Below are 99,293 nucleotides of genomic sequence, written 5' to 3' on the forward strand. Positions count from 1 at the left end.
GGTCTACTATTCTCAATAATTGATTCAAATCCAATAAAAATTAAAAAAGGGGTTCGGAATGAGACCATTCCGAACCCCTTTTGTCTACAATCTGACCGATTGCAGTTGTATGCAATCGGCTTTTTTGATTTGATACTTATTTTTTTAATAAAGAAGCCCATTCAGTTTCAAGCCACTTGTCAAAGTCTGAGCCTTTTTCGCCTTCATACGCATCGTAAACATCCAGTCTCATTTTCTTGAACTTCTCTTTAAACTCTTCAAAAGTATGATCTGCTGGCAAACTCTTTTTAATACGCAATAAGATTTTAGAAGTCCCTTTAATAATATCGAATTTCGTTTGCTTTGGAGGCGTAACATCTTCACCAAAAGCCTTAAGTTGTCTGTAAGCTGCTTCTTGGATTTTAAACACAGGGTCTTTTGTCATTCTTGTAGTAAGAACATCAATCACTTTGCTGTGTTTGTGTTGCCCCAATTCTTCAACTGCATCAAAACGTACTCTCCAACTCGATGTACGATTTGCAGCCTTTTTTAGTTCCTCGTAATTTTCTGGTAATTCATTTTGTACATTGTTAGTCATTGTTCAATCTCCTTTTATATAAAAATCCATTTGTGGACAAGAAAACATTCATGCATGGAACAGAATATCCTTTAACAAGTATTGTACCATTTTCTGACCAATCACATACTCTGTTTCATAAAATGAATTATTTATACAAAATCCTTGTTAAAAGCCAAATAAGTCGATTCAAATATACGATTCAAGATTAATTTATTGTGCCAGGTCATCCAATAACCATTCATGAAAATCGCGATGGTTCTCTGCTGATACTGTATGGCCTTCTGTATACGTTTTGAAAGTTACATCTGTACCTAACTGTTTAAAAAATTCAACATTTGCAGAACCCCAAGCTAATGGGAAAATAGGATCTAATTCACCATGTGAAATAAACACGGATAATTTTTCACTTGGCTTAATGCTATATTGTTCTTTTACAAAATGCGGTAGGTACCCACTAAGCGCTACAACGCCTTTTATTTTATGATTAAATGTCAAACCTATCGTCATACCAAGGATTGCCCCTTGGCTAAATCCGAGTAAATATATACTGCTTTCATCCAATGGATATTCTATGATAGCAGTATCAATAAACGCGGTCAGTTTTTCAACTGTATTATCAAAAACTTCTCGATGCGGTTTACCAAAACCTTGTATGGTAAAGTACGCATATCCTGGAGGTTGTGGCAAATGCCCACGTACACTAAAAATGAAAAATGTTTCTTCAAGACCGTCAACTAATTGCAGCATGTTTTGCTCATTACTTCCCATTCCATGCATCACAAACAACGCTGGGTACTTCTTCCTTTCTTCAATATTCTTTGGTTGTCTAAGTTCATAAGTAAATGTTGTTTCCATATTCCCATCATTCCTTTGCCCTGTGATCATTTAGTACCCTAATAGAAAAAGAAGCAGAAGACTTCATGCAGCTCTGCCCCTTTCGTATTAACTTTAGATTAAATTTTGCTTAATGATTTCTTTTAACTCTGACCAATTAGTAATCCTTGGAATCGTTAATTTTTGATTATACGATTGATTCATGACATATACTTTCAGCGAATCATCCGAGAGTGTGTTCAAAACATCCGGCTTGTCATCAAAATAATAATCAAGCTTTAACTCTTGAATTATTTTAACTTTGTCCTGATCTTTCATTCCGCAGAAGAATCTTTCTTCTTTCACCGGGAAACCTTGTTCAAGCATCCATTTTTTCGTACGTTCCCCGTGCTCACTTGGTCTAGCTGTTATATAGTAAATCTCATGTCCTTGCTTATCAAGTTCAACTAATGTTTCTACTGCATCTGGATAAGGAGGACATGAAGTATAATATATCTCTTCTAGCGAGCTGTTCCACATGTTATATCCTTGCTCTGCCGTTAGACCAAATGCTTCATGAATTTCAACTTTCTCTATTTCATGAAAAACATCAATAGGGACAGACTTTTTCAAGTTTTTATTGTAAATGTTAAAGGCATGTTCTCTTAGACTGATGAGTGTATCATCGATATCAAATCCGAATTTCATAGTAGAATCCCTCAATTGCTTAATCAATTTTTGTAACTTGGATAACCGACAAACTTAAAATCTTTCCCGATTTTAATGATATCTGCATCCTGTAATTCAACTGCATCACCCATTTTATCGATACCTGAGCCTTCTAGGAATGTGGGTGCTAGTTGTCCGCCGATTAATTTCGGTGCAATATAAATAACAGCTTTGTCTATTAGTTTATGTTCTAAAAAGGCTGCATTAATTGTGCCTCCACCTTCAATCAATAAGGAGGAAATTCCTTTTTCACCTAGAATTTGCACGACTTCTGTTGGATTTACCTGTCTCGAACCAGTGGTAGGAAATACAGAGATTCCCATACTTTCTAACAACGATTTCTTTTCTTTGTCAAAAATCTCGCTTGTGAAAATCCATGTTTCAGCCAATTTATCAGTTATGACCTTGCGATCTAGTTGGATTTTTAGTGTAGAATCTAAAATAATACGAATTGGGTTACGGCCGTTAGGAAGTCTAGTTGTTAACTCTGGATTGTCAGCAATCACAGTATTCACACCTACCAGTATCGCCATATGTTCATTTCGAAGCTGATGGACATCATGTCTAGCTTCTTCAGATGTAATCCACTTACTATCAGAAGAATGTGTTGCAATCTTACCGTCTAAGGTAATTCCAGCTTTTAATGTAACGAAAGGTGTATTTTTCACAATGAACTTGTTAAACACTTCATTCATTTTTCGAGATGCCGCTTCATGGATACCCACTACAACTTCAATCCCTGCTTCTTCAAGAATTTTAACCCCTCTCCCAGAAACAATAGGGTTTGGATCAAGTGTCGCAATGATTACTTTTTTTATTCCCGCTTCCACAATCGCTACTGCACATGGACCTGTTCTCCCATGATGAGAACAAGGTTCGAGTGTGACATAAATTGTGCCACCCCTTGCTTTGTCCCCTGCCATGCGAATCGCATGAATTTCTGCATGCGGTTCTCCAGCTTTCAAATGAGCGCCAACTCCAACAATTCGGTTGTCGTTTACAATTACAGAGCCCACAAGAGGGTTCGGATCTGTTTGACCTTTCATGGCTTGTGCATTTTTCAAAGCCAAATCCATATAAAATTCGTGGTTAGTCATTTGGACAAGTCCCTTCATCCTCTACCTTAAGATGTCCAGAGCGTTTAATTTTAGTTTGCAAGTATGCCTCGTTAAATTCCGAAACATCTCCCCACAAAGGTGTACGTCCTGAAATCGGAAGTCCCGCGTCAATAAGTGCAGCTAATTTTTTAGGATTGTTCGTCAACAATGTTACTGGTTTCGAACGTAATGCTTTCAATACTTGAATGGCATCATCATAATTGCGTGAATCATCAACAAAACCTAGGCTTTCATTAGCTTCAACTGTATCGTAGCCATTTTCTTGAAGAATATAGGCCATTGCTTTACTAAATAAACCAATTCCTCTGCCTTCATGGTTCGCTAAATAAAATAGAGCACCTGCTCCATGATCCACAATCATTTGCATTGACTGTTTGAGTTGATAGCCACAATCACATCTCTTGCTTCCGAAGATATCTCCGGTGTGACAGATGGAATGCATTCTCATTAAGGCATCTTCTTCATGTTCGAAGTCACCATAAACGAGTACACTTGATTGTTGAAATTCAGCTAAGTTTGAAGAAGATAGTTTGTCGATGATGTGATGAATATCTTCTTTTGCTTCTTTCGTTTGTAACCAACAATACCATTGAAATACGACTGTCTCTCCATATAAATTAACAGGAAGTCGAATGGGTCCGACTAAATAGATGGCCCCGTCACTTGAATTGATTAATTTGATCTTATCTTTTAATACAGAAAGCGCTTCTTTAGAAACCATAGTTGTTTCACTCATATTAATATCCCCTTTTTTATATCACATTAAAAAACTAATAGTGAATAATTTTCTATTTCCTTTAAGTTCCCTTAAGTTACTTTATGTAAGTAATTATATTTTTGTAACCTTATTTTGTCAAGTAAGCAAATTGTCTAAATGTATTTTACTTTTAGCTTTTACTAATATTTAGTTTATCAAACTGATGAAAACCCTTAAAATTGAATGGGTTCTTTAATACATTCGTAGCATAATTACGATTTGTTAGGTCAAGGCCAATTAGTTTCCTGAATTAGATAGGTTTTCAGTGCGTTTCGGACGCTTTTCCTGCTGCACTATGAGCTAGAGAATAAAGAGAGGGTTGTGACTGCGTCACTCGCCCCCCTCTTTTCTCAGATCATCCTGCGGCTGATGTGCGTCCTTCGCTCCCTTGCAACCTAGATGACCCAAGGAATTATGGTTAGGCAAACTACTGAATAGTTGCTTTCTTTAAGTAGATATTCGGCCGAAGATGATATTTCGGCCTTTTCCTACTTTTTTTATTTTGGTAAAGTTTAACAATTAAAAATAAACGAAAGAGTGCATTTGCGCCTAGCATGCCGCAAGAGCGTGAAGAATGAGACCCACAAGTATGCGGTTTTCATACTTGTTGGCTCATGCGGAACGTGCGGTAGCGCAAATGTACGATAAACAACTGTATCGTTTAACAGACCCATTATTTTCAAAACATCTTATTAATATTAACAACTACAAACCGAATGCTTGATTCCAGTTACTGAGGATGACAGGTTTCCAGCTCGCTTCGGACGTGTTAACTGCTGCACCATGAGCTAGTGAACATAGAGTAGGACTTGTGACTGCGTCATTCGCCCCCTCTTTTCTCAGATCATTCTTTGAGTAGAATCGAAAAAAAATCATATAAAAAGAGCTGGCTCCTATAGGAACCAACTCTCTTTGATATGCCATAAACTCATTTTAACGAGGCATCTTCCAACGTTCTAATTTATTTATATTGCGAGTGAAAAATCCAGTAAATACTTTCGGTATTCCAAATTCCATCAATTTCCCTTTTACTTTTTCTTTCATTTCATTCATAGTCATATCAGGTGAGGTGAAAGTCCCATTTTGATAGCAATGACTACAATAGACAACGCTTTTATTCCCGTTCTTTTCTGTACCTCCGCCTTCAACATCCTTAGAAAATGGCATTCCACAACTTTGGCAATTTTTATAGGGCTTCATCAATCATTACCTCCTTATATACGTAACAATTAATCCTAGAGCCAGTCTTCTTCAGTAATGTCGAAATTCTTTTCTGCCCATGCAATTGCTTCTTCAACAGTTTCTACCTTATGGTCATCTTGAACTGTCCATTCACTATCGCACATAAATATATAGTACCCATTTTCTGCTTCATCTTCATATCGGGCAATAGCTAAAGCGGTAATGGCTACTTCAATTGTTACACCTTTTTTTTCTTCAAAAAACATGACACTCAATTTTTGGGTAGTATCATTTTTTGTTTGTTTTATTACTTTCGCACCATCAAGTTCATTTACTAACGTCATTAGTTATTTCCTCTTTTCTTTTATAGTTGATCTTGTACTTATCTTAACATTTTCTTCTAGGAGCATGGCATTATGAATTTGCAATAATACAGATCTTATTCATTCACAAGAAACCGAAATAGTAAAAATCGCTCATTCTCATTATGTTCATATAGTCCTGAGACTTTTACTTCTTTCACTAATTTAAAGGTAGTTCTCGTATTAAGGAACTGGATATATTCGATAGTCGGATAATAAAGAATCAAGTCAACCGAGCGCTCTTGCTGATCGATCGATTGTAAAATATTTTCAACCACCTTCATAAAAATTTGAACTGAAAACGGGTTAAAGAAATAAAACACATTGTCTTGTGATTTAATTTCATATTCTTGTGCTAGGCACTTCTCAAAAGTAATTAAATTTTTCTTCTTCTTAGTTTTTTGCATATATGATTCTAGGTTTTCAATTGATTCCCGGTAGAGCTTGTTACTCATTTCAATTCCTCTAACGGATATGAGAAAACGATGATGGATATAAAAAGGCAAGCGACCTTTGCCGCTTCCGAAATCTACTACGTTCTGCATATTATTTAACTCATATTCGTTAAAAAATTCTTCTATTGCCTTATATGGAGTTGCTTCATAACGATTATAATGCGCTGACTGATTAATAACTTCTAGCATTCCCATTGTTTTTATATGAAGCAATCGATCAAAATCTGTATCGTTCATAAAAATACCTCTGTTCGATTATTGGATAATTCGTGTCCTCACTTATATTTGTTTGTGTTACAGACAATGCATTTCAGCTTCTGCTTGATCCCAAGGAACTGCATAACCTTTTCCTTTTGAACAAAAAATCGAAGTTGAGCTATAATCGGGATCTGCATTCTTATTATAATTAATTCTTTCAATTACTGCTGTTTCGTTATGGCATCTTTCATAGCCTCCAAAGACTAAATTAAGTACGCCTTTTCCTTGTGTAAATGAGGCAATCTCCGACGCATAATTCATGAAAGTTGCCACCGGTACTTTTCCTGTCAATATTGCTTTGTTGTCTTCTGTTTTCGGTGAATCAAAGCTGCCATTAGCAATCTGTATATCTGATAATACTTTTCCCATTTGGTCCAAATCTACTTTTATTTTAAAATGGTAATACGGCTCCAACACATGATTTTGTGCTTTTTCTAATCCTTGTCTCAGAGCTCGATATGTAGCCTCGCGAAAGTCTCCGCCAGACGTATGCTTATTGTCTGCTCGTCCTGTCAGTAAAGTGATTTTAACATCTGTTAAAGGAGAGCCAGTCAACAACCCATTATGTGTTTTCTCAAAAAGATGGTGTCGGACTAAATTTTGATTTCCAATAGACAAGTCATTCGCATGACACACATTCTCAAACGAAATCCCACTATCTCTTGCTGCTGGTTCAATTTTCAGATGCACTTCAGCATAATGCTTCAAGGGTTCAAAATGTCCATAGCCTGTTACAGTTGATTCAATTGACTCTTTATATAAAATTTTTGGTTCATCAAAACTGACCTCTAATTGGAACCGGTCTTTTACCAACTGTTGCAAAATTTCTAATTGAATCGTTCCCATCACATGTATATGAATTTCCTGCACCCGCTCTTCCCACGTGACATTTAAAGATGGATCTTCTATATCTAATAGCTGAAAGTATCGTAAAGCCTCTTTTATATGAACCGATGAGGCAAAGACTACTTTAGACTTTAAAGTTGGCACCATTTCATAAACAGCTTTTTCATGTATGGTCCCTAATCCATCACCCGTAAATGCATTTGACAGTCCAATGACTGCGAATAATTCACCTGCTTTAACTTGCTCGACAGTTTTGTATTTATTTCCGTTGTACACTCTTATTTGTGTGATTTTTTCCGTATTTCTTTGTTCACCATTACCATATGAGACTTCATCTCTTATGCTCACAGATCCACTTAAAGATTTTATAAACGTAATTCGCGTTCCTTTTTCATCATGTCTAATTTTGTAAACACGTCCTGAAAATATGTCTTCATTTGCATAATTTGTTTCAGTTAATAAATGAAAAGTATTCAAGAAATCAAGGATTCCTATGTCTTGTAGTGCAGAACCATTTGAACATGGAAAAATCTTGCCTTCTTTAATTAATTCATTCATTGCCCTCAACCATAAATCATGTTGATAGCCCTTATCCATGTAATGATCTAAAAGAATTTCATTCCTTTCGGCTAAAAATTCAATTAGATTTTCTGTCATTTGTCCTTTTCGAAATGCTTCGGTGACGTCAATTATGTCCGTTGAAAAGTCATCATGAATTTCTTGAAGGACATTTTTAACATTTGCACCTTCTCGATCAATCTTATTGATAAAGAAAAATGTAGGTATATTATGTTTTCTAAGCATCTGCCAAATTGTTGTTGTATGTCCTTCAACACCTTCAACTGCACTAAGAATGACAATGGCATAATCCATTACTTGAACGGATCGTTCCATTTCTGGAGAGAAATCTACGTGACCTGGATTATCAATTAAATAATAAGTAGAATCCTGATATGAAAAAGTCGCTTGGTCAGCGAACACAGTTATGCCTCGTTGCCTTTCAATTTCATGACTGTCGAGATAAGCATCTTTATGATCTACTCTTCCTCTTTTCTTAATACTTTTCGTATGAAAAAGTATTTGTTCTGCAAAAGTTGTTTTTCCCGCATCTACATGCGCAAATACCCCAATTGTTTTATTCATAAAGCCACCCCCACTTACCTTTATACTAACTTAGATTTCATCAAACATAAAAGCGGATACCCTAATTTGGTACCCGCTTTTGTAATTAATATTTATTTTGAACGTTTTTAATATCTGTTTGACTATAGCTCCCAGGATCTGGGTTGCCTGTTCTTTTCGCAAGAATTTCTTTCACTTCATTATAAGTCAGACCCGAGTTTTCATTATTTCTTTTAACCTCTGCAATATTCGTTCCAGATGCAGTAAATCCTTGTGTGTTTTGATTATTCTCCATTAAGGTCGCCTCCATTTCGTTTTTCATTATCTTCTCTCATAACGGAGTTTTTACACATCAGTTAATATTTTTATGGAACGTATTTACCTTGTTTCGGTATAGCTAATTTGTCAAAGTCTCTCGAAAGCACGGATAAATTTTCAGTTAGCCATTCGCCAGAAACAGGATGTCCATGACCGGTAACAGCTAATGCAGGTTTAAGCTTTTCTAATAACTTAACTGATTCCCATGAAGACCAATTTCTTTCCCTTGACCACTTGATACTGAAGTCATAGGAATAAACTTATCAGTTGAAGAACTTCCATCCATATGCTCACGTTCCTTTTCATAAATAATGCCTCAACTCAAGTGAGTAGAGGCATTATTTATGAATCTTTTCGGTCGTCTCTTCTCTTTAATCCCATAAGACCAACAAGGCCTAATAACCCAATCCAGCCCCATTCCATATCATTATCATCGTCGTCAGTTGCTGCAACAGCTGCATTCTCATTGATGGTATCATCATTTCCGTTAGTGTCCGCAGCATATGTTGCAGTTCCGATTACTGTAAATGTGAATGCTAAAGTAAAAATTAGTGCAAATAATTTCTTCAACATGTTAATATTCCTCCTCAGTTAGTCTGACTTATTATGTTCGATGCCATGAATATTATGCATTTTATCTAAAAAATTACGTCATACATAGATTGGTCTAAAAAGGAAAACCCTTGGCTACTTACACTTAGCCAAGGGTTTTTCGTTAGTTTTCAATTTCTTCGACTTTAATATACGTAATTACAATGAATAATAAGATTAATCCCAATACACTTGCTGTAATAAAACTGATACTTAAATAATCGTTCATTACTAGGGACATAAGTGGAGGACCGGCTGCAACCCCAATAAATCTTGCTGAGCTATAAAAAGAAGAAATTGTACCTCTCTCTTCTTTATTAATGTTTTCTGTAATAATGGCGTCCAGCACAGGTAGTAATACGCCAATGGACATACCCACTAGACTAGTGACCACTAATAGAAGGATAAGTTTATCACTAGTAATTCCTACAAATCCCGTGCTGATTGATAGAATGATTAAACAGATAATCATTATTTTTTTCATCGTCGATAAATTCCCTTTAATATTGCGCCCTGAAATATAGGAAGCAATACATAGTAATAAAAGAGGAATAGCGAGAACAAACCCTTTTATTACACCTTTTATATCGTGCACTTTTTCTAGATTTTCGGATAAAAAAAATAACATACTAAATAGGACTAGCATGACAAAAATCCCGTTGAGGAATACGGTAAACAACCATTTGCCTTCCTCTTTGAATATATTTTTTGCATTTTTCAAGAATTCTTTCATCTTTAATGGTTCATCTTTTTCTTTTGGCACTTTAACAAAGAAAAAAATGAGTACAATTGAAATCAAACTAAATATTGAAATGGAGAAGAATGGGAGAAACCAAAGAAAAGCGGCAAAGACTGACCCTAGGATGGGACTTAATACTTTGCCAAACGTATTGGACGTTTCAATAATTCCTAAACAAGAACTTGTTTTTTCATCATTATCCTTATATAAATCGCCAACTAGTGGCAAAATGATTGGCATAGCACCAGCTGCACCTATTCCCTGCAGAATCCTACCAATAATAATCCATGTATATGGTTCATCCAGCAACCAAGAAGCAAAACCAGCAACCAAACCTCCCATTAAAGCGAGAATTAAACTTGGTAAAATCACCATTTTTCTTCCGAAACGATCCGATAAATAACCTGCAACCGGTATTAGAAATACAGCAGCGATCGAATAGCTAGTTATAATCATACTAGATTGAAAGGAAGTGATTCCAACCTTTCTTTCCAATATTGGTAACACCGGAATAAGCATAGAATTTCCGAGTGTCATGACTAGAGGAATTGAGGCCATACTTACAATACACCATTTACTTACTGTGTCTTTACTTTGTTCTGTATTCTCCATACTTTCACCTCGAGTAACGATAAGTAAATGTATGTTTTCCTTATGAATTCTTTTTATACATTAAAATTATGCTGTGAAATTTCGCTATGTATGAATTAAAACAAAGACCTATATGCCTGGATGCCAAAGAATATTCCAAAACCGATCATGGCAATCGAAGATATAATGGAGATACTTCTCAATAATTTAGTGTTTAACAATTTTCGAGCTACACTTGATATAAAGGCCATTATAAAATCAACTAAAGAAATACCCAATAAAATGGCGATGCTATAAATAATTATTTGGTACCACGTTAAGGTTCCAGCTGTTCCAGTAAGGATTGAACCATATATACCTAGCCAAAAGAGGATAGTTATTGGATTTAACATGGCCATAAAGAAACCAGATAATAATGACTGTCTGAATCGGATAGTTTTACCTATTTTGAAGTCCATTTTGATTTTATTTAGAGTAAGTAAATTCTCTACACCCGTATATATAAGAACAAAACAGCCAAACGACCAAAGAATAGTTTTCAGAATAGGTGAATCAATAAATTGAGCAACTCCAAAAAAAACCATGAGCATATACATGATGTCAGTAACTAAAGCACCAATGCCAAAAATCCAAGCATGAAAAAAACCATTTTTAATTCCTGTATTTAATAGAGTTGCTTTAACCGGGCCAATGGGTGCAGCTAGGGATACACCTAAAAAGAAGTATGTAAATAGTGAATTGATGAAATAGCCCTCCAATAATATGATGTCCTTCATCATATTCAGTACTTACGACTTGTACGACTCCATAAGGTGAAAATTCTCTTGCCAAATTGTTAAACATAAAGCAATTTTCATCATTCCAGGGCTTGGAAATGTTCAGTATTCTAGATAGGGTTATTTCTGCCGATTTGCATGTTTGAAGAATCAAAAAGAATCCAGCAACTGACAGCTGGATTCTTCGCTAAACATACTATTCGCAACTTTTTTATTTGATCCTATAAGTAACCATTTATTCGGGATTTATCTTCTTCTATGATTTCATTTCGCAAACCTTCAATACTTTCCTTACGACGTGCGTTTTTCTCTTTGATTAAATCGCGCTCTTTGCCGTCAGCTAAGTTTAATGCCTCTTCTGCTGCTTCCATATTATTTATGGTTTTCTTCAGTCTTTCTTCATTATCTTCTGAATTATTTGGTATTGGCGTAATTCTAGACATTATTATTCCTCCTTTTCTTAATTGTGTACATAAGATAGCATTCCCCATTTCATTAAAACAATTAATAGGTTTTTTATCTAACTGGTCACGTATCATATTCACTCATTTGTAATAAAGACAAATAAAGAATCCAGCATTAAATTAGCTGCTGGATTCTCTATAATTCATTTTTTATTTCTTATTAAGTTTAGAATTTTTTTGTGAGTAGGTAAAGTAGATAACTATACCAATTAGTAACCAAATAACGAAACGAATAAATGTTTCTTGTCCTAATTGGAAGATTAAAAATCCACAGAATAGAATAGCTAATCCTGGTACTAGTGGAACTGCTGGACAACGGAATGCTCTTGGTAAGTCAGGTTGTTTTACTCTTAAAACAATGACTGCAACTGAGATAAGAACAAAGGCAGATAACGTTCCGATATTAACCAATTTTGCTAGTTCGTCTAAAGGTATTAATGCACCAAATAGTGCAGCAACGAATCCGAAAAACCATGTTGCTTTATACGGTGTACGGTATTTTTCATGAATGTTAGAAAAGAATGCTGGCATTAAGCCATCTCTCGACATGGCAAACATTACTCTTGTTTGTCCATATAACATAACCAACATGACTGTTGTCATACCTAGAATTGCTCCTACATCTATAATTCCAGCAACCCAGTTTTGACCTGAGTATTGCAATACAAGAGAAATAGGATGATCAATATTTCCTGCAAACTGTTGAAACGGAACGACTCCTGTCATTATCGAAGTAACAATAACGTAAAGTATCGTACAAATAAGTAGCGATAAAAGGATTCCTCGAGGTAAATCTCTTTTCGGATTTTTTGTTTCCTCGGCAGCTGAAGCGATTGCATCAAATCCAATAAAAGCAAAGAATACAAGAGCAGCTGCAGAGAATACGCCTTCAAAACCAAAAGGCGTAAATGGTTGCCAATTTTCAGGCTTAACATACGTAACTGCGACAGCAATGAATATTAAGACAACAGTTACTTTGACAACAACCATTATATTATTTATTCGTTTAGATTGCTTAATCCCGATGGAAAGTAAAAACGTGATGAGCATAACAATTATAAAGGCTGGTAAATTGAAAAATGTTTTAGTACCTTCAAGAGCTCCAGGAGCCGCTGTAAGAATCGTAGGAATGTTTATTCCGAATCCACTTAGTAGTGATTGGAAATAGCCTGACCAACCTACAGAAACAGCACTAACGGCGAGCAGATATTCGAGAACTAAATCCCACCCAATAATAAACGCTATAAATTCACCTAGTGTTGTATATGTGAATGTATAAACAGAGCCTGATACAGGTACGGTAGACGCAAATTCAGCATACGATAAAGCAGCAAAAAAACAAGCAAGCCCAGCAATAATGAATGAAAGTGTAAGAGCTGGACCAGCTGTTAGCGCTCCGGCCCCAGTTAAAACAAAAATTCCTGTACCGATAATGGCTCCAATGCCAAGCATTGTTAAATCAAATGTACCTAATTCTTTTTTTAGTGTATTCCCCTTTGTTGATGTATCTATTAAATCCTGAATGCTCTTTTTCCTAAATAACTTGTTAGCCATTTTTTCATCTCCTCTATCTAAATATATTCCCCTTCGTCACAATTCGACAAATTTCGCAACATGCCCAAAAAAATTCCAGCAATTAAATCTTAAGCACCATTGCTCTTAATGTTCGCAATCATAACATAATTAAAAACTACTTGTACATAACAAAATTTGGATTTCTCAGTCAATTCAAAATTTTTATACATTAATTACTAAATATGTCGTGAGTTCATGATATTGTTGCTAAATTAAAGAATTCGGCTCAATAATTGAGCCGAATTCTTATACTTGCTTCAATTCTAATCTTCGCGCTACTCGAGACAACGTAAAATTAACGATAAAGTACATCAGTGCCACAATAGTAAAAATTGGTGTTACACCCGATCCGGTTTGAGCGTATAAAATTTGACCGTTGTGCAATAGATCTGGTAACGCAATAACAACAGCCAAAGATGTATCTTTTAATAGAGAGATAAATTGACTAACAATAGGTGGAACCATTCTTCTCAGTGCTTGAGGCATAACGATATAACTTAATGTCTGTATGTAATTTAATCCAGATGAACGTCCTGCTTCAATTTGCCCTTTATCAATGGAATTCAAGCCGCTTCGGATTATTTCCGAAAGCATTGCTGACTCGAAAATAGTCAAAGCCACAATAGCAGCTGTCATTATTTCCATATCAATCCCGATTTCAGGCAATGCAAAATAGGTGAAGAAAATAATTAGTAGTAAAGGAAGGTTACGAATTGTCTCGACAACCACTGCAAGTAATTGGGAAACAACAGGAATCTTAGCGTATCTAAGAGTCCCCACAAGGCCGCCGATAATAGAACTCAGCACAATTGAAATAGCAGCAACTTTAAGTGTGACCATAAATCCTTCAAGTAGAAACTTTATATTGTCCAGTGTCAATACTTCAATAAACGGTGCCAGTAAATTCATCTATGCACCTCCTTAATTACTTCTAGCCAGGCGTTTTTCCAAGTATCCTACGCCAAAACTTAAAGGTATGGTTAAAATCAAATAAAACAAGCCTACAAAAATATACGTATCAAAAGTGACGAATGTACTCGCAGAAATTAAATCACCTTGATACATTAAGTCTCCTCCTGCTACTACAGCTAACAAGGATGAATTCTTAACCAAATTGATAAATTGGTTGCCCAAAGGTGGAATAACAATTTTAACTGCTTGCGGTAGAATAACCATTCTCATTGCCTGTCCATAAGTTAATCCTGAAGAACGGGCAGCTTCCATTTGACCTCTTGGAACAGACATAATTCCAGCACGTATCGCTTCTGCAATAAAAGCCGCAGTGTAAACAGTCAATCCTATTATACCTGCAGCCATTCCACCAAAATTCCCAGCTAAGTACGTAAAAAACACGATAACTAACACTGGAATATTACGGATAAATTCTACATAAGTTGTGCCAATCCAGTTTATCGGTTTAAATGGTGCGATTCGCATGACTGCAATAAGAGTTCCCAAAATAAAACTGCAGATTAACGCAATAAAACTGGCAATAAGAGTTACTTTAAAACCTTCCAAAAATGCATCCATATTATCCGTTAAAATCGAGAAATCCAGCAAACGATCTCCTCCTAATTAATCAGGATGAGCAAATCCGTAAATGCACTTACGGACAACTGCCCATCCTGACGAGAAAACTTTATAAAATATTATTCTTTTATCCATTTATCTTTAATTTCATCGTACTTCCCTGAATCTTTCAGGCTTTTCAATGCTTTGTTTAATTCATCAACAAGTTCTTTATTACCTTTTTTAACGGCAATACCATAAGGCTCTTCAGTGAACGTTCCGCCGACAAGCTCAAATGATGGATCTTCTTCGGCCATACCATAAAGGATTGAATCATCTGTAGTAAGAGCATCACCTTTATTTGACTTCAATGCCGTAAATGCTTCAGCATAGTTTTCGAATTCAAGAACTTTAGCTTCTGGAGCTTTTTCACGAATATTTACAGCTGATGTTGAACCTTTTACAGCAAGGACAGTTGTATCTTTTGATAAGTCTTCAATACCTTGAACTTTACTTCCCTTTTCCACAAGCAGTGATTGACCAGCATCAAAATATACATCAGTGAAATCTACTTCTTTTTTACGCTCTTCATTAATTGTCATCGTAGCAACTACTGCATCAATTTTACCGTTATTCAATAGTCCTACTCGAGTTTTTGATGTAACCTCTTTGTACTCAGGCTTTACATCTGGACCAAACATTTCCTCTGCTAGTGCTTTAGAAAGATCAATATCAAATCCCTCTACATCACCAGTTGAAGGATTTTTCAATCCAAACAAACGAGTATCATATTTCACACCAAAAACAATCTTTTTATCTTCTTTGATTTGAGCTAGCACATCTTTATCTTCTTGTGCATCATCGCCCCCACCACAACCAACAAGAAAAGCAGCAGCTACTGTAGATACGAAAGCCATTTTTAATAATTTTTTTGTTTTAAACATTCCTTTTTCCCCCTATTAGTGATTTAATATACGGCTTAAAAATAGTCGAGCCCGTTCTTCACGGGGATTCTCGAAAAATTCAGCCGGAACTGCTTCTTCCAATATTCTACCTTCATCCATAAAGACGATTCGGTCTGCAACTTCTTTAGCAAAACCCATTTCATGTGTAACGACAACCATCGTCATTCCTTCTTTTGCAAGGGCTTTCATTACGTCTAAAACCTCGCCAATCATTTCTGGATCTAAAGCAGAAGTTGGTTCATCGAAAAGCATAATTTCTGGCTTCATTACCAGACCGCGAGCAATTGCCACACGTTGTTGTTGCCCCCCAGATAGCTGGGAAGGATAAGATTCGGCCTTATCTGAAATCCCTACTTTTTCGAGATAATACATAGCCGTCTCTTTTGCTTCTTTCACGCTTTGTCCCAATACTTTCATTGGGGCTAGAGTGATATTTTCAAGCACCTTTTTGTGTGGATATAAATAAAAATGCTGAAAAATCATACCAATATTACGTCTAAGCTTATTAATATCGGTTTTTTTATCTCCTACTGAAACTCCATTTACAGTGAGAGTTCCCTCAGAGATGGTTTCTAAATGATTCATGCAACGTAATAAAGTACTTTTTCCTGAACCAGAAGGACCTACTACAACCACTACTTCGCCCTTATTAATTTTCAAATTAATATCTTTTAAAACTTGAAAATCACCATAAAACTTATTTACTTGCTTAAACTCAATCATTTTTTACCTCCTATTTCAAACAATTACTCTATGTATTTTGCTTATTAAAAATTTTCGGAATCTATTTAATTATATTCATACTTTTCGACATAGTCAAACAAGGCTATATAATCAGTCTTCTTAATAGTGCGAAATTTTGAAGCATTTACAGATAAAACAATTACAACTTTTGAAGATTTCGAAGGACACTTAGCAACATGTCGTTCTTAAGGTTATACAGAAGGTAATAATAAAATAGAAGTAGGGCTACGTTCAATTGCTGCACCAATTTTCAATAGAAAAGGTGAGACAATTGCAGCCATGAATGCAAAATTAATATTGCTGAAAACACTATAATCGTACTTTTCTTCACAAATTTATCTCCCTATTGTTTATTTAGGTAGCTACCCTTACACTAAACATAACTCATTTTTTCAAAATAATGTATATATTATTCAAAAAATGGAAGGAGTGATTTTTTATGTTTAGACGTACCCCTGAAAAACAGAGTAATTATGTTTGGAGCATTCTCCTGGTTGCCATTCTTTTAATTGTAATAACGCAATGGTTTCCTATAGCATATTTTGCAGCTTTCGCTTTATTTTTAGTAGGATTTCTAGGCTATAAACCTACCAAAAAAGATGTTTTTCTGGATATTTTAGGATTGATATTATTAGTGGGTTTGCTTTTTTTAATACATTTCTTATTTTTTATATAAGAAAGAGAATCCAGCAAATTACTGCTGGATTCTCTTGTTAATATCTACACTTGTTACTTTTGGAATTTCACATTTAAAAATTATCTTTACTTATAAATTCCCGTTCTTTCGATCTGTAGCTTCATCAACTACTTCTTCTCGCAATCCTTTAATGCTTTCTTTACGGCGAGCATTTTTTTCCCTGATTGCTTCAATTTCTTTTCCATCACTAAAAGCCATTGTTTCTTCAGCAGCTTCCATATTAGCAATTGTGTTTTTTATTGTATCTTGGATCTTTTCAACATTATCAGAACGGTCATCAGGCTTCGGGGTATTTCTTGTCATTAATTTCCCTCCTTCATTTTATAAAATCATACAAGAAATAGTTTCCCCAATTTCATCAAATGTATTTATGAATACTTTTGAATAACAAATAATCCAGCACTGACTTAGCTGCTGGATGACACATTTTATCTCCAAATTATGTTTGTAGAACTTGAAATCAATCAGATCAAATAAAACTCTTTCCTTTCTTATAAAACCCTTCCATGTCGCCTTTTGGCACTAGAGCACCACCCGTTGCCCAGACGATGTGTGTTGCTTGTGAAGTATCCAAAGTATGTTGTTGTACATAATTTGACGCTAAGATTCTCCCTGGACCATCTAGACCTGCTGCAGCAGAAGGTTCCAAAAAGATTCCATCACTATCTGCAAGGATCGCTAAGTATTTAAATAACTCGTCATCTTCGATTGTATAAATACCGCTTACCAATTTTTCACTAATGGATGAGGCAAAACATGAAGGTCTTCCTACAGCTAGGCCGTCCCCTTCAGTTAGATTGTCTATTCCAAAATCCTGAACACACACTTTTTCCTTTTCACCAGTTAACAACCCTATTAACACAGCTGGTGAATGAGTAGGCTCTACAAAGAAACAATGAACATGGTCACCAAAGACTTGTTTCAACCCGAATGCAATCCCACCTGGAGAACCTCCGACGCCACAAGGCAAGTAAACAAATAAAGGATGCTCTGCGTCAACAAGTACCTTTTCTTCTTCAAGTTGTTTTTGAAGTCGAATAGCTGCCACACTATAACCTAAAAATAAGTGTTTTGAATTTTCATCATCCACAAAATATCCATTTACACTCCCAATGGTTTGCTGTCTGCCAGTGAAGATAGCTTCCCCAAAATCACCTTTAAACTCATGAACTGTTGCTCCTTTTGACCTCAATAAGTCCTTCTTCCACTGCTTTGCATCAGCTGACATGTAAACGGATACGTGAAAACCAAGCTTTGAACCAATAATGCCGATACTTAAACCTAAATTACCTGTTGAGCCAACACCTATTGTAAATTGCTTGAAAAACTCTTTAAATTTATTACTTGAAAATACGATATAATCATCATCTTGGTTAACTAATCCCGCTTCAATGGCTAATTTTTCAGCATAATAAAGGACCTCATAGACACCGCCTCGTGCTTTTATCGAGCCCGCAATTGGCAGTTCGTTATCACATTTTAAATAAAGATTACCTTGTATGTTGGTATGGTGTATAAGGTTAAGCTTATCTTTACTATTTGTTATTTTTCTTAGAGGCGATTCAATGATTCCCTTCGCCTTTTCCGTTTCGGGAAATTCATTGGCCAAGAATGGAGCAAAACGCTGCCATAAGCGAGCTGCATCTTCCATATCTTCTTTGTTTACTGCCATAGGCGATAATTGATTCATCTTTTTCAGAGAAGGATTCAACCACACAACTGGTTCCAAATTAATAATATGTTTTAAAAGTGGATATGTTTGTATCCATTTATCTATTTCCTTTTGTTCAAAGACCATGTTCTACATCCTTTCTCGGCGTCAACAAAGAATTACTAGTTAATTTAGTAATTTTAACAATTGATCTTTATGAGTATTCGACATCTCAAGTAAACTAAAGTTCCCTTGTTTAATTAATTCCATTACATCATTTGTTTCTGCCCATGCCATATTGTATAAATAGTCATCAATTATTCCTTTGGACAGAGCTTCTTCTAGTTCATCAATATCTTTTTGAATGACTCTACCCGATGGTAGAACGATAATATCCAAATATAAATCATCCAACCATGGGACATTATTTTTGATGCCATTTCTATAGCAAATATCAATGTACCACTGAACAATTTCACCTTTATCATTAAACATGGTTGTAACAGAATGATGTTTATTCGTGGGAAAGTGTTGAAGCCAAATATACCCATCATCCACGATACAAAATTTTTCTTCTCCATATTTAGTAGATAAAGGTGCCGCAACTTTATTAACTTTTATTAAAGTTACATATCCTTTGAATTCTTTAGTATCAAAAAATGATTGCGTATAATCTCTATCAATAACTCGTTTCCATTCTGAGCGATCACCGTATTTCCTTTTCAATACATACACCCTCCAAATAAAACTACCTATCCTAATTATACCAATTAATATGTTCAGTTATAACAATGTTTAGGACTCTCGACAAATAATCGAGAAATGAACAAGATTTTCTTCTTTTGAATATTGTATTCTTCTCTCTGCCATTATTGACCAAATTGTGTTACGTTAATCGTGAACATATATCTCAACAATTCTAATCAAATTGGAGGAAAAATAATGCAACGTGTAGAACTTTATGAAGATTTATCTTTTTCAAGAATCATTCATGGTTTATGGAGGTTATCAGAGTGGGATATGTCAAATGAAGAAGTGCTTTTACTCATTGAAGATTGCTTAAAAGCCGGTATTACAACATTTGATCATGCAGATATTTATGGTAATTATACATGTGAGAAAAAATTTGGAGATGCCCTTGCATTGAAACCAGAGCTTCGAAAAGAAATGGAAATTATAACGAAATGCGGCATTAAACTTGTTTCTAATAATCGACCACAACACAGTGTTAAATCATATGATACGAGTAAAGAGCATATTATTGCGTCAGTAAATCAGTCACTTCAAAACTTACAAACTGATTATATAGATGTTCTCCTTATCCATCGACCAGATCCTTTTATGGACCCTGCAAAAGTAGCAGAAGCATTCACTCAGCTGAAAATCGAAGGTAAAGTTCGTCAGTTTGGTGTCTCGAATTTTAAACGTTCACAATATAAAATGCTTCAGTCTTATTTAGATTTCCCATTAATCACAAATCAAATTGAGCTTTCTGCTTATCAACTAGAGAACTTCGAGGATGGCACGCTAGATCTATGCCAAGAAGAAAGAATTACTCCGATGGCTTGGTCACCTCTAGCAGGAGGAAGTATTTTCTCTTCTAATGATTCAAGAGCGAAGAATTTGCGTGATACGTTGGAGCGAATTGCTGGTGAAATCGGCGCACACGGAATTGACGAAGTTCTATATGCATGGTTATTAAGTCATCCTGCAAATATTATGCCGATTGTTGGTTCCGGTAAAATGGATCGGATTGAGTCCGCAATACGATCATTAGATTTAACATTATCAAGAGATCAGTGGTTTGAGATCTTGCAAGTTTCGATGGATCACGAAATAGCTTAATTCCAAACTTTTAATAATCAAAAACACAGTGAAGGGAAATAATCATTTGAAGCCTATTATAGGTATTTCTTCAAGTTTAAATGAGCATGTGCTGTCAGTCCCAATAGATTATATAAATGCTATTACCAAGTTTGGTGGTGTACCTATAATCCTCCCAAACCTTCAGGTGGATGCTATCGAATCGATTGTCGAATTACTTGATGGCTTGCTTTTAACCGGCGGTGGAGACATCGACCCCACTTTATTTAATGAAGAGCCTCATCAAAATCTTGGAACTATTACACCTGAAAGAGATGAGTTTGAAATAGCCATCATCCAAAAAATGATGAAGCTTAATAAACCTATTTTCGGGATTTGCAGAGGTTTGCAAATTTTGAATATTGCAATTGGTGGGGATATGTATCAAGATATTTACATGCAATCGCAAAATAAACTATTACAACATACTCAACTTGCTCCAAGGAGCCATACATCACACTTTGTTCATGTTATTGAAGGCTCGAGGCTAAGTGATATCGTCCAAGTAGAAAAGTTTAAAGTGAATAGTTTTCATCATCAAGCTGTACGTAAAATTCCTGCTGACTTTAAAGCGAGTGCAATTGCCAGTGATGGGATAATTGAAGCTTTTGAAAGTATGAACCACAAGTTTGTCATGGGCTTACAATGGCATCCGGAGTGTTTGTTATCGAAAAACGACCACGCATCAACAGCCATTTTTGAAGCATTTATATTGTCATGTGAAAAATAAAATATTTAAAAATAATAAATTTCGAAAGGTCATTCTTGAATAATGGCCTTTTTTTGTTTCTTTAGACTAATATCAATATCCTCTTTACATCATTTTCTATTCATGAAAACATGCGGAATGGGAAAACTATAAAATGTATTGAAAAAAGGAGGTATTTTGGTTTGAGTCGATGTCTGCAATTAACTTGTATTATGAGCGCATTTTTCTTTCTTGGTTCCTCCGTTGTTTCAGCAACAGATCAACAAACGAGAGAACAAATTTTAGATGAACGAATGGAAACTTATACAAAATATTCCAACTTAACATTACCTTGGTATTATTTAGCAGCTGTGGATCAGTTTGAACGTAACATCCAACAAGTGCGTAATGATCTCACAAAGCGAGAAGGAACAGTTGCCATACAATTTTCTAATGATTACTGGGTTGGTGTCAACAATCCGATTAAAAATGATACTCTCTCTGCATCCATCGCCTTTTTTGATGGGAACGGGATGGATGGAAATAATGACGGATTTGCAGATCAAAAAAATGATGACGACGTGATGCTAACCATGGCTCATTTCTTAAGCAATCACTCACATAGTGAAAAAGAATTTAAACGGGCATTAAAGGCATACTATAAGAATGAACAATCAGTTACCCAAATTATGACGATTGCGAAGATTTACGAACATTTTGAGACATTAAAATTAGATCAAAACGCCTTTCCTCTTCCAGTTAATCAAGATTATAGCTATCGAAGCACCTGGGGAGACAGAAGAGGATGGGGTGGTCGCAGAATTCATGAAGGAACTGATTTGTTTGCCTCTTATGGTGTCCCTGTGCGAGCAACCACATACGGATTAATTGAAACTAAGGGTTGGAATGAATATGGAGGTTGGCGAGTAGGTATTCGTGATGTACAAAATACGTATCATTACTTTGCTCATTTATCCAGCTTTAGCAAAGACATTAAAAAAGGCGATATCATAAAACCTGGGACAATAATTGGTTATGTCGGTAGTACAGGATATGGGAAGAAATGGACTAGTGGTCGTTTTCCTCCCCATCTTCATTATGGGATGTATAAATATAATGGACGAACAGAATGGGCTTATGATCCTTATCCTTCACTCAAAAGATGGGAACAACAAGAACGAAAAGCTTCACGTTAAATATAAGAAAATAAGGTCCAGTCGCTTGTTAGCTGCTGGATCTTTTCTCTGTATGAACTCAATATATATTTCATGATTTTTTATTAAGAAAAGTATAACTATATAGAATATATCCTGGATTCTACTTTCCAGTATATAATAAAGTTAATATACATATATTTTAATGTACTATTGTAGTGCGATTGAGCATATGGTGTACCATTCGATTATTAAAATATTAAATTTAAAAATAGACTACGAAAGTACCATACGAATTAAAATGTAGTGCGGTTAAGGAGACGAATTATGTTGAGTCCCATATTTGAAGGAACCATTAAAAAAAACAATCAAGTTGAACAATCATTTATTGTTCAGGCTTTAACACTGGATCATTTGTCAGATATATTATTTGTACAAGAACAAATAATCCATTCATTAACTAACAAAGAAATATTACAACCCCTCTCAATGGAGGAGTTCCAATTTATATTAAATGGCAACGGTTTAATGATTGGTGCATTTGTCGACGAAACACTGATTGCCTTTCGGGCTTTGCTAGTTCCACAAATAGATGAGGAACATCTAGGACTTGATATTGGTTTGAAAGTAGAAGAATTACAAAAGGTTATATATCAAGAAATATCAAACGTGTTGCCTGAATACCGTGGTAATCAATTACAAAAAACGCTAGCGATTCTTATTATGCAAGAGTTATCTCAACAACATCATGATTATCGTTACGTTTGTTGTACAGTGGCAACTTCAAATATACCGAGCTTGAAGGACAAGTTCGTACAAGGTATGGAAATCTTGGCACTAAAAGAAAAGTATAACGGTCTTATGCGTTTTATTTTTGTGAAAGATTTGCAAGAAGTCAATTCTCCGATATGGAACCAAGTTATGTTTATTCGTGTAGATGATTTTGAAGCGCAACAAGCAAAACTCGCTGAAGGCTGGCGTGGATTTCAACTGGAAGAACGTGACGGAGTTCAATGGATTAATTATGGACGTAGATAATGAAAATGAAGACTTTTTTATAAAAAGGTAGAAGAAAAACACCTTCAATATCAACACCTTATCTCAAGTGTTGAATATATTGAAGGTGTTTTTTTGTCCTAAGTTATGTTAAAGAATCTGTTGATATTGAAGAACAAACTAAGAAATATCACTACAACTACAAACCGAGACCTTGAAGCTAGCGCAAATGTACGATATACGACAGGTTAGTTTAACTTAGCCTTGTTTTAAAGAATCAAGTTTGGCTCACTGAATATCACAATAACTTAGCCGCTTCTACTGTTTCAAGTATATATTGCTTTGGTGTACGGTTATCTTGTAGCCAACATGCCACTGTATGTTGATTTTCTATCACTGTATCTTGCGGCGTGAAATGATGACACACTTTCATCGTGTGTGGGCATCTTGCCGCAAACGCACATCCTTCTCCAAGTGTTGATAATTCAGGAGGTGAACCTGGGATAGGCAATAAGGGAATGGAACGATCTTCATTTAACTTAGGCATCGACCGTAAGAGTCCTAATGTGTATGGATGTTGTGGATTATAGAAAATTTCATCAAGTGTTCCTTGCTCCACAATTTTCCCAGCGTACATAACTGCAACTCGATCTGCCATATTCGCTACAACACCTAAATCATGAGTGATTAAAATAATGGATGTATCCATTTTCATTTGTAAGTTCTTCATTAAATCTAAAATTTGTGCTTGAATGGTCACATCGAGAGCAGTTGTTGGTTCATCTGCGATTAATACCTTTGGATTACAAGCAAGTGCCATCGCAATGACAACACGTTGTCGCATTCCACCTGAAAACTGGTGTGGGTAATTCTCTAACCTAGCTTCAGCACTTGGGATACCAACCAGCTTCAACATTTCTAGAGAACGCGCCCGTGCTTGCTCTTTTGATAAGTTTTGATGTTTTTGCAAACCTTCCATGATTTGCTTTCCAATTTTCATTGTTGGGTTCAACGATGTCATCGGATCTTGGAAAACCATCGAAATTTCAGAGCCCCGTATTTCGGTCATTTCTTTAAGTGAAATGTTTATTAAACTTCTATCTTCATACAGAATGTCGCCTTTTGTGATTTCAGTATTATTTTTTGGCAATAACCGCATAATCGATTTTGCAGTAACGGATTTTCCAGACCCTGATTCACCTACAATCGCAAGTGTTTCACCTTTGTTCAACTCAAAGTTAACACCACGCACTGCTGTAATTTTTCCGGTTTGGGTCTTGAATGACACATGTAAGTTATCAACCGTCAGTATATTTCTCTTCATCTTGGACCCTCCCCTATTTTCTCATTTTTGGATCCAGAGCATCTCGTAGACCATCACCAAGTAAGTTAAAGCAAATCATAATGGTACTAATAATTATCGCAGGATAAATCAACTTGTAGGAAAAATAACGCATTGACTTATACCCATCTTCAATTAACACTCCAAGTGAAGCTAGAGGTGCCTGTAAACCAAGTCCAATAAAGCTTAAAAAGGCTTCAAAGAATATGGCGGTTGGAATTGTAAACATTACTGTTACAATGATTGGCCCCATTACATTGGGTAAAATATGCTTCCATATAAGACGTGGGTTTGATGCCCCGAGTGTTCTTGAAGCTAGCACAAACTCTTGACCTTTCAATTGCAGCACTTGTCCTCGAACAACTCGAGCCATTCCAACCCACCCCGTAATAATCATCGCTAAAATTATCGATTTGATACCAGGCTCTAATATAAGAATAAAGAGGATAATGACAATTAAGTTCGGTATCCCCACAAGGACTTCAATTATACGTTGCATAATATTATCGACTCGGCCCCCATAAAATGAGGAAATTCCCCCGTAAATGACGCCAATAATTAAATCAAGCGCTGCAGCTACTACCGCGATGAAAAGAGAAATTTGTGTACCTTTCCATACACGTGTCCATAAATCACGACCAAATTCATCTGTTCCAAACCAATAGTTAGTTTTCACATTCTTCTCTGCATATTGGTCGATTCCTTTAGCATCTTTACCGTCAAAACCTAACCATTCTAACCCCTGCACTTTAGGTGGCATATTGGAGTGTTCAATATTTTGACCGCGATATGTAAACTCATTCATGCTTGGACCTATAATAGCCAAAATAATTAATAATACTAATAAAACTAATGAAATCATTGATCCTCTATTTTTAGCAAGCCGTTGAAATGCTTCTTTCCAGAAAGATACGGAAGGAGTTCCAATTTCCTCACTCTTTCTCGGATCAAGTGGTGCCTTTACAAACATATCTGCTGTAATTTCCTCTGGTATATAGGCATTCTGATTTTGGATATCTTTGCGTCCAATTTCTTTTTCTTGTGAGTTTTTCATGCTGATTCCCCCTCTTTATACGTAATTCGGGGATCCAAAAATCCGTAAATAATATCGACTAAAAAGACTACAAATATAAATAATGCACTGTAGAAAATCGTTATTCCCATAATAACGCTATAATCGAGAACTAATATCGAAAGTGTAAACTGTTCACCAAGCCCGGGAACAGAGAAGATTTTTTCAATAACTAAAGTCCCAGTCATAATGGATACTGCAAGTGGTCCTAACATGGTCACAACAGGAATTAGTGCATTTCGAATTACGTGTTTGATGATAACTTGATTTTCGGTCATTCCTTTAGCTCTCGCTGTAATTACATAATCTTGTCCTAGTACCTCTAGCATTTCACTGCGAATAAACCTGGCCACAGTTGCTGTCACTGTTACAGATAATGCAAACGACGGTAAAATCGTGCTAGAGTATCCTTCCCATAGAGCTACGGGTAACCATTCTAGCTTTACACCTACATAATATTGAAGCAATGCTGCAAAAACGAAAGAAGGAATGGACATACCGATAACGGCGATCGCAACAGAACCATAGTCAAAAATTGAATTGTGTTTTAAGGCTGATATAATCCCAAGAACTAATCCAATGATTGCTCCAAAAACAAGAGCTTGTAGCCCGATAAAAGCAGAAGGACCAATACGATCACTAATCATGCTCGAAACAGTTCTTCCTTCATGTTGGAAGGAATATCCTAAATCCCCTTGTACTAGATTTCCAAGGTAACGTATGTATTGAATCCCAACTGGTTGATCGAGTCCGTATTTTGCATTGAGAATCGTCATTTGTTGGTCTGTTAATTTTTCTGGATTTGTAAATGGAGTTCCGGGTAGAAGTTGCATAAGGAAAAAAGTGATCGTAACGATGACAAAAAGAGTAACTAACATATATCCAATTCGCTTTACTAGGTATCGCTTCATTCGAACTCCCCTATTCTATAAGATGAGTAAAATTCAAAACGAGGGTGTGCCGGAACTCGGCTACACCCTCGTACTTTTAGCTGTATAACCCACTACTTTATTCTTTAATAGAAGCCCATTTATACGTAAACTCAGCACCAGTTGGGTGGACTAGAACTCCATTAATTTTCTCTCTTATTAGGATAGATTCACCTTCTTGATAAAGTGGTGCAATAGCTGCATCCTCTTCTAATAAGATTTTTTCAAGATCTAACAACATTTGGTAACGTTTTGTAAGATCCGATTCTGTTCTTGCTTTTGCTACTAATTCATCTAATTTAGGATTGTAATAATCCATACGGTTAGCAGATCCGCCTTTTAACCACATATCTAGGTAAGTCATCGGGTCACTATAATCTGGTCCCCATGAAGATAGTGATAAATCATACTCAATTGCTTTTTCAATTTCAAGACGTTGTGCAAATGGAACCGCTTTGATTTCCAATTTGAATCCTGGAAGATTGTCTTCAAGTTGTGCTTGAATGTATTCAGCCACTTTCTTTTGATCATCTGAATCGGCAATGTTAATAGAAACCGTTACATCTTTTTGACCCGTTTCTTTTAACCCTTTTGCCCAAGCTTCTTGTGCTTCTTTAACTGTACCTGTATTGAAGTCTCCGTTAAGTTCACGGTAATCTTTATTATCCGGAGAGTTATAGAAACCTGCAGGAACAACTCCATTTAATGGTGAAGAACCGTCTTTTAAAATAACATCCGTAAGGCCTTTTTTATCGATTGCCATATTAATTGCTTTACGAACATCTTTGTTCCCTAATACTGGATGTTTATGATTGAAACGTAGGAACACCAGACCTGATTCTTTCAAAGTTTGGAAGTTCTCATCATCTTTGTATTGATCGACTAAAGCAGAACTTAATTCAACGCGATCGACTTTCTCTGTCTCATATAAGTTCGTTCCAGTTGATGGATCTTTTACAACATAGACGTTGATGTTGTCCAACTTAACTGCTTTTGCATCCCAGTAATCTTCGTTCTTTTCATATTTCCACCCTTGCTCATGTGTCCATTCAACAAGTTTGAATGGTCCGTTGAATAAAATGCCGTCAGCTTCAAGTGCATATTGATCGCCTTTTTCTTCAACGAATTTTTGATTTTGTGGCAAGAAAGTAGGGAAAGTTAACAATGTTTGGAACAATGGATTTGCTGCTTCTAGTGTTACTTCCAGTGTCTTTTCATCAATTGCTTTGATTCCAAGTTCATCTGCATCTTTTTCTGCATTTAAAATGGCTTCAGCATTTTTAATACCTGCAGTTACGAACATGAACGCGTATGGACTGTTGTCTTTCATTACACGTTTCCATGCAAATTCAAAATCTTTTGCTGTTACTGGCTCACCGTTACTCCATTTAGAATCACGAAGTGTAAATGTATGTACGACTTTATCTTCGCTTTCTTTATGTTCAGTAGCTAAAGCTTTTATAGGTAAATTATTCTCATCTTGGCGATACAAACCTTCATTTACGTTATTTAACACTGTAAATGCAATACCATCATGGGCTTTAGTAGAATCCAGTGTAGGTACATCAGCTGGCTCAGTGACATTTAATGTTTGATTTACTTTATTATCCTTATCATCATCTACTTTTTCTGTGGAATTACTAAAGTTACATCCTGATAATAGTAATGCTGTTGCCATACCCAGCGTTAAAGCTGAATTTCTAATCTTTTTCCTCATTTTCATGCCCCCATTTTTCTCTAATTTTTAACAATCATAATTGTTATTTTCATATAAAGCAATTAAATTTTCAAATTTTCTGAAAATATTTTCCCTATGGTAATGTTTAAGAAGATGAAGAAAGGAAAGTATACTCATGAAATTTAAAAATATTCTAACAATCACTTCTTTGGGGGTTTCTTTGTCCCTACCTTTTTTGCAACATCAATCTTGGAGTCTATTTAAATGGCTGGATTCGCTTTTTTTAGTGGGTCTTTTACTTTTGGTCATATACGCTATTATGATTTTGATAGAAGCTGAATTCTTCATCGCCTTTATCAAGAGTTTTAAACATTTTTATGGTCGTATCAATAAAAAGGAACAACTAATACGAGAAAGTGAAATACGGTCTAATGTCACTGTTAGTTACCGAAAAATTTTTCCATCTAGGAAAAGCTTCTTCCAGATTGGTCTCCTTTTGTGCACAGTAAGCTTACTAGCTTCAACTGCCATTTATTACTTTGGAAGATGACGCATAAAGTTTTCATATGCGAAACCTTTTACGATCTCTTCCGAGTAGTTATGCTTTAAAAGTTCATTTAGTAGATTCTGCTGCATCGACGCATCTTCTAAATTCATTATTTTCTTTGTGATTCCATCAAAATCTGAACCGAGGCCAATATTTTTTTCACCGCCTAGCGAGCAGAAATGTTCAATATGTTCAATTAAATCATCTATTGTAACTTCCTCCTTGTCCTTCACAAACTGAGGACAGTACACCATGTGCACCATAGCATCCTTTTCAAACATAGCTTTTGCTTGCTCGTCTGATAAGTTTCTGACGTGGTCCATGATAGCCTTCGAATTTGAATGACTAGCAATTGGATATTTCGCTACGTTTATCACATCCCAAAATGCTTTCTCACTTAAATGAGAAACGTCTGTTAATATCTTGTGTTCATTGTTATACACAACGATTTCTTCACCAAAAGAGGTTAATCCTGCTCCACGTTTTTCCTGTGCTCCATCTGCCGCTAAATTAGCATTATTCCATGTAAGCCCAACAGATCGTACGCCTAATTGATATAAGATGGAGAGCTTTTGTAAATCATTGCCGATTGCATCCACTCCTTCGAGTGTTAGTAAAGCGCCAATCTCATCATCTTGTAAGTTTTCAAAATCTGACCAATCTTTTATTAATTTCATCTCTGGATTATTTCCGAGGACATCTGTGTAGAAATAATGTATTTGATCAAGGGCTACTTGAAATTTTTGTTCTGCTTTCACTTCTGGGAAAACAAAAAGTGCAAAAGCTTGAACTTTAACCTTTCCTTTTTTCAATCGTTCCTTATTCGTTTCCAGTTCTTTTGCATCTTTAAATTTGATCTCCCCTTGAGTTTGATAGAGTCTCAATAACGCATCACAGTGCAAATCAATAATATTCAAATTTATCCATTCCTTTCTTTACTTATGTATTTTTTCAGTTCTTTGAATAACCTTTCTATCACCAATTAATTTTTTCCTTCTATATAAAGTGTCTTGACACTTTAATTCGATTATTTGAAAAAAAGTGGCTGGCTTTAAACCTTTGCAATTACTCGTTATTTTAATGCAAGAGCTTCTTTTATTTACATACATATATTTCGATGCTTTTTGGTTTTCCCCTTTTTATTAATTGATTTATTCAAACTCCTACTATAATTTTTTCTATTATACCTCTAAAAATCAACACTTAAAACTGCTATATTAGATATCTTTCCTTAGTTTCTTGTATTTCCCAATTACTTTTTTAAAATAATTAAAATTCGAATTATTCTGTAAAATTACTTTACTTTGTTGAAGTAATATCTTTTAATAGAGTTTAGTTACAAAATTCTAATAATATTTGGGGGTCAAAGAATGAGAAAGATTGCTAAAAAATCGTATCTATTAATCTCAGTTTTAATGCTAATTTTGTTAGCAGCATGTAGTGGCAATGGTACTGTCCCTGCAAGTGGAGACAGTTCAAAAAATGCTGGTGGACCAGTATCAGCAAAAATCGGGGTTATTTCGTACTTATCTGGACCTGGTGCAGCATATGGTGAAGCAATCACAAATGGTTTCAACTTAGCTCTAGATGAAATTAATAAAAAAGGCGATGTGAAAATTGAACTTGTAATTGAAGACTCAGCTGGCAAGCAAGAACAAGCTCTAACAGTTGCTCAAAAATTAATGAGTGATGATGATATTGTCGGTTTATTAGGACCTACTTTAAGTACTGAAATGAATGTTGTTGGACCTGAGGCTGACTTAAACGGTATTCCGATTATGGGTACTTCTACTACAGCAGCCGGAATTCCTCAAATTGGAGATTATGTATTCAGAAATTCTTTACCTGAATCTTTAGCGATTCCAGCAGCTTTGGAAAAAGCGGTAGCTGCAAATGATGCGAAGACGGTTGCTATCCTTTACGGAAATGACGATTTATTCACAAAATCAGGCTATGACACGATGAAAAAAGAAGCAGAAAACATGGGGCTTGATATTTTAACGATTGAAACTTTCCAAAAAGGCCAATCGGATTATAATGCACAACTAACAAAAATTAAGGATCTTAAACCAGACTTGATTTTAGCTTCAGCTCTATATAATGAAGGCGCGGTAATCATGGATCAAGCACGAAAAATGGGAATTGATGTACCATTTGTAGGCGGAAATGGCTTTAACTCTCCTCAAGTTATTGAAATTGCTGGAGACGCTTCAGAAGGACTAATTGTTGCAACACCTTGGTTTGGAGAAAAAGACGAACCTAAAGTACAAGAATTTGTTAAAAAATATGAAGAGAAATACGGCGCTAAACCAGATCAATTTGCAGCACAAGCTTATGATGCACTTTATATCATGGAGGAAGGCTTAAAAAATGCTGGTGAAGCTGATCGTGATGCTCTGCGAGATGCTCTTGCAGAAATAAAAGATTTAGACGGAGTACTTGGTAAATTCTCCTTTGACAAAGTCGGAGATGTAGTTATGGAACCAACTGTACTTATCATTAAAGAAGGCAAGTTCCAATTATTCGAGTAATAAATAGTGGGGTTAGGCGTCTTACAGTTAGTGAATTGAAGCCAAATTATAGTAAATGGCAAAAGCACATTGCTTTTGCCATTTACTCAATAAACGTAAGGTTCCTACTCCCCATTAAATATTAAAAATTAATAGATAAAGGGTGAAATATCTTGTTATTAGAGCAACTAATTAATGGATTAACACTAGGAAGCATTTATGCAATCGTTGCCCTTGGGTTCACTCTTGTATTTGGTGTACTTGGTATTATTAACATGGCACACGGTGAGATTTTCATGATCGGTGCGTTCATCGGAGTATTGGTTACCAGTGTTTTAGGATTACCATTGTGGATTGCGTTTATCGCAGCAATCGCAGTAACAGCGTTGTTAGGATATATGCTCGAACGAATTGCGTTACGGCCTCTTCGAGGTAAGCAAGGTGTTTCGCATCTTGCACCATTAATAAGCACAATTGGAGTATCTATTTTACTAGAAAATCTTTCCCACCATATATTTGGTGCAGGGAATCATCCTTTCCGAAATTCCTTTGCAGAAATCCAAATTCAGATTGGTTCTATAACTATTTACATTGTGCAGATTTTGATATTTGTCATATCGATTGCGTTAATGTTGATCCTTTCATACTGGCTTTCAAAAACAAAAGCAGGAAAGGCCCTCCGTGCTACTGCGGAAAATTTAGAAACTGCCAGTCTCCTTGGTGTGAATACCAAAAGAACCATAACAACCACTGTTATTATTGCTTCTGCACTTGGTGGTATTGCTGGGATTTTAGTTGGGATGGCGTTTAACTCTGTTAACCCGCAAATGGGTCTATCCATGGGACTTAAGGGATTAGCCATTATCATTTTAGGTGGTATGGGGAATGTCAAAGGTGCAATGGCAGGAGGATTACTTCTTGGTGTAGCTGAAACCATGATTGTTGCTTATGGGGATTCAGGATATCGTGACGCTGTAGCCTTTATTACAATCATTTTCGTTCTTCTATTAAGACCACAGGGGCTCTTCGGTAAAAATACCTCTGAGGCAGGAAGGTGATGTTATGTTAGGAGAATTACTAAATCCATATCATTTACAAATTGCTTCCTTTATCATGATTAACATCATTTTAGGAATAAGCATCTACATAACTCTTTCTTCAGGTCAATTATCTTTAGGAAATGCAGGTTTTATGGGAATTGGAGCATACACTTCTGCCTTGTTAACGATTCACTTTGAATTACCCATTTTCATTGGTGTTATTCTTGGTGCATTAGTTGCTGGCATATTTGGAATTCTAATTGGTATTCCAGCCCTCAGATTGTCTGGCGTATATTTAGCAATTGCGACTCTTGGCTTCGGTGAAGTCATCCGGGTAATCTTTGTTAACTGGGAATCAGTTACGCAAGGTGCCGTCGGTTTATCAGGTGTTCCACATCTAGGTAGAGAACTCTTTAAAACTGTAACAGCTATGGGGTTTGAGCCAGAGATGCTTGGCTTAAGGAATAATCAAGTTGTCTATTTAATGGTCCTTACCCTCCTAGTCGTGATAAATATTTTACTCATCTGGTTCTTCATTAGACAAAATAAATCCCGTGTTGGCCGAGCTTTCGCAGCGATTAAAATGGATGAAAAAGCAGCAGAATCTATGGGGATAAACATTACCTACTATAAAGTGTTGTCATTTACTCAAGGAGCTCTTTTAGCTGGCTTTGCAGGTGCATTATATGCACATGTTATGGCATATATCAGCCCAGCTGATTTTGCCTATCATCGTGCTATAGAAATATTGATTTTCTCAGTGTTCGGTGGTAGTGAAGTAATTTGGGGTGCCATTTTTGGAGCTACATTTATGACGATATTACCAGAGGCATTACGCGTGATTAGTGAATACCGTTATATGATTTACGGTGTAATTCTTATCTTAATGATGGCATTCCGTCCACAAGGTATTATCGATGTGTCACTTCTGAAATGGATTAAAAACATGATTAAGTCTAGAAGGAGGACCGACCATGGTACTGGAACTAAAAAACATAACTAAAAACTTTGGCGGAATCTCCGCTCTAACCGATGTATCTTTTAAAATTAATAAAGGTGAAATATTTGGTCTAATTGGACCTAATGGAGCCGGGAAAACTACCATGTTTAATGTTATTACGAACATGTTTCTTCCGACTTCTGGGGAAATCAGTTTTCATGGAGAAAAGATATCCGGTATTAAACCACACAAAATTACTGATAAAGGGATTTGTCGTACCTTCCAAAATATCCGTCTCTTTTCACAAATGTCAGTTTTAGAAAATGTATTAGTAGGTGGACATTGCCGAAGTAACTCTGGAGTTTTGAGAAGTGTTTTTCGCACAAAATCCCAACGCAAGGAAGAAGCAAACACACATAAAGTAGCAACAGAGCTATTGGAATTAGTCGGCTTGTCTAACTATGAAGATGTAATTGCAGAAAATTTAGCTTACGGTCAACAAAGAAGACTTGAAATCGCAAGAGCTTTAGCCAGTAACCCAAGCCTGCTATTGCTAGATGAGCCTGCAGCTGGAATGAATGAAACCGAAACTGAAAACTTGTTCGAATTAATAAAAAAAGTTCAGCAACGAGGAGTAACCGTGTTATTAATTGAGCATGATATGCCCTTTGTAATGAAACTTTGTGACAGAATTGCCGTGTTGAATTTCGGTAAAAAACTTGCAGAAGGAACGCCTGAAGAAATTCAGAACAACCAAGAAGTTATTGAAGCATACCTCGGTTCAGAGGAGGACGATCAAATTGCTTAAAGTAAAGGGAATTGAAACTTTTTACGGGAAAATCCAAGCACTCAAAGGTGTTAGTCTTGAAGTAGAACAAGGTCAGGTTGTAACCCTTCTTGGTGCAAATGGCGCTGGAAAATCGACTACAATGAAAACCATTTCTGGTTTGCTAAAACCCAAACATGGAACCGTTGAATTTTTAGGGGAAAATATCACAGGACTTAGACCCGATCAACTTCTTAGAAAAGGGATTGCACTGGTCCCTGAAGGCCGAGCAATATTATCAACCATGACCGTTATGGAAAACCTAGAAATGGGTGCCTATCATCGAAGTGATAAAAATATTAAAAAAGACATTGAAGAAGTAATGGAACAGTTTCCTATTTTAAAAGAACGTAGTGAACAGCTTGGTGGAACCCTTTCAGGAGGGCAACAACAAATGTTAGCCATCGCTCGAGCATTACTTTCAAAACCTAAACTATTATTACTGGATGAGCCTTCTATGGGCTTGGCTCCTTTAATCGTCGCTGATATCTTTAAGATGATAAGAGAAATTAAAGCGGCTGGAACGACAGTCCTTTTGGTAGAGCAAAACGCAAAACAAGCACTAAAAGTGGCCGACTACGGTTACGTAATGGAAACAGGAAAAGTAATTATTAATGGCGAGGCAAAGGATCTTTTAGAAGATGCAAGAATTGTTGAAGCTTATCTTGGTAAAAAATCTAGTTAAAATTAAAAGAGAAAAATTCCGATTGCAGTCGGAGTTTTTCTCTTTTGTTTTATTTAGAATACATCGATACACTGCCTAACCCATCAAATTCAGCAATTACTGAATCCCCTCGGTTAAATGCAATAGCTTCTGACATAGCTCCACTTAAAATAATATCACCTTTTTTTAGTCCTTTACCAAGGGCACCCAGCTCGTTTACTGCCCATGCTATAGCTGTTGCAGGATTCCCTAGAACAGCTGCACTTGATCCAGTTTGTTCAACTTTACCATTTTTGGACATTACCATACCGATATTGCTCAAATCTATTGAATTCGGCGAAACCCAATTACTACCTACTAAGAATTTAGCAGAAGAACAATTATCAGCCACTACATCAACCAATGTGAATCGGAAATCCTTATAGCGACTATCTATAATTTCGAGCGCAGGTGCCACATATTTCGTTGCATTAATGACATCTTCAGCTGAGATATTTATTCCTTGTAAGTCTTCAGCCATTAAAAAAGCAATTTCTGGTTCGATTTTCGGATGAATGAGGTCAGAAAATGCAACAGCTTCCCATTCGAATGAAAGCATGTCACTATGCAAATACCCATATATTGCTTCATTGACTCCCATCATTTCTTGCTTCGCTTTACTTGTTAAGCCCAGCTTTACTCCAATTAACTTAGAACCACTCTCTGCTCTTTTACGTGCAAGTAATCCATCTTGTAGTTCATAAGCTTCCTTAATAGTCAGTGTTGGATATTCGTCTGTCACTTTAATAACTTCTTTTACATCGCGTTCTGCGTTATATAAATAATCAATAATACTTTTCTCTTTATCCTTTAGTAGAGTCATTTTTTATACCCTCACTTTATCTCTTTTTGCTATTTCAGCTGCAACGTCCAGAATCATATCTTCCTGTCCACCGACTGCCTTCATTTTCCCTAATTCAATTAATATATCGCGTGGATCGACCCCGAATCTCGCTCCAGCTCGTTCTGCGTGTAGTAAAAAACTAGAATACACACCCGCATAGCCAAGAACTAAACTACCTTTCCGAATTTCTTGAGATCCTGGAATTAGAGGCCCAACAATATCTTCAGCTAAATCCATCATTTTATATAAATCGATACCCAAATTTATATTCATACGATCCAGTGCCGCTATCAAGACCTCGGTTTGTGTATTACCTGCACCTGCGCCTAAACAACGAACACTGCCATCAATTCGTGTAGCTCCCTCTTCAATTGCAACAAGTGTATTGGCAACTGCAACAGATAAATTGTTGTGCGCATGGAATCCTACTTCAATATCCAATGAATTTCGAAGTGCTTTAATTCTTTCACGCACTTCGTGTGGTAGTAAAGAACCTGCTGAGTCCGTTACATAAACAGCCTCTGCTCCATAACTTTCCATCAATTTAGCCTGCTCCACTAATTTCTCAACTGGAACAGAGTGAGCCATCATTAGAAATCCTAATGATTCCATACCAAGTTCCCGTGCTTTATTAATATGTTGAGCTGATACATTAGCTTCAGTCGCGTGAGTTGCAATTCTGACTAAACGAGCACCTAAATCACTTGCTTGTTTCAACTCATTTATAGTGCCAATTCCCGGAATGAGTAAAACAGCTACTTTCGCGTTTTCACATTCATCTACAGCCGCTTCAATTAAAGTCATTTCATCAACTAATGATTTACCATACTGTAATGTAGAACCACCTAAACCATCGCCATGACTCACTTCAATATAGTGCATACCCGCGTCATCTAATGCACGTGTTACATTTCGTACTTGATCAACAGTAAATTGATGTGCAACGACGTGACTGCCATCACGTAAACAAACTTCTGTTACTAGAATTGGTTTTCCAGAATTAATAGCCATGAGGTAATCTCCTTTCTAATCGATTTATATGGTTGTTTCTATCATGTTTTTTGTTAACATCCTCCGAGCAAAATCTTCCCCGACTCGCATAGCTGCAGCTGTCATAATATCTAGATTCCCTGCGTATGGAGGGAAATAATCGCCTGCACCTTCAACTTCAATAAGAACGGTTACGCAATTCCCTTCAAACATTGGTTCTTGTCTTAAACGATAGCCACCAACATATTCATTCACTTTTATAACCATTTCTTTGATTGACTTTCTAATAGCAGCTTCATCCATATTCTTCACTTCACAATAGACCGTATCACGCATTAAAATAGGTGGATCTGCAGGATTTAATATGATTAGAGCTTTGCCCTTATCCGCACCCCCAACCTCTTCTATTCCGCGACGTGTTGTAATCGTAAATTCATCGATATTTGCTCTAGTACCTGGTCCAGCACTTAAACTAGAAATCGTAGCAATAATTTCCCCATATGTAACATCAGCCACTTGATTAATAGCATGAACAATCGGTATCGTTGCTTGTCCACCACAAGTAATCATATTAACGTTCATGATATCTAAAGAAGTTGGTAATGAACTAACCGCGGGGCAAAAGAAATGCCCTATTGCTGCAGGCGTTAAATCGATAGCTAATATACCTAACTCTTTTAAAATTTCGGCATTGTGGACATGGGCTTTTGCTGAAGTTGCATCAAACACAATGTCTACCATGCTAGGATTCTCAACTATGGCTTGTATTCCATTAGAAAAGACTTTATAGCCCTTTTGTTTGGCTCTTTGAAGACCATCTGAATCTGATTCAATTCCTATCATTGCGATTAATTCAATAACATCGCTATTTTCTAATTTGTACATTAAATCCGTTCCGATATTACCAGAGCCAATAATTGCAGCTTTTATTTTAGCCATGTTCAATCTCCTTTCTCATTTTCCTATTCGAAATGAACTGTTACAGAGCCAAGTGCTCCGAACTTAGCTTCTATGGTGTCTCCTGCTGAAACTGAAATCGCAGCAGATAATGCACCTGGTAAAATTAATTCATCTTTTTTTAATGTAATTCCAAATTCAGCTAATTTATTTGCAAGCCATGCAATTGCATATGCTGGGTGACCTAGTGCTGCAGCTCCAGCACCTGTTGCTTGAAGCTCTCCATTTTTAAAGAGCACCATACTAATAGTTCGCAAATTCACTAAATCTATCGTTGTCGTCTTAGAGCCAACAACCACTTTTGCAGATGATCCATTATCAGCGACCGTGTCGACTAATTTAATCTTCCAATCTTTCACCCGGCTATCAATAATCTCAAGTGTCGGTACTACATACTTGGTAGCCATTAAAACATCAATATACGTTATATTCGGACCCACTAAATCTTCTTTTAGAACAAAGCCAATTTCAGCTTCTACTTTTGGAGATATCATTGAATCAACTTTAACTATAGCTCCATTTTCTATTTGCATATCATCAAAAAGATGACCATAATCTGGTTCATCCACATTCAACATTTTTTGCATCGCAACACTTGTCAAACCTATTTTCTTGCCCACAATTACTTTACCCTGAGCAATTTTAAGTTTTACTGTCTCTAATTGAATTTGATAAGCATCTTCAACCGTTAAAGAATTATCCATTTCTGTTAAAGGAATAATTCCTTGGCGTGATTTCTCTGCTTCTAAGAGTTCTGTTGCATACTGGACATTCTTACCTTTCAACTAAAAAACCTCCTAATACAAAACAAAAGGTGTGCAAAAGCCACCTTTTGTTGTTATCTTATTTTTTTATCGTAATCGTTTTTGCTTCTGTATAAAAATCAAAACTATGTCTTCCACCTTCGCGGCCAATACCACTCGCTTTTGCTCCTCCGAATGGTGTTCGTAAATCACGAACATACCAGCAGTTGACCCATAACAACCCTGCATGGATTTGTGATGTTACACGCTGACCTCTTCGCAAATCATTCGTCCATACGACTCCGGCCAACCCGTAGATAGAATCATTTGCAATTGCTATTGCATCCTCTTCAGTTTTAAATGGAATAATCACAGGAACAGGACCAAAAATTTCTTCTTGTGCTACACGCATCTTGTTATCTACATCATATAAAACTGTAGGTTCGTAGAAATTTCCATCTGCGAGATTCGCTACAACCTTTCCTCCATATGCAAGCTTCGCCCCTTCTGCAAGGCCAATTTGAACATAGTTATCAACCGTTTCCAAATGCCCCCGAGACACAAGAGCACCCATATCTGTTGACTCATCAGTAGGATCTCCTACTTTAATTTTCTTTACAGCAGCCACAAATTTATCTAAGAACAAATCATAAATGCTTTCTTGGACAAGAATTCGTGAACCCGCTAAACAAATTTCACCTTGATTACGATAAATCGCTTCGATAGATCCTGCCACAGCTTCATCCAAATCAGCGTCTTCAAATATAATATTTGCTGATTTGCCTCCAAGCTCTAGTGAGACCGGTATCAAGTTCTCAGCAGCATTTCGCATGACGGTTTTTCCTGTATTGGACTCCCCTACAAATGATATTCTGCGAATTGAGGGATTCGTACACATCTCTGTCCCAACAGTACTTCCAGGTCCTGTTAAAATATTTAATACTCCAGGTGGTAATCCGGCTTCATTTGCAATCTCGCCTAACATAACTGCACTTAACGGAGTATAAGAAGCAGGTTTAACCACAACTGTATTTCCTGCAGCTAAAGCAGCTGAAGCTTTCCAGGTCAACTGCATAAATGGTAAATTCCAAGGAATAATTAAACTCGTGACACCCGCTGGCGCATATTGAACATATGACATATGTCTACTCATATCATAGTGCTCATGTACCATATACTTCGCCATTTCAGCGAAAAAACGGAAGTTGGAAGCAGCGCGAGGAATATCAAATCCACGACTTTCTTTTATTGGCTTGCCTACATCTAATGTTTCAACATATGCAAGTTTATCAACGTTCTTCATAATTAAATCCGCCATTTTACACAATATGCTTGATCTTTCTTCAACAGGCATATTGCTCCAAACACCACTTGCAAATGTTCGCTGAGCAACATCAATTGCCCATTTGGCATCAGCCTTTCCACCATTTGCGACAGTGGCCAACTTTCTATTTGTTGCCGGATTAATCGTGTCGAAGGATTCTCCGGAAAGAGACTCTACATACCTTCCATCAATAAAAAGTTTGGCATCTTGGATAATGATATTTTCAGCTACCACCTCATTAGTCACGAGATTTCCTCCTAATCTTCTATCTCTATAATTATCTCTATTTCAATTGCTGTGTTATTTGGTAATTGAGCCATTCCTACTGCTGAACGCCCGTGTTTTCCTTTGTCACCAAAAACCTTCCCAATTAAATCAGATGCACCATTCATGACTGCTGGATGTTCGGTAAAATCTTCAGTGCAATTGACCATGCCTAGTATTTTTACGAACTGTTTTACCTTACTTAACTCGCCAATCTCATCTTTGACGACTCTTAGTAAGTTGAGCATCGATTGTTGAGCTGCTAAATACCCTTCTTCCGTAGTTAAATCTCTACCTAGTTTTCCGTGGTATTCATCTACACCCTGTCCTGCTGTGAATAAAAGGTTTCCGGTTCTTACACAGCTGACATAACTTCCCCAAGTGGGTCGTATCGGAGGAAGTGTTAAACCTAGTTCCATTAATTTTTCTTCAGGAGTGCTCATCGTTTTGCCACTTCTTTTACTTTAATATTTAAAAAATCAAGCGCGTTTTTGCCTAAAATAGCTATTCTTTGTTCTTTAGTTAGTTCAAGTGTGTCATCAATTACTTTGCCGGGAGGAATCTCTCGTAATAAAAACGGGTAATCAGATCCCATAACAATTTTTTCATATCCGAAACTATCTATTAAATATTTCAGGGTCAACGGATCATAATTCAATGAATCAAAATAAAAGTTCTTCGCGTAATAACTCGGTGGTTTACTCGTTACTCTTAAATGCGGCCAGACTTTCCACCCTTGATCCAAACGCGGTAAAATGTAAGGAAAAGAACCCCCTCCATGAGCGAAACAAACCTTTAATCGAGGAAACTTCTCCATTACCCCACCACTAACCAAGCTCGCAGCAGCTAAGGCTGTTTCACTTGGCATACCAACGGTGTACATAAAATTATGTCGAGGCATTCGATCTGTGCCTAATGTTTCCCAAGGATGAACGAACAGTGGAACTTCCCACTTCTCCGCCATTTCAAAAAATGCTAAAAATGAAGGGTCATCTAAATTCTTACCATTAATATTCGTGCCAATTTCAATACCTTTTAATCCTAACTCATGCATACATCGGTCCATTTCTCGGATCGATACTTTTACATCTTGCAAAGGTACAGTCCCCAAACCAATAAAACGATCAGGATATTGTTTAACTGTATTACTGATAAAGTCATTTTGGATTTTCGACATTTCTTCTGCAGCTTCAGCTTCAGCCCAATAAGAAAACGTCACTGGAATAGGCGATAACACTTGAATATCAACACCCTCTTCGTCCATATCACGGATTCTTTTTTCCGGACTCCAGACTTGATCTGTCACTTCACGAAATACTTTTCCAGCGACCATGATATTAGCACCACAAGAACACGTTTTTTCTAATGTTGGCCAACGACTTCCACCATACTTTTTTGCGAATTCAGGTATTTCTTCTGGAATAATATGTGTATGAAAGTCTACTCTTATTTCCATAATCCGACTTCTTCAGACATGACGTGGCCGCATTTCTCACATTTGCGTAGTTCTTCACTACTATTGAATTCTTCAATTGCGCCTTTTACTTGTTTTTCAATATCTGTTAATTGAACACGATTTACATGCATTTTGTGATTACACTTATCACAGAACCAAACAAAATCTTCTAATTCACCTTGAGCCCGTTTTCGTTCAATTACTAAACCAAAGGTATCAGCAATACGGTGAGGAGAATGAGGAACCATTGCTGGTAACATAAATACCTCTCCTTCTTTAACTGTAATAACTTCACGTTCGCCTTCTTTGTTAATAATTTCAACGAAGCAATCTCCTTTTATCTGATAAAAGAATTCATCTGAAGGATCTACATGGAAATCACGACGTTTATTTGGACCACCCAAAATCATACAAATAAATTCAGAATCTTCCCAAAGGACTTTATTATTAACAGGTGGTTTAAGTTTGTCTTTGTTCTCTTCAATCCAACCCAGTAAGTTAAATGCTTGTAATTTAGCCATAGTTGATTTTGTCATCAATGTTACCTCCGTTTTATAGTTTTTTCTTTTAATTTACAAATTATCGAAAACGCTTTCATTTACAAAGAAGTTAATTAGTCACGGCTGTTCTTGACATTTCTAGTGAATCCTCAAGGGCTTTTTGCACCATTGGATATGTTGGATTATTTCGTTTGTGCATACCGTAAAACATTGCCATTTTACGAATAGGATCTCCTGAGTAGTATCTCTCATATTGAACAAGTCTTTGACCAAATGCTTCTCCGCAAAGATCCCAAGCCAACTTAAATAGACGTACTCGCTCGTCAGCGGCTACTCCTGAACGACCAACATAATGTTTATTCATATCATCTGTTAACTCTGGATTTGCAAAGTCAGCACCAGTTGGTGACATCAAAAGCCCACCTGCTCCTATGATTTGTAGGATTTCTACTGCTCTTGGATACAATTTTGGTAATAGTCCACGGACAGTTTCAAGTGGAATAATTGCTGGAATTGCTTCACCATATGGAGTCATGACATATTCATACTCAGAAACACGTACTAAAGCCCTAATCGTCTCAACTCCTTGTAAAAGCTCAGCTAATTGATTTTGAACATTTAGGAATCCATCAACACCAATAGAATCTGCAACTGAACATGCTACCTCTGTAGCAAATGAAAGTTTTACAAGACCCCTAACTCCTGATTGATGGGATGGCTGTAAATTGATACCTGTTTTAGGATAAAGTAAATTACCTGCTTCTACATTTTGATTAATGAAAACACGGTCCCATGGAACTAAAACATCATTAAACACTAACATTGCATCCATTTCCTCAAATCTAGATGCTAATGGATGATCCCATGTTGACCTTGTGCCATTCTGTGTTTCTTCGCGACATAAAATCCGTAACCCAGGGGTGTCGATAGGAAGAGCAAATGAAATTGCATACTTCTCGTCTCCAGGTTTAAAACTTGGATAAGAATAAATAATTACCTCATCTGTAAGTGGTGCAAGCGTTGCAAGCATTTTAGAGCCTCGAACAATTAAGCCTTCTTCTGTCTCTTTTACAACACCTAAGTGCGTGTAGGTATCTTCTTGCTCATTCGAAGCTTTACTCCTATCATTCTGTGGATTAATAATTGCATGTGTTAGAAATAAATCGTTATCTCTAATATATTTATAGTAATTTACAATATTATCTCCCCACTGTTCTCCATACTGTCTAAAGAACCAGTCATTTGAAGCCATTGCAGTTATTACAGTGCCTAAGAAATCGGGTGTTCTCCCCATTAAACCAAATGTCGCCTGCGCCCAAACTTCAAACAGTTCTCGGCGTGCTTTCAAATCCTCTCCATTACGTGGGATTAGAAAGGCGTTATTGACACGTTCACCAGTTTCTTGACAGATATGAGTAATTTTATCCTGATATTTCGCATCGTGTTGCATATCGAATAGTCTTGCGAGTTCCTTAATTGGTTGCTTAAATACTGGCTCATTAGTTAAATCCTTAATTTTTCTCCCACCTAACCAAACTTCTGGTTGGCGAGATTTTAACGCGTTAATATAATCTACTCCTGATCTAATCCCCATTTTTCATTCCTCCAATATTAACTTTATAAAGCCGGCTGCTGCATTTCTTTTTTTATAAATTTTCCTCTAAAGAATAATAGTCCTTCTTCATCGCTATATGAGAAATCCTCAACTTTCCCTACGTACAAAATATGATCGCCACCTTCATATTCTGCCCATGGAATACATTCAAACGTTGCAAGTGCATTTTTCAGATGTGGAAGACCATTGGATTCTTCCCATTCGACAACTAGATTTTCATCTGGTCGACCAGCAAATTGCCAAGCATATGATTCCTGAGATTCAGATAACACATTAATTACAAATGAACGATTTTTTAATCCTGAACAAGCTTTTGCATTTTTCGCAATTGAAACAAGTACGAGTGCTGGATCTAAAGAAACAGAAGTAAACGAGTTCACAGTTATACCATGTCTTTCCCCCTGGTCATCTTTCCAGGTAATTACCGTTACCCCCGTTGCAAATTGTCCAAAGCAATTTCTTAACTCTCTTAAATCCATATTTCTCCTACCTCTCTTTATCTATCAAAGTACAATAAATATATCGAATATTTTTTTTTCACTCAACGCAACTATTTCATAATATGGAATAGCGTGAATAATTTATTTATTTATTTTTCGCAGGTGCGAATTATTAATAAACAATAATTAATATGCAAAAACACCCCAATCTATGATATGAAGTTTAAAAACCTTCAATAAGATGGGATGTAAGTTATTAACTAAACCTCAATATATCCTAATTCTTGTGAAATCGATTGAGCAGTATTTATTACACTTTGGATTATCATGGAGCGATTACTTCCTTGCATATATGAAACAGGTCCAACTAAATTAACTGCAGCTATAGTTTTTCCTGAATACGATAAAATAGGTGCAGCAATACCGTACGTACCTGTCGAATTCTCATTATTACTAACTGAATAACCAACTTTACGCACCATTTCTAAATCTTTCTTCAATTTATTAATATCAGTAATTGTATTTGGGGCTTGCATCGACAACCCTCGGCTAATAGTTTCTTGCAGATAAGCTGAATTATACGATAGCAACACTTTTCCTGTACTCGTCGCATAAGCAGGTTTCCTTGAACCAATATACGTGTGTATAGGTGATGCCTCTTGTGACGATACCTTCAATACAAAAACAACTTCGCCTTTGTCAAACATCCCAATATGAGCTGTACCTACAAATCTATGAATTAATTCTTTTACTAAAGGTATGGCCTTATCATAAATATCCTGTTGAAACATTACGTTATTATTCCACTCTAATAATTTCCATCCTAATCGATACCTTCTATTATGATCTCTAATTAAGACTCCCTCATTACAAAGTGTGGTAACTAAGTGGTGAGTTGTACCAGCATTCATACCAAGCTTTTTAGCAATCTCTGTATTACCTAACACAGGCTCTTCACTTGAGAAACAACTTATAATATGACAAGCTTTTTTAACAGATTCTATCACGATGAAATCCCCTCTTCCGCAGAATATCCAATCACAAACTGTCTATCAAATTTCAACCTCACCTATTGTAAGCGCTTTCAATTGTTAGTAAACTGCAAAACTTTTTTCTGTTAAATTGATTTGATGTTTCCCCCTAAAATGTAAAGAGATTGAAAAATCAGTAAATTGAAAGGGAGATAGTTCCAGAATACTTTACTATATTGTAGTATTCAAGCTTACAATTTCATAATGTGAAATTATCTTAATAATGCTGTTGATATTGAAAAACAAACAAAAGAGTACATTTGCGCCTAGCATGTAAAGGAACGAAACGAAGGTTAAAAACGCCACGTCCTACTCCTGCGGTTACTCGTCGCAAAATGCAATGCGAGAAATTTTGTGGCAACACCTTCATGACCCACTTCGTGTGGGCCTAAGAATGAGACCAGCAAGTATGTGGTTTTTCATACTTGGTGGCTCATTCGGAACGTGCGGCTAGCTCAAATGTACGATAATCAACAACATAATTTAACAGAGCCATTAAAAGGCTGTGTTAAAAAATGCAGTTATATTTCACAACAAACGAAAGAGTGAATTTGCTCCTAGCATGCCGCAAGAGCGTGAAAAATGAGACCCACAAATATGTGGTTTTCACACTTGTTGGCTCATGCGGAACATGAGGCTAGCGTAAATGTACGATAAACAACAATATCGTTTAACAGAGTCTTTATTTATAAGAAAATTCCGTTAATGTCGTTGAAAGAACGTATTTAGTAACCTATACTAAGTAAAAGCTTTTCGAAAGGAGAAACCTTATGACAAATTCTATATTAAATATCGAATTACCACATTCCGTTCAACTATTAGAACACATGGCTTCTGAATCGATAGAAAAAGGTCCTTTTACATATGTAAACAGTGGTTCTGGTGCCGAGAGTACGTTACGTGCAAATGTTAATGCTTTTGATGACTGGCATATTGTTCCGCGAGTTTTGAATGATGTCAGCATTCGGGATACCTCAACGCAAGTTTTAGGTACTACCTTCCCTTCTACTTTTGCGATTGCCCCTGTAGGAGTACAGAGCATATTCCATCCAGATGGTGAGCTTGCTTCAGCAAGAGCGGCCGCTCATCACGGAGTCCCGTTTATCGCTAGTACGTTATCGTCATATTCTTTAGAAGAGATTGCTGCAAATCTTGGGACTACGCCACGCTGGTTTCAATTGTATTGGTCTAAGGATGTAGAACTGGCTTTAAGTATGGTTAAACGTGCGGAAGAATCAGGTTATTCGGCTATTGTCATTACGGTAGACACGGCTCTTTTAGGAAATCGAGAACGAGATTTAAACAATGGCTATTCACCTCTGAAACTTGGAAAAGGATCAGCTAATTATCTACATGACCCTGTTTTCCTAAGTCGGTTGGGTAGTAATCCTTCTAGTGATGATCCTGATGTAATTGGAAAAATAGTAGATGTGATATTTAATCCTTCCTTAACTTGGGATGATCTTCGGACGATAAAAAACCACACCAAACTTCCTGTTTTATTAAAAGGAATTCTTCATGAAGAGGATGCGCGTAAAGCGTTACATTATGGAGTAGATGGAGTAATTGTTTCTAATCATGGGGGCAGACAGCTCGATGGCTGTATCTCATCATTCGAAGCCTTACCTTCAATCGCAGAAGTAATTCAAGGAGTAGTTCCTATCTTACTAGATAGTGGGATTAGAAGAGGCTCTGATGTCATTAAAGCGAAAGCATTAGGGGCAAATGCGGTACTACTGGGACGCCCTTTTGTTTACGGATTAGCTGTAGCTGGAGAAAACGGGGTTCGACATGTGTTAAATGATTTCATTAATGATATTGACGTTTCATTAGCACTTACTGGATTCGCATCCCTGCAACAAGTCAATCGATCAATCATTCGTAAAAAGAAATAAACACTGCCCAAAGTACTCCCCCTTTCTCTTATATTTTCAAATAAAATGTTACCTGAATTTTCAGAATAAAATAGTGTAATCATCTGTCTATTCATATAATAAGGGAATATAATAGAAGTAAAATAAAGGGGGTGTCGTTGTGGATCTTGAACGTAAATTGGAGCGTTGGGAAAAAGAAGGATTTATCGACCAAGTAGCGGTTAAAAAGATTCTAACTTTTGAAAACCAACAACCAAAACCTACCAAACTTCCGCTGCTCTTAATTATTGGACTCATTTTCTTTTCACTTGCAGTGTTTAGTTTCATTGCAGCGAATTGGCAGGTAATGCCAGCTCTATTGAAAATAGGCTTGGTTCAATTACTGATGTGGATGTTTTACGGTTTCGGCTATTTAGCGGAACGTAAAAACTTCGGTCGTGCCATCATTTTTCGTCTCATAGGACTTGCAATGTTTGGAGCAAGCATTATTGTAACCGTTCAGGCTTTTCATTTTTCGGTATCAAATTCGATTTTACCATGGGCTATATTTATTGTGACTCTCGCCCACTATTTTTACTGGCGTCAGTTCCCGTATGCTTTAATTGCTTTTATTGCTGGAGCATTCGTGTTAATGATGTCGATCCCTACTATGAGTTGGTTTGAATGGGGTTGTTTCCTTGCTGTAACACTAGCCTGGTTCTATTTTAGCCATATTGATTCTTCTATGGTATTCAGTTGGTCGCTGCTTTTCGCATCAGGTTTAATGCTATGGATACTTGTAGATTACGAGACAATATTATGGCCAATTTGGACTCTGTTTACGCTAGTTTTTCTGCTTCTAAGTGTTCCAGAAAAAGAACGTTTGTTGGGGTCTTTGTCTCTAGTAGTTGGAGCTTTTCAATTAGTAGTCTACTTGACAGTTAGAGGTGCAATGGATTTATCAATTCCTGAAATAAATTTAGTGGAGTCCATCTCATTATTAGTTGTTTCTGTAGGTGTCTTAGTACTCACTTATCTACGCTTCCAATCAATTACGTGGATTTCTGTTTTAGGGGCAGTTGGTTTATTGTTATTCGATGATACAGCTATTGCGCTCGCCATAGTAGCTGAAATCGTAGCTCTCGCGTATTTAGTCATTGCACATCGGCAAGATAGACCACTTACTTTTGGCTTTGTCTATTTTATTGCTGTTCAATTTGTTCTTTACTTCATTTATGCATGGGAAAGACTCGACATGTCTCTCTTCTTCCTAGTCGGTGCCATTTTGCTCTTTGTCCTCTCAGGAATCGCATGGTATGTAAACCGGAAGAAAGCAGGTGTTGCAACATGAGATCGTTCTTATTCCCTGCTTTACAAAGTCTTTTTATTGCACTGATCGTCTTGAGCTTTTACGCAACTTCGTGGTTAGGTGAACAGTTTGTTTTAAGAGCAGAACCGTTCGATCCAGTTGATCCGTTTTATGGGGAATATGTTTTGCTACAATATCCTGACTTAAAACCTTCAGACTCTTTGCAGAATGGTGAAATCTACTTCACATTAAAACAAGGTGACGATGGTTATGCTGTCATTGACCGAATCGATTCACAAGCTTTCTTTGGATCTATTCGAGGAACTTATTACAACGAACTCATTACCGCTCCACAACTTGAGCAGTATTACGTAGAACAAGGAACTGGACCGGACCTTGAAAAAGCACGTAATTTAGCCGTAACACTCGATGTCTCACCGTGGGGAACGATTCGTCCAGTGTATTTAGATGTCCGACAAGATTAACTAATAAACAGCAAAAGCGAAGTCGCTTTTGCTGTTTTCTAATTATTTGAAAATGGCATCTTTTAATTAACTACATATAATGACTATGCACAGAACGAGTTAATTTTCAACTTACCCTTAAATTGACGCAAAGAACTAGAAAGCTTATTATTACGCACAAGGATTTAGTTTTAACAATTGATTTGCCTTGAATCGCTTTTAGATATACATATCATCTTTTATATACCAGAAAATCGAGAAAGGATGTTTAATAGATGAAAATTACAGCCATTTATTTATATGCCATTCATTTACCTCTTCACCAACCTTTTGTCATCAGTTACCAAACATATAACTTTATGCCTTCAGTTATCGTGAAAATCGAAACTGACGAAGGCATTACGGGATATGGTGAAGCTGTGGCTGACGAACACGTGACAGGTGAAACATGGGAAAGCACATATCACATCATAAAAAATACGTTGGCTCCTGTAGTTTTGGGACATAATCCATTGGAAATCGAGAGACTCCATGATTTAATGAACAAAACCATTTATTCAGCACCTACCGCAAAAGCAGCCATCGATATTGCGTGTTATGATATCATCGGAAAAAAATTACAGCAACCCGTCTTTCAACTCATAGGCGGTCGTTACCATGACGAGTTTTCCCTCACACACGTCCTAAGTATTGCCGAGCCTGAATTGATGGCAAATGAAGCTGCTTTACATGTTACCAAGGGCTACCAATCCTTTAAAATGAAGGTTGGAACAAATATCAAACAAGATGTTAAGCGAATTCAAGCAGTTCGTGCTCGCGTAGGCGAAGATATTGCCATTCGCGTTGATGTAAACCAAGGTTGGCAAAATAGTGCTACAACTTTAGTGGCTTTAAAGAAATTGCAAAATTGTAATCTTGATTGGATTGAACAGCCAGTGGTGGCAGATGACATCGATGGTATGGTTGAAATTAAGTCAAAATCAATAATTCCTTTAATGATTGATGAAGGCTTAAAGGGATCTCGTGAAATGCTGGAAATCATCCAAAAACGTGCTGCTGATAAAGTGAACATTAAATTAATGAAGTGTGGTGGTATTTACCCTGCAGTAAAAATGGCTCATCAAGCAGAACTCGCTGGATTAGATTGTCAAATTGGCTCAATGGTCGAATCCTCTATTGGATCAGCAGCAGGATATCATGTTGCTTTTTCCAAAAAAAATATTAGCTCGGTAGAACTAACTGGTCCATTAAAGTTCTCGAAGGATATTGGCAATTTGGCTTATGATGTCCCTTTTATACGATTAACTGATAAGCCAGGATTAGGTATAGAAATAAATGAAGAAACACTACGTGAATTAACCGTTTATCGTGATATTGTCAGATAGCTGAAGAAAGATACAAATTAAGAATATTAGTTTAAAGGCTGAGCGATCGCTCAGTCTGACTTTTTGAGCTTCACGTCTGAAAAAAGAGAGCTGTTGTCTGAAAAAAAGGGCTCCACGTCTGAAAAATTTCGTTTCACGTCTGAAAACAGCATATCTAGATTGTGAGTCTCAAAACATTTTGATCCAGGATAAAACACCTTTGAATTTAGCACTTATGTGAGTGCTAAATTCAAAGGTGTTTTAATACCTATAACTATTTGTCCAGTTTTCTATATAGAAATCTTCCTAGTTTTTTGCGGTAGGACATGATAATCTAACTATTTCCCCAAAAAATGTTTCGACAAATTTTTCATATTTTCGAGTCTGTGGATAAGTTTATACACATTTCATCTGCCTTACCTTATACAATTACCTATTGTATTCACAAGTTAATCACAATCCATCCACAGAATATTGTGGATAACCGAACGATTGTTCTTAACCAAACAATCTGATAGATTTAAATTACACCAAGATTGCCTACCAATATATTCTTATTTATAAAAAAATAGAAGCAAATTTCATGAAATCGGAGGTGAATTACGTATGAGTAAACTATCGACCAAACTGTTGATGGAGTCTTATATTAAAGCAAAAGACTTAAAACTTTGTCCGGATTTTATATGCCTATTAGAAAATGAAATTCGCCGACGTTCTTTGTCTATCTAACACTTCATTGTCCATACGCCGAGCTATCTCATAAGAAATCCAGAAGCGAATGTAGCTACTGGATTTCTATTTTTTTATATTACATGTCCTCTATATTTGAACCGTTGCTAACAAACTTTTCATAAAATTTGTGATAAGAAGAGTTTTGTTCGCTCATGTTGTGGATTATCAAATAATTCACTTGGAGTTCCAATTTCTATAATTTCCCCAAAATCAAAAAGAACAATTCGATCTGCGACCTCACGAGCAAAATTCATTTCATGAGTCACGACGAGCATTGTAATCCCAGATCCTGCTAAAGTTTTAATTACATCTAAAACTTCTTTAATCATTTCAGGATCTAATGCTGAAGTTGGTTCATCGAATAACATGATTTTAGGTTGCATGGCTAAAGCTCTAGCAATTGCTACTCGTTGCTGTTGTCCTCCAGAAAGCTGACCTGGATATTTATGAGCTTGTTCTGGAATACCAACACGTTCTAACAACTCTAATGCAATTTTTTCTGCTTTGGCTTTTGGCCATTTACGAACCCAAATAGGTGCTAGGGTAATGTTTTTTAATATGGTCATATGAGGGAATAAGTTAAATGATTGAAAGACCATGCCTGTTTCTTTTCGAATAGCTTCGATATCAGAAATATCATTGGATAAAGGAATCCCATCAACTGTGATTTCCCCTTTTCGAATTTCTTCTAACCCGTTAACTGTTCGAATAAATGTAGATTTCCCTGATCCAGAAGGACCTAGTATAACTACAACTTCACCCTGCTTAACCTTTAATGATACATCTTTTAATACATGCAAATTTCCAAACCATTTATTCACATTATTACAAACGACTATATCTTTCCTGAGTTCCAGAGATATATCAGCGTCAAAGTTTTTAAACATACATGTCCCTCCTTAGGATTAAAGTTCGTATTTATCGCTTACCAACACCTAAAGCTACTTCCAATCTTCTGCTCGCATAGGACATCATATTGCAAAAGATAAGAAAGACGAGAGCAACGAATAAAAATACTTCCATCTGTGTCCCTAGAAACTGAGGATTAGATATTATATTTCTTCCAATGCCCAGAATATCGGTTAAGCCTACAACAGCAACGAGGGAAGTGTCTTTAAATATTCCGATGAAAAGGCCTACGATTGCCGGGATAACTGCACGTAACGCTTGAGGTAAGATAATAAATGTCATCTTGAATGCTGTATTTAGTCCAAGTGATTCCGCCGCTTCAAATTGTCCTCGAGGAATTGATTGCAATCCTCCACGTATGTTTTCTGCTAAGTATGCTGCAGTAAATAAAGTGAATCCAACCATCGCTCGGATGACATTATTGATGTCTATTCCATGTCCCATAAACAACGGCAGCATCAACTGAGCAATAAACAAGATGGTAATCAAGGGAACTCCTCGAATCAATTCAATATAACCAATGCTGAACCAACGAACTATTGGTAATTTGCTTCTTCTTCCAAGCGCCAGTAGTAACCCCAGTGGAAAAGAAAAAACGATAGCTACCAAAGATATTAGTAAAGTTAATAAAAAACCACCCCATAAATTAGTGCCAACATGATTAAATACACCAAAACCACTTAATAAAAAAACAATGACTGGAAACATGAGAAACCAGGCGATGAGTAGTGGTTTTTTTAACTTTGGCCGGTTCTTGCCTATTACATATGCAGTCACAAGTACGACAACATTTACTAGCAACCATATACGGGTTTCTGTCATGACGAAGGGCAAACATCCTAAGATCGTATACATTCCTACCATTGCTATTGTTAAGTGGGCGACTGTTCCCTTCCACAATCCCCATGAAAGACCCATTAGTACCGAAGAAAGCGTTAAACAAATCCATAGCCGCCAAACTTCTGCTGCCGGGTACTGACCCACTGCTAATAACCTGAAATTAGCTGAAATAACCTGCCAATCGGCACTAAAGAAAATCCATACAATCGAATTCTTCACTATCAAATAACTAATGATCCCAAATACGATCGTTAACAGTGTGTTTTTCCAACTACTAAATAAGTTCTTCTTCAACCAGCTCACTGTATGTGTTAGTGGTTTATATGGAGCTTCTTGTGTCTGTTGAAATTCTTCACGATTCACTTTTCTCACCTCTCTACTAGTTGCGTATATTTGTTAAATATATTCATTAAGAGTGACGTGAATAAACTCATAGATAAGTAGACTAGAATCACGATTGATATGACTTCTACACTTTTACCTGTTTGACTTAGAACTGTAATCCCAACTCCTACTAGTTCTGGGTACGCTACCGCTGCAGCTAGACTTGAATTCTTAATTAGATTTAAATATTGATTCGTTAAAGGAGGGATAATAATCCGAATAGCCTGAGGTAAAATAACAAGTCTTAATATAGTTGGACTTTTCAAGCCTAGTGCTTTTGCTGCTTCAACTTGTCCTTTTGGTACGGCCAAAATACCTCCCCGTACAATTTCAGCAATATAGGAAGCGGTATACATGACAAGTGCTACTAATAGTGCACCAAAACCCGGTCCAATTGTGTAACCCCCATCAAAACCTCGTCCAGCAATCACCGGAACACTAAGTAAAAGTGGCGACTGTAATGTGAAAATCCATGTGATTACTCCCCATCCAACTAGAGAACCAAGAGCCCAGAATGACGGATATTTTCGCTGACCTGTTTCTACTTGTTTTATGATTCTAACTTTCCAAACGATATACGATAGAAAAAGACCAACTAAAAGAGAAATGAACCATATCATGGAAGATGGCGTTAGCTCGAACCAAGGAATAACAGTCCCTCTATTACTAAAATAAAAGAGTCCAAATGCATTTAAGCTTTTTTCTATACTGGGAAAGCTTAAAAACACAGCATAAAACCAAATGAAAATCTGAACTAACAAAGGGGTATTACGAAAAACTTCCACATAGACAGTAGCCACTGTTTTTGCTAACCAGTTATTCGATAACCGAGAAATACCAATGATGAATCCAAGAATAGTAGCTAAAATGATTCCAATTAAAGCGACTTTAATTGTATTTAAAATTCCTACAAGGAATGCTTTACCATAAGTATCTGTCGAAGAAAACTCTATCAACTTATCTCCTATATCAAATGACGCCATTTTACCTAAGAAATCATAACCAAAACTCATTCCCATTTGCTTTAAACTACCAAGAGCATTGGTGAAAAAGAATGCTCCTAAAAGCATAACCAGTAAAGCAAATATAGCTTGAAGAAGAATGGGAATGACTCGTTTATCTCTCCAAAAAGGTGGTGACGTCGAAGATGAAAGTTTTTTCACGTATGATTCACCTCACCGTTATTTTTCCAAAAGTAATTCTTCTTGTTTAAACTTAAAAAGAAGAGGCCTGCCCCCCTAGTTTGAAAAGGTATGCAGGCCTAAATCTATAATCGACATTTCTACACTAAAATTAGTACTTTATCGGAAAGGCGGAGAATACATTAAGCCACCATTTGTCCAAAGTTCGTTTGGACCACGATCTAAATCAAACACTGTGTCTGGGCCAAGATGGCGATTATAAACTTCGCCGTAGTTCCCCACAGCCTTAATGATCTGAACAACAAAGTCTTTTGGTAATCCCAGTTGCTCACCAAGATCCCCTTCAACACCTAAGAAACGACGAATTTCAGGATCTTCACTATCAATGAAAGTATCTACATTGCCCTGCGTAATTCCGTACTCTTCTGCTTGTATCAATGCATATACAGTCCATGTCACTACGCCTACCCATTTCGAATCTCCGTCTTTTACGGAAGGAGCTAGCGGTTCTTTAGATAAAACCTCTGATAAGATAAAATGTTCATCTGGTTTGGCTAAAGTCGATCGACGAGAAACTAATCCAGAGCGGTCCGTAGTAAACCCATCTACACTTCCTTCTTCATAAGCAGCAATTGCTGCATCTTGACTATCAAATACAACGGGCTCATAAGTGACTCCCAATTTACGCATTTGGTCAGCCAAATTAAGTTCGGTTGTTGTGCCGGATTCAACTGCAATTCGTGTTCCTTGTAAATCCTTTAAACTTTTAATTCCACTATCTTCACGCACCATCATCCCTTGGCCGTCATAAAACGTAACCGGTGCAAAAGCTAGTCCAACAGAAGCGTCTCGAGAAGTGGTATACGTGGTATTTCTCGCTAAAACATCAACCTCGCCCGTTTGAACAGCAATAAAACGCTCCTCTGCTGATAAGGGTCTGTATTCAACCGCATCGGGGTCTCCAAAGATAGCTGCGGCTATCGCTTTTGTAATATCAACATCCATTCCCGAATAACTTCCATCAGATGCTACATAACCAAAACCTGGTATATCAGCGTTAACTCCACCCACTAATTTACCTCGCTTTTTGACTATATCTAATTGTGATTTGGATTTGGTTTCTTCAGCCTTTTCTTCTGAACATCCAGCTAAGACAACCGAAAATATGAGTAAAATGCTTAATAAAGCTAATAAATGTTTTTTCATGTTTTGGTCCCAACCCCCTATTTTTTTCAAACTACTATTTAAAAATACTATTTTGCTTTAATCTATCCCCCTCTAATAGACAATTTACCCTTAGTTAACTTTATGAAATAAACCCTATTAAAATACCAAATAATTCTGATAATTCATTCCGATACTTGAAATATAAATCTTTTAACATCAAAAGCTCATCTCTTCTTTGGCCTGTTATAGAATTGGTTTTTCATCGAATCTCCTGTTTTCATATACTCACTATCTATTTAACATAATAGATATCCTATTTATTCATAAAACTATCGTTTTTGACTTAACGCCTCTTTTACATTAGATTTCTTTTTCAAAGTGTTTACTTCTAATCTATCTAATTGTTGGTAATAGTCTAACTGGTTTTACATAGAAACCCATTTTTAATTTAGTTTAGAATTGACAGTTTCTTCGCTTTTGTAAATAATTCATCACTGTGAAGCACGAAGATGCAATAACTCTCTACAACAAAAGGACTTACCTTCACAAACAAAGGTAAGTCCTTAAATATACTAGTTAATATACATCTCTTCGGGTAAATGTAATAAAAGCGACAAGGAGTGCAGCGATTCCCCATATCGTTAGAATAATCATTGAAAAGCCCAAGGTCATCCCTTGAATTGGGGGAGCCCCTCCACTGATATAATCCGTAATTCGAAGATTGACCATAAATAAATACTTTGCGGACTCCCAAGATGACACCATGTTGGCTAAAATGGGACCCGAGATCAGAGTCGCTAACATAACGCCAGTTACAGCAGCCGTGCTACGTATTAAAACAGATAGCATTAACGTTATGGACCCGACAATAATTCCAACGAACCAAGCAAGACCTAATTCCATCAAAAGGTATTGCCATTGATAAATTAAGTGAACATTAGTTGTGACGAGAACGTTGCCATTTGTTGAAAATCCAGTCAGGATAGGCATCGTCCACCCGGAATAGCCAAAAACAGCACCTGAGATGAGATAAGACAATAAAGCAAGCGATAATACGATAAAAGAAACGGAAAGAATCATTGTGAGAAACTTACTCATTAAAATGCGCCATCTCTTAACAGGCCTTGTTAGGAGCATTTTAATTGTGCCACCACTTAATTCAGATGACACCAGATCTCCTACGACCACAACAACCATTAGTGGCATTAATAAATCAATTGAATTTTCCACAAACATTCGCATAAACGTTGGGGCTCCAGGTGCTGAAGGATCCACATCATGTTCTAAGTAATATTCTTGTTCGCTAATTCTAATCAAAAAATATTTGCGTAAATCGTCTGGAATGGTACTCGAATTAAGACGGTTTTGTGTATTTACAATATCCTGTTGTAATTGTGATCTCCAGTCTGTCGTACCTAAACGTTCTTGTAAGGATTTCACTTCTTTCATTTGGGCGTAAGTAAACAGTGCAACTAGGACGGCTACTATCGCTAAAATGATGTAAAGCCGTTTTTTTCGGACAAGCTTGATCAGCTCATTGTGCACTAAATTAATCAATTGTCTCACCTCCTGTTAACTCAATAAATAAATCTTCGAGTGTTGGAAGTTTCGTTTGGATTCCGCTAACCTTGACGCCTTCGCGAACCAATCTTTCATTTATCAAAGAGAGCTTTCCTTCATCGTAATGGGTAATTATTATTCCATCTTTTTCAAATATTATTGTTGTTTCTTCTGATAAAATTCTTCTCCCCTCAGCCAAAGGTTGAAGCTTCCAAGATACTCGCTCCTGTTCGGCTAGTAAGAGAGCCACTGAATCAACTTTAATAATTTCGCCTTTTGAAATAATGGCTACTCGATCACACATCAATTGGATTTCACTTAGTAAATGGGAGGAAATAAGAATACTTATTTGGTCTTGTTCTGCTAAAGTCCGAATAAATTCACGCATTTCTCTTATACCCACTGGATCAAGTCCGTTCGTTGGTTCATCTAGAATGAGAACTTTTGGTTTTCCAAGTAATGCCTGAGCAATTCCCAGACGTTGACGCATTCCTAAAGAATAGGTTTTAACTAGATCATGAATCCGGTTTTGAAGTCCCACTTGTGTGACGACTTCATTTATGCGATTTTCATTAATTTCGGGAACCATACGAGCAAACTGCTGTAAATTCTCCCAGCCAGATAAATATGGATACAGTTCAGGGTTTTCTACAATACAGCCAATTTGTTTTATGGCATTTGAAAAGTCATCAGCTAAGTTAAAACCGCAAATAGATATTTCACCAGAAGTTGGTTTAATCAATCCAACAAGCATGCGGATAGTGGTTGTTTTCCCAGCTCCATTTGGTCCAAGGAAACCGAAAACTTCACCTTGTTTTAGTTCAAATGAAATCTTTTTGATGATTTCTTTGTTTCTAATTTTTTTCTGAAGGTCTTTAACTACTAATGTAGATTCGAGGTTATTCATTTTTCTCATTCTCCTTCTCAAAATTAATGAGAGAAGCTACACGATCTCCAACTAATTGATATCCCATACTGTTTGGATGAAATTTATCACCAGCTAAATAATTGTTAACATTCAATTGAAACAAGTCAAAAGTAGGAACAAATACGAATTTTTCAAAAGTTGCAGCCAAATCAGCAGTATCGAAATTCCACTTACGAACTGCATTTGATGTGGTTTTTGCATCTGACAATTCGATGAACGGATTGTAAAGTCCAATATGGTAAACCGTTGTTTGAGGATTAATTTTTCTTATCGTTCCATAAATTTCTTTGAGGTTACTTAAATACGTTTTTTCAAGAGCATCAATGTTAGATTGCTTAAAATTAGTTAGCGTTGTCCCTCCTTGAAATAAATCATTCGCTCCGATTGTCATGACAACGATGTCTGATTGTCGTATCTGTCTTTGCATTTCTGTTTGTTTAAGCTGATTTATCAGTTGTTGTGAAGTGTAACCACTGATGGCTAAATTTGATAAATTCACATTTTGTTTCGTTTTTGATTTCAAGTCGTTCAACATGTACTGAACGTACCCTTTCCCCGTCGAATCTCCAGTTCCACGAGTTAATGAATCACCAATCGCAACGATAAAAACATCTTTTGTTTGAGTTGTGTCTGTAGAAATGGTCGCTGACTTTTCTACAGGTGGAGGAGGATTGTTGAAAAATTGATCGTTGATAGTGAAGGATAAACCAACCACCCACATGACAGTAGCAACTAATGATAAAAACGTAATGATTTTGACCGAATTTAATTTCACAATATCATCCTCTTTTTCTAAATGGGTAAGTTAATTAAACGTAGTCAATAATGAGCAGAAAGTAAAGTACAGGATACTCTGTTGTCGGTTTTAATAGTGAGATCTATTTTTAGTAATTATGATTAGGATTGATTTCATTTATGTAAAGACAAACTAATACTCAGTTTAATCATCATCGATAACGATTAAACAGATATAGTGGTAAAGTATACATTGAACCGCAAGATATTCATGATTGTGGGAAACAAGATTCGATTAAAATGAGGTGCACAGATGAATATATTTTCACAACATAACCCGACGAAATTATATTTTGGTAAAGGGCAAATTAGTCAATTATCAACAGAAGTTGAAAAGAAGAAAGTACTTGTTGTTTATGGCGGAGGAAGTATTAAACAAAATGAGGTCTATGAAGATGTCATGAAAGAACTTAATAAAGCAGAAGCCACAATAGTTGAATTACCTGGTGTTGAACAAAACCCACGTTTAACAACAGTTCATAGAGGCGTTGAGATGTGTAAATCACAAGAAATTGACATTCTTTTAGCTGTTGGGGGCGGAAGTGTAATTGATTGCACAAAAGCAATGGCTATCGGCGCAAAATATGATGGCGATGTGTGGGATTTAATTACACGAAAAGCTCCCATTGAATCTGCCCTACCTATCGGGACCGTGCTTACTCTAGCTGCAACTGGTTCTGAAATGAATCCCATATCAGTTATTTCAAACTGGGAAACAAAAGATAAATTAGGTTGGGGATCGCCACATGTATTCCCCCGTTTTTCAATCTTAGATCCTACTTATACGTTTTCGGTGTCTCGTAAGCAAACTGTTTATGGCATTGTCGATAGCATGTCTCACGCTCTTGAACACTATTTTCATCGCACAAAAAACACACCAATGATTGATGGATTTATTGAATCATTACTTCGAACAGCTATTGAAACAGGTCCAAAATTACTGGACGATTTAACATCATACGATCATCGCGAAACGATGATGTACATCAGTACAACAGCATTTAATGAAACATTATCGAATGGAACAGATGGTGGTGACTGGGCTACCCATCGAATCGAGCATGCCATTTCAGCTGTGTATGACATTCCTCACGGTGGAGGTCTAGCCATTTTGTTCCCCCATTGGTTAGAGCATGTGCTAGAAGAAGACCCATCACGTGCGAAAATGCTAGCCATGAACGTCTTCGGCATTTCAGATGAAGGAAAAAGTGACCTGGAAGTTGCGAGAGATGGAGCAAAAGCGCTTCGTGCATTCTGGGACTCTCTTAATGCTCCAAATCGTTTAAGCGACTATAGCATCGACGACAAAGATATCGAGTTGATTATCGATAAAACCTTTATTAAACCAGGTGTCGGTGTTTATAAAGAACTGGATCGAGAAAGTGTTAAAGATATTTTAATTCGGTCATTGTAAAGTTAGAGGTAAGTATTCATGTTATTAGTTTTAATGAAAACAAAAAGGATGAATCTCAAATGAGAATCATCCTTTTTGCATTTCCCTGTTAAGCGACATCATTATTATTATTCATAAATTCATCTTCGGGTTTTGCGGCATCAAGCATAAGAAAAATTGCAGTAAGAATATGCATGACCATTCCTACAAACGGAATCCATGCGATACAAGAAGTGACTATTCCTAATATACTACCCGTCGAAGAACCACCGCTCTTTTTAGTCAAGACTAAAGTTACAATGTGCAAAGCAAGCATAACACCTAGAGGTATCCATAAAAAACTAACGACAATTATTCCACCTAATATGGGGATCCCTAGGAATGCTTCAAGACCACCACTAACCCATTTTAAAATCTTAGGTGTAGACAAATCAATCACATCCATTCAGAAGAATTTCTTTTTAATATATCATTCATTCAAGTTGTTTTATTCGTCAATATGTAAAAAACAACAATTTCTCCGATAATATAATACGGAAAAATCATTTAATACAAAATGAAAATACGTGAGAATAGCTGAATCAACATGGTTTTGTACTAAACATTCAACACCCCCACATACATTCTTACTAGCGACTACACAGGGGTGAAGAATTTGAATGCTAAATATAATCCTAACTTAGATGCCATGTTAAATGAACGCTATTATTTAAAATCCATTGAAGCAAAAGGAGCTCGAATAAAATACATACCATCAAATCTCGGACAGGAATTTTTGAATTACAAAAAATGTATTAAGGACACTCTTGCCTCAAACGTTCTGACCATCAATGGAGAAGTATTTACCCAGGAATTTTTTATTGATCAATACAACTACTATTTTATTAATTGGTGTATACCTACAGCCAAGAGATTGATACTCGAAAATCAGCTCAAACCGGTAAAAATCGATTTAAAAGGCATCATTGATCAAGTTAGGAAGAATGAAATAGACCAAAAGTATTTACCAATTGCATTAAAAAATGAACAACCCATAATTATTGCTTATTACCCTACATGTCCCCAACCTAGTGTGGTAATTGATGGGAACCACAGGGTGTTGGCTAAGAGTGAAGCTGGTGAATTTACTATTAATGCGTTTGATTTATCACCTCATATTCATCTTCAAGCAATGACATCTGATTTAGATCGTTTATTGTACAAAATACATCATAATCTGACATCTATTGGAGAATCGATTGCAGGCTATTTATCAGCAGCAGATTTAAAAAGAAAATTGTTTACAATTTGTTAGCACTCTCACTAATACCGGAAATAGCTCCATTTATCGGTCTTCTTTTTTCATGGCTCTGTTAAATTATACTGTTGTTTATCGTACATTTGCGCTAGCCGCACGTTCCGCATGAGCCAACAAGTATGAAAACCACATACTTGTTGGTCTCGTTCTTCACGCTCTTGCGGCGTGCTAGGCGCAAATGTACTATTTTGTTTGTTCTTCATTATTAACAGCATTCTTAAACTTTGCCTTTTTCATAAATAATAGAAATGAGCCAGCCTCTGAGTGGCTCGGTAAATGTCTTAATAATAGAAGAAGAATAGGAATGATTTTTTCACATTGAAAAAGGTCACAAGAATTCTTGTGACCTTTTTGTATGGATTTTAAAGAGAACGTCTCTGGATTTTTTTTCCGTCAAATGAAAATATAATGGGTCTATTTTCAACATATGTTTCCATATGCACAGGGCGTCCCCATAATTGAAAAATATATGGAAGTACATTTTCTAAATAACGAGGATCTAGTTCAGTCCCCTCGTAGCCATGTTTTAAATACAATTCACCATTTCGTGAATAATCTCCATTTTCAACGACGATGTATGGAAAACTTCCATTTACTCTCATGGAAACTAGTTGGTCTCTAACATTTTCATAATCTTTATCAGTAATTTGATAATTCCCGCTTTTTTTCTCAAACAAATAGAGGTCTTCTTGCTTCACTAATTCTTTTGTTAAATAATTTCGAATGAAAGAAATATCCGACTCGATTTCTCTTACTTCAAACATTTTATCTCTGCCAGATTTCAGCTTAACTCCAAGTTTCATCATCTCTTTTGTTGGATGATCGTATCGCTTTTCAATGTCTTCAAAAATTTTCAAACCTAAATAATATGGATTAATAGTTGTTGTCGATGGCTGAACAACATTTGCATTTAATGTTGCAAATTCGATTGTTTCGTCAGTTGTTAAATCCATTTCCCTTAGTATTCGTTGATGCCAGAAGGTTGCCCATCCTTCATTCATGATTTTTGTTTCTAATTGCGGCCAAAAATAGAGCATTTCCTCTCGCATCATGGTTAAGATATCACGTTGCCAGTCTTCTAGTTCACGACTGTATTCTTCTATAAATAGTAAAAGATCTTTTTCGGGCTTAGGTGGGAATTTTTTTCTATTTTGTGGGATGCTTTTATTATCAATTACTGGTTGACCTATGTTCCATAAATCATCGTAAGGAGTCTTCCTAACAAGCTCTTCTTCTTCTTCATCTAAATTGTAGTCTGGTAGTTTGGGTCTGATAATAGAAGGATCAATATGTTCTTGAATAGCTAAAACAGCGTCTAAAAAACTTTCAACTTCATCTTTCCCATAAATCATTTCATAGCTCGCGATTCGTTCAGCAGTTGCCGTCATGCTTTCCACCATATCACGTCTCGTATTTGAAAATCGGACGTTGTTCTTGAAAAAATCGCAGTGAGCAAGGACATGGGCAATGATGAGTTTATTTTGCATAAGACTGTTGGTATCAAGCAAAAATGCATAACAAGGATTTGAATTAATAACAAGCTCGTAAATTTGACTTAAGCCAAAATCGTATTGCAGCTTCATCTTATGAAATTGTTTTCCAAAGCTCCAATGCGTAAAACGTGTCGGCATACCGTACGCACCAAACGTATAAATAATATCAGCTGGACAAATTTCATAACGCATCGGATAATAATCAAGGCCAAATCCAGATGCAATTTCCGTAATCTCAGCTATAGCATGATGAATGTTTTTTTCCATGAACTCAATCCCTCCGAGTGTACTTTTCATAGACTGGCACAATGCACATCACTCGGCTCATACTGGAGCTTGATCTGGTTGAAAGAAGCTTTTCAGTGCATCATATACGTTGTTTTTTTCTTTCAATACATAATGACGAAATTTTGGATTCGATATGTTTTTATATGTGGACATTAATGTAGAATAACGGCTATGTGCATTTACTTCCCCATAACCAAACATACTCGACACCTCCATTAGTTCATTTACAAGTTTTATACATTTCTCATTATCGCTTGGCATGTTTTCTCCATCAGAAAAGTGCACAGGATAAATATTATAACGTGAAGGACTGTATTTTTGCTGAATAAGTTCTAATGCTTTTAGATAAGCAGAAGAACAAGTTGTTCCACCGCTCTCTCCTTTTGTGAAAAAATCATCTTCAGATACAACTTTTGCTAATGTATGATGAGCGATGAATTCAATTTCGACTGTTCCATATCTTGAACGTAAAAATTTAGTCATCCAGAAAAAGAAACTTCTTGCCATATATTTTTCAAAAGCCCCCATGGAAGCACTAGTATCCATCATCGCAAGAACAACAGCTTTTGATTCAGGTTTTACGACATCATTCCATGTTTTGAAGCGCAGGTCTTCATTATGAATGGGTGAAATTTCAGCTTTACCTTTCATTGCATTTCTTTTAATTGCCGTTAATATTGTGGTCTTTTTATCAATATTCCCCATCAGGCCTTTTTTTCGAATATCATTAAAATCAATTTTATCTGTTGTGATTTCAGCTTGTTCTTTTTGCTTTAAATTTGGTAATTCCAGCTCTTTAAAAAGGACCTCTTCCAACTCAGCCATAGTTATTTCCGCTTCGGTAAAATCTTCTCCCGCTTGATCACCGGCTTTCTTCCCTTTACCAGAACCGCTTTCTCCTTTTTCTGATCCTCTAGCGACTACATCCCCTACTTTACTATCTCCATCGCCTTGGCCTACATGTTTTGATTTATCGTAATTGTACCGGATTTTGTATTCATCCAATGAACGAATTGGAATTTTAATTACATCTCGTCCATTTGACATAATAATACTTTCCTCACTAATTAAATCCGGCAAATTATTCTTAATAGCTTCTTTTACTTTGTCTATATGACGTTGTTGATCTTGATGTCCTTTGCGATGGAGAGACCAGTTTTCCTGTGAGATGACATAATGATTTTCTTGTTTGTCGTTCATTTCCATCCACACCCATCTCTTATTAGAAAGTTTTTAATTTCCTTATACTATGCTATGGCAGGTAAGTTATTGCCATCACCTTATAAATAAAAAAAACAAGACTAATAAAAAAATTAGTCTTGTCTTCCAACTTTAGGTACTTCCTTATCGATTTAGCAGGCTACCGACGTAACGTAATAATTCATTTGCTGAAGTCGAATTATAACCATGTTCATCAATAAGTCTTGCAACTACTTCATTAACCTTTTTAAGATGAGATTCATCAGGTGTTTTGGATGAAGTGGTAATTTTGACGACGTCTTTTAAGTCCGCAAACAGTTTCTTTTGAATGGCTTCACGAAGACGTTCATGGGAATTGTATTCAAAACGTTTGCCTTTTCTTGCATAGGCAGAAAGGCGAATGAGAATCTCTTCTCTGAATGCTTTTTTCGCATTTTCAGAAATACCAATCTGTTCTTCGATAGAACGCATTAATTTTTCATCTGGATTCATTTCTTCCCCGGTAAGAGGGTCTCTGAGTTTATTTTTATTACAAAATGCCTCTACATTATCAAGATAGTTATCCATTAATGTAATCGCAGATTCTTCATAAGAATAGACAAAGGCTTTTTGTATTTCTTTTTTAGCAATTTCATCATATTCTTTTCTCGCGACTGCAATATAATTTAGGTATTTTTCACGATTCTCTTGAGAAATGGAGGCGTGTTGATCAAGTCCATCCTTCAGTGCACGTAATACGTCCAGTGCATTAATCGAAGGAACTTCCTTCCGAATCATGGCCGAAGAAATTCGATTGATTACATAACGCGGATCAATGCCGTTCATACCTTCGTTTGGAAATTCTTTATTTAATTCCTCAACGTCAATTTGATTAAATCCTTCTACACTTTCACCATCGTATAGACGCATTTTTTTCACAATATCAATCCCTTGTTTTTTAGGGACTTCGAGTCTGGTTAATATAGAAAAAATAGCAGCTGCTCTCAGTGCATGTGGAGCAATATGAACATGATTCATGTCACTATCACGAATCATTTTTTCATAAATACGTTCCTCCTGACTCACTTTAAGATTATATGGAATCGGCATAACGATAATTCTAGAGTGAAGTGCTTCATTCTTTTTATTGGAAATAAATGAACGGTACTCGGTTTCATTTGTATGGGCTACAATCATCTCATCTGCACTGATTAATGCAAACCTGCCAGCTTTAAAATTACCTTCTTGCGTTAACGATAATAAATGCCAAAGAAACTTTTCATCCAGTTTCAAAATTTCTTGAAATTCCATTATTCCCCGATTCGCTTTATTCAACTCGCCGTCAAATCGGTATGCTCGAGGATCAGATTCTGATCCAAACTCAGCGATTGTTGAAAAATCTATACTTCCCGTTAAATCGGCGATATCTTGTGATTTCGGATCCGATGGTGTAAAAGTTCCAATCCCAACTCGTTTATCCTCTGAGAATAAAATACGCTCAACCAGCACATCCTCAATACGTCCTCCATATTCCTTTTCAAGTCTCATCGTATTTAATGGAGACAAACTCCCCTCAATGCGAATGCCGTATTCTTCAGTAAAATCAGCACGCAAATGTTGAGGAATTAAATGTAGAGGATCTTCATGCATCGGACATCCCTTAATGGCGTAAACCGCTCCATCATCTGTCTTAGAATAGCTTTCAAGTCCTCTTTTCAACAATGTCACAATGGACGATTTCCCTCCACTTACCGGTCCCATGAGTAAGAGAATGCGTTTACGAACATCCAGCCTTTTGGCTGCAGGGTGAAAATACTCCTCTACAAGTCTTTCAATTGACGTTTCAAGTCCAAATATTTCTTCTCCAAAAAAGTGGTACAGTTTCTGCCCATTTCTTTCCGTTAAACCAGAGCTACTAATCATATTATATACACGTGAATGAGCCATCTGGGCAACAATTGGTCTTTCTCTCACAATGGCTAAGTAATCAGCAAACGTACCTTCCCACTTAAGTTCATGTTCTTCTTTCCGGTATCTCTTCACCTTATTTAAAATGTCCATCCTATTCCCTCCAGTAGGGTTTGGTTTATTCATAGTATGAAAGGAGACAACTTATGATACCGATACTTTTTAGATATAAGGTAAATCATTTTCGCAAAAAACGAAGAAGTATCCACTAAAAAATGTTATTCACTTATTAAAAATTTCTTTCAAATATTTAATTTAAGTTAAATACATTTTTACGTCTTTTTGAACCATGTTAAGGAGGTACGATATAGTTGAGAGGGGTTTTTTTATGGACAAAGATAAACTAAATGGAGCTTTTAAAAATTCAGGTTCAATGCAACAAACATCAAAAAACGCGAGACCACGGCCTAGCCAAGGAAAAGAAGAGATTTCTTTAGAGTTAGCTGAATTAGGGAATTTGAAACCAAAACACGAACCGATGACTCCTAATCAGCGCAAAAAGACTGAAGCAGAAAAAACATATTAATCTAAAGGGTATCAGATTCGGGCACAACCTAGAGTTGTGTCCAATCCTGTACCATACATATGTATTATGTAGATCAATTTGTTCTCCATTCTTAAACTACAGTTTTAGTTCCTCGGTAAATTATCTCGCGTTTTCCAAATTATCAGTGATATTTAATTCAGTTCTCTCATTTTTTCATCAATCAGTTTAAACACATGGTTTACTTTTTCTTTTGGTAAAGCCGCATATTGATCGCCAATACTTACTTCGTAAGAACACGCTTCCTCAGTTGTTTCTCTTAAATAGCTGGTTAAACCAATACCTGTTGTCTCATAGATTTCTATCAATACCGATTCCATTTGCTCTTTTGGGGCATGAAAATGCACATGAAACATATTTGAAACAGGCTCCATCGGCAAAGTTGAAATTGCATGACATGAGTTGAAAAGTTCAGCAAGTTCTTTCGCATCTTCATAATACTGATTCATTTTCTGTGACCGTTGATCAAAAAAATAATCAGCACTGATGATGTACGGATAAAGGCTGATTAAGTCCCCACCATGGCGTCTTTTCCATACTTTCGATTCCTCGGTAAAGTCTTGATCACCCGCAAGAATTGCTCCTGCTATCCCACCAATTCCTTTATAAACCGAAATATAAACACTATCAAATAAACTGCAAATCTCAACAACAGTTTTATTATAATATGGAACAATCTCGAGAAGTCGTGCACCATCTAAATGCAACTTAATTCCCTTATCCCTACAATAACTTGAAATCTTTTCAAGCGTTTCGTAATCAGGTAATTGACCACCAATTTCACGTTGAGGTAATTCGAGCAGTAAGCATGAGATTTCCTCTTCCATGGTAATTACATCTTCCAATTCAATCACTCGAGTTTTATCTGCCAGCAACACAGTCTCAATGTGATGCAATTCTTTTAATCCATCTTCCTCATGAATTTCTAAGTGACATAATGGATGATATGCAACTTTTCTTATTCCTTTTTTATCACACCATATGCGTAATGCGATTTGCTGTGCCATTGTTCCACTTGGAAAAAAGACGGCCCTTTGTTTCCCTAAATAAGCAGCCATTTTGTCTTGAAAATCTTCGATAATTTTCCCTTTACCATATATATCACTTTCCTGTTCACCATCAACTGCTTGAAATGCCTCTTTTAGAATGTGAATATCTCTTTTCCCATGACCAGCCATCTGATACTTCGTTTGTTTAAATGCTTCAAATAAAGAATTTTTTTTGTTCAACATTTCAAAGACCCCCTTTTATAATTTATTTTTTATTTAGTACTTCCATCTATAATGTCCTGCGATTGGAGTTTTAAAAGAAGACAGTTTCACCTCAGCTGCAAATGGTCGGATATTGTGAATAAAATATGGTGTTCCATCCTCAACACGCTTGTCTGAAACGATTCCTGTATGATGGAAACCTTTTTCTAAAAACACGACGATATCTCCTGGTTGCCACTGCTCTAAATTTTCAATATTACCAGATATTAATTCAGTCGTTAAAGATTGAGCATAGCGTTTTAAGTAAACGTCTTGATTTGGAACTCGTCTAAAATCGATATTAGGATCAGGCTTGCCATTTACTCTTGAATATAGATTGGTGTGCTTATTAATATCTAAATCTATAACATCCTTTAAGATGATTCCAGCACCTTTTAAACCACGCCAAATAACGTCCGTACATACTCCTTCATCGTCTGGAGGGTATCCTCCATCATAGTAACCACTTTTATAATTGGTACGATTCTCAACTTCTTTCCTAGCTGAATTTACGATATCAATTGGATCAGCAATTGAATTGTCGTTACTATCGACCAAAGAATAGGCTTCAGGTACATGAACAACCTGTTCCTAAGGACGGTCAATGTGAATGCCAATAGTGTTCAGGATAATTCCACCTTTAAAGAAATATACAAATACAAGGAAACTAATGAACGTTACAGAACTAAGAAAAAGAAAACTTCTTTTTCTCATGATTAATTTCACCTCAACGTCGTTGATGAATTTTCAATCACTGGTTATGGTGTAAAAAGATGAGCTCAACAAGGTACATCCAATCACTCAAAAAAACGTGGAGAAAATGGAACCATACATTACAATTCAATAGAGTCCAATGATTCTCCTTTAAACGGATTTGATCTGTAACTTCTCTTTTTCCAAACGCAAAAAGCACCACAACCTTTCGACTGTTGTGGTGCTTTATTTATATTGAAAGTGTATTTCTACACTGCATTTGAATTTTAGCAAGATATTAAGAGATGTCATTTGAAAATAACGCCAGATAATTCAATTACAACCGATGTAGACAGATTTTATTCTATTTTTACATCATTTTCTTCAGCAAGGGCATCAAGTTTATTTTGATAGTCCCTAATCATAGTTCTAGCTTCAGTAAGTTTTGCATTTGCTTCATTGATTTTTTCTGAATCTTGCTCTTCAATTGCCGTAAGAATGGTTAAGAAACCACTGTTTTGGATATTGACAGCTTCAATATAAATTTCGTGTATTTTAGTTAATTCTTCAGTTTCTATTTCTATTTTCTCTAAATTATCAATAAAAACTCGATATTTTGGAATAACTTCATATAATATTGTGTAGTACATCGTTTCATCATCTGTATAGTTAGGACCTGAAACACTATCGTATAATGCAACTGCCTCAAATTCTTGCTCGGAAAGTGACGGCAAGCTCTCATTCATATACGTTAATAAATCTTCCTCTATAGGGTTACTTCCACAGCCCGCTAACAAAGATATCAGTAACCCAAACACCACTAAAACCTTAAATTTCATTAACATCCCCTTTCTACAATTTCATATTATTCTTCGACAATTAATTGTGGCACTGTCGTTATGAAATTCCCCCTTCAAATTACACTATTTATTCTGTTTTTGTTTAAGCGTGCAACTTAAGTGGTATGTAGTGTAATAAGCTATAAATAATGGAGGGATTACTTTGACAGTAAAACTAACAGTAGAAAATGCAGTGCAGGCGAAAACAGAAATTGAAAAGTTAGAAGCGCAAGGATTTACTCATGATGATATTTATATCTTTGCACATGATAAAGATCGCTCAAAACATATAACAGATGCTCTGGACACGGAAAGTGTCGGTGTGAAAGAGCAAGGCTTACTCGACAGCATGAAAAATATTACAAGCTCACGTGGTGATGAACTGCGTACCAAAATGGCGTCGGTTGGTTTAACCGTTAAAGAGGCAGAACAATACGAAAAAGAACTCGATAAAGGGAAACTTGTCTTAATCGCATACAAAAAATAAATAAGTAAATGACAAAGGACATCTCACGGCTAACGCCTGAGATGTCCTTTATTCGTTTGAAATGGCATAAGAAAAGCACCCTTAACTATGCATTGCGACCGTTATCGAGACAATATTTATTCTGCAATTCTACCAGGACAAATGAAAAATCGACTAACTCATTAATTTGACGAAGCATATTATATTTCGGTACTACAATATCGTAAATTGCCATAAATGGACTGAGCGAAAGAGACTGGTGATTTGAAATCATTCAAGACACCACCTAAGTAAGTCCTTTTATTATACAAAAGAAAAGCCACCCTTTCTCGATAAATCGAGAAAGGGTGGCTTCGGGTACTTTTTCAGCACCCTCCGCTATGGAAAGTGCTTTCCAATTACATTAAATCTTTAATTCGATTTTCGCATCTGCTTTGAGTTTTTCAACGTGAGCAGCAAATAGCTCCTGCTGTTGTTGTTGTTCAAGAATTCCTTTGATTTCTTTACTTGCTTCTTCAAGTGGTGGTAGTTTCTGTTCAGTTCCCTCTGCTTGAGCTACAGCTTGATCATAATAAGCTTGTATCTCTTTGTCGGTTACTTCTTTCGCTGGTGCTACCTTATCTTGATATTTACCAAATACAATAGACTCAGCAATTTGTTCTTTTAAAGTCTCTTTATCCATTTTTTGTGCTTTAAGAGCTTTAGCCATTGCTTCTTCTCCACCAACTTGTTCTTCGTATGTTGCATACTCTTTATTCACTTCTTCTTCAGTTGCAGTCAATTTTGCTTCAGTTGCTTTTTGACGGATCAATGTTTGATTAACAAGAGAATCAAGTGTCTGAGTTTTTATTTGTTTAGAAGCTTCTTTACTAGTTGGATCTTGACCCATTTGTTGCATTTGGCCTTGGATTGACATCAAGGCTTGATTATATTTATCTCCGGTAAGTTTTTCATCATTTACAACAGCAACAATCTCACTCTTATCAACTTGCTGCTCATCTAGTTTGGCCTGCATTTTAGCTAACTCTTCTTTAGATGGAGCTTTAGCTTCTTCTTGGCTAGCATCTTTTTTTGCTGTTTCTTCCTTAGGTGTTTCTTCTTTTGTTGCTTTATCATCGTCGTTACAAGCAGCTAAACTTAAAGCTAAAGCGCCAGCTACAAACGGAAGTAGTATTTTTTTGAATTTCATGTACATGTTATCCCCTTTCATATCTTCATACTCTATTTTTAATTAAAGCCTAGTCTGCATCTTAACGAACATTTTGGTAAATTTAAACCAAAAGCCCTTCATGACATCAAATTGACATCTATTTGTCATATTAAACAACTCAATAAAGACTGATTAGACGCGCATTAAGTAAAAAACAGTCATACTTTTGTTACAACATCAATTCCGTGTCATCTAAAGGAGGAACCTTAGTTTTTTTTCACTTCGAACAGGTGAAACCTTAAGCCATAAGGATCAGCAATTATTACGCTTGTATCCTTGTATTCTTTTGTAATGACGCAGCCGTTTTCTACAAGTAACTTTTTAGCAGATTTAAAATCTTCAACTGCGAATTCAAAGAAAACTTGATTAGCCGAATTGTTTTCAATGAAAAAGGTCGTGCTGCTTATTGAAAATTTCGTTTCATTTTCCATGGTTTGTACATTCTTCATCCCTAAAATAGTTTCATAAAATTTAAGAGCATTTTCATAATTTGTTACACCGATGGCAATATTATTCGTCAATTGAAAATCAGATTGATTGTTTAGCTTTTTCTTGGCAACCACATCACTCGCTCCAGATGGGAGTAAATCAAATAATGGCCAAGTCACACAATAATCGTTGTTAGGTCCAAATTACGCCTGTGCATGAAGGTAGACATCTCCCTCTTCATCTTTACAAAACATAGAGACCCCTGGGGTTAAGGATGAACCATTTTGAAAGCCCATGTCGCTAGTGAAGGTAGTTTCCTTTACCGAAATCATTGTAAACTGCCATTTACGTGAAGCTGCAAAATCTTCCTGAACAGTCGGATCGTCGGGATTTGCCACTACAAAACCAGCTTTGTCCATTAAATGATGATAAACACCATTAAATCCATCAGCCCACATCGTGCAATACGAGCAACTTTTCCCCATATTATGAATGACAAAAAGTTCATCTTTAGGTCCAAATAATTCGAGTAAAGTTAATTTCTGATGATTTGTGGATATAAATTCATAATTCTTAACAAGTCTCTCTGGTACTGCTTTTCTTAATTGAGTTAATTGCTTCTTTTTTTCAAAGATTTTCTTTTCAAGTTCTTCTATTTAAGTTAACAGGTTAGTACTTAACATTAGATTCGGCTCCTTCTAGTTAATTTACGTTCTACATAACATTCAATAACAGAAGAAGATAATCCTCTAATTACTGCTACCACAAAAAAATCATGGAAATTACTTAAAATGTGACGGAAAGGTATACCGAGACGTGAGCACTCTAGGAATGAGGAAGAATTCTTGAGTATATATTGTGAAATTGAATGCCAAAAGCATGTTACTTGTATAAATAAAAGAATCCAGCACCTATTTATGGTGTTGGATTCTTTATCGGCTATGCAACTGTGGGACGTTTACCTATATTTTTTGCGTTTCAGTAGCGTCGTAAAGTTTCACATCTAAGGGTGCTGCAAAATATTGTGGAGCATTACCGGCAAAGGATGTGATGTGTTCGCTTTTGTTATGAATATCGACAGCGGCAGAATCTGCCCACACTTCTACCATTGTATAGACGTTTTCTTTTTCTATATCTTTCATTAAGTCATACGCTACATTCCCGAGTTCAGCTTTAGAAGCAGCAATCAATGGGCGAATTTCTTCTAAAAATGCTTGTTCTTTATCTGCTTGTATCTGAAATCCAGCGTGAATAATAATCATTGTATTCGTTCCTCTTTTCTTATGTTGTTTGGTTAAGTTAAGTACTCTTTATTTCCACTCTGTAATTGTATCAACAGGAAGACGGACTGATTGGTAACCCTTATCTTTAGCTTTACCAATTGAAATAAGCATAACAGGATAGTACCGCTCTTTATCCATGCCAAAAGCTTCTGCAATATGATCCTTTTCATAGCCACCGATTGGATTCGTGTCATAACCGTGAGCTCTTGCAGCTAGCATTAACTGCATGGACACTAAACCAGCATCGATTAAGTTCATATCTTTCAACTGCTCGGGTGTCATGGTGCTGATCAATCCTTTTATAGCTGGTAACTGAATATCTCTTACTTCAGCTGGCATATGCCCTTCATCCACTGCTTGTCCATAAATTTCATCTGCATAATCTAGGCTATTCATATCTGCAAATACAGCAATCATCGCAGCAGAAGTTGCCACTTGAGTTTGATTAAATTTTGCAAGGGGAGCTAATGTCGCTTTGCCTTCTGGGCTATCAATGACTACAAAACGCCAAGGTTGTAGATTTACCGATGAAGGAGCAAGAGTTGCTTTAGTTAATATTTCGGTCATTTCTTGACGACTGATTTTTACGGTTGGGTCATAATTCCGAATAGAGCGTCGTCCTGTTACTATTTCATAAAAATCATTCACTAGTGTTTGGTTCATTTTGTTATTCTCCTTTATTTCTAACTGTAGTTTGATTAATTATGTGTAGCATTTATTGCATGATTCTAGTCGTTCGGGTGAATATTTTTAACATTATCTTGTATGCGCGTAAGCATCTCCAAGAGTGATGAACGTTCCTTTTCTGTAAATCCTGTTAAAACTTTAGAAATGAATCTTTGTTTCTCGTCCTGGTAAGCAATGATTTTTGTACGTCCTTCATCTGTAAGACGTACAAATGTAAATCGATTGTCAGCGGGATTCTTGCGTCGTGATACCATTCCCTTTTCTTCGAGTTGCTTTAAGTGCCTCGTGACAGCAGCATGATCTATGTTCACTTCTTTTTGTAGTTCCGTCTGACTAATTTCCTCTATTTCATACAGTTTGTTTAAAATATCTAAACGAGATTGACTGATTCCTGTGCAGCGCTCAAACTTCGGGCTTGTTTGTTTACTAATCTCATATAATCGATAGACAATTTTTCCTTCTTCAGAACATGAGTTGGACAAAACATTCACCTCTCTCAGGTAATTGATAAGTCAATAATTGACCCGTCAATTACTATATAACACTTGATGCAACAAATCAACTAATTGAATTGTTGGAGGATTTTTTCACTAATGAATTGTCTTAGTGGCATTTCCGTTGTTGAACGTGGTGTAGCGAGGAGATTGAATCACTTTACCCCTCAATTTTAATGAGTTGAATGATATAAACGGCTAAGTATGAGCAATTTAAAAAAGTTCGTAAAAGTGTACATTTTACGAACTGTTTAATTGTCTTTACATTTCTTTGATTGACCTCCAGAAAAATTATTACCACTTATTCATTTATATATTTATAAAAAAAGAATCCACAACCGTATTGGTAGATGGATTCCAATAATAATTTGATTAATTTTAAAGAATATGATAAATCGTTTGTTTAGTTTTTATATCGGTTGTCGGTGACCATGTTTTTAGGAAGTGGATGGCGCTACTACGCCCTTTTTCAATTAATGCATTTTTCATTTCTTCATTTAGATTAAATTGAGTAGCACTCGTATCATCTACGGGGATAAAAATAATATCTTTTTCATGTTTTCGAGAAATATACTTTTCATCGTGTGCATTTTTCATCGTAGAAAATAGTGCATCGAATAAATTCAAAGCATTGTCGATTTTATGTCCTCGCGCTTCTTTATGGCCACAACTAATCTTCAAACCAAGAAGTGGTCGTTGTCTCTTGCCATCTGGTTCATCAAATAACCACAATGGAAAGTTGCTCAAAACCCCACCATCTACAACAATCGCTTTCCCACCCCCCACGTTTAATTTGACAGGTTCAAAGAAGAAAGGAATCCCACAACTCATGCGTAAGGCGCGAGCAAGTGGAAATGTTTCAGAAGATATTCCATAATGTTCTAAATCATCTGGAAGAACCAACATCTTACCGTGCGTTAAATCTGAAGCAATAATCTTCAATGAGCCTTGTGGTAAATCGCCAAACGTATAGACCCCTTTTGCTGCAAGCTTTTTCATGAACCATTGCTCTAATGCTTTGCCTTGGTATAAACCCATTCGCCAATAAAGAAAAAACCACTTCATGATCGGTAAAGGAAGGATGGTTTTACGTGGATCGAGGAGCGTTTGAAAATCTTGATCATCTAGCATCACTTCGATTTCTTTACTTGTATAACCAGCCGCAATAAAACAAGCAAGAATCGCCCCTGCACTTGTTCCCGCTAAACGTTGAAAGCGAAATCCCTTTTCCTCTATAACTTGATAAGCCCCCACTAACGCAAAGTCTTTCAAACCACCACCTGAAAACACCCCATCAATTAACATTCATGCTCTCCCTTTTCATTTCGTTATTACACTGTAGGAAAAAAGAAGGGAAATTAGAACTTAAAATAAAATGAAGCAGTCGAAGATGTTATTTCGGCTGCTCTTGTTATTCCTATATCGTTTTGATAATCAAATGGATGATTCCTCTGAAACCATTCAGAATCAAGTGAAGTTCCGGAAGATTTGAAAGTGGAAGATAATCCAACCTTTGAAGTTGGCAGCCAAGTGATTATCGAAGAAAATCACTTGGAAGGGATGAAGGGTGCTGAAGCTACTATTGTTAATGCCTTTGATACTACAGCCTATACTGTATCGTATACTCCGACAACAGGTGGAGAAAAATTGACCAATCACAAATGGGTTATTCATGAAGAAATCGAAGATGCCGGTGATAAACCTTTTGAAGCAGGTTCCGAAGTGACAATTGATGCGGATCATACGAAAGGGATGGATGGTGCAAAAGCTGAAATTGATTCTGCCGAAAAAACGACAGTATATATGATTAATTACACTTCAATTACTGACGGAGAAGAAGTGACCAATCATAAATGGGTAACGGAAAGTGAGTTATCACCTAAATAAAGTTTGACCAAAATATAATCCAAAAATAGCTTATTCCTTAAGTGGATAAGCTATTTTTATTTTAAAGTTAGAAAAACCGTCTACAGCATTAGAATGTTTATGATTTATTACTCAGGTTTACATGATCTGTTTCTTACTTACAAACACATTTGAATTTTACATGCTCTTACGGTTTCTTGTCGGTCCTGACTTTGGCAAATTTCTGAAATGACAGCAACCCCATCAGCACCGGCTAGCAATGTTTCGTACGCGTTTTTTGTTGTGATTCCACCAATTGCTACAAGCGGAAAATCTCGATACAAGTTTCTCGCTTCTTGCAAAAAAGTTAGACCAGCAGGAGCCTTTGCATCAGATTTCGACTGTGTCTCATAAATCGGTCCAATCCCTACATAATCCGCACCACCTCTAACAGCCTGATCCAACTCTTCGAATGTATGCACAGAAACGCCTACGATGCGTCCTTTAAAAGTTTCGCGAATTTCCGTAAGTGATACATCCTCTTGTCCTACGTGAACGCCATCTGCGTGGAGCTTCAAGGCAAGCTCCACATCATCATTCACAATAAACGGCACGTTGTATGATTTACACAATACTTGGCATTGACGAGCAAATTGTTCAAGTGTTTTACCTGTTAATGCCCCTTCGCCTTTTTCACGCAGTTGGAAAATGGTTATTCCTGCTTTTAATGCATCTTCTAAAACATGTAATGGCTCTTCAATGCAGTTCGGGGTACCCATGATGAAATAGAATGCTAAATCGTTACGATTCAATGATGTTCACCTCACAGACACCTTTTGCTATATTATAGGCAAAATGATTTGTTGGGCCATGCCCATGCCCAATGTTTAACGGGGTTTCAATGGCTAGCTGGACAAACTTTTTAGCTCCGATGATTGCCTCTTTTAGTGACCAACCTTGTCCTAAAAATGCTGTAAGTGCTGCGGAGTAAGTACAGCCTGTTCCATGTGTATGTTTCGTTTCAATACGGGCAGATTCCATTTTAAAGCTTGTACCATCTGCAAAAAACACAGTATCCGTTGCCGTTCTTTGCTCATCTAAGTGGCCCCCCTTCATAACCACGCACTTTACACCCAGCCCTAATATCTTTTCAGCAGCTTTTTGTATATCCTGTTCCGACCTAATCTCAACACCACTAATCACTTCAGCTTCTGGAATATTAGGAGTTAATACCGTTGCAAGTGGTAAAAGCTTAGTCGTTAATGCCTCAACTGCGTTATTTTTTAGCAAGCTTGCACCTCCTTTGGCAATCATCACAGGGTCAATGACAAGCAGCACATCTTTCTCACATAAGCTTTTCGCTACTTCCTCTATAATTGGTGCTGAAAAAAGCATACCGGTCTTGACTGCCTTTACGGGTAAATCCTGAAAGACGACATCGATTTGATGTTTAACAAAGTCTACAGATGCAGGAAAAACTCCCTCTACACCAAGTGTATTCTGAGCTGTTAACGCTGTAATCGCTGTTGTACCGAACACTCCGAGCTCTTGAAACGTCTTTAAATCTGCTTGTATGCCAGCTCCACCACTACTATCTGAGCCTGCTATGGTCATCACGATGTTCAATTGGCTTCACCTCTAGACAATTGATGCAATGAATTTAAGACTTCAGTCTGGAAAGAGCCAAGAAGTGGCGATTGAACCGCATGTTCAGACACCTTTTTATATTCTTGTAATACATCACGTAAGTTTAAAAGAGCCTCTCCTTCCAAACTAAGAACTGCTGTACAAATCGCGCTCAACAAACAACCTGTACCTGTTACCTCTGTCATCTGTTCATGACCACCTGCTACCCAAAATTCGTTCTCACCGTCAGTAATATAATCAGAGGCTCCTGTGACCACCACTAAACAGTTCCATTTTTTCGCCTCATGTTTGGCGACGACTGCAACGTCCATCTCACCTTCACCACTGTCCACGCCCTTAGCTTGCCATGAAACGCCTGCAATGGTCGCAAGTTCACCTGCATTACAGCGGAGTAAATCGAATCGGACATTTTCTAATAATTCCTTTACTACTTGTTGTCGAAAAGAAGTTGCCCCTACTCCAACTGGATCTAAAACGACAGGTATTCCAAGCTCATTCGCTCTTTTCCCTGCTATTAACATGGCTTCTTTCGTTCTTGTATTGATTGTGCCAATATTAATTAAAAGAGCATTTGAAATCGCGACCATTTCTTCCACTTCTGTTACTTCATCAGCCATGACAGGTGACGCACCAATTGCAAGTAAACCATTAGCGGTAAAGTTTGCCACGACATAGTTCGTGATGCAATGTACCAGTGGCTTCTTATTACGAATTTGTTTAATAGGCATAGTTCTTCACCTCATCTTGCCAGTCTTCATATGTCCATGGCATTTCCCAGAATTTCCACTCATAGTAGCAACTTCTTTCAAAATGAGCTTTTAATACTGAGTGCTTGGCTGGATTTTCTTCTGCATAACGATTCATCATCGCCTTTTGCAGCTCGATTTTTTCTTTGTAATCCGGTGCACTATACATTTCAATCCATTCTTCATATAGCTTGATGCCTGGTTTTGCGTCTTTATACTTCTCCCCAATTTCTTGATATAACCATGGACAAGGGAACATCGCAGCAAAAGCCTCTGCAACATCTCCGTTATGTGCAGCATTGTACATATGTGATACGTAGTTATAAGCAGCTGGTGATGGTTCAAAGTTTACTTCCATTTCTTCAGTTATACCTAGCTCCTTAAAGACAGTTCGGTGTAACTCAAGCTCAGCCTCGTTGATATGACGAGCCGTTTCTAAAAAGTAGGCAATATCTTCGTTCGTCTCAGCTTTTGAAGCTGCAATCGCGAGTACTTTTGTGTAATTCTTTAAATAATAAGCGTCTTGCATCATGTAAAACTTAAATTTTTCAAGCGGCAGCGTTCCATCGACAAGTCCTTTTACAAATGGGTGATCAAAACTTCCTTGCCAATAAAGATCCGTTTCCTCTCGTACTTCTTCACAAAATGTCATTATAAGTCCTCCTTTTTCGGATGGACGCAAGTGCAAAAAACGCCCTTTTGCGCATGACAAAAGAGCGTTTCCAATGAAACATTGCTCCCTACGTCAGTGTTAACTGTCAGGTTCCAAGGGTCAGGTTTTACCTTCTCAACTAAATAGTTCCCCCGCAATTAAAATATTGAATTAGCAAACAAAAAAGCCCTCCAAAATGGAGAGCTTCAGCACAAAAGAAAAACGTCGAAACGCTATGTACTCTGCTCCCTACGTTCGTCTTAACGAACAGGTTCAAAGGGTCAGGTTTTAACCTTCTCAACGCCAAAGCGTCCCCCCGCAACTATTTTAATTAGGTTCATAATAGCATAATAAATTCATCCTAACAAACGACTGTAGATGATTAATTACACTCTTTTTATAATACTTACAAGGAAATCTTATCCATTTACAACTTTGAATTATTTTACTAATACGTTTTGCTTTACGATTTGTTCTAATTCTTCATAATTACTGATTTCATATGTTGGAGTAATAGTTGTTTCATTTGCTTTATTATGTGGATTAAACCAGCAGGTATCGATTCCGAAATTATTGCCACCTTGGATATCTGCGCTTAGAGAGTCGCCAATCATTAACACACTTTGCTTATCTTTAATACTCAGCTTTCTAAAGACATATTCGAAAATTTCTGCTTGTGGCTTTTGATAACCAGACTCCTCCGAAGTAATAATCGCTTCAAATGTTTGATTTAGTGGCGAAAGAGCAATCCTCGAATGTTGAACATCTTGAAATCCATTTGTTAAAAGAACAAGTCTGCAACTAGATAGATTGGTCAACATATCCTGAACACCATCAATCATATGTACTTCTCTTCCTAGATTTTCTATATATGCATGACCAAAATCTTCTGGATTAAGAAGTAGTTTATGTTGGAGGAATAAACGCTTGAATCGTTCTACTTTTAAATCTGAAAGCGAGATACGTCCTTGCTCTAAATCAAGCCAAAGTCCTTTACTTATCTCTTTATAACTTGCTCTGTATTCAGTTAAACCATTAGGGAAACTAAATGCACGAAATGAATTATCGAGTGCATGCTTTTCCGTCTCACCGAAATCAAACAAAGTGTCATCTAAATCAAATATTAATACATCATACTTCACAGTCTTCTCATCCTTTTTTGTGGTTCATTTTAAATGAATCTAAAACCATCATACTACTAAATGCACATTTCTTCTTTATGTACGAACCGGTACTATCAATTGTAAAACAGCGTCATCATGAACAGAATTAATAATGAATGGTCGCATGGAACCTGTGAACTTAACCATTACATCCTGCCCACCAACCGCTTTTAACGCATCCATCATATATTTTGCACTGAACGAAGTTTTCAACTCTTCGCCTTCAATTAATGTGGTTTGTATTTCTTCTTCTACTTTACCGATTTCAGCTGAGCTAGATGATATCTCAACGACATTTCCTTCTAATGAAGTGAATCGGACAATGTTATTACGTTCTTCACGTGCTACTAAAGATGAACGGTCTATCGCTTGAAATAATGCTTTCCCATCAATAGTGACATTCGTATTAAATTCATTTGGAATTAATCGAGATGTATCGGGATAGATACCTTCAATTAAACGAGAGTAAAAACTTACACTTGATGTTTTAATTAAAACTTGTTGGTTTGTCATGACGATATGAACGGGAGACGACGAATCTCCTATAATTTTGCTTAATTCATTAAGGCTCTTGCCTGGAATGATTACACTGTATTCGCCTTCCGGTATTTGCTCCAATGTGGTTTTTCGTCGAGCAAGACGGTGACTGTCATTTGCAACACAAACGAGTTTAGACAGGCTGCCTAAGGCGAAAATGTAATTGTGTTAGATGGTAGAAATCATTCGTATGGTAAAATATGTAACATCAAAATAATCAGGAGGATGGTAGAGTGTCAAATGAAATAAACAGTTACATTGACTATCCAATGGTGAAAATTCCAGGGGGAGAAATTGAATTAAGAGACGATAGAATAAAAAGCACATGGAAAACTGAAATAAGACCGTTTCTTCTTGCCCAGTATCCTGTAAATATGGATCTATACTATTCGATTACAAATAAATCACCTAATTCTTTTGACGGAAATCTAAAACCGGTTGTGAATATTTCTTGGAATGATGCAATTTCTTTTTGTAATCTACTGTCACAAAAAGCTGGACTAAAAGAGTGTTATTCAATAAGTAATGATGGTGAAAACATTATTTGTGACTGGGAATCGGACGGCTATCGACTTCCTTCAGAAGCAGAGTGGCAATATGCATGTAAAGCAGGGACTACTGGTTATAGATACGGAGAGCTTGATAAGATTGCCTGGTATAATGAAAATTCTGGTGGCAAGATCCATGAAGTAGGAAGAAAGGAACCGAATGCATGGGGTCTGTATGATATGTTAGGGAATGTTTGGGAATGGTGTTGGGATTTATATGATGAACAAGTATACGGCTCCTACCGAATTTTTCGAGGAGGTAGCTGGGCTGAAGAATCAAGGGGTTGTGGGGCTTCATGTCGTCGACGTAGCCATCCGTCATTTTGCATAGACGACCTTGGATTCCGTCTTGCCCAGTCTTACTAACGAAAAATGATAGTTCAATTAACCGCCTTCTCTGAAAGGCGGTTTACTTTTGGTCAAAAAACATTATGATTTCACATAGCCTAAATGAAAAATCTTCTTTATTCTTGAATAGTCGCTTTTCGCAAAAAAAAAGAGAATGCCATCAACCTGAGCATCGTTTTTTCTCCAAAAAAATACCCCCGCTATTAGCAGATGAACTAGCAAATCACTTCTTATTCCAATCCTCAGCAAGCATTCCATAGACAATATGATCCACGTAATGATCGTATAGCCATTCAGATTGGCGAATTCGTCCTTCTTCTAAAAAATTCAATCTCACTGGAATAGAATAGCTCTACTTTTCTTGTTTTCTACAGCTGCACGAATCTCTACTCGATTTAAATTCAATTCAGTAAATGCATGATTCACAAAAGTATTTACTGATTTGGTCATTAATCCTTTACCTTCAAAGCCTTTACCCAACCAGTACCCTATACTAGTAGATTTATTATTCCAATTGATTTGATGAAATCCTATTACACCCGCAATTTTATCATCGGACCAAATTCCCGCTTGAAAACCATTATTCTCACTGAACTGTTTCATTGTTGATTTAATAAATGTCTCAGTATCTGCTAAAGACTTATTGCTATCAATAAATGGCAACCATTCCTTCAAACTTTCTTTTGATTGATCCAATAATGTAAATAACTGCTTTGCATCTTGTAAGTCTAGCATCTTTAATTTTGTTGTTTTATCAATCTTATATGTAAAAATAAAAATCACTCCTTTAATAGAAAACCATAATCAAACTATTCTATATTATCCCATAATATCAATATTAAACAATTATGTCTTCACTCATTTAATTTACCAAAGGGTGTTAAAAAGACGATAGTTTATAAGTATCCGTTTAATTTAATATTAGGATTACTTTCCCAATTATAACAATATAAAAAGCCACCTTTTACAGGCAGCCTCCGTAGTTATGTATTTAAACCTTCCACCAGTTCGGATATGAACTCCACCATTCTTCTGCTCCGTACAATGAATTATAGATTGTCAGAGAAACTTTTTCTGTATTATTTACATTAAATTCAAATGATTCTCCTGTTTCTTCTCCAATACGAATCCTATTGAATGGAGAAGCTTTCTATACTCCATTAAATTACCTCCATCCGATACTATGTGAACGTCTTTCTTCTGTCTATATTTAGTCGTTTAGAATTCAGCAGGAGGTATAACTGAATAACCTCGAGTTTTAAGTAAGTCGATAATACTGTTATCACCGGCTAAGTGTAGCGATCCTACAACGACAAAATAGGTATCTTTATCATCTTCATTCAAAAATCCTTCTATTTTATCAGTCATTAATAAGTCTCTTTCGTCCATTGCTAACTGATCAGAACCTTGATTCATTTCTCTCAACTGTGCAAACACATCGGTGTTGCCAGAGCGCCAAACACGCATTAATTGGGTTAATTCTTCTTCAGAATCATTGATAGATACAAGCGCATATTCAAGACTATCAATTTGCTCTTCTTCTGTCGCAGAACTAATCGAGGTAATCTGACTTTCTACAGATTCAAGACTAATAATTGGTAAATTCTTATCTTTTGCACGGTCAATGAAGTGTTTATCTATCCCGAATTCTGCATTTAATGCAGTGTCTTGTAACGCGACTTCAGAGAGCAACATCGTTACAAACCATGGTTGAAATTGGTCAACTATTTCTTCATTCATACCTAAAGCTGACAATTGCTCCAATGCATCATTGAAAACATCCTCTTCAACCACTTCAGAGAGAACTGTTCCATCCTGATACATTCCTTGTTGCATAATGGTTTGAGAAACTTTCATTTCATCCAGTTCTTCTATATCGATTTCAACAGCTAAGTGATCAGCTTCTTCAAACGCAGTATTAATTTGTTCATTTAGAGGGTACAAACTTTGGTCTCCTAGATGAATGGAACCTAGTAAATAAACTGTTTGATTATCTTTCTGTACTTTGTAAAAGACACCTTCCGAAGGCCCATCATGTTCTTCAAAAGAAAGTCGTGCATTAGTATGAACTTCCACACCTTTTTTCTTTAGGTTTTCTAGCACACTCCACACAGGTGCTTCCATATCTCCAGAGAAGTAAACGTCCCCAAGGTGAACTTCAGATAAATTTTCTAACGATAATAAAGGTGATAAATCATCAATATCATTCCCGGTAACATCCAAGTAATTAAGCGAGGTTAATAATTCAATACCATCCAGGTCTGTTATCCCTGTTTCAGAAGCTTTCAGTGATTCAATGGCTGCAAAATCATCTTTCTTAACATTTACTTCCTTACTATCAAGTTCCTGTAGAACAACGGACTCAAATGCTTTATCTTCAAAAAACTCTTTCTGTGTTTCCGTTTCCGTTGTTGGTGAGCAAGCCGTAGTAAAAACCAAGAAAATTCCTAATAGAAATATGTATTTTGTTGTATTTAGCAATAGTGCTCCCCTTTTCTAGTCATAATTTCTTTTGTTATGTGTTATTTACGAATTGAGCAAGAAAAAGTTCCATCATTTGGAATAAAAACCAAATTAACTTTAGATTCAATAATTTTATGAAGCCGGTAGATCATCTTCTCCAGCTCACCTGTCAAAGAAGGAATAAAAAGTATTTAATATGCTTACAATAAAGGTATTAAGTTTAAGGAGCTAGGTAATGTTATTATTTAAATATTTTAAGGACGAGAATGGGGAGTATTTAGGAATAAGAGATGAATATGTATACTATGTTGTCATTCCTAATACTAATAAAAAAGAGCAGATCATTACTTTATTTCACTATGCAATGGACAAAATAGAAGCTCATTACATGGAAAACCATAATGAAATACATCAAATGAAATTGTATATGACTGAAGACCCTCGTATTGTCGAAAGAATTAATGCGGTTTCTAACTATCAAAGAATTTTTTCGATAAGTCATGAAGAATTTTTAGAGTCCTATCCTGGTTGAATAATGAGGGAACTTCCACTTCAAGGACGTTCCCTTTTTTATTTGCAAATAACCAACAAGAACTAGAAATATTAAAAAGACAATAGCATTTAATTACAAAAAAAGATCGTTTGGTGGTTAAACACCAAACGATCAACTAACTTGCAGGTTTATAAATCCTTGAAACATTTTCCCCTTTTAATTTCCCACAAGGCTTGCTTTCATTTCTTCTACAGACTCTACCTCAAATCCTAAATCGAGTAAGATTTTATGGTCTTCACTTTCTTCTTGTCCAGACGTTGTTAAGTAATCACCCACGAAGATTGAATTGGCCGCATATAGTCCCAATGGCTGCAATGAACGAAGGTTAACTTCTCGTCCCCCTGAAATTCGAATTTCTTTTGTTGGATTAATAAAACGGAATAATGCCAAAACCTTTAAACAATAAAGTGGATTTAAATCTTTTACACCTTCTAATGGTGTACCATCAATCGCGTGTAAAAAGTTAACTGGAATCGAATCCGCATCAAGGGCTTTTAAACTGTTAGCCATATCGACAACATCTTGCTTTGTTTCCCTCATCCCTACAATGACACCTGAACATGGTGACATTCCAGATTCTTTTACCGTTTCTACTGTTTTGACACGATCATCGTATGTATGTGAAGTTGTAATGTTCGAATGATTGCTAGCGGATGTATTAATATTATGATTGTAACGATCTACCCCAGCTTCTTTTAGACGAATCGCTTGTTCTGGTTTCAACAGCCCAAGACATGCACAAATTTTCAATCCATAGGTCTCCTTTATTTCTTTAACCGCATCCACCACATGATTGACATCTCTATTAGATGGCCCTCTACCACTTGCCACAATACAGTATGTTCCTATGTTTAATTCATGTGCACGCTTTGCCCCTTCTAGAATAGTATCCTTATTAACCATTCTGTAAGTTTCAATTGGTGCTGTCGAAATAGAAGACTGAGAGCAGTAACCACAGTTTTCCGGACACAGTCCTGACTTTGTATTAATAATCATATTAAGCTTCACCTTTTTGCCATAATAGCGCTTTCTAATTTTAAAAGCAGCATGCATAAGTAACAGTACATCGTCATCTGGACATTCTAAGATTGAAAGTGCCTCTAGATTTGTTATTTCCACTTCATCTAATACTCGATCTGCAAGTTCCATCCATTGATTCATTTTCCAGCCCCCATTTAATTTAGTTAATAATGTTACGTAATTCTCATTCATTTTTCGAATGCATTCTTTTGTTTTTCTTTTAGCTTTGGTGTCATGACTAAACTAGTTTTCAGCCACATCACACTTCTATTGTAAACCAAAAACATAAAATGGTTAACACAAAATACAAATTATATTACAAAACATAGAAATAACCCATCTGAGCACGAGCTCAAGGATGGGTTATTGTTAATGATTAAATGAAAAAACTTAGTAGCAAAATGGTTAATTAGAACGTTTTGGTATAAATTAGACGCCTTGTTTTTTTGTTTGGTTTTTTGTTGAAGAATTATACATCGCCATCGCTGCTAACGGCTGAGTCATTCTTGCTGGCGCCATTCCTGCTGTTGCCGTTCCTGCTGTTGCCATCCCTGCTAATGGCTGTATCATCTGTTGTAAGTTCGATGGGTTTAAATTACTCGGGAAATCTTTAACTAATTGTTGAACATTTCCATTCCGCATTCCTCTAATTACTCCATAAATAGCAGCACCAACTGCACCCCATGCTAAAAATCTCATTTAATCATCCTCCTTCATTAATTTACAGCTTCGTTAGTATTGGGAATCGGTTGTTGATTATACGTAGGATTATTTTACATCTTATTGTTAGAATTCAACTTTCCACTCATTTCATATGGCAATTAGGTAGTTGGATTTAATTGGCATGGAATAAAATACCCGAATTAGGAAAAGATAAATGATTGAAAGAAGAACATTAAAATTAAAGGGGCGACTAGAGCATGTCGATGGAATGGTTTAACAGAGTAACTGGTGAGCTACAGGATCATCTGAATTCAATTTGTGAAGAATATGATCAAATCGGTCAGATGACGATTGATCAGAGTGCGAAACATCCACGAGTCGAGTTTTTTGTCGAGACGGAAGGTAACGAAAGGGATTACTTCTGTACCCTCCTCTTTGATCCACATAATGAAGAGTTTTACGTAGAAACTTTTGATTATGAATTCGAACAACCAGCAAGAATAATTCTTGCTGACATTGAGGATGTGATTGACGCTGTTCATGACAGCTTCCATGATTTCATCAACGGTGATAGTGATATGTTTGTAGCTGTTGATGGAAATGACGATGATGAAGATGATGAATTCCTTTTAGAAGATGACGATGAAGAAGAGTATTACATCGGTGAAATTGTAGAAGAGGAAAACATGCTAAATGAGGTTGAAATCGAATGGGAAACACCTGAAGTAACTGCTTTCCAAATCGAAGATGAGGTGGAAGTAACCTATCAATTTGGGGTAGTCAGTACGACTGGAAATGGCGTTCTCCGTAGAGTAAATAGATTCTGGTCTGAAGACGACGAGTTTTATAAAGAAGAAAGTGCCTTATCCTTTACAAAAGAAGAAGCAAGCACAATCATCGCCATGATTGCGAGTAATATGGATAAAATGACTTCGTACGAAGATATGTAAATCTAAAAAATCCCTTTCGTACTTCCGGCAATTTAACCAAAAAACAAAACAGGTATAAGGGTTTCTTTCCTAATGCCTGTTTTGTTTAATTTGAAAACATCTAATCTCCTTGGAAAAATAGCTTAGCTTCTGTGCTTTTTTAAAATAAAGACTATTTTGCGGCTAGAGGCGTTTTTTGAATTATTCAGATGGACGAGTTGTTTGGTAAGCCAGTGAATCCCAAAACGATGTGTCTTTAGTTTCAATCGAACCGTCTGCAATTGCATTTACCGTTGCTTCAAGAGTGGTAATAGTTTGTTTAATCAAATAGCCGTTGCTCTTTTGCCCTAACACATATGATTCGTACTCATGATCGGACATTCCACGCATTTCAAATAACAGTGTCGAAATACCGTATTCTACGGCTATACCGTTTCTGCTGATTGTTTCAGCAGAGCCCCCGCTGTATTTACCGAGGTGGCCCCAGCCTTTTTCATCAATTGCTTCAAACACAACTGCACCTAGTTGTTTCGACTTTTCTACTACTTCGGGATCAGCATTTGGAGTTGTCGGATAAAGAATGGACCCAGAAACAAGCTCACCGTCCCTTTCACTCATTGCTCCTTGATGATGAAGATCAATCATATAATCAATATTATATTTCTTCATAACATTATTATGCAGTGCTTTTGTTTCTGGTTGAATTTTAGTTACATGATCACGGTTCAAGTCTACTTCCGCTGCATTATACCGAGTTAAATTTCGATCTCCCTTTGCGATATAATCATCAAGAGAGAAGTTCACATCACCCATGGCGCCGTCTGCATTCAGCATAGGAACGATTAAGATATTCACCCCGTCTGTAACACCTTTCATCTTGTTTGTACCTAGATGCTTAATAAACTCAAGAGCACCTTCAGTTGTAAGCTGTTCATTTCCATGCTGCTGGGTTAAAAACAGAATCGTTGGATTTTCAGGGTTTTTCATATACTTCGCCAGATATAAATCCCTTCCCTTGATACTTTGGCCAATTACTTCAAGTTCCATATCCTGTTGTTTTGCTTCTTCTTTCTTTAGGTAGTCTACCATTTCATCATAAGTATGGAGTATCGAAGTATTAATCGTTTCATTCCCTCCATAAGTAGGACCATTTCCGACCGCGTTCGCAACGGGAGAACCGAAGGGCGATACGCTGAGGATCATCGCTCCAGCAATCGATAAAGTAAGTACGGTTTTCTTCATTCAAATTCCTCCTTTGTTTTCATCATTTTTTTACATTATCAGTAAAATGTTGTCATGTTAGTTGGTTGGTTTATTAGATGTAAGCGGAATATTATCGTAATCTTCCGGATTCAATGTTTCAACTGAACCATCAGCTACTGCTTCGATAATTCCAGTAAGACCCTGTTCTACTGATTTTACAAGTTGTCCTTTTTCTTTCTGCCCCATCATTTGAGTCTGTCCTCTTACTTCAAAAAGGACTGTTCCGCTGCCATTTAATGCATAGCTACCAAGTGCTGTTCCTGGAAGGTCAAGTCCTTGGGAATAAAGAGAGATATTCGTAAATTTAGAGTTACCGTAAGATTGCAGTTCATTGTAAGCAGCAACATTTAATTGTCTTGAATAATCGTACCTATAGTTTTCTGCATATTCGGCGTATTTAGCCCCTTCCGACGTATTTGGATCCGGAACAAACTGAGCGGATAAGGAAAGCGTTACTTCGTCATCTGTACCCTCCACGTAGTACATACCTTGGTGATGTAGATCGATAAAGACATCTACATTTCCATACTCATCTTTTAGTGATTTGTATACATCTCGAGTAGTCTGGGATTCTGGTGTAATGAACCAACCTGGCGTATTAGAAGCACCTGGAAAGTCTTGTGCTTCAGGCACATAATTTAGATTCGGATTGAAGTCGCGGTTCACGTCAAAACCAGGATTTTCCCCATAGTTATAACTTTGGCTGATGCCTCGGTCCAAATAGTTCCATGATGGTGTCGTACCAGTGAGTTGTGGAAAATTGTATAGGACTTCATCCCATGTCATACTGTTTCTCCGTTTATCAGCTTCAGATGCATCTGGATTCATCATCGGCATGAAAACAAGTGTCAATTCCTCACGTATTTCTTGTGCTTGTTTCGAGTTAGTTGAAAGTTTTTGCAATAAATTAAGGAGTGCTACCGTACCTGTTTTTTCGTTCCCATGAATTTCACATTGTACTAGCCCATTTATTCTTCACAATATCCACTCCTTTAGATTTTAATTTATCCTCATTAGTCTTAGTACTTTACTCATCCCCTTTATTTCTATTTTTTGTCATTGATTCGCAGACAGCATAACAAAGAAAATTAGACGAGTAAATATTATTTGAATATTCAGCCCTTTCGTAATATGTATTTATAATCCAATTAAAAAAATATATACCAAAAGACATCTCAAACGATAAACATTTCGTCCCGCTAAATAGTTTTCTTCGTAGGCCGAAGTATTCAGTCATTAGAACTATATGAAAAAACAGATAACAGCACTTTTTACATGCTTCACAACATCCTATTTCTGAACGATGACTGAAAATTCACAAAAAAAGAACCGACAGCTCTCTAGCTGTCGATTCACATAATTGTAGTTAATAATCTCAGTATACTTTTTTATACCTATAAATTGCGTAGTACATTCAGACGTTAGTTGGAAATGTTGAACAATGTTTTTCACTTTTTCACTTCATAATGGAGTTCAACAAATTGGTTGAAGTGTCTGATTCCTTTCAAAGAAAGATCCAGTTGATAATTATCCTCTTTAAATAAAGAAATACCTGTTCCAATCAAAGTCGGAGCAACGGTAAGGATAAGTTCATCAACTAATTTCTCTTTTACAAAAGAATGCAATAGTTCTCCGCCTCCAACAATCCAAATGTTTTTTCCATCTTTATTTTTTAGTTGGTTAGTAAAATCAACTATATTCTCATTTACAAATTTCACATCTTTGTTATCCTCGTTTACTGATCTTGAAAAAACGTAGCATTCTTTATTACGATATGGGAAATCCTCTGTTTCCTGGTTCATAATCCAATCGTAAGTTCTTCTTCCCATTAATATTGTATCCACAGTTTCATAAAACTCTGAGTACCCATTATCGCCTTCCCCTTCAACTTTAAATAACCAATCTAAAGATTCATTTTTTGTAGCAATGTAACCATCTAAACTCGTTGCTATAAATAATACTAATTTTCGTTGATTACTCATGAAATCCTCTTCATCTCCCTAGTACTATCAGTGATTCTCAACACATATTGTCATTCTTACAGCATAAACATTGCATTTGTTGTACGCTATCTATTAATAAGAGGTTGGAGCAGATAATGCGTCCACGATTCCCTTTACGTGTAATAAATCGTCTATTATTTCGTCTGCTTGAGATAGCTCATCTTCTTGAGCAAAATCAAAATTGCAACCTACTGATATTAATCCATTGGACTTTGCTGCATTAATATCAGAAAGTCGATCTCCAATAACTACACCTTTTACCACTTTATATTTCTTTAAAATCGTGTTAACCAAATCAGTTTTATTTTGTGAAGGGATTTGTTGAATACTGAAAGTCTCGGTAATCCATTTGTCTAATTTATAATATTTTACTATGGCATTTAAATATTCGGTTTGACCATTGCTTGCAATAAATATTGGATGATTATTATTTTTTAAATAGCTTAGGACTTCCTCTGTATTCGGATACAGTGCCCCTTTGCCCATGTTTATATTATCGATTAATTTCTCGTGGAATAATTCATTCGCTTTTGTTCGAATCTCAATTGAATGGTTAGGCAGTAAGGTATTCCATACGACTGGTAACGGGACTCCCATTATCTCACGGTACACCTCAATAGGTGTCTTTTTATCCCACAAATTAGAAGACCTTAAATAATTAAACGTATCCTCTAAGGATAGCTCTAGTATTTTATCAGTTTGAAATAACGTACCATCCATATCGAAAATTATTGTTAATGACATTACGCTCCATCCCTTCGGAGATTTACAAATTTTTACCCATTGAAATAGAAGCCGTTTTATAGCCAAGCATTAGCTTCATTACCAGTAGTTTCCTCATTATTTCCCTTCAATCTTTATTAACTCAATGTCTCAATACTACGTAGACTTCCTATAATGTTTTCTGATTGACATGTTCCAATACTTCATTGACCAAAAAGAGATCATGGATTTTATTTTCCAAACAAAACTGGATAACCAAATCAAATATATTACTGTCTGATAACGAGTAACCTGCAGAACTCAGTAGCGCATCGGTGTCCTGAGTATTTAGCTCTAAGGCCAAAGCGAGAGCAATGGTGGTGTTTTTTCCTGGCCGATAATCTGCATTGGAACGAATTTTAGAAAACAGCTTCCGATCGATACCTGCCTTTTTGTAAATATCTACGTCTCTTGCACCTGATTTGTCAATCAAGCGAAACAACACTTCGTTCAATGTCGGTTTGCGATGATTTTTTATATAGTCCTCCAAATCAATCGTAATATTTTCTGATTGTAAGGTGTATTCTAAATCCAATTTAGATTCTACGTTGTAAGAAATCGTCTCGGTATACAAGTGATCTTGTATGTACTCTTCTAACTCACTTAATATTTGGGTATTGATCAAAAGATTCGCCTCCTAAAATGTCGCTTTTCAGGCGACCAAATCGATTTGAAAACTGGTTATGATTAGTTTACCAACAAACGAAAGAGGATGATGACTTTGAATAACAATCTAACAGAAATTATTTTCCTGCTTGATCGAAGCGGTTCTATGTCTGGACTTGAAAGTGATACCATCGGTGGTTTTAATGCGTTTATTGAAAAGCAATGCCAACTTGATGGGAAAGTATCGCTCACGACAGTCCTGTTTGACGATCAATACGAAATACTATGGGACGGCATCAATGCGGCTGGAGCAAAGATAACCCATGATAATTATTATGTAAGAGGCACTACTGCCATGCTCGATGCAGTAGGAAAGACAATTGTGGATGTCGGTCATCGACTTTCGAAAACTCCAGAAGAGCTAAAACCAGGCAAAGTCATATTTGTCATCACAACAGACGGAATGGAAAATGCTAGTTGTGAATTTACGCATGATAAAGTGAAAAAGCTCATTAAGCAACAGGAAGATAAATATTCATGGGAGTTCATTTTCATCGGTGCAAACATGGATGCGGCTAAGGAAGCCAGTAGTATGGGTATTCAAGCAGAGAATGCATTTAACTTTGTAGCTTCTGAAGTAGGTGTTGAGTCTATGTATGAAATGGTCAATGAGAATGTGGCGAAGAGAAGAAAGCGATAATGCTTATCTTTTAAATACAGATATTTTCAAATTGATTGACGAGACCTTAAGGTAATTTCTTGAAAATTTTATTGCAGCTGATGAATGAATGGACACCCATAGCACTAGACCAAGCGGCCGAAGATACTATTTCGTCCGCTCTTGAATGTCCTAATCAATTTCAATCTGAGCCTTCCTTCCATTCCCCAACAAGAGATTCACATGTTGAATTTAGTTTAGAAATTCTTATCCCCTATCGGTTTTAACGGAAAATATTTCCTGCAGGTGCTAATCTTTTAATAGCTATATAATCCCATACTTAAAAACTTCAGGAAACACCTTAATAGTAAGTATATATAAAAAAATCACCATTGGAAATCCCAGCTCACTCAACGTATAAGATAGTCCTTGGGGTTTTCCGCATATTTCTTTTCAGCAATTGCTCTAAATCCAGTTAAGCACTAGTTAGTTCAATTAAACAAGAAACTAATGGTGATTTAGAATTGAAACTATATAGATATTTTTAATTAAAAAATTTCACTTTACATACCTTTCAAACTACTAATCCATAATCAACTGTTCATAAAATGGACTTCTTTTTTACGAATTTATTTTAAGAATAATATAATTCTTATACGAAAGAATGTAGCTCTAAGACTTCCGAATTAAATAACTCTATTGAAACTAGACAAAATGTACAATCACTTTTCATTTTAAAATCATAAGATATGAATGCAAGACTATTAAAACTAGAAAGGAGGTCTTGAAAATGGAAAATACGAGAAATACAAGAAACGGTTGTCGTGATACAAGAAATGCCGCGGAAGATGTCAATCATTGTAAAGGTTGTGTTTGTGATCAATTAAGACGATTACAAACACAGACTGAAGTTGATCTTTTCTTATCCGGTGGTCAGGTGATAGAAGATGTTATTTTTATAACCTTTGACCAAGAGAATTGCTGTGCATTCTTTACTGATCCAACAACAGAACCTGGTTCAACACTTATCATAGACTGTCAAGAGATTATAGCTATTCGAATTGAAGCTGACTGAGTTATAAGAGGGTCTCTTTCTTTATAGAAGAGGCCTTTCTCAATATAATAAACATTCTATATTGAACAAATTATTTAGTTGAAATTATACTAAGCATATTTTGATATGCAAAAAGCCGATTCCCTTACGCTAGGGAATCGACTTTTTTTTGTTTTTCCTTACTAAACGATAGTCACCGATTTTTAAGTTTAGGTTATTACAATTGAATCTAGTCTATCATATAGTGCTCTTATCCATTACTACATTCCCACCTCGAGAAGAACATCATTTACTGTTTTCTTTTTGTATTTCTTCTCTGGTTTTGGAGCCTTGTCCAACATCCATGGGTTTTGAATTAAGTAGTTATTCACCACATACTGCATATCTTTCTCATCTACCACACCATCATAGTTGATGTCGGCTTCACGTTTATTTGTTTTCCAATAGGTTTGAATGTAAAGCGCATCATGAATATCGATCACATGATCTTTATTCACATCTCCTGCAGGTGCATTGTTATAATAGAGTGCTTTCGAATAAGGTTTAACTTCACCATTTTCTTTCAACCCGATCGTAAAGGTTTTCTTAACAGTGAAATGTCCCGGCATATCTACCTCTAGTGTAAATGGTTTATCCGTTAGCGGTAAATTAGATGATAACGACCAAGGAAACGCAATACTTCCTATCTTGTTTGAATATTCCTTTCCTGCTTCATCTGTCACTTTGACTTTTGCACCTGCCTTTACATAATCCAAGGCTGATGATGGCTCATCAAGATGAGGAATCATAAACGCTTCTCCATAGACAAACGATTTCATGTAGGAGTAAGTTCGTTCAACCTGATAAGGAAGACTAATACCAAATGCGGACTTCGTCGTGCCATCTGTATTTATATACGATGCATTGAATTGTGTTAACTCCCGGCTTACACTGTTAGAATCATCTTTCACTTTGTATGTGATATCTACCAACGGAGCTTTTCCAGAAATTCCTGTTTGTGCTACATCACCAGTTAGTGTAGCAGTGATCTTCGTTTTTATTGTAGTTCCGTTTCCATTTACATCTATATTCTCTGTCTTTAGATCTAATTTCCCATCCAATGTCGCATGTGGTTTAATACTTACCACATCGACATTTTTTACACTATCAATCAATGAATACACTGCTTGCTTCATGTTTGTCATATTGTTCATGGAAAGGGTAACCGTCACTGTATCGCCCGCTTTTACTTTCTGTTTATCAGGAATGGCTGTCCCATACGGCGTGCCTTGCTTCACATAGTATAGGTACTTATAACTTGAATAGTTCCGTACTGTCGCCTTGTTTTCTGCATACATTTGCACTCGTAATGGTTGTACATTGGGATTCATCGGGATTTGTGTGGTAAACTTTCCGTTTGCGTCAACCGGTACCGATACGCTCTTAGTCCCTCCTCCCAGTCCTCCCCCACTACCCGGCATTGTATAGACTACTTTATTATCTGCTTGAGAGACGTTCATGCCGCCAGCTTTCATCTCTTCGACATCTTTATCATATACCGAGCCTGTTAACGATGCGGTTTGTTGGTCTGGGCTATATTCATATACACCAGAGTCCGCGCTGAGATTGAGAGTTGGCTGCGTAACACTATAGTAAACCGGAGCATCTGAGCTAAAGGTTTTTCCCTGGTCATTTGTCCCTACGAGCCTGATTTTGTACAATCCCGGTTCGGTTTGTTCATGATCATACGCAATCGGGTGATCCGGATTTCCCGTTAACGGATAATAATACCCTTCGTTCATTACGCCTCTTAGATAATATTCAATATTCTCATCCGCACCGAGGCCTTCCAATGTGCCAAGGAAGCCAATTTCTTGGTTCGTTTTCGGATCTACAAGGAATAGATCCATTGTGCGCATATGAGATTTTAATTGGAATAAAAGGCCGACTGACCATCTTATTCCGTTATACCCTGCCTCAACCGCTGTCGTAAAGGCAGGTGGATCTACCGCGATATGATCGATTCCTTCTTCCACTGTATGAATTGCAAACGGAACTTGGTATGTTTCTTCCAGGTTATTTTTGTTTGTGTACGTGATATATCCTTCATACGTTCCTAATGCTGCTGCCTTTGGTACGTTAATTAAGACATTTGAATTCTTTTTCGAATTGCCCTTTACTGTCATTGTCTTATCCGTTACGATTTGAACACCATTTGCAGCCGCATCCTTTGAACCTCTTCGGTCCGGCTGGAACTGTACTTTCACATCGTACTCTTTTACTTGTTTACTGTTGTTGTAGATAACTAGAGAACGGCTATCCTGCACATTTTTTCCATTTGGCGCAAATGTACCGAAGCTGATTGCTCCTGTGTCATCCTTTATGTTTTTTAGATTTCCTTTTTTATCATATTTCCCTTCCGTTTTATCGACTACTTCGATTCGTGTTTGAGAATGAACCGCTTCGTACGGATCGACTTGTCCTGCCCCAACTTCAAATACGCTATAGTCCCCGTTTAACGGATCAGCTGTGTTCATCAATTTTTCCTTCACTTCGGATGGTGTGGCCTTCGGATTGGCTTGCAATAACAGCGCCGCCACGCCTGAAACGTTAGGGGCTGCCATAGATGTGCCGGATAAGCGCTCGTAAGCATATTGATAATTTCCTATTTGATCGGGTCCGTGCACATAAGACGGCACAGTCGATAATACAGATACCCCAGGCGCGGTTACTTCGGGTTTAATATCATACAATACACGGGATGGGCCACGAGAGCTGAAGTCAGCTAATACGCTCCCTTCTGTTACTACTTGACTCATATCATCAAAGGAGAACGTTGGATTGCCGGAAGCTAATTTTTCCTTTATTGCTGTTCCTTGTTCATTATTTAGAGAGAATACAGGAATAGAATTAAATCCTTCTCCTAAATACACATCTTGTAACGGCGGATTTGTATTGTACAACAGAACCGCCATGGCTCCATTTGCTTTCGCCGTAGCCATAATATTATTCAGATCAAATGTTCCACGAGCCGCGAGAACAAGTTTTCCATTCACATCTTTGTTTTTATATGAGGAAGCATCACCTGGCCCTACATCCACAACTGGCAAGTTTTGTCCTTGGAACTCCTCGATTTTATCACTAAATCCTCTTGCAACCAGCTTCAAATCAGCTGATACAACCGTACTCGCATGAAGCGTTCCTTTATATGTTGGAATAGTTACAGATGTGTCGCTGGCCCCAACAGTAAGAGCCAACGGAGAACCTCCAGGTGCGCCAAGCGTATACATCTTATTTCCGGAATTTCCTGCTGACACCACTGCAGTTACGCCTGCCATTACGGCATTGTTAACCGCGATGCTTGTCACAAACAACGGGTCATTAATATTCGCGCCGAGGGACATGTTTATGACGTCCATTCCATCCGCTACCGCTTGGTCAATCCCTGCTAATATTGCTGTGGTACTACCAGAACCGTACGGACCTAACACACGGTACGCATAAATGTCAGCGTCTGGCGCCACACCTGTAACTGCTAAGTCCGTGCTATTTTCTCCTTGTCCAGCAATGATTCCGGCCACATGCGTTCCATGTTCGGTATAATATTTTTTACCTGACCACGGTTGTCCTGCTTTCACCCAATCATCATACGTTGTTTCCATTGGATCGTTATCGTTGTCCACGAAATCATATCCACCTTTATAGGCATCTTTTAAGTCCGGGTGATTGTAGTCAATTCCTGTATCGAGAATCCCAACCTTCACACCTTTTCCCGTAAAGCCTTCTTGATGAAGCTTTTCGATGCCGGGAAAGGTTACCATTGTATGAGTATCAATTTGCTGTTTCGATGCTTGTTCTTCTACCGGTAACTCTACCTGTACCTGCATATCGCTCCAGACTGTCTTTACTGCCTTTGATTGAAGCAAAGCTTTGGCCTTGTTGGCAGGAAGTGTCATGGCAACCCCGTTAAACGCATGTTTATATGTCCGCTTAACTGTGTAAGAATTTTTCTTTTCTTTTAGCTCATTTTTGAAAATCACTTTCAAATCGGTTTGAAACGTTTCATGTGCAGCCTCTACTTTTTGTTTTGCCTCAGCAGAATCAAGAGATTTGCCTTCCGCTTGTGCTACTAAAACTGCGGTTTTTTCTGGCTTGTCCTTAAATTCAACAATGATTGAAATCGGAGCATCACTTTTTAAATCTACTTCAGGAGATAATTGAAGTCCTCCTTGGTCCTTCGTTTTCAGCTGTCTAATAGCTTGTCTCTGAGCTGGCGTAAGATTTGATAATACTTGTTCGAATGATGTTGGTGATTTTGCGCTAACAGCGGCATTATTGATGATGTTTGGCAAGGTGCTAAGCATAACTCCGGTGCTGAGCGCAAAGATTGCGGTATTCTTTACAAACTTCTGTATCATATTCCTCTCCCCTTCTTACTGCGTTGGTTACATCTTAATTGTATATAAGGTTGATAGAATATTAGTTTTTGAAAAATTCTATCAAGTTCATTTTTTTTAAGGAAATCAGAAATCTTAAAACAGTGGTTTCTCTTTCCAGCTTATATCTGATGACCTTATTCGTTTAATGTGAATCAAATACATTCTTATTACCTTTACAGATCTTTTACACAAACAAATGCAAGAACAACCTGTTACTGAGCCAACCTTTTTGGACAGTTAAATTCTTCTTATCTTAATAATTGTATATATTTTTCTTCAGGTTCAGCAGTCGCATAGGATCAAAATTCCCTGTAAACTTGAAGGCATTGTTTCAATCTTTTCATATTCCCTATTTGATTTGCCGCATTTATCAATTTTATTTTTTAAGATAATAAAAAAGAAGTCTCCACTTTGAGACCTCTTTTTTATTACTTATTCATGCGCATGTTAATTTTTAATAATGAAAAATTCCGCTTGCTTTCTTCTAAGTGAATTGAATAACCAACAAATTATAGGGGAATAAACCGCTTCTTATTTTAAAAGTTGTTTGATCATATTTTCTGTTTGGAATAACTTCACATACATTGCTTCATGTTCGACTGTGACGTATTCTCTATATTCCCAATAAATAAGAATGCATTGTTTAAATCTCTCTCTATTTCCGATCTGATTTGCCGCATATGCTACATCCAACACTTCATACAGCCCTTCTGAAAACCGCTTGTTTTCAAAATGGTACAAAGCATAAGCATAACGGAAACGCAAGTACAATTGTTGCTGATACGGATGAATACTGGCAGCCCAGTCTTGGATAACATCTTGAAATCTATATATCAATCTCTCAACATCCTCTAATCGATGCAGATGGACATACGCCTCCAATACTCGCGGTAAACCAGCAAACATATCGTCCCTGCCTTCTAACCAATTTAAGTATTCATCCACATATTCGAACTGACCGAAATCTAAAAAAACACAAAATCGATTCCCAATAGCTGCACCTGCATAATAATCACTGACTTGCTCATAACGATCTATAAGGGCTAAAACTTCTTCTAAAGAGCTCCCTAGGCGTTGTAATGCAAGACTCTGGTACACAAGGGCTCTTCCATAATGTTCCCCTTCTCTAGCTATTTTCTCTAGTTTTCGAGCATAATAGAGTGTTTTTTTCCATTCCTCTCG

100 protein-coding genes, 5 pseudogenes and 2 riboswitches are annotated in these 99,293 nt (G+C 36.6%); of the genes and pseudogenes, 28 read left to right on the forward strand and 77 right to left on the reverse strand.

Annotation, left to right across the window (positions count from 1 at the left end; genetic code table 11):
* Nucleotides 1-136: 136 nt before the first annotated feature.
* From C8K15_RS11535 to C8K15_RS11555, 5 genes are all read right to left on the reverse strand, one after another.
* Nucleotides 137-577: a HEAT repeat domain-containing protein gene (locus tag C8K15_RS11535; RefSeq protein WP_108586559.1), complete on the reverse strand. Its 441-nt coding sequence runs from the start codon at nt 575-577 to the stop codon at nt 137-139.
* 192 nt (nt 578-769) lie between these two features.
* Complete coding sequence (locus tag C8K15_RS11540) at nt 770-1,414, reverse strand: alpha/beta hydrolase (protein ID WP_108586560.1); 645 nt, start codon at nt 1,412-1,414, stop codon at nt 770-772.
* Nucleotides 1,415-1,507: 93 nt separating this feature from the next.
* Nucleotides 1,508-2,080 carry a 5' nucleotidase, NT5C type gene (locus C8K15_RS11545; RefSeq protein ID WP_108586561.1) on the reverse strand — a complete coding sequence of 191 codons (573 nt, stop codon included), beginning with the start codon at nt 2,078-2,080 and terminating at the stop codon, nt 1,508-1,510.
* Between the two features lie 23 nt (nt 2,081-2,103).
* Nucleotides 2,104-3,198 (reverse strand): bifunctional diaminohydroxyphosphoribosylaminopyrimidine deaminase/5-amino-6-(5-phosphoribosylamino)uracil reductase RibD, encoded by a 1,095-nt coding sequence (gene ribD, locus C8K15_RS11550; RefSeq protein ID WP_108586562.1) that lies wholly within the window; start codon nt 3,196-3,198, stop codon nt 2,104-2,106.
* A complete protein-coding gene (locus C8K15_RS11555) occupies nt 3,191-3,955 on the reverse strand; it encodes a GTP cyclohydrolase II (protein WP_108586563.1) in 765 nt (254 codons plus the stop codon). The genes ribD and C8K15_RS11555 overlap by 8 nt, the downstream gene beginning before the upstream one ends.
* 595 nt (nt 3,956-4,550) lie before the next feature.
* Here C8K15_RS11555 and C8K15_RS20325 point away from each other — a divergent pair.
* Nucleotides 4,551-4,700, forward strand: coding sequence for a hypothetical protein (locus C8K15_RS20325; RefSeq protein WP_158268306.1), 150 nt, complete (start codon nt 4,551-4,553; stop codon nt 4,698-4,700).
* Nucleotides 4,701-4,909: 209 nt separating this feature from the next.
* Here C8K15_RS20325 and C8K15_RS11560 read toward each other — a convergent pair whose 3' ends face one another.
* The 14 genes from C8K15_RS11560 to C8K15_RS11630 all read right to left on the reverse strand — a co-directional run bounded on the left by C8K15_RS11560 (nt 4,910) and on the right by C8K15_RS11630 (nt 16,452).
* Nucleotides 4,910-5,176: a zinc ribbon domain-containing protein gene (locus tag C8K15_RS11560; RefSeq protein WP_108586564.1), complete on the reverse strand. Its 267-nt coding sequence runs from the start codon at nt 5,174-5,176 to the stop codon at nt 4,910-4,912.
* Nucleotides 5,177-5,211: 35 nt separating this feature from the next.
* Entirely contained in the window at nt 5,212-5,502 is a 291-nt protein-coding gene (locus C8K15_RS11565) for a hypothetical protein (RefSeq protein WP_108586565.1), read from the reverse strand.
* Nucleotides 5,503-5,597: 95 nt separating this feature from the next.
* The gene (locus tag C8K15_RS11570; RefSeq protein WP_108586566.1) at nt 5,598-6,212 is read right to left on the reverse strand and encodes an SAM-dependent methyltransferase; all 615 of its coding nucleotides are present in this window, start codon (nt 6,210-6,212) and stop codon (nt 5,598-5,600) included.
* A gap of 57 nt (nt 6,213-6,269) precedes the next feature.
* Complete coding sequence (locus C8K15_RS11575) at nt 6,270-8,222, reverse strand: GTP-binding protein (RefSeq protein WP_108586567.1); 1,953 nt, start codon at nt 8,220-8,222, stop codon at nt 6,270-6,272.
* An 85-nt stretch (nt 8,223-8,307) separates the two neighbouring features.
* Entirely contained in the window at nt 8,308-8,496 is a 189-nt protein-coding gene (locus C8K15_RS11580) for a hypothetical protein (RefSeq protein ID WP_108586568.1), read from the reverse strand.
* 365 nt (nt 8,497-8,861) lie between these two features.
* A complete protein-coding gene (locus C8K15_RS11590; protein WP_108586569.1) occupies nt 8,862-9,092 on the reverse strand; it encodes a WGxxGxxG family protein in 231 nt (76 codons plus the stop codon).
* A 142-nt stretch (nt 9,093-9,234) separates the two neighbouring features.
* Complete coding sequence (locus C8K15_RS11595; RefSeq protein ID WP_108586570.1) at nt 9,235-10,461, reverse strand: MFS transporter; 1,227 nt, start codon at nt 10,459-10,461, stop codon at nt 9,235-9,237.
* A gap of 95 nt (nt 10,462-10,556) precedes the next feature.
* A complete protein-coding gene (locus C8K15_RS11600) occupies nt 10,557-11,216 on the reverse strand; it encodes a LysE family transporter (protein WP_369973739.1) in 660 nt (219 codons plus the stop codon).
* A gap of 221 nt (nt 11,217-11,437) precedes the next feature.
* Entirely contained in the window at nt 11,438-11,659 is a 222-nt protein-coding gene (locus tag C8K15_RS11605; protein ID WP_108586571.1) for a small, acid-soluble spore protein tlp, read from the reverse strand.
* A 171-nt stretch (nt 11,660-11,830) separates the two neighbouring features.
* On the reverse strand, nt 11,831-13,234 hold the full coding sequence (gene bcaP / locus C8K15_RS11610) for a branched-chain amino acid transporter BcaP (protein WP_108586572.1): 1,404 nt from the start codon (nt 13,232-13,234) through the stop codon (nt 11,831-11,833).
* A gap of 267 nt (nt 13,235-13,501) precedes the next feature.
* Nucleotides 13,502-14,164: an amino acid ABC transporter permease gene (locus tag C8K15_RS11615; protein ID WP_108586573.1), complete on the reverse strand. Its 663-nt coding sequence runs from the start codon at nt 14,162-14,164 to the stop codon at nt 13,502-13,504.
* A gap of 12 nt (nt 14,165-14,176) precedes the next feature.
* Nucleotides 14,177-14,815, reverse strand: a complete 639-nt coding sequence (locus C8K15_RS11620; protein WP_108586574.1) for an amino acid ABC transporter permease — start codon at nt 14,813-14,815, stop codon at nt 14,177-14,179.
* An 89-nt stretch (nt 14,816-14,904) separates the two neighbouring features.
* Entirely contained in the window at nt 14,905-15,708 is an 804-nt protein-coding gene (locus C8K15_RS11625; protein ID WP_108586575.1) for a transporter substrate-binding domain-containing protein, read from the reverse strand.
* A 15-nt stretch (nt 15,709-15,723) separates the two neighbouring features.
* Nucleotides 15,724-16,452, reverse strand: coding sequence for an amino acid ABC transporter ATP-binding protein (locus tag C8K15_RS11630; RefSeq protein WP_108586576.1), 729 nt, complete (start codon nt 16,450-16,452; stop codon nt 15,724-15,726).
* Nucleotides 16,453-16,912: 460 nt separating this feature from the next.
* Between C8K15_RS11630 and C8K15_RS11640 the strand changes: the two genes are divergently transcribed.
* Nucleotides 16,913-17,149: a hypothetical protein gene (locus C8K15_RS11640; protein WP_108586577.1), complete on the forward strand. Its 237-nt coding sequence runs from the start codon at nt 16,913-16,915 to the stop codon at nt 17,147-17,149.
* A gap of 90 nt (nt 17,150-17,239) precedes the next feature.
* On the opposite strand, the gene tlp is transcribed toward C8K15_RS11640, so the two are convergent.
* The 3 genes from tlp to C8K15_RS11655 all read right to left on the reverse strand — a co-directional run bounded on the left by tlp (nt 17,240) and on the right by C8K15_RS11655 (nt 19,556).
* Nucleotides 17,240-17,473, reverse strand: coding sequence for a small acid-soluble spore protein Tlp (gene tlp, locus C8K15_RS11645; protein WP_108586578.1), 234 nt, complete (start codon nt 17,471-17,473; stop codon nt 17,240-17,242).
* A 166-nt stretch (nt 17,474-17,639) separates the two neighbouring features.
* On the reverse strand, nt 17,640-18,968 hold the full coding sequence (locus tag C8K15_RS11650; RefSeq protein ID WP_108586579.1) for a D-serine ammonia-lyase: 1,329 nt from the start codon (nt 18,966-18,968) through the stop codon (nt 17,640-17,642).
* Between the two features lie 39 nt (nt 18,969-19,007).
* The gene (locus C8K15_RS11655) at nt 19,008-19,556 is read right to left on the reverse strand and encodes a ribonuclease FAU-1 family protein (RefSeq protein ID WP_108586580.1); all 549 of its coding nucleotides are present in this window, start codon (nt 19,554-19,556) and stop codon (nt 19,008-19,010) included.
* Between the two features lie 207 nt (nt 19,557-19,763).
* Here C8K15_RS11655 and C8K15_RS11660 point away from each other — a divergent pair, with 207 nt between their 5' ends.
* The 4 genes from C8K15_RS11660 to C8K15_RS11675 all read left to right on the forward strand — a co-directional run bounded on the left by C8K15_RS11660 (nt 19,764) and on the right by C8K15_RS11675 (nt 23,564).
* The gene (locus tag C8K15_RS11660; RefSeq protein WP_108586581.1) at nt 19,764-20,666 is read left to right on the forward strand and encodes an aldo/keto reductase; all 903 of its coding nucleotides are present in this window, start codon (nt 19,764-19,766) and stop codon (nt 20,664-20,666) included.
* Nucleotides 20,667-20,712: 46 nt separating this feature from the next.
* On the forward strand, nt 20,713-21,414 hold the full coding sequence (locus C8K15_RS11665) for a gamma-glutamyl-gamma-aminobutyrate hydrolase family protein (protein ID WP_108586582.1): 702 nt from the start codon (nt 20,713-20,715) through the stop codon (nt 21,412-21,414).
* Nucleotides 21,415-21,575: 161 nt separating this feature from the next.
* Nucleotides 21,576-22,568, forward strand: coding sequence for a M23 family metallopeptidase (locus C8K15_RS11670; RefSeq protein ID WP_369973741.1), 993 nt, complete (start codon nt 21,576-21,578; stop codon nt 22,566-22,568).
* 288 nt (nt 22,569-22,856) lie between these two features.
* Entirely contained in the window at nt 22,857-23,564 is a 708-nt protein-coding gene (locus tag C8K15_RS11675) for an N-acetyltransferase (protein WP_108586648.1), read from the forward strand.
* Between the two features lie 256 nt (nt 23,565-23,820).
* Here the strand turns inward: C8K15_RS11675 and C8K15_RS11680 are convergent, their stop codons facing one another.
* The 4 genes from C8K15_RS11680 to C8K15_RS11695 all read right to left on the reverse strand — a co-directional run bounded on the left by C8K15_RS11680 (nt 23,821) and on the right by C8K15_RS11695 (nt 28,582).
* A complete protein-coding gene (locus tag C8K15_RS11680) occupies nt 23,821-24,846 on the reverse strand; it encodes an ABC transporter ATP-binding protein (protein ID WP_108586583.1) in 1,026 nt (341 codons plus the stop codon).
* 13 nt (nt 24,847-24,859) lie between these two features.
* A complete protein-coding gene (gene opp3C / locus C8K15_RS11685; RefSeq protein WP_108586584.1) occupies nt 24,860-25,918 on the reverse strand; it encodes an oligopeptide ABC transporter permease in 1,059 nt (352 codons plus the stop codon).
* The gene (gene opp3b, locus C8K15_RS11690) at nt 25,915-26,847 is read right to left on the reverse strand and encodes an oligopeptide ABC transporter permease (RefSeq protein WP_108586585.1); all 933 of its coding nucleotides are present in this window, start codon (nt 26,845-26,847) and stop codon (nt 25,915-25,917) included. The genes opp3C and opp3b overlap by 4 nt, the downstream gene beginning before the upstream one ends.
* Before the next feature lie 97 nt (nt 26,848-26,944).
* A complete protein-coding gene (locus tag C8K15_RS11695; RefSeq protein ID WP_108586586.1) occupies nt 26,945-28,582 on the reverse strand; it encodes a peptide ABC transporter substrate-binding protein in 1,638 nt (545 codons plus the stop codon).
* 136 nt (nt 28,583-28,718) lie between these two features.
* On the opposite strand from C8K15_RS11695, the gene C8K15_RS21170 reads away from it, so the two are divergent.
* Nucleotides 28,719-29,093 (forward strand): DUF3899 domain-containing protein, encoded by a 375-nt coding sequence (locus C8K15_RS21170; RefSeq protein ID WP_108586587.1) that lies wholly within the window; start codon nt 28,719-28,721, stop codon nt 29,091-29,093.
* Here the strand turns inward: C8K15_RS21170 and C8K15_RS11705 are convergent.
* Entirely contained in the window at nt 29,078-30,007 is a 930-nt protein-coding gene (locus C8K15_RS11705) for a dipeptidase (RefSeq protein ID WP_108586588.1), read from the reverse strand. The genes C8K15_RS21170 and C8K15_RS11705 overlap by 16 nt on opposite strands.
* Nucleotides 30,008-30,460: 453 nt before the next feature.
* Here C8K15_RS11705 and C8K15_RS11710 point away from each other — a divergent pair, with 453 nt between their 5' ends.
* The 5 genes from C8K15_RS11710 to C8K15_RS11730 all read left to right on the forward strand — a co-directional run bounded on the left by C8K15_RS11710 (nt 30,461) and on the right by C8K15_RS11730 (nt 35,091).
* The gene (locus C8K15_RS11710; RefSeq protein ID WP_108586589.1) at nt 30,461-31,621 is read left to right on the forward strand and encodes an ABC transporter substrate-binding protein; all 1,161 of its coding nucleotides are present in this window, start codon (nt 30,461-30,463) and stop codon (nt 31,619-31,621) included.
* A gap of 152 nt (nt 31,622-31,773) precedes the next feature.
* Complete coding sequence (locus tag C8K15_RS11715; protein ID WP_108586590.1) at nt 31,774-32,658, forward strand: branched-chain amino acid ABC transporter permease; 885 nt, start codon at nt 31,774-31,776, stop codon at nt 32,656-32,658.
* A 4-nt stretch (nt 32,659-32,662) separates the two neighbouring features.
* The gene (locus C8K15_RS11720; RefSeq protein ID WP_108586591.1) at nt 32,663-33,643 is read left to right on the forward strand and encodes a branched-chain amino acid ABC transporter permease; all 981 of its coding nucleotides are present in this window, start codon (nt 32,663-32,665) and stop codon (nt 33,641-33,643) included.
* Nucleotides 33,615-34,388 carry an ABC transporter ATP-binding protein gene (locus C8K15_RS11725; RefSeq protein ID WP_108586592.1) on the forward strand — a complete coding sequence of 258 codons (774 nt, stop codon included), beginning with the start codon at nt 33,615-33,617 and terminating at the stop codon, nt 34,386-34,388. Before C8K15_RS11720 ends, C8K15_RS11725 begins: the two co-directional genes overlap by 29 nt.
* A complete protein-coding gene (locus tag C8K15_RS11730; protein WP_108586593.1) occupies nt 34,381-35,091 on the forward strand; it encodes an ABC transporter ATP-binding protein in 711 nt (236 codons plus the stop codon). The genes C8K15_RS11725 and C8K15_RS11730 overlap by 8 nt, the downstream gene beginning before the upstream one ends.
* Before the next feature lie 49 nt (nt 35,092-35,140).
* Here C8K15_RS11730 and C8K15_RS11735 read toward each other — a convergent pair whose 3' ends face one another.
* The 11 genes from C8K15_RS11735 to C8K15_RS11785 form a co-directional block, all read right to left on the reverse strand.
* Complete coding sequence (locus C8K15_RS11735; RefSeq protein ID WP_108586594.1) at nt 35,141-35,932, reverse strand: 2-keto-4-pentenoate hydratase; 792 nt, start codon at nt 35,930-35,932, stop codon at nt 35,141-35,143.
* Nucleotides 35,933-35,935: 3 nt separating this feature from the next.
* Nucleotides 35,936-36,964 (reverse strand): 4-hydroxy-2-oxovalerate aldolase, encoded by a 1,029-nt coding sequence (gene dmpG, locus C8K15_RS11740; RefSeq protein WP_108586595.1) that lies wholly within the window; start codon nt 36,962-36,964, stop codon nt 35,936-35,938.
* Between the two features lie 24 nt (nt 36,965-36,988).
* Entirely contained in the window at nt 36,989-37,882 is an 894-nt protein-coding gene (locus C8K15_RS11745) for an acetaldehyde dehydrogenase (acetylating) (protein ID WP_108586596.1), read from the reverse strand.
* Between the two features lie 23 nt (nt 37,883-37,905).
* Nucleotides 37,906-38,685: a 2-keto-4-pentenoate hydratase gene (locus C8K15_RS11750; protein ID WP_108586597.1), complete on the reverse strand. Its 780-nt coding sequence runs from the start codon at nt 38,683-38,685 to the stop codon at nt 37,906-37,908.
* A gap of 58 nt (nt 38,686-38,743) precedes the next feature.
* The gene (locus C8K15_RS11755) at nt 38,744-40,213 is read right to left on the reverse strand and encodes an aldehyde dehydrogenase (RefSeq protein ID WP_108586598.1); all 1,470 of its coding nucleotides are present in this window, start codon (nt 40,211-40,213) and stop codon (nt 38,744-38,746) included.
* A gap of 11 nt (nt 40,214-40,224) precedes the next feature.
* Entirely contained in the window at nt 40,225-40,674 is a 450-nt protein-coding gene (locus C8K15_RS11760; protein WP_108586599.1) for a RidA family protein, read from the reverse strand.
* Nucleotides 40,671-41,687, reverse strand: coding sequence for an amidohydrolase family protein (locus tag C8K15_RS11765; RefSeq protein ID WP_108586600.1), 1,017 nt, complete (start codon nt 41,685-41,687; stop codon nt 40,671-40,673). Before C8K15_RS11765 ends, C8K15_RS11760 begins: the two co-directional genes overlap by 4 nt.
* Nucleotides 41,678-42,223, reverse strand: coding sequence for a 3-hydroxyanthranilate 3,4-dioxygenase (locus tag C8K15_RS11770; RefSeq protein ID WP_369973742.1), 546 nt, complete (start codon nt 42,221-42,223; stop codon nt 41,678-41,680). Before C8K15_RS11770 ends, C8K15_RS11765 begins: the two co-directional genes overlap by 10 nt.
* Before the next feature lie 73 nt (nt 42,224-42,296).
* Nucleotides 42,297-43,781 carry a 4-hydroxyphenylacetate 3-hydroxylase family protein gene (locus tag C8K15_RS11775; protein WP_108586601.1) on the reverse strand — a complete coding sequence of 495 codons (1,485 nt, stop codon included), beginning with the start codon at nt 43,779-43,781 and terminating at the stop codon, nt 42,297-42,299.
* Nucleotides 43,782-43,804: 23 nt separating this feature from the next.
* Nucleotides 43,805-44,281 (reverse strand): flavin reductase family protein, encoded by a 477-nt coding sequence (locus C8K15_RS11780; protein WP_108586602.1) that lies wholly within the window; start codon nt 44,279-44,281, stop codon nt 43,805-43,807.
* 221 nt (nt 44,282-44,502) lie between these two features.
* Nucleotides 44,503-45,249: an IclR family transcriptional regulator gene (locus C8K15_RS11785; RefSeq protein WP_108586603.1), complete on the reverse strand. Its 747-nt coding sequence runs from the start codon at nt 45,247-45,249 to the stop codon at nt 44,503-44,505.
* Nucleotides 45,250-46,043: 794 nt separating this feature from the next.
* On the opposite strand from C8K15_RS11785, the gene C8K15_RS11790 reads away from it, so the two are divergent.
* The 5 genes from C8K15_RS11790 (at nt 46,044) to sda (ending at nt 50,992) form a co-directional block, all read left to right on the forward strand.
* Nucleotides 46,044-47,168, forward strand: a complete 1,125-nt coding sequence (locus C8K15_RS11790; RefSeq protein WP_108586604.1) for an alpha-hydroxy-acid oxidizing protein — start codon at nt 46,044-46,046, stop codon at nt 47,166-47,168.
* A 139-nt stretch (nt 47,169-47,307) separates the two neighbouring features.
* On the forward strand, nt 47,308-48,477 hold the full coding sequence (locus tag C8K15_RS11795) for a DUF2157 domain-containing protein (protein WP_108586605.1): 1,170 nt from the start codon (nt 47,308-47,310) through the stop codon (nt 48,475-48,477).
* Nucleotides 48,474-48,920: a GDYXXLXY domain-containing protein gene (locus C8K15_RS11800; RefSeq protein WP_108586606.1), complete on the forward strand. Its 447-nt coding sequence runs from the start codon at nt 48,474-48,476 to the stop codon at nt 48,918-48,920. Before C8K15_RS11795 ends, C8K15_RS11800 begins: the two co-directional genes overlap by 4 nt.
* Nucleotides 48,921-49,174: 254 nt before the next feature.
* Nucleotides 49,175-50,284: a mandelate racemase/muconate lactonizing enzyme family protein gene (locus C8K15_RS11805; protein ID WP_108586607.1), complete on the forward strand. Its 1,110-nt coding sequence runs from the start codon at nt 49,175-49,177 to the stop codon at nt 50,282-50,284.
* A 585-nt stretch (nt 50,285-50,869) separates the two neighbouring features.
* On the forward strand, nt 50,870-50,992 hold the full coding sequence (sda, locus tag C8K15_RS11810; protein ID WP_108586608.1) for a sporulation histidine kinase inhibitor Sda: 123 nt from the start codon (nt 50,870-50,872) through the stop codon (nt 50,990-50,992).
* A 119-nt stretch (nt 50,993-51,111) separates the two neighbouring features.
* On the opposite strand, the gene C8K15_RS11815 is transcribed toward sda, so the two are convergent.
* From C8K15_RS11815 to C8K15_RS11845, 7 genes are all read right to left on the reverse strand, one after another.
* The gene (locus C8K15_RS11815; RefSeq protein WP_108586609.1) at nt 51,112-51,882 is read right to left on the reverse strand and encodes an amino acid ABC transporter ATP-binding protein; all 771 of its coding nucleotides are present in this window, start codon (nt 51,880-51,882) and stop codon (nt 51,112-51,114) included.
* A gap of 31 nt (nt 51,883-51,913) precedes the next feature.
* Nucleotides 51,914-53,107, reverse strand: a complete 1,194-nt coding sequence (locus C8K15_RS11820; protein ID WP_233260459.1) for an amino acid ABC transporter permease — start codon at nt 53,105-53,107, stop codon at nt 51,914-51,916.
* 5 nt (nt 53,108-53,112) lie between these two features.
* A complete protein-coding gene (locus C8K15_RS11825) occupies nt 53,113-54,291 on the reverse strand; it encodes an amino acid ABC transporter permease (protein ID WP_108586611.1) in 1,179 nt (392 codons plus the stop codon).
* A 138-nt stretch (nt 54,292-54,429) separates the two neighbouring features.
* Complete coding sequence (locus C8K15_RS11830) at nt 54,430-55,476, reverse strand: amino acid ABC transporter substrate-binding protein (RefSeq protein ID WP_108586612.1); 1,047 nt, start codon at nt 55,474-55,476, stop codon at nt 54,430-54,432.
* A 537-nt stretch (nt 55,477-56,013) separates the two neighbouring features.
* Nucleotides 56,014-56,994, reverse strand: coding sequence for an ABC transporter permease (locus C8K15_RS11835; RefSeq protein WP_108586613.1), 981 nt, complete (start codon nt 56,992-56,994; stop codon nt 56,014-56,016).
* Complete coding sequence (locus tag C8K15_RS11840) at nt 56,987-57,904, reverse strand: ABC transporter ATP-binding protein (RefSeq protein ID WP_108586614.1); 918 nt, start codon at nt 57,902-57,904, stop codon at nt 56,987-56,989. Before C8K15_RS11840 ends, C8K15_RS11835 begins: the two co-directional genes overlap by 8 nt.
* On the reverse strand, nt 57,897-58,700 hold the full coding sequence (locus C8K15_RS11845; protein ID WP_233260460.1) for a DUF459 domain-containing protein: 804 nt from the start codon (nt 58,698-58,700) through the stop codon (nt 57,897-57,899). Before C8K15_RS11845 ends, C8K15_RS11840 begins: the two co-directional genes overlap by 8 nt.
* 273 nt (nt 58,701-58,973) lie before the next feature.
* On the opposite strand from C8K15_RS11845, the gene C8K15_RS11850 reads away from it, so the two are divergent.
* The gene (locus tag C8K15_RS11850) at nt 58,974-60,134 is read left to right on the forward strand and encodes an iron-containing alcohol dehydrogenase (protein ID WP_108586615.1); all 1,161 of its coding nucleotides are present in this window, start codon (nt 58,974-58,976) and stop codon (nt 60,132-60,134) included.
* 88 nt (nt 60,135-60,222) lie between these two features.
* On the opposite strand, the gene C8K15_RS11855 is transcribed toward C8K15_RS11850, so the two are convergent.
* The gene (locus tag C8K15_RS11855) at nt 60,223-60,558 is read right to left on the reverse strand and encodes a hypothetical protein (RefSeq protein WP_233260461.1); all 336 of its coding nucleotides are present in this window, start codon (nt 60,556-60,558) and stop codon (nt 60,223-60,225) included.
* A gap of 210 nt (nt 60,559-60,768) precedes the next feature.
* Between C8K15_RS11855 and C8K15_RS11860 the strand changes: the two genes are divergently transcribed.
* Nucleotides 60,769-61,407 carry a hypothetical protein gene (locus tag C8K15_RS11860; protein ID WP_108586616.1) on the forward strand — a complete coding sequence of 213 codons (639 nt, stop codon included), beginning with the start codon at nt 60,769-60,771 and terminating at the stop codon, nt 61,405-61,407.
* A gap of 365 nt (nt 61,408-61,772) precedes the next feature.
* Here the strand turns inward: C8K15_RS11860 and C8K15_RS11865 are convergent, their stop codons facing one another.
* The 3 genes from C8K15_RS11865 to C8K15_RS11875 all read right to left on the reverse strand — a co-directional run bounded on the left by C8K15_RS11865 (nt 61,773) and on the right by C8K15_RS11875 (nt 66,431).
* A complete protein-coding gene (locus C8K15_RS11865; protein WP_108586617.1) occupies nt 61,773-63,170 on the reverse strand; it encodes a SpoVR family protein in 1,398 nt (465 codons plus the stop codon).
* Between the two features lie 57 nt (nt 63,171-63,227).
* Nucleotides 63,228-64,391 carry a sporulation protein YhbH gene (gene yhbH / locus C8K15_RS11870; protein WP_108586652.1) on the reverse strand — a complete coding sequence of 388 codons (1,164 nt, stop codon included), beginning with the start codon at nt 64,389-64,391 and terminating at the stop codon, nt 63,228-63,230.
* Nucleotides 64,392-64,535: 144 nt separating this feature from the next.
* Entirely contained in the window at nt 64,536-66,431 is a 1,896-nt protein-coding gene (locus tag C8K15_RS11875) for a PrkA family serine protein kinase (protein WP_108586618.1), read from the reverse strand.
* Nucleotides 66,432-66,666: 235 nt separating this feature from the next.
* Between C8K15_RS11875 and C8K15_RS11880 the strand changes: the two genes are divergently transcribed.
* The gene (locus C8K15_RS11880) at nt 66,667-66,864 is read left to right on the forward strand and encodes a hypothetical protein (RefSeq protein ID WP_108586619.1); all 198 of its coding nucleotides are present in this window, start codon (nt 66,667-66,669) and stop codon (nt 66,862-66,864) included.
* Nucleotides 66,865-67,016: 152 nt separating this feature from the next.
* Here the strand turns inward: C8K15_RS11880 and C8K15_RS11885 are convergent, their stop codons facing one another.
* The 3 genes from C8K15_RS11885 to C8K15_RS11895 all read right to left on the reverse strand — a co-directional run bounded on the left by C8K15_RS11885 (nt 67,017) and on the right by C8K15_RS11895 (nt 69,664).
* A complete protein-coding gene (locus tag C8K15_RS11885) occupies nt 67,017-68,111 on the reverse strand; it encodes a threonine aldolase family protein (RefSeq protein ID WP_108586653.1) in 1,095 nt (364 codons plus the stop codon).
* A gap of 36 nt (nt 68,112-68,147) precedes the next feature.
* Nucleotides 68,148-68,690 carry a DUF1287 domain-containing protein gene (locus C8K15_RS11890; protein ID WP_108586620.1) on the reverse strand — a complete coding sequence of 181 codons (543 nt, stop codon included), beginning with the start codon at nt 68,688-68,690 and terminating at the stop codon, nt 68,148-68,150.
* Between the two features lie 494 nt (nt 68,691-69,184).
* Nucleotides 69,185-69,664 (reverse strand): hypothetical protein, encoded by a 480-nt coding sequence (locus C8K15_RS11895; protein ID WP_108586621.1) that lies wholly within the window; start codon nt 69,662-69,664, stop codon nt 69,185-69,187.
* Between the two features lie 163 nt (nt 69,665-69,827).
* Between C8K15_RS11895 and C8K15_RS11900 the strand changes: the two genes are divergently transcribed.
* Entirely contained in the window at nt 69,828-70,151 is a 324-nt protein-coding gene (locus C8K15_RS11900; RefSeq protein WP_108586622.1) for a YflT domain-containing protein, read from the forward strand.
* A gap of 88 nt (nt 70,152-70,239) precedes the next feature.
* Here the strand turns inward: C8K15_RS11900 and C8K15_RS11905 are convergent.
* The 8 genes and pseudogenes from C8K15_RS11905 to C8K15_RS11935 form a co-directional block, all read right to left on the reverse strand.
* Nucleotides 70,240-70,404: pseudogene (locus C8K15_RS11905) on the reverse strand (transposase); the annotation flags it as partial.
* A gap of 129 nt (nt 70,405-70,533) precedes the next feature.
* A complete protein-coding gene (locus C8K15_RS11910; protein ID WP_108586623.1) occupies nt 70,534-71,319 on the reverse strand; it encodes a SurA N-terminal domain-containing protein in 786 nt (261 codons plus the stop codon).
* A gap of 227 nt (nt 71,320-71,546) precedes the next feature.
* Complete coding sequence (locus C8K15_RS20805) at nt 71,547-71,948, reverse strand: VOC family protein (protein ID WP_233260462.1); 402 nt, start codon at nt 71,946-71,948, stop codon at nt 71,547-71,549.
* Between the two features lie 24 nt (nt 71,949-71,972).
* Nucleotides 71,973-72,425, reverse strand: coding sequence for a DUF899 family protein (locus tag C8K15_RS20810; protein WP_369973745.1), 453 nt, complete (start codon nt 72,423-72,425; stop codon nt 71,973-71,975).
* 306 nt (nt 72,426-72,731) lie between these two features.
* Nucleotides 72,732-73,031: a putative quinol monooxygenase gene (locus C8K15_RS11920; RefSeq protein ID WP_108586624.1), complete on the reverse strand. Its 300-nt coding sequence runs from the start codon at nt 73,029-73,031 to the stop codon at nt 72,732-72,734.
* Nucleotides 73,032-73,079: 48 nt separating this feature from the next.
* Nucleotides 73,080-73,715, reverse strand: coding sequence for a nitroreductase family protein (locus tag C8K15_RS11925; RefSeq protein ID WP_108586625.1), 636 nt, complete (start codon nt 73,713-73,715; stop codon nt 73,080-73,082).
* 65 nt (nt 73,716-73,780) lie between these two features.
* Complete coding sequence (locus tag C8K15_RS11930; protein ID WP_108586626.1) at nt 73,781-74,221, reverse strand: MarR family winged helix-turn-helix transcriptional regulator; 441 nt, start codon at nt 74,219-74,221, stop codon at nt 73,781-73,783.
* A gap of 390 nt (nt 74,222-74,611) precedes the next feature.
* Nucleotides 74,612-75,538: a patatin-like phospholipase family protein gene (locus C8K15_RS11935; protein WP_108586627.1), complete on the reverse strand. Its 927-nt coding sequence runs from the start codon at nt 75,536-75,538 to the stop codon at nt 74,612-74,614.
* A gap of 150 nt (nt 75,539-75,688) precedes the next feature.
* Between C8K15_RS11935 and C8K15_RS11940 the strand changes: the two are divergent.
* Nucleotides 75,689-76,120, forward strand: a pseudogene (locus tag C8K15_RS11940) (YdhK family protein); the annotation flags it as partial.
* Nucleotides 76,121-76,257: 137 nt separating this feature from the next.
* Here C8K15_RS11940 and thiE read toward each other — a convergent pair.
* The 6 genes and pseudogenes from thiE to dnaN form a co-directional block, all read right to left on the reverse strand.
* Complete coding sequence (gene thiE / locus C8K15_RS11945) at nt 76,258-76,890, reverse strand: thiamine phosphate synthase (protein WP_108586629.1); 633 nt, start codon at nt 76,888-76,890, stop codon at nt 76,258-76,260.
* On the reverse strand, nt 76,880-77,704 hold the full coding sequence (gene thiD, locus C8K15_RS11950; protein WP_199224106.1) for a bifunctional hydroxymethylpyrimidine kinase/phosphomethylpyrimidine kinase: 825 nt from the start codon (nt 77,702-77,704) through the stop codon (nt 76,880-76,882). The genes thiE and thiD overlap by 11 nt, the downstream gene beginning before the upstream one ends.
* Nucleotides 77,701-78,453, reverse strand: a complete 753-nt coding sequence (thiM, locus tag C8K15_RS11955) for a hydroxyethylthiazole kinase (protein ID WP_108586630.1) — start codon at nt 78,451-78,453, stop codon at nt 77,701-77,703. Before thiM ends, thiD begins: the two co-directional genes overlap by 4 nt.
* The gene (gene tenA / locus C8K15_RS11960) at nt 78,443-79,123 is read right to left on the reverse strand and encodes a thiaminase II (protein WP_108586631.1); all 681 of its coding nucleotides are present in this window, start codon (nt 79,121-79,123) and stop codon (nt 78,443-78,445) included. Before tenA ends, thiM begins: the two co-directional genes overlap by 11 nt.
* Nucleotides 79,124-79,191: 68 nt before the next feature.
* Nucleotides 79,192-79,287: riboswitch (TPP riboswitch) on the reverse strand.
* 65 nt (nt 79,288-79,352) lie between these two features.
* A riboswitch (TPP riboswitch) is annotated at nt 79,353-79,451 on the reverse strand.
* A 112-nt stretch (nt 79,452-79,563) separates the two neighbouring features.
* Nucleotides 79,564-80,265 (reverse strand): YjjG family noncanonical pyrimidine nucleotidase, encoded by a 702-nt coding sequence (locus C8K15_RS11965; RefSeq protein WP_108586632.1) that lies wholly within the window; start codon nt 80,263-80,265, stop codon nt 79,564-79,566.
* 75 nt (nt 80,266-80,340) lie between these two features.
* A pseudogene (dnaN, locus tag C8K15_RS11970) lies at nt 80,341-80,958 on the reverse strand (DNA polymerase III subunit beta); the annotation flags it as partial.
* A 134-nt stretch (nt 80,959-81,092) separates the two neighbouring features.
* Here dnaN and C8K15_RS11975 point away from each other — a divergent pair.
* Nucleotides 81,093-81,737 carry a formylglycine-generating enzyme family protein gene (locus C8K15_RS11975; protein WP_199224108.1) on the forward strand — a complete coding sequence of 215 codons (645 nt, stop codon included), beginning with the start codon at nt 81,093-81,095 and terminating at the stop codon, nt 81,735-81,737.
* A 315-nt stretch (nt 81,738-82,052) separates the two neighbouring features.
* On the opposite strand, the gene C8K15_RS11980 is transcribed toward C8K15_RS11975, so the two are convergent.
* Nucleotides 82,053-82,454, reverse strand: a complete 402-nt coding sequence (locus tag C8K15_RS11980; RefSeq protein ID WP_369973743.1) for a GNAT family N-acetyltransferase — start codon at nt 82,452-82,454, stop codon at nt 82,053-82,055.
* A gap of 483 nt (nt 82,455-82,937) precedes the next feature.
* The gene (locus tag C8K15_RS11985) at nt 82,938-84,200 is read right to left on the reverse strand and encodes a TraB/GumN family protein (RefSeq protein WP_108586634.1); all 1,263 of its coding nucleotides are present in this window, start codon (nt 84,198-84,200) and stop codon (nt 82,938-82,940) included.
* 217 nt (nt 84,201-84,417) lie between these two features.
* On the opposite strand from C8K15_RS11985, the gene C8K15_RS11990 reads away from it, so the two are divergent.
* Entirely contained in the window at nt 84,418-84,714 is a 297-nt protein-coding gene (locus C8K15_RS11990; RefSeq protein ID WP_108586635.1) for a hypothetical protein, read from the forward strand.
* 177 nt (nt 84,715-84,891) lie between these two features.
* Here the strand turns inward: C8K15_RS11990 and bioB are convergent, their stop codons facing one another.
* Nucleotides 84,892-85,896 carry a biotin synthase BioB gene (bioB, locus tag C8K15_RS11995; RefSeq protein ID WP_108586636.1) on the reverse strand — a complete coding sequence of 335 codons (1,005 nt, stop codon included), beginning with the start codon at nt 85,894-85,896 and terminating at the stop codon, nt 84,892-84,894.
* 288 nt (nt 85,897-86,184) lie between these two features.
* Nucleotides 86,185-86,454, reverse strand: coding sequence for a hypothetical protein (locus C8K15_RS12000; RefSeq protein WP_108586637.1), 270 nt, complete (start codon nt 86,452-86,454; stop codon nt 86,185-86,187).
* A 221-nt stretch (nt 86,455-86,675) separates the two neighbouring features.
* On the opposite strand from C8K15_RS12000, the gene C8K15_RS12005 reads away from it, so the two are divergent.
* The gene (locus tag C8K15_RS12005; protein ID WP_108586638.1) at nt 86,676-87,368 is read left to right on the forward strand and encodes a hypothetical protein; all 693 of its coding nucleotides are present in this window, start codon (nt 86,676-86,678) and stop codon (nt 87,366-87,368) included.
* Nucleotides 87,369-87,548: 180 nt separating this feature from the next.
* On the opposite strand, the gene C8K15_RS12010 is transcribed toward C8K15_RS12005, so the two are convergent.
* The 5 genes and pseudogenes from C8K15_RS12010 to C8K15_RS12030 all read right to left on the reverse strand — a co-directional run bounded on the left by C8K15_RS12010 (nt 87,549) and on the right by C8K15_RS12030 (nt 92,000).
* A complete protein-coding gene (locus C8K15_RS12010) occupies nt 87,549-88,589 on the reverse strand; it encodes a M14 family zinc carboxypeptidase (protein ID WP_108586639.1) in 1,041 nt (346 codons plus the stop codon).
* Nucleotides 88,590-88,646: 57 nt separating this feature from the next.
* A pseudogene (locus C8K15_RS12015) lies at nt 88,647-89,573 on the reverse strand (M14 family zinc carboxypeptidase); the annotation flags it as partial.
* Between the two features lie 485 nt (nt 89,574-90,058).
* A complete protein-coding gene (locus C8K15_RS12020) occupies nt 90,059-90,592 on the reverse strand; it encodes a dihydrofolate reductase family protein (protein WP_108586640.1) in 534 nt (177 codons plus the stop codon).
* Between the two features lie 93 nt (nt 90,593-90,685).
* Nucleotides 90,686-91,378: pseudogene (locus C8K15_RS12025) on the reverse strand (HAD hydrolase-like protein); the annotation flags it as partial.
* A gap of 127 nt (nt 91,379-91,505) precedes the next feature.
* A complete protein-coding gene (locus C8K15_RS12030; RefSeq protein ID WP_108586641.1) occupies nt 91,506-92,000 on the reverse strand; it encodes a hypothetical protein in 495 nt (164 codons plus the stop codon).
* Between the two features lie 90 nt (nt 92,001-92,090).
* Between C8K15_RS12030 and C8K15_RS12035 the strand changes: the two genes are divergently transcribed.
* The 3 genes from C8K15_RS12035 to C8K15_RS12040 all read left to right on the forward strand — a co-directional run bounded on the left by C8K15_RS12035 (nt 92,091) and on the right by C8K15_RS12040 (nt 93,714).
* Entirely contained in the window at nt 92,091-92,681 is a 591-nt protein-coding gene (locus tag C8K15_RS12035) for a vWA domain-containing protein (protein ID WP_233260463.1), read from the forward strand.
* Nucleotides 92,682-92,761: 80 nt separating this feature from the next.
* A complete protein-coding gene (locus C8K15_RS20330) occupies nt 92,762-92,926 on the forward strand; it encodes a hypothetical protein (protein ID WP_158268307.1) in 165 nt (54 codons plus the stop codon).
* A gap of 503 nt (nt 92,927-93,429) precedes the next feature.
* Nucleotides 93,430-93,714, forward strand: a complete 285-nt coding sequence (locus tag C8K15_RS12040; protein WP_108586643.1) for a hydrolase — start codon at nt 93,430-93,432, stop codon at nt 93,712-93,714.
* 239 nt (nt 93,715-93,953) lie between these two features.
* Here the strand turns inward: C8K15_RS12040 and C8K15_RS12045 are convergent, their stop codons facing one another.
* Nucleotides 93,954-98,090 (reverse strand): S8 family serine peptidase, encoded by a 4,137-nt coding sequence (locus tag C8K15_RS12045; protein WP_108586644.1) that lies wholly within the window; start codon nt 98,088-98,090, stop codon nt 93,954-93,956.
* Between the two features lie 552 nt (nt 98,091-98,642).
* A partial coding sequence (locus tag C8K15_RS12050) for a hypothetical protein (protein WP_233260464.1) occupies nt 98,643-99,293 on the reverse strand: 651 nt, incomplete at its 5' end.

Origin of the sequence: Paenisporosarcina sp. OV554 (assembly GCF_003058165.1) — a bacterium.
GTDB lineage: Bacteria > Bacillota > Bacilli > Bacillales_A > Planococcaceae > Paenisporosarcina.

Bases quoted from the DNA above. Each gene is read 5' to 3' on its own strand.
- C8K15_RS11535 (WP_108586559.1), bottom strand. From the start codon at position 577: ATGACTAACAATGTACAAAATGAATTACCAGAAAATTACGAGGAACTA.
- C8K15_RS11540 (WP_108586560.1), bottom strand. From the start codon at position 1,414: ATGGAAACAACATTTACTTATGAACTTAGACAACCAAAGAATATTGAA.
- C8K15_RS11545 (WP_108586561.1), bottom strand. From the start codon at position 2,080: ATGAAATTCGGATTTGATATCGATGATACACTCATCAGTCTAAGAGAA.
- ribD (WP_108586562.1), bottom strand. From the start codon at position 3,198: ATGACTAACCACGAATTTTATATGGATTTGGCTTTGAAAAATGCACAA.
- C8K15_RS11555 (WP_108586563.1), bottom strand. From the start codon at position 3,955: ATGAGTGAAACAACTATGGTTTCTAAAGAAGCGCTTTCTGTATTAAAA.
- C8K15_RS20325 (WP_158268306.1), top strand. From the start codon at position 4,551: ATGAGACCCACAAGTATGCGGTTTTCATACTTGTTGGCTCATGCGGAA.
- C8K15_RS11560 (WP_108586564.1), bottom strand. From the start codon at position 5,176: ATGAAGCCCTATAAAAATTGCCAAAGTTGTGGAATGCCATTTTCTAAG.
- C8K15_RS11565 (WP_108586565.1), bottom strand. From the start codon at position 5,502: ATGACGTTAGTAAATGAACTTGATGGTGCGAAAGTAATAAAACAAACA.
- C8K15_RS11570 (WP_108586566.1), bottom strand. From the start codon at position 6,212: ATGAACGATACAGATTTTGATCGATTGCTTCATATAAAAACAATGGGA.
- C8K15_RS11575 (WP_108586567.1), bottom strand. From the start codon at position 8,222: ATGAATAAAACAATTGGGGTATTTGCGCATGTAGATGCGGGAAAAACA.
- C8K15_RS11580 (WP_108586568.1), bottom strand. From the start codon at position 8,496: ATGGAGAATAATCAAAACACACAAGGATTTACTGCATCTGGAACGAAT.
- C8K15_RS11590 (WP_108586569.1), bottom strand. From the start codon at position 9,092: ATGTTGAAGAAATTATTTGCACTAATTTTTACTTTAGCATTCACATTT.
- C8K15_RS11595 (WP_108586570.1), bottom strand. From the start codon at position 10,461: ATGGAGAATACAGAACAAAGTAAAGACACAGTAAGTAAATGGTGTATT.
- C8K15_RS11600 (WP_369973739.1), bottom strand. From the start codon at position 11,216: ATGAAGGACATCATATTATTGGAGGGCTATTTCATCAATTCACTATTT.
- C8K15_RS11605 (WP_108586571.1), bottom strand. From the start codon at position 11,659: ATGTCTAGAATTACGCCAATACCAAATAATTCAGAAGATAATGAAGAA.
- bcaP (WP_108586572.1), bottom strand. From the start codon at position 13,234: ATGGCTAACAAGTTATTTAGGAAAAAGAGCATTCAGGATTTAATAGAT.
- C8K15_RS11615 (WP_108586573.1), bottom strand. From the start codon at position 14,164: ATGAATTTACTGGCACCGTTTATTGAAGTATTGACACTGGACAATATA.
- C8K15_RS11625 (WP_108586575.1), bottom strand. From the start codon at position 15,708: ATGTTTAAAACAAAAAAATTATTAAAAATGGCTTTCGTATCTACAGTA.
- C8K15_RS11630 (WP_108586576.1), bottom strand. From the start codon at position 16,452: ATGATTGAGTTTAAGCAAGTAAATAAGTTTTATGGTGATTTTCAAGTT.
- C8K15_RS11640 (WP_108586577.1), top strand. From the start codon at position 16,913: ATGTTTAGACGTACCCCTGAAAAACAGAGTAATTATGTTTGGAGCATT.
- tlp (WP_108586578.1), bottom strand. From the start codon at position 17,473: ATGACAAGAAATACCCCGAAGCCTGATGACCGTTCTGATAATGTTGAA.
- C8K15_RS11650 (WP_108586579.1), bottom strand. From the start codon at position 18,968: ATGGTCTTTGAACAAAAGGAAATAGATAAATGGATACAAACATATCCA.
- C8K15_RS11660 (WP_108586581.1), top strand. From the start codon at position 19,764: ATGCAACGTGTAGAACTTTATGAAGATTTATCTTTTTCAAGAATCATT.
- C8K15_RS11680 (WP_108586583.1), bottom strand. From the start codon at position 24,846: ATGAAGAGAAATATACTGACGGTTGATAACTTACATGTGTCATTCAAG.
- opp3C (WP_108586584.1), bottom strand. From the start codon at position 25,918: ATGAAAAACTCACAAGAAAAAGAAATTGGACGCAAAGATATCCAAAAT.
- opp3b (WP_108586585.1), bottom strand. From the start codon at position 26,847: ATGAAGCGATACCTAGTAAAGCGAATTGGATATATGTTAGTTACTCTT.
- C8K15_RS11695 (WP_108586586.1), bottom strand. From the start codon at position 28,582: ATGAGGAAAAAGATTAGAAATTCAGCTTTAACGCTGGGTATGGCAACA.
- C8K15_RS21170 (WP_108586587.1), top strand. From the start codon at position 28,719: ATGAAATTTAAAAATATTCTAACAATCACTTCTTTGGGGGTTTCTTTG.
- C8K15_RS11710 (WP_108586589.1), top strand. From the start codon at position 30,461: ATGAGAAAGATTGCTAAAAAATCGTATCTATTAATCTCAGTTTTAATG.
- C8K15_RS11720 (WP_108586591.1), top strand. From the start codon at position 32,663: ATGTTAGGAGAATTACTAAATCCATATCATTTACAAATTGCTTCCTTT.
- C8K15_RS11725 (WP_108586592.1), top strand. From the start codon at position 33,615: ATGGTACTGGAACTAAAAAACATAACTAAAAACTTTGGCGGAATCTCC.
- C8K15_RS11735 (WP_108586594.1), bottom strand. From the start codon at position 35,932: ATGACTCTACTAAAGGATAAAGAGAAAAGTATTATTGATTATTTATAT.
- dmpG (WP_108586595.1), bottom strand. From the start codon at position 36,964: ATGGCTATTAATTCTGGAAAACCAATTCTAGTAACAGAAGTTTGTTTA.
- C8K15_RS11745 (WP_108586596.1), bottom strand. From the start codon at position 37,882: ATGGCTAAAATAAAAGCTGCAATTATTGGCTCTGGTAATATCGGAACG.
- C8K15_RS11760 (WP_108586599.1), bottom strand. From the start codon at position 40,674: ATGAGCACTCCTGAAGAAAAATTAATGGAACTAGGTTTAACACTTCCT.
- C8K15_RS11765 (WP_108586600.1), bottom strand. From the start codon at position 41,687: ATGGAAATAAGAGTAGACTTTCATACACATATTATTCCAGAAGAAATA.
- C8K15_RS11770 (WP_369973742.1), bottom strand. From the start codon at position 42,223: ATGACAAAATCAACTATGGCTAAATTACAAGCATTTAACTTACTGGGT.
- C8K15_RS11775 (WP_108586601.1), bottom strand. From the start codon at position 43,781: ATGGGGATTAGATCAGGAGTAGATTATATTAACGCGTTAAAATCTCGC.
- C8K15_RS11780 (WP_108586602.1), bottom strand. From the start codon at position 44,281: ATGGATTTAAGAGAGTTAAGAAATTGCTTTGGACAATTTGCAACGGGG.
- C8K15_RS11790 (WP_108586604.1), top strand. From the start codon at position 46,044: ATGACAAATTCTATATTAAATATCGAATTACCACATTCCGTTCAACTA.
- C8K15_RS11800 (WP_108586606.1), top strand. From the start codon at position 48,474: ATGAGATCGTTCTTATTCCCTGCTTTACAAAGTCTTTTTATTGCACTG.
- C8K15_RS11805 (WP_108586607.1), top strand. From the start codon at position 49,175: ATGAAAATTACAGCCATTTATTTATATGCCATTCATTTACCTCTTCAC.
- sda (WP_108586608.1), top strand. From the start codon at position 50,870: ATGAGTAAACTATCGACCAAACTGTTGATGGAGTCTTATATTAAAGCA.
- C8K15_RS11815 (WP_108586609.1), bottom strand. From the start codon at position 51,882: ATGTTTAAAAACTTTGACGCTGATATATCTCTGGAACTCAGGAAAGAT.
- C8K15_RS11830 (WP_108586612.1), bottom strand. From the start codon at position 55,476: ATGAAAAAACATTTATTAGCTTTATTAAGCATTTTACTCATATTTTCG.
- C8K15_RS11840 (WP_108586614.1), bottom strand. From the start codon at position 57,904: ATGAATAACCTCGAATCTACATTAGTAGTTAAAGACCTTCAGAAAAAA.
- C8K15_RS11850 (WP_108586615.1), top strand. From the start codon at position 58,974: ATGAATATATTTTCACAACATAACCCGACGAAATTATATTTTGGTAAA.
- C8K15_RS11855 (WP_233260461.1), bottom strand. From the start codon at position 60,558: ATGGATGTGATTGATTTGTCTACACCTAAGATTTTAAAATGGGTTAGT.
- C8K15_RS11865 (WP_108586617.1), bottom strand. From the start codon at position 63,170: ATGGAAAAAAACATTCATCATGCTATAGCTGAGATTACGGAAATTGCA.
- yhbH (WP_108586652.1), bottom strand. From the start codon at position 64,391: ATGAACGACAAACAAGAAAATCATTATGTCATCTCACAGGAAAACTGG.
- C8K15_RS11875 (WP_108586618.1), bottom strand. From the start codon at position 66,431: ATGGACATTTTAAATAAGGTGAAGAGATACCGGAAAGAAGAACATGAA.
- C8K15_RS11880 (WP_108586619.1), top strand. From the start codon at position 66,667: ATGGACAAAGATAAACTAAATGGAGCTTTTAAAAATTCAGGTTCAATG.
- C8K15_RS11895 (WP_108586621.1), bottom strand. From the start codon at position 69,664: ATGAAATTTAAGGTTTTAGTGGTGTTTGGGTTACTGATATCTTTGTTA.
- C8K15_RS11910 (WP_108586623.1), bottom strand. From the start codon at position 71,319: ATGAAATTCAAAAAAATACTACTTCCGTTTGTAGCTGGCGCTTTAGCT.
- C8K15_RS11920 (WP_108586624.1), bottom strand. From the start codon at position 73,031: ATGATTATTATTCACGCTGGATTTCAGATACAAGCAGATAAAGAACAA.
- C8K15_RS11925 (WP_108586625.1), bottom strand. From the start codon at position 73,715: ATGAACCAAACACTAGTGAATGATTTTTATGAAATAGTAACAGGACGA.
- C8K15_RS11935 (WP_108586627.1), bottom strand. From the start codon at position 75,538: ATGTTAATTGATGGGGTGTTTTCAGGTGGTGGTTTGAAAGACTTTGCG.
- thiM (WP_108586630.1), bottom strand. From the start codon at position 78,453: ATGCCTATTAAACAAATTCGTAATAAGAAGCCACTGGTACATTGCATC.
- tenA (WP_108586631.1), bottom strand. From the start codon at position 79,123: ATGACATTTTGTGAAGAAGTACGAGAGGAAACGGATCTTTATTGGCAA.
- C8K15_RS11975 (WP_199224108.1), top strand. From the start codon at position 81,093: ATGGTGAAAATTCCAGGGGGAGAAATTGAATTAAGAGACGATAGAATA.
- C8K15_RS11980 (WP_369973743.1), bottom strand. From the start codon at position 82,454: ATGCTAGACTTACAAGATGCAAAGCAGTTATTTACATTATTGGATCAA.
- C8K15_RS11990 (WP_108586635.1), top strand. From the start codon at position 84,418: ATGTTATTATTTAAATATTTTAAGGACGAGAATGGGGAGTATTTAGGA.
- bioB (WP_108586636.1), bottom strand. From the start codon at position 85,896: ATGAATCAATGGATGGAACTTGCAGATCGAGTATTAGATGAAGTGGAA.
- C8K15_RS12000 (WP_108586637.1), bottom strand. From the start codon at position 86,454: ATGAGATTTTTAGCATGGGGTGCAGTTGGTGCTGCTATTTATGGAGTA.
- C8K15_RS12005 (WP_108586638.1), top strand. From the start codon at position 86,676: ATGTCGATGGAATGGTTTAACAGAGTAACTGGTGAGCTACAGGATCAT.
- C8K15_RS12010 (WP_108586639.1), bottom strand. From the start codon at position 88,589: ATGAAGAAAACCGTACTTACTTTATCGATTGCTGGAGCGATGATCCTC.
- C8K15_RS12020 (WP_108586640.1), bottom strand. From the start codon at position 90,592: ATGAGTAATCAACGAAAATTAGTATTATTTATAGCAACGAGTTTAGAT.
- C8K15_RS12035 (WP_233260463.1), top strand. From the start codon at position 92,091: ATGACTTTGAATAACAATCTAACAGAAATTATTTTCCTGCTTGATCGA.
- C8K15_RS20330 (WP_158268307.1), top strand. From the start codon at position 92,762: ATGAATGAATGGACACCCATAGCACTAGACCAAGCGGCCGAAGATACT.
- C8K15_RS12040 (WP_108586643.1), top strand. From the start codon at position 93,430: ATGGAAAATACGAGAAATACAAGAAACGGTTGTCGTGATACAAGAAAT.
- C8K15_RS12045 (WP_108586644.1), bottom strand. From the start codon at position 98,090: ATGATACAGAAGTTTGTAAAGAATACCGCAATCTTTGCGCTCAGCACC.